81 protein-coding genes, 1 tRNA gene and 3 pseudogenes (1 of these 85 running past the window's edge) are annotated in these 98,578 nt (G+C 38.3%); 55 read left to right on the top strand and 30 right to left on the bottom strand.

Translation table 11 applies throughout. The features are described 5' to 3' along the window. From sucD to lpdA, 4 genes are all read left to right on the top strand, one after another. Window positions 1-177: the final stretch of a succinate--CoA ligase subunit alpha gene (gene sucD, locus ACFIKG_RS02295; RefSeq protein ID WP_375625535.1), read on the top strand. It extends 726 nt beyond the left edge of the window; 177 of the gene's 903 nt are visible here — the last part of the coding sequence; its start codon lies off the left edge, out of view; the stop codon is at window positions 175-177. A gap of 164 nt (window positions 178-341) precedes the next feature. Further along, on the top strand, window positions 342-3,341 hold the full coding sequence (locus ACFIKG_RS02300) for a 2-oxoglutarate dehydrogenase E1 component (protein ID WP_375651669.1): 3,000 nt from the start codon (window positions 342-344) through the stop codon (window positions 3,339-3,341). 32 nt (window positions 3,342-3,373) lie between these two features. Beyond that, window positions 3,374-4,585, top strand: a complete 1,212-nt coding sequence (odhB, locus tag ACFIKG_RS02305) for a 2-oxoglutarate dehydrogenase complex dihydrolipoyllysine-residue succinyltransferase (RefSeq protein WP_375625537.1) — start codon at window positions 3,374-3,376, stop codon at window positions 4,583-4,585. A gap of 31 nt (window positions 4,586-4,616) precedes the next feature. Beyond that, the gene (gene lpdA / locus ACFIKG_RS02310) at window positions 4,617-6,023 is read left to right on the top strand and encodes a dihydrolipoyl dehydrogenase (protein WP_375625538.1); all 1,407 of its coding nucleotides are present in this window, start codon (window positions 4,617-4,619) and stop codon (window positions 6,021-6,023) included. 1,088 nt (window positions 6,024-7,111) lie between these two features. On the opposite strand, the gene ACFIKG_RS02315 is transcribed toward lpdA, so the two are convergent. After that, a complete protein-coding gene (locus ACFIKG_RS02315) occupies window positions 7,112-8,350 on the bottom strand; it encodes a saccharopine dehydrogenase family protein (RefSeq protein ID WP_015857100.1) in 1,239 nt (412 codons plus the stop codon). A 53-nt stretch (window positions 8,351-8,403) separates the two neighbouring features. Next, on the bottom strand, window positions 8,404-9,501 hold the full coding sequence (locus ACFIKG_RS02320; protein ID WP_375651695.1) for a carboxynorspermidine decarboxylase: 1,098 nt from the start codon (window positions 9,499-9,501) through the stop codon (window positions 8,404-8,406). 167 nt (window positions 9,502-9,668) lie between these two features. On the opposite strand from ACFIKG_RS02320, the gene ACFIKG_RS02325 reads away from it, so the two are divergent. From ACFIKG_RS02325 to mnhG, 7 genes are all read left to right on the top strand, one after another. Continuing rightward, window positions 9,669-10,166, top strand: coding sequence for a BA14K family protein (locus ACFIKG_RS02325; RefSeq protein WP_375625539.1), 498 nt, complete (start codon window positions 9,669-9,671; stop codon window positions 10,164-10,166). A gap of 229 nt (window positions 10,167-10,395) precedes the next feature. Then, the gene (locus ACFIKG_RS02330; RefSeq protein ID WP_375651670.1) at window positions 10,396-13,317 is read left to right on the top strand and encodes a monovalent cation/H+ antiporter subunit A; all 2,922 of its coding nucleotides are present in this window, start codon (window positions 10,396-10,398) and stop codon (window positions 13,315-13,317) included. Beyond that, window positions 13,317-13,658 carry a Na+/H+ antiporter subunit C gene (locus ACFIKG_RS02335; protein WP_375651671.1) on the top strand — a complete coding sequence of 114 codons (342 nt, stop codon included), beginning with the start codon at window positions 13,317-13,319 and terminating at the stop codon, window positions 13,656-13,658. The genes ACFIKG_RS02330 and ACFIKG_RS02335 overlap by 1 nt, the downstream gene beginning before the upstream one ends. Then, the gene (locus ACFIKG_RS02340) at window positions 13,658-15,280 is read left to right on the top strand and encodes a monovalent cation/H+ antiporter subunit D (RefSeq protein WP_375626086.1); all 1,623 of its coding nucleotides are present in this window, start codon (window positions 13,658-13,660) and stop codon (window positions 15,278-15,280) included. Before ACFIKG_RS02335 ends, ACFIKG_RS02340 begins: the two co-directional genes overlap by 1 nt. Then, window positions 15,277-15,762 (top strand): Na+/H+ antiporter subunit E, encoded by a 486-nt coding sequence (locus ACFIKG_RS02345; RefSeq protein ID WP_375626084.1) that lies wholly within the window; start codon window positions 15,277-15,279, stop codon window positions 15,760-15,762. Before ACFIKG_RS02340 ends, ACFIKG_RS02345 begins: the two co-directional genes overlap by 4 nt. Next, window positions 15,759-16,040 carry a K+/H+ antiporter subunit F gene (locus ACFIKG_RS02350; RefSeq protein ID WP_375625542.1) on the top strand — a complete coding sequence of 94 codons (282 nt, stop codon included), beginning with the start codon at window positions 15,759-15,761 and terminating at the stop codon, window positions 16,038-16,040. Before ACFIKG_RS02345 ends, ACFIKG_RS02350 begins: the two co-directional genes overlap by 4 nt. Further along, complete coding sequence (gene mnhG / locus ACFIKG_RS02355; RefSeq protein ID WP_375626082.1) at window positions 16,037-16,447, top strand: monovalent cation/H(+) antiporter subunit G; 411 nt, start codon at window positions 16,037-16,039, stop codon at window positions 16,445-16,447. Before ACFIKG_RS02350 ends, mnhG begins: the two co-directional genes overlap by 4 nt. A gap of 16 nt (window positions 16,448-16,463) precedes the next feature. On the opposite strand, the gene ACFIKG_RS02360 is transcribed toward mnhG, so the two are convergent. The 4 genes from ACFIKG_RS02360 to ACFIKG_RS02375 all read right to left on the bottom strand — a co-directional run bounded on the left by ACFIKG_RS02360 (window position 16,464) and on the right by ACFIKG_RS02375 (window position 19,427). Then, a complete protein-coding gene (locus ACFIKG_RS02360; RefSeq protein WP_375626080.1) occupies window positions 16,464-16,856 on the bottom strand; it encodes an MliC family protein in 393 nt (130 codons plus the stop codon). A gap of 17 nt (window positions 16,857-16,873) precedes the next feature. Next, window positions 16,874-17,269, bottom strand: coding sequence for an MliC family protein (locus tag ACFIKG_RS02365; RefSeq protein ID WP_375625545.1), 396 nt, complete (start codon window positions 17,267-17,269; stop codon window positions 16,874-16,876). A gap of 417 nt (window positions 17,270-17,686) precedes the next feature. Next, the gene (gene aroB, locus ACFIKG_RS02370; RefSeq protein ID WP_375625546.1) at window positions 17,687-18,820 is read right to left on the bottom strand and encodes a 3-dehydroquinate synthase; all 1,134 of its coding nucleotides are present in this window, start codon (window positions 18,818-18,820) and stop codon (window positions 17,687-17,689) included. Further along, window positions 18,795-19,427, bottom strand: coding sequence for a shikimate kinase (locus ACFIKG_RS02375; RefSeq protein ID WP_375651696.1), 633 nt, complete (start codon window positions 19,425-19,427; stop codon window positions 18,795-18,797). The genes aroB and ACFIKG_RS02375 overlap by 26 nt, the downstream gene beginning before the upstream one ends. Window positions 19,428-19,687: 260 nt before the next feature. On the opposite strand from ACFIKG_RS02375, the gene ACFIKG_RS02380 reads away from it, so the two are divergent. The 3 genes from ACFIKG_RS02380 to ACFIKG_RS02390 all read left to right on the top strand — a co-directional run bounded on the left by ACFIKG_RS02380 (window position 19,688) and on the right by ACFIKG_RS02390 (window position 22,450). Continuing rightward, window positions 19,688-20,626: a site-specific tyrosine recombinase XerD gene (locus ACFIKG_RS02380; protein ID WP_375651672.1), complete on the top strand. Its 939-nt coding sequence runs from the start codon at window positions 19,688-19,690 to the stop codon at window positions 20,624-20,626. 78 nt (window positions 20,627-20,704) lie between these two features. Then, on the top strand, window positions 20,705-21,661 hold the full coding sequence (locus ACFIKG_RS02385) for an acetyl-CoA carboxylase carboxyltransferase subunit alpha (RefSeq protein WP_375651673.1): 957 nt from the start codon (window positions 20,705-20,707) through the stop codon (window positions 21,659-21,661). Window positions 21,662-21,700: 39 nt separating this feature from the next. Continuing rightward, on the top strand, window positions 21,701-22,450 hold the full coding sequence (locus ACFIKG_RS02390; RefSeq protein WP_375651674.1) for a L,D-transpeptidase family protein: 750 nt from the start codon (window positions 21,701-21,703) through the stop codon (window positions 22,448-22,450). 1,564 nt (window positions 22,451-24,014) lie between these two features. Here the strand turns inward: ACFIKG_RS02390 and ACFIKG_RS02395 are convergent. The 3 genes from ACFIKG_RS02395 to ACFIKG_RS02405 form a co-directional block, all read right to left on the bottom strand. Further along, window positions 24,015-25,076 (bottom strand): CobW family GTP-binding protein, encoded by a 1,062-nt coding sequence (locus ACFIKG_RS02395; RefSeq protein ID WP_375626071.1) that lies wholly within the window; start codon window positions 25,074-25,076, stop codon window positions 24,015-24,017. Between the two features lie 407 nt (window positions 25,077-25,483). Continuing rightward, on the bottom strand, window positions 25,484-26,581 hold the full coding sequence (locus tag ACFIKG_RS02400) for a D-alanyl-D-alanine carboxypeptidase family protein (protein ID WP_375651675.1): 1,098 nt from the start codon (window positions 26,579-26,581) through the stop codon (window positions 25,484-25,486). Between the two features lie 718 nt (window positions 26,582-27,299). Continuing rightward, on the bottom strand, window positions 27,300-28,097 hold the full coding sequence (locus ACFIKG_RS02405) for a lysophospholipid acyltransferase family protein (RefSeq protein ID WP_375626067.1): 798 nt from the start codon (window positions 28,095-28,097) through the stop codon (window positions 27,300-27,302). Between the two features lie 129 nt (window positions 28,098-28,226). On the opposite strand from ACFIKG_RS02405, the gene thiD reads away from it, so the two are divergent. Then, the gene (gene thiD / locus ACFIKG_RS02410; RefSeq protein WP_375626066.1) at window positions 28,227-29,081 is read left to right on the top strand and encodes a bifunctional hydroxymethylpyrimidine kinase/phosphomethylpyrimidine kinase; all 855 of its coding nucleotides are present in this window, start codon (window positions 28,227-28,229) and stop codon (window positions 29,079-29,081) included. A 1,949-nt stretch (window positions 29,082-31,030) separates the two neighbouring features. Here the strand turns inward: thiD and ACFIKG_RS02415 are convergent. After that, window positions 31,031-31,513 carry a GNAT family N-acetyltransferase gene (locus ACFIKG_RS02415; RefSeq protein WP_375626064.1) on the bottom strand — a complete coding sequence of 161 codons (483 nt, stop codon included), beginning with the start codon at window positions 31,511-31,513 and terminating at the stop codon, window positions 31,031-31,033. A 125-nt stretch (window positions 31,514-31,638) separates the two neighbouring features. On the opposite strand from ACFIKG_RS02415, the gene ACFIKG_RS02420 reads away from it, so the two are divergent. Continuing rightward, window positions 31,639-31,917, top strand: coding sequence for a hypothetical protein (locus tag ACFIKG_RS02420; protein ID WP_375651676.1), 279 nt, complete (start codon window positions 31,639-31,641; stop codon window positions 31,915-31,917). 374 nt (window positions 31,918-32,291) lie between these two features. Here the strand turns inward: ACFIKG_RS02420 and ACFIKG_RS02425 are convergent. Beyond that, window positions 32,292-32,366, bottom strand: a tRNA-Gly gene (locus ACFIKG_RS02425). Window positions 32,367-32,551: 185 nt separating this feature from the next. Between ACFIKG_RS02425 and ACFIKG_RS02430 the strand changes: the two genes are divergently transcribed. The 7 genes from ACFIKG_RS02430 to ACFIKG_RS02460 all read left to right on the top strand — a co-directional run bounded on the left by ACFIKG_RS02430 (window position 32,552) and on the right by ACFIKG_RS02460 (window position 40,792). Further along, window positions 32,552-33,529 (top strand): ABC transporter substrate-binding protein, encoded by a 978-nt coding sequence (locus ACFIKG_RS02430; RefSeq protein ID WP_375626061.1) that lies wholly within the window; start codon window positions 32,552-32,554, stop codon window positions 33,527-33,529. 62 nt (window positions 33,530-33,591) lie between these two features. Continuing rightward, window positions 33,592-34,488: an ABC transporter permease gene (locus tag ACFIKG_RS02435; protein WP_375626060.1), complete on the top strand. Its 897-nt coding sequence runs from the start codon at window positions 33,592-33,594 to the stop codon at window positions 34,486-34,488. Next, window positions 34,481-35,275 (top strand): ABC transporter ATP-binding protein, encoded by a 795-nt coding sequence (locus ACFIKG_RS02440; RefSeq protein ID WP_015857078.1) that lies wholly within the window; start codon window positions 34,481-34,483, stop codon window positions 35,273-35,275. The genes ACFIKG_RS02435 and ACFIKG_RS02440 overlap by 8 nt, the downstream gene beginning before the upstream one ends. Before the next feature lie 4 nt (window positions 35,276-35,279). Continuing rightward, window positions 35,280-36,320 carry a DNA polymerase III subunit delta gene (holA, locus tag ACFIKG_RS02445; RefSeq protein WP_375651677.1) on the top strand — a complete coding sequence of 347 codons (1,041 nt, stop codon included), beginning with the start codon at window positions 35,280-35,282 and terminating at the stop codon, window positions 36,318-36,320. 1,769 nt (window positions 36,321-38,089) lie between these two features. Beyond that, window positions 38,090-39,019 (top strand): prephenate/arogenate dehydrogenase family protein, encoded by a 930-nt coding sequence (locus tag ACFIKG_RS02450; protein ID WP_375626056.1) that lies wholly within the window; start codon window positions 38,090-38,092, stop codon window positions 39,017-39,019. A 410-nt stretch (window positions 39,020-39,429) separates the two neighbouring features. After that, window positions 39,430-40,284, top strand: coding sequence for a YihY/virulence factor BrkB family protein (locus ACFIKG_RS02455; protein ID WP_375626054.1), 855 nt, complete (start codon window positions 39,430-39,432; stop codon window positions 40,282-40,284). A gap of 31 nt (window positions 40,285-40,315) precedes the next feature. Beyond that, window positions 40,316-40,792: a YaiI/YqxD family protein gene (locus ACFIKG_RS02460; RefSeq protein ID WP_375649209.1), complete on the top strand. Its 477-nt coding sequence runs from the start codon at window positions 40,316-40,318 to the stop codon at window positions 40,790-40,792. 1 nt (window position 40,793) lies between these two features. Here the strand turns inward: ACFIKG_RS02460 and ACFIKG_RS02465 are convergent, their stop codons facing one another. Beyond that, a complete protein-coding gene (locus tag ACFIKG_RS02465) occupies window positions 40,794-41,489 on the bottom strand; it encodes a TlpA disulfide reductase family protein (protein ID WP_375626052.1) in 696 nt (231 codons plus the stop codon). 32 nt (window positions 41,490-41,521) lie between these two features. On the opposite strand from ACFIKG_RS02465, the gene argH reads away from it, so the two are divergent. The 5 genes from argH to ACFIKG_RS02490 all read left to right on the top strand — a co-directional run bounded on the left by argH (window position 41,522) and on the right by ACFIKG_RS02490 (window position 47,975). Next, on the top strand, window positions 41,522-42,922 hold the full coding sequence (gene argH, locus ACFIKG_RS02470; RefSeq protein WP_375626050.1) for an argininosuccinate lyase: 1,401 nt from the start codon (window positions 41,522-41,524) through the stop codon (window positions 42,920-42,922). Between the two features lie 51 nt (window positions 42,923-42,973). Further along, window positions 42,974-43,153: an LPS translocon maturation chaperone LptM gene (locus ACFIKG_RS02475; RefSeq protein WP_375626049.1), complete on the top strand. Its 180-nt coding sequence runs from the start codon at window positions 42,974-42,976 to the stop codon at window positions 43,151-43,153. Between the two features lie 9 nt (window positions 43,154-43,162). Continuing rightward, the gene (gene lysA / locus ACFIKG_RS02480; RefSeq protein WP_375626047.1) at window positions 43,163-44,437 is read left to right on the top strand and encodes a diaminopimelate decarboxylase; all 1,275 of its coding nucleotides are present in this window, start codon (window positions 43,163-43,165) and stop codon (window positions 44,435-44,437) included. 116 nt (window positions 44,438-44,553) lie between these two features. Then, window positions 44,554-46,983, top strand: a complete 2,430-nt coding sequence (locus ACFIKG_RS02485; RefSeq protein ID WP_375626045.1) for a TIGR02302 family protein — start codon at window positions 44,554-44,556, stop codon at window positions 46,981-46,983. Window positions 46,984-47,204: 221 nt separating this feature from the next. Then, entirely contained in the window at window positions 47,205-47,975 is a 771-nt protein-coding gene (locus ACFIKG_RS02490) for a class I SAM-dependent methyltransferase (RefSeq protein WP_375626043.1), read from the top strand. A 144-nt stretch (window positions 47,976-48,119) separates the two neighbouring features. On the opposite strand, the gene ACFIKG_RS02495 is transcribed toward ACFIKG_RS02490, so the two are convergent. The 3 genes from ACFIKG_RS02495 to tsaD all read right to left on the bottom strand — a co-directional run bounded on the left by ACFIKG_RS02495 (window position 48,120) and on the right by tsaD (window position 51,400). Next, the gene (locus tag ACFIKG_RS02495; RefSeq protein ID WP_375626042.1) at window positions 48,120-48,800 is read right to left on the bottom strand and encodes a response regulator transcription factor; all 681 of its coding nucleotides are present in this window, start codon (window positions 48,798-48,800) and stop codon (window positions 48,120-48,122) included. Between the two features lie 457 nt (window positions 48,801-49,257). After that, window positions 49,258-49,692: an EVE domain-containing protein gene (locus ACFIKG_RS02500; RefSeq protein ID WP_375626040.1), complete on the bottom strand. Its 435-nt coding sequence runs from the start codon at window positions 49,690-49,692 to the stop codon at window positions 49,258-49,260. Between the two features lie 613 nt (window positions 49,693-50,305). Next, window positions 50,306-51,400 (bottom strand): tRNA (adenosine(37)-N6)-threonylcarbamoyltransferase complex transferase subunit TsaD, encoded by a 1,095-nt coding sequence (gene tsaD, locus ACFIKG_RS02505; RefSeq protein WP_375626036.1) that lies wholly within the window; start codon window positions 51,398-51,400, stop codon window positions 50,306-50,308. Window positions 51,401-51,784: 384 nt separating this feature from the next. On the opposite strand from tsaD, the gene ACFIKG_RS02510 reads away from it, so the two are divergent. From ACFIKG_RS02510 to ACFIKG_RS02525, 4 genes are all read left to right on the top strand, one after another. Continuing rightward, complete coding sequence (locus tag ACFIKG_RS02510; protein WP_375651678.1) at window positions 51,785-52,969, top strand: hypothetical protein; 1,185 nt, start codon at window positions 51,785-51,787, stop codon at window positions 52,967-52,969. 11 nt (window positions 52,970-52,980) lie between these two features. Continuing rightward, window positions 52,981-54,540, top strand: coding sequence for a heme biosynthesis protein HemY (locus ACFIKG_RS02515; protein ID WP_375651679.1), 1,560 nt, complete (start codon window positions 52,981-52,983; stop codon window positions 54,538-54,540). A gap of 146 nt (window positions 54,541-54,686) precedes the next feature. Next, a complete protein-coding gene (locus tag ACFIKG_RS02520; RefSeq protein ID WP_375626031.1) occupies window positions 54,687-55,433 on the top strand; it encodes a glutamine amidotransferase in 747 nt (248 codons plus the stop codon). A 422-nt stretch (window positions 55,434-55,855) separates the two neighbouring features. After that, on the top strand, window positions 55,856-56,911 hold the full coding sequence (locus ACFIKG_RS02525) for a DUF2125 domain-containing protein (protein ID WP_375626293.1): 1,056 nt from the start codon (window positions 55,856-55,858) through the stop codon (window positions 56,909-56,911). Between the two features lie 1,039 nt (window positions 56,912-57,950). On the opposite strand, the gene ACFIKG_RS02530 is transcribed toward ACFIKG_RS02525, so the two are convergent. Continuing rightward, window positions 57,951-62,660, bottom strand: a complete 4,710-nt coding sequence (locus ACFIKG_RS02530) for an NAD-glutamate dehydrogenase (protein ID WP_375626029.1) — start codon at window positions 62,658-62,660, stop codon at window positions 57,951-57,953. A 274-nt stretch (window positions 62,661-62,934) separates the two neighbouring features. Here ACFIKG_RS02530 and ACFIKG_RS02535 point away from each other — a divergent pair, with 274 nt between their 5' ends. The 4 genes and pseudogenes from ACFIKG_RS02535 to rpsP all read left to right on the top strand — a co-directional run bounded on the left by ACFIKG_RS02535 (window position 62,935) and on the right by rpsP (window position 66,134). Continuing rightward, a complete protein-coding gene (locus ACFIKG_RS02535) occupies window positions 62,935-63,591 on the top strand; it encodes a carbonic anhydrase (RefSeq protein ID WP_375651680.1) in 657 nt (218 codons plus the stop codon). 230 nt (window positions 63,592-63,821) lie between these two features. Next, complete coding sequence (ffh, locus tag ACFIKG_RS02540; RefSeq protein WP_375626291.1) at window positions 63,822-65,390, top strand: signal recognition particle protein; 1,569 nt, start codon at window positions 63,822-63,824, stop codon at window positions 65,388-65,390. Between the two features lie 24 nt (window positions 65,391-65,414). Continuing rightward, a pseudogene (locus tag ACFIKG_RS02545) lies at window positions 65,415-65,743 on the top strand (chorismate mutase). Between the two features lie 16 nt (window positions 65,744-65,759). Further along, the gene (gene rpsP / locus ACFIKG_RS02550) at window positions 65,760-66,134 is read left to right on the top strand and encodes a 30S ribosomal protein S16 (RefSeq protein WP_273787601.1); all 375 of its coding nucleotides are present in this window, start codon (window positions 65,760-65,762) and stop codon (window positions 66,132-66,134) included. A 135-nt stretch (window positions 66,135-66,269) separates the two neighbouring features. On the opposite strand, the gene ACFIKG_RS02555 is transcribed toward rpsP, so the two are convergent. Further along, a complete protein-coding gene (locus tag ACFIKG_RS02555) occupies window positions 66,270-66,485 on the bottom strand; it encodes a DUF1674 domain-containing protein (RefSeq protein ID WP_375651681.1) in 216 nt (71 codons plus the stop codon). 83 nt (window positions 66,486-66,568) lie between these two features. On the opposite strand from ACFIKG_RS02555, the gene htpX reads away from it, so the two are divergent. The 3 genes from htpX (at window position 66,569) to ACFIKG_RS02570 (ending at window position 70,837) form a co-directional block, all read left to right on the top strand. Further along, window positions 66,569-67,615, top strand: a complete 1,047-nt coding sequence (gene htpX / locus ACFIKG_RS02560) for a zinc metalloprotease HtpX (RefSeq protein WP_375626328.1) — start codon at window positions 66,569-66,571, stop codon at window positions 67,613-67,615. A gap of 47 nt (window positions 67,616-67,662) precedes the next feature. Continuing rightward, window positions 67,663-69,027 carry an RsmB/NOP family class I SAM-dependent RNA methyltransferase gene (locus tag ACFIKG_RS02565; protein ID WP_375651682.1) on the top strand — a complete coding sequence of 455 codons (1,365 nt, stop codon included), beginning with the start codon at window positions 67,663-67,665 and terminating at the stop codon, window positions 69,025-69,027. Window positions 69,028-69,091: 64 nt separating this feature from the next. Further along, window positions 69,092-70,837, top strand: a complete 1,746-nt coding sequence (locus tag ACFIKG_RS02570) for a heparinase II/III family protein (protein WP_375626324.1) — start codon at window positions 69,092-69,094, stop codon at window positions 70,835-70,837. A 914-nt stretch (window positions 70,838-71,751) separates the two neighbouring features. Here the strand turns inward: ACFIKG_RS02570 and ACFIKG_RS02575 are convergent. From ACFIKG_RS02575 to ACFIKG_RS02585, 3 genes are all read right to left on the bottom strand, one after another. After that, a complete protein-coding gene (locus ACFIKG_RS02575; RefSeq protein ID WP_273787606.1) occupies window positions 71,752-71,904 on the bottom strand; it encodes a DUF1127 domain-containing protein in 153 nt (50 codons plus the stop codon). A 350-nt stretch (window positions 71,905-72,254) separates the two neighbouring features. After that, the gene (gene purH / locus ACFIKG_RS02580; RefSeq protein ID WP_375651683.1) at window positions 72,255-73,874 is read right to left on the bottom strand and encodes a bifunctional phosphoribosylaminoimidazolecarboxamide formyltransferase/IMP cyclohydrolase; all 1,620 of its coding nucleotides are present in this window, start codon (window positions 73,872-73,874) and stop codon (window positions 72,255-72,257) included. Between the two features lie 690 nt (window positions 73,875-74,564). Beyond that, the gene (locus ACFIKG_RS02585; protein WP_375626016.1) at window positions 74,565-75,347 is read right to left on the bottom strand and encodes an SURF1 family protein; all 783 of its coding nucleotides are present in this window, start codon (window positions 75,345-75,347) and stop codon (window positions 74,565-74,567) included. A gap of 298 nt (window positions 75,348-75,645) precedes the next feature. On the opposite strand from ACFIKG_RS02585, the gene rpmB reads away from it, so the two are divergent. The 7 genes and pseudogenes from rpmB to ACFIKG_RS02620 all read left to right on the top strand — a co-directional run. Further along, window positions 75,646-75,963 carry a 50S ribosomal protein L28 gene (gene rpmB, locus ACFIKG_RS02590; RefSeq protein ID WP_375626014.1) on the top strand — a complete coding sequence of 106 codons (318 nt, stop codon included), beginning with the start codon at window positions 75,646-75,648 and terminating at the stop codon, window positions 75,961-75,963. 119 nt (window positions 75,964-76,082) lie between these two features. Continuing rightward, window positions 76,083-76,766, top strand: coding sequence for a VUT family protein (locus ACFIKG_RS02595; protein ID WP_375651684.1), 684 nt, complete (start codon window positions 76,083-76,085; stop codon window positions 76,764-76,766). Between the two features lie 348 nt (window positions 76,767-77,114). Further along, window positions 77,115-77,282, top strand: a complete 168-nt coding sequence (locus tag ACFIKG_RS02600) for a transposase (protein WP_375651697.1) — start codon at window positions 77,115-77,117, stop codon at window positions 77,280-77,282. Between the two features lie 41 nt (window positions 77,283-77,323). Continuing rightward, window positions 77,324-77,503 carry a hypothetical protein gene (locus tag ACFIKG_RS02605; protein WP_375651685.1) on the top strand — a complete coding sequence of 60 codons (180 nt, stop codon included), beginning with the start codon at window positions 77,324-77,326 and terminating at the stop codon, window positions 77,501-77,503. A 12-nt stretch (window positions 77,504-77,515) separates the two neighbouring features. Beyond that, a pseudogene (locus tag ACFIKG_RS02610) lies at window positions 77,516-77,761 on the top strand (DNA adenine methylase); the annotation flags it as partial. Window positions 77,762-77,796: 35 nt separating this feature from the next. Continuing rightward, window positions 77,797-78,054, top strand: coding sequence for a DNA adenine methylase (locus tag ACFIKG_RS02615; RefSeq protein ID WP_375648231.1), 258 nt, complete (start codon window positions 77,797-77,799; stop codon window positions 78,052-78,054). Window positions 78,055-78,427: 373 nt separating this feature from the next. Further along, window positions 78,428-79,081, top strand: a pseudogene (locus tag ACFIKG_RS02620) (HaeIII family restriction endonuclease); the annotation flags it as partial. Between the two features lie 64 nt (window positions 79,082-79,145). Here the strand turns inward: ACFIKG_RS02620 and cobT are convergent. From cobT to ACFIKG_RS02635, 3 genes are all read right to left on the bottom strand, one after another. Beyond that, window positions 79,146-81,041: a cobaltochelatase subunit CobT gene (gene cobT / locus ACFIKG_RS02625; protein ID WP_375651686.1), complete on the bottom strand. Its 1,896-nt coding sequence runs from the start codon at window positions 81,039-81,041 to the stop codon at window positions 79,146-79,148. A gap of 14 nt (window positions 81,042-81,055) precedes the next feature. Further along, a complete protein-coding gene (gene cobS, locus ACFIKG_RS02630; RefSeq protein WP_375651687.1) occupies window positions 81,056-82,036 on the bottom strand; it encodes a cobaltochelatase subunit CobS in 981 nt (326 codons plus the stop codon). Window positions 82,037-82,236: 200 nt separating this feature from the next. Beyond that, window positions 82,237-82,857, bottom strand: coding sequence for a J domain-containing protein (locus ACFIKG_RS02635; RefSeq protein ID WP_375651688.1), 621 nt, complete (start codon window positions 82,855-82,857; stop codon window positions 82,237-82,239). A 125-nt stretch (window positions 82,858-82,982) separates the two neighbouring features. Here ACFIKG_RS02635 and ACFIKG_RS02640 point away from each other — a divergent pair, with 125 nt between their 5' ends. Then, the gene (locus ACFIKG_RS02640; protein WP_015857043.1) at window positions 82,983-83,255 is read left to right on the top strand and encodes a BolA family transcriptional regulator; all 273 of its coding nucleotides are present in this window, start codon (window positions 82,983-82,985) and stop codon (window positions 83,253-83,255) included. Between the two features lie 18 nt (window positions 83,256-83,273). Here the strand turns inward: ACFIKG_RS02640 and ACFIKG_RS02645 are convergent, their stop codons facing one another. After that, on the bottom strand, window positions 83,274-84,242 hold the full coding sequence (locus ACFIKG_RS02645; protein WP_375651689.1) for a tyrosine recombinase XerC: 969 nt from the start codon (window positions 84,240-84,242) through the stop codon (window positions 83,274-83,276). 3 nt (window positions 84,243-84,245) lie between these two features. Beyond that, the gene (locus ACFIKG_RS02650; protein WP_015857041.1) at window positions 84,246-85,067 is read right to left on the bottom strand and encodes a SapC family protein; all 822 of its coding nucleotides are present in this window, start codon (window positions 85,065-85,067) and stop codon (window positions 84,246-84,248) included. A gap of 132 nt (window positions 85,068-85,199) precedes the next feature. Between ACFIKG_RS02650 and rimM the strand changes: the two genes are divergently transcribed. From rimM to ACFIKG_RS02690, 8 genes are all read left to right on the top strand, one after another. Beyond that, window positions 85,200-85,757, top strand: coding sequence for a ribosome maturation factor RimM (rimM, locus tag ACFIKG_RS02655; RefSeq protein ID WP_375625997.1), 558 nt, complete (start codon window positions 85,200-85,202; stop codon window positions 85,755-85,757). Window positions 85,758-86,042: 285 nt separating this feature from the next. Next, on the top strand, window positions 86,043-86,741 hold the full coding sequence (gene trmD / locus ACFIKG_RS02660) for a tRNA (guanosine(37)-N1)-methyltransferase TrmD (RefSeq protein ID WP_375651698.1): 699 nt from the start codon (window positions 86,043-86,045) through the stop codon (window positions 86,739-86,741). Between the two features lie 209 nt (window positions 86,742-86,950). Then, window positions 86,951-87,391, top strand: coding sequence for a 50S ribosomal protein L19 (gene rplS / locus ACFIKG_RS02665; protein ID WP_375648235.1), 441 nt, complete (start codon window positions 86,951-86,953; stop codon window positions 87,389-87,391). Between the two features lie 476 nt (window positions 87,392-87,867). Further along, the gene (gene sdhC / locus ACFIKG_RS02670; protein WP_375651690.1) at window positions 87,868-88,269 is read left to right on the top strand and encodes a succinate dehydrogenase, cytochrome b556 subunit; all 402 of its coding nucleotides are present in this window, start codon (window positions 87,868-87,870) and stop codon (window positions 88,267-88,269) included. 18 nt (window positions 88,270-88,287) lie between these two features. Next, window positions 88,288-88,674 (top strand): succinate dehydrogenase, hydrophobic membrane anchor protein, encoded by a 387-nt coding sequence (sdhD, locus tag ACFIKG_RS02675; protein ID WP_375625992.1) that lies wholly within the window; start codon window positions 88,288-88,290, stop codon window positions 88,672-88,674. A gap of 6 nt (window positions 88,675-88,680) precedes the next feature. Beyond that, the gene (gene sdhA / locus ACFIKG_RS02680; protein WP_375625990.1) at window positions 88,681-90,525 is read left to right on the top strand and encodes a succinate dehydrogenase flavoprotein subunit; all 1,845 of its coding nucleotides are present in this window, start codon (window positions 88,681-88,683) and stop codon (window positions 90,523-90,525) included. A 15-nt stretch (window positions 90,526-90,540) separates the two neighbouring features. Continuing rightward, window positions 90,541-91,320 carry a succinate dehydrogenase iron-sulfur subunit gene (locus ACFIKG_RS02685; protein ID WP_273723297.1) on the top strand — a complete coding sequence of 260 codons (780 nt, stop codon included), beginning with the start codon at window positions 90,541-90,543 and terminating at the stop codon, window positions 91,318-91,320. A 1,662-nt stretch (window positions 91,321-92,982) separates the two neighbouring features. After that, window positions 92,983-93,126, top strand: coding sequence for a hypothetical protein (locus tag ACFIKG_RS02690; RefSeq protein ID WP_375651691.1), 144 nt, complete (start codon window positions 92,983-92,985; stop codon window positions 93,124-93,126). Window positions 93,127-94,471: 1,345 nt separating this feature from the next. On the opposite strand, the gene virB11 is transcribed toward ACFIKG_RS02690, so the two are convergent. Genes virB11 through ACFIKG_RS02715 form a run of 5 tightly spaced genes read right to left on the bottom strand, consistent with a single transcriptional unit; the run spans window position 94,472 to window position 98,326 of the window. Next, entirely contained in the window at window positions 94,472-95,533 is a 1,062-nt protein-coding gene (gene virB11 / locus ACFIKG_RS02695; protein ID WP_375625987.1) for a P-type DNA transfer ATPase VirB11, read from the bottom strand. Further along, a complete protein-coding gene (virB10, locus tag ACFIKG_RS02700) occupies window positions 95,508-96,665 on the bottom strand; it encodes a type IV secretion system protein VirB10 (protein ID WP_375625985.1) in 1,158 nt (385 codons plus the stop codon). Before virB10 ends, virB11 begins: the two co-directional genes overlap by 26 nt. Then, window positions 96,665-97,471, bottom strand: coding sequence for a P-type conjugative transfer protein VirB9 (gene virB9 / locus ACFIKG_RS02705; protein WP_375625983.1), 807 nt, complete (start codon window positions 97,469-97,471; stop codon window positions 96,665-96,667). Before virB9 ends, virB10 begins: the two co-directional genes overlap by 1 nt. Window positions 97,472-97,484: 13 nt before the next feature. After that, window positions 97,485-98,186, bottom strand: a complete 702-nt coding sequence (locus tag ACFIKG_RS02710) for a virB8 family protein (protein ID WP_375651692.1) — start codon at window positions 98,184-98,186, stop codon at window positions 97,485-97,487. After that, on the bottom strand, window positions 98,183-98,326 hold the full coding sequence (locus ACFIKG_RS02715; protein WP_273791747.1) for a TrwH protein: 144 nt from the start codon (window positions 98,324-98,326) through the stop codon (window positions 98,183-98,185). Before ACFIKG_RS02715 ends, ACFIKG_RS02710 begins: the two co-directional genes overlap by 4 nt. Between the last annotated feature and the right edge of the window lie 252 nt (window positions 98,327-98,578).

Consider the following 98,578-nt stretch of genomic DNA (forward strand, 5'->3'; position numbering starts at 1 on the left):
TTTATTGCTGGCCGTACAGCTCCTCCAGGACGTACAATGGGACATGCTGGTGCTGTTATTTCTGGTGGTAAAGGTGGAGCAGAAGATAAAATTGCGGCAATGGAATCAGCAGGGATTCGAGTGTCTCCTTCACCATCACAGATAGGTAAGACTTTGATGTCAGTTTTGAAGGGCTAAAAGAAAATTTCATCTGAATAAGAAAAAGTTCTTAGATTCAGGTGAAAAAACTTGAGTATAAAAAGGTAAAATTTTTTTGAATGTTTGAATCATTGCTTGTTTTGTAAGCATTAAAAGGTCGAAAAGAGATATAAGGAGACGGAATAGATGTTCCGGAGAGGTATATGGCAAGGCAGGACGAAATAAATAGCCTTTTTGCACAGACATCATTTCTTTATGGTGGCAATGCGGATTATATAGATCAGCTTTATGCTCAATATGAAAAAGATCCTACCAGTGTTGATTCACAGTGGCGTGCTTTTTTTGAAGGACTTCATGATAATAAAGAAGATGTTCTCAGAAATGCTGAAGGGGCGACATGGCAAAGTGATCATTGGCCAGTAAAGGCAAATGGAGAATTGGTTTCTGCTCTTGATGGTGATTGGTCTTCTCTTGAAAAATATCTTGGTGATAAATTAAAGGAAAAAGCAATAACAGGTGCTGCACAAAAGGGAAAAACTTCCAGTGAGCAAGATGTTATTTGTGCAACACGTGATTCCGTTCATGCAATTATGATGATTCGTGCTTTTCGAGCACGGGGGCATCTTCGGGCAAAGCTTGACCCTCTTCAATTGGCCGAAAAACAAGAAGATTATAAGGAACTTTCTCCAGAAGCTTATGGTTTTACTCCAGCTGATTATGAGCGTCCCATTTTTATTGATAATGTTTTAGGGTTGGAATATGCAACTATTCCACAAATGCTTGAAATTCTCAACCGTACTTATTGTTCAACAATCGGTGTGGAATATATGCATGTTTCTGATCCGGTTCAGAAAGCATGGCTTCAAGAACGCATTGAAGGGCGAGATGAAAAAATTTCTTTCACACAACAAGACAAGAAAGCTATCCTTAATAAGCTTATTCAGGCGGAAGGTTTCGAACAGTTTTTAGACACTAAATATAAAGGTACAAAGCGTTTTGGACTCGATGGTGGTGAAGCGCTGATTCCCGCTCTTGAACAGATTATCAAATGTGGTAGTGCTTTAGGGGTTAGGGAAGTTATTTTAGGAATGGCACATCGTGGTCGTTTAAATGTTCTTTCACAAGTTCTTGCCAAGCCGCATAGGGCTATTTTTCATGAGTTCAAAGGGGGATCTTATAAGCCTGATGATGTGGAGGGATCCGGTGATGTCAAATATCATTTGGGAACTTCAGCTGATCTTGAATTTGATGGTAAAAAAGTTCATTTATCGCTGTTGGCCAATCCATCTCATCTTGAGATTGTTGATCCGGTTGTTATAGGAAAAGCACGCGCTAAACAAGATCAACTTATGGGACCTGCGTATACTGATTTACTCTCATTAAGTGAGCGTTCAAAAGTGATGCCATTGCTTATTCATGGTGATGCTGCTTTTGCAGGACAAGGCGTTATCCAAGAAACTTTTGGTCTTTCAGGTCTTAAAGGTTATCGTGTTGCAGGCTCACTTCATGTGATTATCAATAATCAGATTGGTTTTACAACATCTCCGCGTTTTTCACGTTCTTCGCCTTATCCATCAGATGTTGCAAAAATGATTGATGCACCAATTTTCCATGTGAATGGTGATGATCCTGAGGCAGTTGTTTTTGTTGCAAAAATAGCAACAGAGTTTCGCCAAATTTTCCATAAACCAGTGGTTATTGATATGTTTTGTTATCGCCGTTATGGGCATAATGAAGGTGATGAGCCTTCCTTTACGCAGCCACTTATGTACAAGGCAATTCGTAATCATAAAACAACACTTCAACTTTATAGTGACCAATTGGTAGCAGAAGGGGTGATTTCTCTAGAAGAGATTGAGCAACAAAAAAAATTATGGCGCGATAAGCTTGAAGGTGAATTTGAAGCAAGTGCTTCTTATAAGCCTAATAAGGCTGATTGGCTTGATGGAAGCTGGACGGGACTCAAAGCTTTTAGTAGTTCTGATGAGCAACATTCTAGAACAACCGGTGTTGAATTAAAAATTTTAAAGGAAATTGGTCAAAAAATTGTCGAAATTCCGGCAGATTTTCACGTTCACAAAACCATTCAACGTTTTTTAAATAATCGTGCTAAAATTTTTGAAACCGGTGAGGGTGTTGACTGGGCAACCGCTGAAGCTCTAGCTTTTGGTTCGCTTTGTTTGGAAGGAGCACCGGTTCGTCTTTCCGGTGAGGATGTTGAACGGGGAACTTTTTCGCAACGTCATTCAGTTCTTTATGACCAAGAAAATGAGGCGCGTTATATTCCTTTGAATCATTTACAAAAGGGGCAAGCGCTTTATGAAGTTGTTAATTCTATGCTTTCTGAAGAAGCTGTTCTTGGTTTTGAATATGGATATTCTCTTGCTGAACCACGTGGTTTAACGCTTTGGGAAGCGCAATTTGGTGATTTCTCCAATGGTGCACAGGTCATTTTTGACCAATTTATTTCTTCTGCGGAGCGTAAGTGGCTTCGTATGTCTGGTCTTGTGTGTTTATTGCCTCATGGTTTTGAAGGGCAAGGGCCGGAGCATTCTTCTGCACGTTTAGAACGGTTTCTTCAACTTTGTGCGGAAGATAATATGCAGGTTGCTAATTGTACAACCCCTGCAAATTATTTTCATATTTTGCGTCGACAAATTAAGCGTGATTTCCGTAAGCCATTGATTTTGATGACACCGAAATCACTTTTACGTCATAAGCGAGCTGTTTCTCTTCTCAATGAAATGGGGCCAGAAACAAGTTTCTGTCGTGTTTTGCTTGATGATGCAGAATGTCTCAAAGATTCTGTCATTAAGTTGCAAAAAGATAATAAAATTCGCCGTGTCGTTCTTTGTACTGGTAAGGTTTATTACGACCTTTATGAAGAACGTGAAAAAAAGGGTATTGATGATGTTTACCTCCTTCGTGTTGAACAACTTTATCCTTTCCCTGCTAAAGTTTTGGTGAATGTGTTGTCGCGCTTTTTGCAGGCGGAAGTTTTTTGGTGCCAAGAGGAACCAAAAAACATGGGGGCTTGGTCATTTATTGAGCCTTATTTGGAATGGGTTTTGACGCATATTAATGCGCAATATTCACGTGCTCGTTATGCAGGACGTCCTGCGAGTGCGTCACCGGCCTCTGGGTTAATGGTGAAACACCTTGAACAACTGGCTGCGTTTCTTAAAGACGCGTTAGGTTCTTAATTTATTACTACTCTGATGTATGGAAAAATATTATGACTACTGAAATTCGTGTTCCTACTTTGGGCGAATCGGTTACCGAAGCAACGATTGGCAAATGGTTTAAAAAACTTGGCGAAGCTGTCGCTATGGATGAGCCTTTGGTTGAATTAGAAACTGATAAGGTAACCGTTGAAGTTCCTTCTCCTGTTGCGGGAAAATTATCTGAAATCATTGCAAAAGAAGGCGATACGGTTGAAGTAAATGCTCTTTTAGGAGTGGTGGAAGCTGGAGAAGCTGGTGTCTCCCAATCATCTTCACCTTCTGCTACACTTGTTCCAGCAGCTTCATCTGAATCGGAGAAGCCTGCTTCGAGCAGTACAATGCCTCCTTCTCCTTCAGCAGCAAAATTGATGGCTGAAAATAATGTTGCAAAAAGCGATATTTCAGGTTCTGGAAAACGTGGACAAATTCTTAAAGAAGATGTTCTTGGTGGATTAAAACAAAGTACAAATGCTCCTACACCCTCTTCTTCTGCGACGAGTTCTTCGGCAACTCCTGTTCAAGAAACACGTGAAGAGCGGGTTCGTATGACGAAATTGCGTCAAACAATTGCTCGCCGTCTTAAAGATGCACAAAATATAGCAGCAATGTTAACCACATTTAATGAGGTTGATATGTCAGCGGTGATGGATTTGCGCAAGCGTTATAAGGATCTTTTTGAAAAGAAACATGGTGTTAAACTTGGTTTTATGGGTTTTTTTACCAAGGCTGTTTGTCATGCATTAAAAGAACTTCCCGCTGTTAATGCCGAGATTGATGGGACAGATATTGTTTACAAAAACTATGTCAATGTCGGAATTGCTGTTGGAACGGATAAAGGGCTTGTTGTTCCAGTGGTGCGAGATGCAGATCAAATGTCATTGGCAGAGATTGAAAAAGAGATTGGGCGTTTGGGGCGTCTTGCGCGTGATGGAAAATTAGCCGTTTCTGATATGCAGGGCGGAACTTTTACCATTACCAATGGTGGTGTGTATGGATCGTTGATGTCAACACCGATTTTGAATGCACCACAATCTGGTATTTTGGGAATGCATGCGATTAAAGAGCGAGCAATGGTTGTTGAGGGCCAAGTTGTGATCCGCCCCATGATGTATTTAGCGCTTTCTTACGATCACCGTATTGTGGATGGGCAAGAAGCTGTAACTTTCCTTGTACGTGTTAAGGAAAGCTTAGAGGATCCGGAACGCCTTGTTCTTGATTTGTAAAATACAGTTTTCAGGATGAAAGGAGAAACGGATGTCTTATGATGTGGCTGTGATCGGAGCAGGTCCAGGAGGTTATGTAGCAGCAATAAAGGCTGCACAACTGGGGCTTAAAGTAGCGATTATTGAAAAGCGTACAACATTAGGAGGAACATGTCTCAATGTTGGTTGTATTCCTTCTAAAGCATTGTTGCATGCTTCAGAAGTGTTTTCTGAAACCCAGCATGGTTTTGAAACGCTTGGTATTTCTATTGGTAAATCTAAGCTTAATCTTGAACAAATGATGGTTCATAAGAAAGCTGTGGTGACAGCCAATACAAGTGGTGTTTCTTTTTTGATGAAAAAAAATAAAGTTGATACTTTTTTTGGGACAGCCAAAATTTTGAGTGCGGGTCATGTGGAGGTTGTTGCCAGAGATGGTAATAAACAAACAATTGAAACAAAAAATATTATTATTGCTACCGGTTCAGAGAGTTCAGGCATTCCAGGGGTGAATGTTGAAATTGATGAAAAGACTATTGTTTCTTCTACGGGAGCTCTTTCACTTGAAAAAGTACCAGAGCATATGATTGTAGTGGGTGCTGGTGTTATTGGTTCAGAACTTGGATCAGTTTGGAGCCGTTTAGGTGCTAAAGTTACCATTATTGAGTATCTTAATAAAATTTTGGGCTCAATGGATGGTGAAGTTTCACGGCAATTTCAGAAATTAATGGAAAAACAGGGGATAGAATATAAAACGGGAACAAAAGTAACAGCTGTTACACAATCCGGCTCAACTGCTCAGGTGACTTTTGAAGCCGTCAAAGGTGGCGCAGCTGAAACTTTAGAGGCTGATGTTGTGCTTATTGCTACTGGACGTTCTCCGTATACGGAGGGGCTTGGCTTACAAGAGGCTGGTGTTCAGTTAGATGAACGCGGATTTATTGCAATTGATGCTCATTGGCAGACGAATGTTCCAGGAATTTATGCGATTGGTGATGTCGTAAAAGGGCCAATGTTAGCGCATAAAGCAGAGGAAGAAGGCGTTGCTGTGGCAGAAATTTTGGCAGGTCAAAAAGGGCATGTTAATTTTGATGTCATTCCTAGTGTTGTTTATACGCAGCCGGAAATTGCGAGTGTAGGAAGGACAGAAGAAGAGCTAAAAACTGCTGGTATTGAATATAATGTTGGCAAATTTCCTTTTATGGCTAATGGTCGTGCACGTGCAATGCAAAAGAGTGATGGGTTCGTTAAAATCCTTTCTGATAAAAAAACAGATCGGGTATTAGGGGGGCATATTCTTGGATTTGGTGCTGGTGAAATGATCCATGAAATTGCAGTTTTAATGGAATTTGGTGGTTCATCAGAAGATCTGGGGCGTTGTTGCCACGCACATCCTACTTTATCAGAAGCCGTGCGTGAGGCAGCTTTGGCAACATTTGCTAAACCACTTCATATTTAAAAAGCTTTTAAAAAGTACATTTTAAAAGGCATAGGAGGCAGAAAATATTTGTGAAGCATACAACAACATTTTAAAACTTTAAAAAGGAATACAACCAATTATATTGAAATATTCCGTTTGTTGTATGCTTTTCGATAATTACTGTTTTAAAATTCAGTTGTGTAGTTTTTATTGATTATCCTGTTGTGCATTATCGTTTAGAGCGGTGGTGTTTGTTTGGTTTATGTAAAGTTTTACATATGGGGTGGTTTTTTATACTATTATAAAATATTTAAGATAGGATTCTGAGTCCATTTGCGTGCTTTGTTTTAAGAAAACATTTCTTAAAATGCACAAATCCACTTCGCGATGGTGCTCGTGAATGGTATAGCTGTAAAGTTCCTCTTGAAATATATAAAATTCATTCAAATTGTTATAAGACCTATTTGTGCATCATCATCTTTATGTTTAGTAAACGTATACGCTGACGTTATAATGCACTTTTTCAGTTCTCAATATTGCTAAAGCTCTTTATTATTTGAGAGTTTTCATAAGAGAAATTTTTATTCTTTTCTTTTATCATTTTTGCTTACACGCTTGCTTTGTTTGTAATGTGCAGGAAAAGGCTTTAATTGATTTAATGTGAGAGAGTTTGTGATAAGAGAATCTTATAATATTCAGCGTTATGAAACAAGTTGAAAATGATATTTGTTGTTATAAATCAATGTTTTATATATGAAAATGAATCATGTGAAGAGGGAAGCCAAGAGGAATTCGCTCAAAGAAATTTAATTGTTTAATGATTGGAGTGGGTTAAGGATCTTTGTCATTTAAGATAAAGAGGGGAGGGATTGAATATTCTACAAAATACCACTCTTTTTTAAAAGAGCGGTATTTTTATATCTTTTCTTGATCATTGCTTGTTATGTCTTAGAAAGATGATATGTCTCTTCTTTAAGGTTGTTAAGAAATCGTAATGTTGCCAAAATATAACGAATAGCTAAAATTTTTTTGAAAACCATAATTACATGAGAATATTAAGTTTGTTTTCATTGGGCAGTTTTCTGATAACTTAAAAAATCAAGCATATGCTTTCTATAGGTATAAATTTAAAATTCTAATTTTTTATCCTCTTGTTGTTCTCTTATAAAAGTGGGAAGCCCCATACGATCAAGATATTTAAGGAAAGGGCGGGGTGGTAATTCCTCTACATTGACCATAGTCTTAACATCCCATTCGCCTGTAGCAATGAGAAGGGCTGTAGCAGCGGCTGGTACGCCAGCGGTATAGGAAATGCCTTGTGCTCCAGTTTCATGAAAAGCTTGTTTGTGATCGGCTATATTATAGATAAAAATTTCTCGCAGGTGTCCATCTTTTTCGCCTTTAATAAGATCTCCGATACAGGTTTTTCCTGTGTAGTCTGGGGCGAGAGAGGAAGGGTCGGGTAAGACGGCTTTCACGACTTTCAAGGGCACGACTTCTTGACCTTCTGCCGTTTTAATCGGTTGTTCGGATAAGAGTCCGAGGTTTTTTAGAACCGTAAAAACAGTGATATAACGTTCACCAAATCCCATCCAGAAACGGACATTCTCCACATCGAGATTTTTTGATAATGAATGAATTTCATCATGTCCCGTCATATAGGCTTTTTGTTTTCCAACAACGGGAAGATCCCATTCATGGCTGACTTCAAACATTTTATTGGAAGTCCATTTTTTATTTTGCCATGACCATACTTGTCCTGTAAACTCACGGAAGTTAATTTCTGGATCAAAATTTGTAGCAAACCAACGCCCATGATTTCCGGCATTAATATCAATAATATCAATATCTGTGATTTTATCAAAATAATTATCACGCGCTAATGCTGCGTAAGCATTCACTACACCTGGGTCAAAACCTGCTCCTAAAATAGCGGTTATACCAGCTTTTTCACATTCTTGACGCCGAGGCCATTCATAATTGCCATACCAAGGAGGTGTTTCACAGATTTTCAACGGGTCTTCATGAATCGCTGTATCGATATAAGCGCATTTGGTTTCAATACAAGCTGAAAGAACAGACATATTAAGAAAGGCAGAACCAACATTAATGACAATTTCGCATTTGGTTTTTTGGATGAGCTTTATAGTTTCTTCTACATTCATGGCATTGAGCGAATGGCTTTTGAGAACACCCTGTTCTTTCATTGTGTTTTTTTCTTTAATGGAAGCAATGATGGCTTCACATTTTTTGAGTGTTCGTGAAGCAATGTGAATTTCACCAAGAATATCGTTGTTTTGAGCACATTTGTGTGCAACAACTTGTGCAACACCTCCAGCACCAATAATGAGAACATTTTTTTTCATTGTAGGTTCATCTCCTTTTTAATACTGTTGTATGACGTTTTTATGGTTGATCTTTATGAAAGGCTTTTCTGATAGTCGTTATAGCTGAATTGGCGTTGAAGTGTTAGTGTACCATCGCATTCTTTGAGAACAATAGCAGGCATTGTAACGCCATTAAACCAGTTTTTCTTGACCATTGTATAACCTGCTGCATCCTGAAAAGACAGCCTATCACCTATTTTAAGAGGTTTTTGAAATTGAAATGTTCCAAAAATATCGCCAGCAAGACAAGATTTTCCACAAATCATAATTTCGTGTGGTCCTTGATTGGGTTCTAATTTGGCATTTTCACGATAAATGAGAAGATCAAGCATATGTGCTTCAATTGAGCTATCAACGATGGCAAGATTCTTTTCATTATATAATGTGTCAAGAACACTTACTTCCAGTGTGGTGCTTTTGGTGATAGCAGCTTCTCCTGGTTCTAGAAAAAGAGTAACACCATAGGTTTTAGAAAATTGTTTTAAGCGTTTTGCGAAAGCTTCTAAAGGATAATTTTCAGCGGTAAAATGGATTCCGCCACCAAGGCTTATCCAGTCAACAGCAGAAAAAAGTTCTGCAAATTTTTCTTCCATGTGATTCAGCATTTGATTAAAAAGATTAAAATCAGCATTTTCGCAATTGTTGTGGATCATTAGGCCATTGATGAGGGGTAGAACTTCTTTTATAGCGCTTTGATTGGTTTCGCCTAAGCGGCTAAAAGGGCGGGAGGGATTGGCAAGATCAAAATTGGATGCGCTGATTCCTGGATTTAACCTCAAACCCCGTTGGATGGTTTTGCTAGCTTTAGAAAAACGTTGAAGTTGTTGGATTGAGTTAAAGATAATTTTGTCTGCATAGCCACAGGCTTCATCAATTTCATGATCGGCCCAAGCAACCGAATAAGCATGTGTTTCTTTGCCAAATTTTTCTCTTCCTAAACGCAGCTCATAAAGGGATGATGATGTGGTTCCATCCATGAACTCAGACATTAAATCAAAAACACTCCATGTGGCAAAACATTTCAAAGCAAGTAAAATTTTAGCTCCAGACATTTCCCGTAAACGAGAAATTGTTTGCATGTTTTTGATGAGTTTCGATTTGTCTATAAGATAGTAGGGGGTTTTTATCATCATTTATTCATTCTTTTTTGAAGGATCTTATTGCCAAGATCAACGTTTAGTACAAAGAGTAACAGAATGTCTCAAGAAAAAAGAGTCTTAAGAAAAGAATCTGTTTCTGTCTAGCAAGAGAAAGGCTTTCTGTAATTACTGTTGTTTATTATTTTGAGTTTTGCGTTATGAGTATGAAAAAAAAATTATATTATGCTTTAGCTTTTGTATTGGTTAGCAGTTTTTTCATTATAACAACTACTCTTGTTAATTGGGGGAAAAATAGGAGTTATGCTAAAGCCAAACTGGTTACTCAGACTTCTGTCCAAGATAGTTCGGTGCCTTTGATTTTTACGGGGCGTAGAGAACTTAATGGTTTTAAAGGTTATCGTCATTATCGGCGTGGTTATCGTAAATATAGTGATAATTGGTGGTATCCTGAAGTGGCATTTGTTACATCACGGCACTTAAGCACAAAAGGCGCATCATTAAAAGTTGTACCAGATGCTAAAAAAGTGTTTTTAACGTCTTCTTCGGAAAAATTAGAAAAAAAAGAGCCATGGATGCTTAAACAACATATTGAATCTTGCCGTGCGCGTTATCGCTCTTATAATAAAAATGATAATAGTTTTCAGCCTTTTCACGGGGGGCGTAAACAGTGTTTATCACGCTTTTTTAAAGGATAGAAATTATTAAATAAATTTTTAATTGCTTCTTGTCGTGGGCGTTATTGTTCTTACAATAAAGAGAGAACTTGCGTGGTGCGTAGCATTTTCATGCAAGCGTTTTTTTTGAAAAATTTAAATACTTTTAAGTTTTATTAAATCTTATTATCATTAAGTGTGGAATGGGGGGAGGATATAAGTTTTTGTTTTGTCGATGACAAAATATTAAGGACAGGATGGAGTTGAAAGAATGACAACACGGGAAGCAATGTTGATATTGCTCGTTTTGCTTCCCTTTGGTGGAAGTGCTGTCATTGGCTTTTTTCGCTCGACAGCAAAAAATAATGAAGCATGGTTTGCTGGGATTGTTGCACTTTTCTGTCTTATTTTTACAATAATGCTTTATCCAGAAGTTCGCGAAAACCACATAGTGCGTTTAGATATTTCTTGGCTTTCAGAATGTGGGAGCGATTTGATTCTCCGTATAGATGGTTTGTCGTGGCTTTTTTGCTTGCTCATTACAGGAATTGGGCTGCTTGTTGTCATTTATTCACGTTATTACATGGATCCAGCAGATTCTGTACCGCGATTTTTTTCCTTTTTTTTGGCCTTTATGGGATCAATGACGGGAATAGTCTTATCAGGCAATCTCGTCTTTTTGGTTATTTTTTGGGAACTCACCAGCATTTTTTCTTTTTTGTTGATCGGCTATTGGTACCATAATGCAAGTGCGCGTGAGGGTGCGCGTATGGCTCTAACGATCACAGGTTTTGGCGGTTTTGCTCTTTTTATTGGGGTTTTATTGATTGGGTATATTGTTGGCAGTTTTGATTTGGATAAGGTGCTTCAGTCTGGAGATATGATTCGGTCAAGTTCTCTTTATAGTCCTGTCCTTATTTGTATTTTATTGGGGGGATTAACAAAAAGTGCGCAGTTTCCCTTTCATTTTTGGCTGCCCAATGCGATGGCTGCTCCAACCCCCGTATCGGCTTATTTGCATTCAGCAACCATGGTAAAAGCGGGATTGTTTTTACTTGTTCGTTTATGGCCTGTGCTTTCTGGGACAGAATCTTGGTTTTGGCTAGTTGGCTTTTCAGGACTCTCGACATTGCTTCTTGGTGCTTATTTTTCCATGTTTCAGCAAGACTTGAAAGGACTGCTTGCTTACTCGACTATTAGTCATCTTGGATTGATTACCACGCTTTTAAGCCTTGGTAGTCCACTTGCTTGTGTTGCAGCGATCTTCCATATGGCCAATCATGCTACTTTTAAAGCTTCTTTATTTATGGCTGCTGGTATTATTGATCACGAGACGGGAACACGTGATATGCGTAAATTGTCAGGGCTTTATCGCTCTATGCCTATTACAGCAACTCTCGCTTTAGTTGCAAGTGCAGCGATGGCTGGAGTTCCCTTGTTGAATGGTTTTTTATCGAAAGAGATGTTTTTTGCTGAAGCTGTTGAAACGCATATGGAATCATGGCTCGATTGGATTGCACCTTATGTAGCAACGCTGGCTAGTTTGTTTAGTGTAACCTATTCTATACGCTTTATTCATGGCGTTTTTTTGGGTCCAAAACCTGTCAATTTACCCAAAACTCCCCATGAACCACCGCATTTCATGCGTTTACCAATGGAGCTTTTGGTGTTTATTTGTTTAGCCGTTGGTATTTTTCCTAATTTAACTATAGGACCTATTTTAGATAACGCGGTCGTGTCTGTTTTAGGATCAATGACAATCCCTTATAGTTTAGCCGTTTGGCATGGGTTGAATACTCCATTAGTGATGAGTTTTGTTGCGTTATTAGGAGGCGGATTGCTCTACGCTGTCGGGCACCGTTATTTTTTATCCTGTGATGATGGAGCACCTTTTTTTCGTCACTTAAATGGACCGCGTATTTTTGAACGTATTCTCGTGATTATTTCTTGGAAATGGGCACGTGCGGTGGAATCTATTTTATCAACACGCCGTTTGCAGATACAGTTGCACTGGATTTTTTGGGTGTGTTTTGCATTTGTTGGTCTTTTACTTTGGTGCGATGGTTTCATTTCAGCGGGGGCGTTACCGCTTTTTCCAGTTGATATTCCTTTTCTTGCTCTTTGGTTAGTCGGCGGATTATGTGCGCTTTTAGTTGCTTGGCAAGCAAAGTTTCATCGTCTTGCATCACTCATGTTGTCGGGGGGAGCTGGTTTGATGACTTGTGCAACCTTTTTATGGCTTTCTGCTCCTGATTTAGCAATAACACAATTAGTTGTTGAGGTTGTTACAGTCGTCTTATTATTGCTTGGTTTACGGTGGTTGCCTAAACGTTTGCATAATCCTACACCAACGCCTGTTCGTTTTTTCGTGCGCTTGCGTCGTATCCGTGATTTCATCATAGCCCTTGTGGGAGGTGCTGGTGTAGCATGGCTCTCTTTTGCAGTGATGACACGTCCTCAAGGCACGACGATTTCTGATTTTTTTCTCACCAAGGCTTACTCTGATGCTGGTGGTCGCAATGTTGTGAATGTGTTGTTGGTTGATTTCCGTGGTTTTGATACTATGGGAGAAATTGTCGTTTTGGGTGTTGTTTCTCTCACTGTTTTTGCCCTTTTACGGCGGTTTCGTCCTGCCCCTGAAAGTATTGATGCACCTTTTCAACAACGTGTTCAAAAAGCCTTTGATATGGCACAGCCTAATCGAAATGTGGGAGATACAGTTTTGAATTATTTAGCTGTTCCTGCTGTTATTATGGGTTGGCTCTTTCCGATTATTATCGCTTTTGCTGTTTATTTATTCATGCGAGGGCATGATCTGCCAGGAGGTGGATTTGTTGGTGGTATTACTTTGGCGATAGGATTTATTTTACAATATCTTGCACGCGATATTCGGTGGGTGGAAACGCATTTGAGAGTTTTACCTTTGCGTTGGATGGGCTTTGGCTTATTGTTGTCAGTCGTAACGGGGATGGGCTCTTGGTTTTTTGGATATCCTTTTTTAACATCCTTTTTTCGATATATTCATTTTCCGTTAATTGGAAAAGTTCCCATGGCATCTGCTTTTTTGTTTGATTTTGGTGTGCTTTCTCTTGTGTTAGGAGCAACTGTTCTCATTTTAATTGCACTTGCACACCAGTCAATTCGGAGTTACCGAATCGGGAAGAAACCTGTTTTGAAAGAGAAGGAAAATTAATGGAAATTGTTCTTTCTTTAGGTATTGGTATTCTTGTTGGATCAGGAATTTGGCTTATTTTACGTCCACGCACTTTTCAAGTCATTCTTGGTTTGTCTTTGATTTCCTATGGTGTCAATCTTTTTATGTTTTCAATGAGTAGACCGCGTAGTAATGCTGCGCCAATTGTTGATCCTACTGTTGTTATTAATCCAGCTAATTATGTCGATCCTCTCCCTCAAGCTTTAGTTTTAACTGCGATTGTGATTGGTTTTGCAACGACAGCTTTATTTTTAGTTATTCTCTTGGTTTCACGCGGTTTAACGGGTTCAGATCACGTTGATGGACGTGAGGTGCAGTGATGGAAGTAGGGGTGCATCATCTCCTTATTTTGCCTATTCTTTTGCCGTTAATCACTGGAGCTGCTCTACTTTTCTATGATGAACGGCGTTCGAAATTTAAATCATTGATTAGTCTTTTTTCGGCGGGATTGTCGGTCGTTATTGCTGTTTTATTAATTATACGTACTCTTGAAATAGCGCCGGCTTGTGATGTTTATCGGCTTGGCAATTGGCCCTCTTCCTTCGGAATTGTTTTGGTCCTTGATCGTTTAAGCGCCATGATGCTTTTACTTTCAAGCTTGTTGGTGACTAGCGTACTGGTTTTTGCGCGGGCTTATTGGTACAAAGCGGGTTCTCATTTTCAGTCACTGATGCAATTTTTTATGGTGGGGATAAATGGCGCTTTTTTGACCGGTGATTTATTTAATTTATTTGTATTTTTTGAAGTTATGTTAACGGCTTCCTATGGGCTTGCTTTGCATGGTTCTGGTCAGGCACGCGTACGCGCAGGGTTGCATTATGTCGTGGTTAATCTTGTTGCTTCATTACTTTTTTTAGTTGGTACAGCACTCATTTATGGAGTCGCTGGTACTCTTAATATGGCCGATTTGGCTGTTAAAATAAAATATATATCTTCTACAGATATTGTTTTGTTCGAAATAGGTGTTGCACTTCTAGGTATTGCTTTTTTGCTTAAGGCTGGTATGTGGCCGCTTAATTTTTGGTTGGTGCCAACTTATAGTGCAGCAGTAGCGCCTGTTGGAGCTTCTTTTGCGCTTTTGAGCAAGGTGGGTATTTATATTATTTTACGTTTAACGCTGCTGTGGTTTGGTCCTGAAAGTGAATATTTTAACCATTTTGGTCATACCGTTTTGTTTTATGGTGGGTTGGCCACTATGATTTTTGGTTTTATTGGGGTATTGGCGAGTCAAGTTTTAGTGCGTTTGGTAGCTTATAGTGTTCTTGTCTCTTCTGGTACATTGTTGGCAGCAATAGGGATCGGCAATGCAGCACTGACAGCAGGTGCTCTTTTTTATATTGTTTCTTCAACTTTAGCACTGGGAGCTTTTTTTCTTTTGGTAGAGTTGGTTGAACGCTGTCAAGATGTGGCTGCTAATGTTCTGGCTGTCACAATGGAGGTTTATGGTGATGATGAAGAGGAGGAAGAAGATGAAGTTGGCACATATTTCCCTGTAACCTTGGCAATTCTTGGGGCTTGTTTTGGTATTTGTGCCATTTTGATTATTGGATTGCCACCTTTTTCTGGTTTTGTTGCTAAACTTATGATGTTCATGGCAGTTTTAAACCATAGTAGAGAGGATTTTTTTGCCTCTCTTCCGGTTTATCACGATTGGCTTTTTGTGGTTTTTGTTACCCTCTCTGGTTTTGCAGCTTTGATTGCACTGACACGAACGGGGATTCGAACTTTTTGGGTTTCTCTTGAAGGTCGCGTTCCCCGTGTGCAGGTGATAGAATTTGCACCTATTGCTGTTCTTCTTGCTTTGTGTTTTCTTATAACAATTGTAGCCGGTCCTGTTAGTCATTATATGTCTGAAACTGCTAAGACTTTGTATGAACCTCAGAATTATATTGGGAGCGTTTTAACGGATTTTTCTCTCGAAAAGAGGGAGATGAATAAATGAATCGTTTTTGTCCTTCTCCTTTTTTCAGTGGTGTCATTGTCCTTATGTGGCTTATTTTAAATGGTTTTAGTTTAGGGCAATTGCTTTTAGCCATTATAACCGCTTTGTTTTGTGGTTGGATGATACGGCTCCTTGAACCGGAGAAGGTTGCTATTAAAAGTTGGAGTGCGGTTTTTCGTCTTATTTTTCGAGTCTTAATAGATTCTATATCCTCAAATATCTCGGTCGCTTGGTTTGTTTTAACAAAAAGGTCTCGAAAACAGCGATCTGGCTTTATTGTAGTGCCTCTTCTGCTTCATAATCGCACTGCTTTGGCTATTTTAGCGTGCATCCTTTCGGCAACTCCTGGAACGGCTTGGGTTGCCTATAATAGTAAAAAGGGTGAGCTTTTGCTCCATGTCTTAAATTTAAAAAAAGGATATAATTATCAACGATTGATAAAACAACGGTATGAGCAATTACTTTTGGAGATTTTCTTATGAGTATGGTGATCCTTTATTGGGGGCTTTTCTTTTCACAGTTTTTTTTAAGTTTGGCGGTGATCTTCGCATTGTTTCGGTTGATTCGTGGTCCACGGGCACAGGATAGAATTGTTGGTTTGGATGCTCTTTATATAACCACTGTTCTTTTGTTTCTTACATTCGATATCCGTTCAGGAACAACCATTTATTTTGTTGCTGCTCTCATTATTGGGTTGTTGGGGTGTGTATCAAGCATCGCTTTAGCGAAGTTTCTTATGCGGGGGGAGATTATTGAATGAAAGATGACGTATCGCTTGTGGTGGCTATTGCTATCACGGTTTTCTTAATATTAGGGTCTGGATTGACACTGATCGCAACGATAGGTTTGGTGCGTTTTTCCAGTTTTTATCAGCGTTTGCATATGCTTTCAGTATGTACGAGTTGGGGCGTTGGTAGCATTCTTATTTCTTCATTTCTTTATTCAATATTTGTGGACCATTATTTTGTTTTTCATGAAGTGTTGCTGATGTTTTTTTTGTTTTTAACAGCACCGGTAGCTTCTATGTTGCTCTCACATACAGCAGCTTATCGACATCATTCAGAAGAACAGTCAGAAAAACCGCTGGCTCTTTTATTAAACCAGACGGAGGAAAAGTTACCCACGTCAGAAGGAACATCAAGCGATGAGAGCCAGCGCGGTTCTTGAAATGTAAGAACCTTCCTTATTCTATGCTTTTTTCTTCTACACAGTGGATGGGCTTTTCTTCTTTTGGATCATCAATAAGATCGTAAAATATGGCTTCATTTTTAGTTATCCACCAAATGTATTGACCACCTACATATTTTCCTCCAGAAGCGGCAATTACATTAGAACCAATGATGCGCTTACCGTTCCATTTTAAATCAACAAGCGCAATATTGCCAGCATTATGATAAGTTGCCTCAACATGCTCTTTGCTTGTTCCCATATCGCATTGATAGGAGACGGTCTCTGTTGTTGGTTCTGGATCATCTGGTACTTCAATGACTAAAGAACTTGCTAATGCATTAATTGAACCTAGGAGGAACACACTTAAAGTAATGAAAAATTGTTTAGTAAAAGAAATTTTTTTCATAATATTTCCCGTGTTATTTAAAATAATAATGTTGACTCATCTTTACAGAGGATAGGTTTTTTTTCTTCTGGATCCTGAGAAAGGTCATAAAGCATGACTTCTTTGTTCTTCTCCCACCAGATATACTGAGCTCCTGCAAATTTTGCTCCTGTCGCCGCGATGACATTAGCAGCAATGACACGATCACCGTTCCATTTGAAATCAACCAACGAAATATTGTCAGCATTAAGATAGACTGCCTCAACGCGCTCTTTACCTGTTTCAGTATCACACTGGTAGGTAATGGTCTCTGTTTTTGGCTCTGGATTGTCTGGTACCTCAATGATAAAAGAACCAGCTAAGCTATTGTTTGAGCTGAAGATTGATAAACTTAAAGCGGTGAAAAATCCTAAAATATGTAAAGTTTTTTTCATGATGCTTCCCTATATTCCTATATTGCGCACAAAGAATAATTTGATTGATACGATGGTGTCTACGGCAGGATTCGAACCTGCGACCCCAGGATTCATACCACTTCGATTTTCACCGCCAGCTTTTCACGGCTGTTTGTGGTCTGGACTGTCTCTTCACCTTGAAGCTTTTGCTCTTTAGGTGCTGCCCGTTCAGTCTCTACACCTTTCTCTCATTTGAAGAGAGACTTGGCTCGGGATTGGCATATAGTCTCCCATGAAGCTTTCCCCGAATTTGAGCAGATTCACTTTGAGGATTTCTCCTCAAAATGCCCAATTTCTTTAGGAATCCTGTGCTCTATCCTACTGAGCTACGCAGACATCATCATACTTATTCCTTTAATAGAAGTATAAAAACGAATCAATTATATTCAATATGAATTAACGAATTTCTGCTAATTTTTGTTCCAGAAAAGTCAAAACTGCTTCCGGAGAGACATTTTTTGCAATAAATGATTGACCAAGTCCGCGTGTTAAGATGAAGGTCAAATTGTTTTGCGAAACTTTTTTATCTTGAGCAATGAGAGTTATTAAACTTTCAGCATCTGGTAACTTCCCTGGGATATCCTTTAATTGTGTAGGCAAACCTATAGATTTGAAGTGTGCTTCAATGCGTTGTGTAAGTGTGGGGTTTATCAAATTTAGTTGAGCAGAAAATTGATGCGCTAGAATCATTCCAATTGCTACAGCTTCACCGTGAATTAAACGCTTTGATTCATAAGCCGTTGCTGTTTCAAGCATGTGTCCAAATGTATGGCCGAGATTTAAGAGCGCGCGCTCTCCTGTTTCTTGTTCGTCACGTGCTACAATGGCGGTTTTAAATTGGCATGAGCGGACAATGGCTTCTGTTCGCATAGGGCCATTAGAAAAGACTTCTTGTCCATTTTTTTCAAGCCATTCAAAGAAATTAGGCTGGTTAATGAGTCCATATTTGACCATTTCTGCGTAACCAGCACGAAATTCGCGCGGTGGTAGGGTATCAAGAAGACATGTGTCAGCAATAACGCATTGCGGTTGATAAAAAGTACCAATAAGATTTTTACCATATTGGCTATTGATTCCAGTTTTTCCACCAACGGAGGAATCAATTTGTGCAAGAAGCGTTGTGGGCATTTGAATGAAGTTCATACCACGGCGGATTATACTTGCCGCAAATCCTGCTAGATCGCCAATGACACCACCGCCAAAAGCAATAACACAGTCGCCTCTTTCTAAACGCGCAGCAAGAATTTGATCGATGACAACTTGCAGGGTTGAAAATGATTTTGATTGTTCTCCTGCTTCTACAATAATAGGGACAGTATGAATTTTATTTTTTGTTAACTCTGCTTGTAATATCTCCAAATGAAGGGAAGCAACATTTGTATCTGTAACAAGTGCCAAGCGCGTTGGATGAGGATCTTTTTTGTTAAGAGCATGTTTAATCTGTGAAGCAGCTTGGGCAATCAGACTCGGACCAATGATGATATCATAACAGTGTTTGTCCAGTTTAACAGTGACGGTCTTTGTTTGCATGCTGATTTTCCCTATTGTTAATTTCTGTGTATAGGTAGTGCTGTACAGATCGTATAACATTTTGTGCTACGGTATGACGGCTTTCTTTATGACTGTTAATTGTTAAGTTTGCCTTTTCATAAATAGGATAACGCTGTTCCATGAGTTTTTGCATGGTTTCTTTAGGATTGGCTGTTTGAAGCAGGGGACGTGTTGGGTGCTTTGAGACACGTTGCATGAGGATATCAAGATCGACTTTTAGCCATATGGATATGCCATTTTGATGAATGGTTTTTCGGATATTTTCATTTATGTAGGCACCACCACCTGTTGCTAAAACAAGGGGACTTTTTTTTATGAGGTTTAGAATAACACGCTGTTCAAGAGCACGAAATTCTGATTCACCATAAATTTCAAAGAGTTCAGTGATTGTCATTTGCGCAGCTTTTTCAATTTCTTGGTCAGAATCATAAAAGGGTAAACGGAGCATGGTGGCGACGCGTTTTCCGATCACTGATTTGCCTGCTCCCATAAGACCAACAAGGACAAGTGCTTTTTTATCAAGGGACGATAAGAGCTGATTCTTTATTTGTGTTATAGGGACGCGTTTTGGTCGATTGCTTTTCATAACTTTATTTCGGCATTTATCCATCTTAAAGTCAATTCCTGTTAATCTTTGTGAGGCATAATACGAGATAGAATATTTTTGGGTAGGTTATTATCTTATGCCAACATTGACCAGATTTTTGATGATTCTTTTCATTTTGCTTTCTGTTCTTTTCATTATAATGGGTGCTCTTGTGGTTTGGGTTGAACCAGTAACTGTGGATATGTACATCGATGTTCCCTTGGATTCATGGAATCTTTCTACGGAAGCGAATCAATGAAATGAAAAGTGGTGCTGTGATAGATCATTTTCTTGAGATGATGAGCGCGGAGAGAGGAGCTTCACCTCATACGCTTGCGGCTTATCAGCATGATTTGCAGTGGGCACAAGACGAATTGTCTTCACACTCTGTTTCGCTTTTTTCAGCACAAAAAGAAGATTTAATTGCCCTTTTGTCGCTTATGCATACTTTTGGTTTTGCAGCATCGTCACAAGCACGCCGTTTATCGACTTTGCGTCAGTTTTATCAATTCCTTTATGCTGAAGGGTTGAGAGCAGATGATCCCTCTCATGATATTGATGCACCTCGTCAGGGGCGCCCTTTGCCCAAAATCATGAGTGAAGATGCAGTGATAAAATTGCTTGATTTAGCACAGTTAGAAGTCAATCAAGCAGATTATGGGTCTAAGGATTATCTGCGTGCATTGCGTCTTCAGCTATTGAGTGAAATGCTTTATGCAACAGGATTACGTATTAGTGAATTGGTGAGTTTGCCTGTGCAGGCTGTTCGGGGGAAAGCATACAGCATTTTGGTTCGTGGTAAGGGCAAAAAAGAACGAATGGTGCTGTTATCAAAAAAAGCATATCAAGTTCTTTTGCAGTGGTTAAATTTACGTGATCAGGGAAAGGATGTCGCAAGTCCTTATCTTTTTCCTGCGAATTCCGAGACAGGATATATTGCTCGTCAAGTTGTTGCGCGGGAGTTGAAAAATCTCGCTAGAAGAGCAGGAATAGAAAGTGATAGCTTTTCTCCCCATGTGTTGCGCCATGCTTTTGCTAGTCATCTTTTGCAAAATGGTGCCGATTTGCGTGCAGTTCAACATTTGTTAGGTCATTCTGATATTTCTACTACTCAGATTTATACCCATGTGTTGGAAGATGGACTTTATCGTTTAGTCAATGAGCATCATCCACTTGCCGATGAGCAAAAGGCTCGTTAAAGAAAAGGTGATGTTTTTGAAAAAGACTTTATAAAGCAAATTATAAGTGTATAAGTGACACTGAATGAGTTGGTACAAATGTATAATTATCTTGATTTTGAAAAACCAGTTGCTGATCTTGATGGGAAAATTCTTGAATTAAAAAAAATTTCTCAGGAAAAAGGCAGTCTTGATATGAGTGATGAGATTGCTCGTCTTGAAGCGCGATCTCAAACAGCATTGCGCGATATTTATAAAAAATTATCGCCATGGCAAAAAACACAAGTGGCTCGTCATCCTGATCGTCCCCATTTTATGGACTATTCTAAACGCCTATTGAGTGATGTTACGCCTTTGGCAGGAGATCGCAAGTTTGCTGAAGATGAGGCTATTCAAGCTGGGTTTGCACGTTTTAGGGGAGAAGCAGTTGCTTATATCGGTCAAGAGAAAGGTCACGATACACAAACACGTTTGCGCTATAATTTTGGTTCTGCACGCCCAGAAGGATATCGTAAAGCTGTACGTATTATGGAAATGGCTGACCGCTTTGGTTTGCCACTCCTCACTTTTATTGATACTGCAGGTGCTTATCCTGGGGTAAGCGCTGAAGAACGTGGGCAAGCGGAAGCAATCGCTCAATCAACAGCTGCAACTTTGCGTTTGAAAGTTCCTGTGGTTTCCGTTGTTATTGGAGAAGGCGGTTCTGGAGGGGCGATAGCAATCGCGGCTGCCAACAAAGTTTATATGTTGGAGCACGCAATTTACTCTGTTATTTCACCAGAAGGAGCAGCTTCTATCTTATGGCGTGATCCAGCTCGTGCAAAAGATGCTGCAATGAATATGCGTATTACTGCTCAAGATTTGTATCGCTTAAAGATTATTGATGGCATTATTTCGGAACCTTTAGGAGGAGCGCATCGTGGTAAAGAGATTGTCATTGATGCAACGGGTGATGTTATTTCAGAGGCTTTAAAAGCTATGGTTGGAAAAGATGGTGAAGCTCTTAAACAAGAGCGAAGGGAAAAATACCTTCAAATTGGTCGATCTCTAACATAGGTTATTTTTGTGAGGGGTGTTGGATTGGAGTTTTATTCGATGACGTTTAGCAGATTCCTCGCTGTGTGTGTGTTGTTTGTAATGGGAATATTGACGGCATGTGGGGGGAGATTGCCAGCTTCTATTCGTGCCAAAGTTGAGCAGCCGTTGCCACAAGAAATCCAGAATAGAATGGCTTTATACGATATTGATCCTTATGCACCAATTGTAATGCGATTTTTCAAGGAAGAAAATCTTGCTGAAGTTTGGAAGCAATCTCGTTCAGGGCCTTTTATCTTGGTTGCTCGCTATGGCATTTGCAAATGGTCTGGTAAGCTTGGACCTAAATATAAAGAAGGAGATTTTCAGACACCAGAGGGGTTTTACACTATTAGCGCAAACCAAATGAATCCTTATTCAAAATATTATCTTTCTTTTAATATAGGATTTCCTAACCTTTATGATCAGGAAAATGGTCGTACAGGAAGCAATCTTATGGTGCATGGTTCTTGCTTTTCCGCAGGTTGTTATTCTATGAGTGATAAGAACATGGCTCAGATTTATGCGTTTGCACGGGATGCTTTTAAAGGAGGACAAAGAGAGTTTCAGTTGCAGGCTTTTCCTTTCCGCATGACCGAGGATAATATGTTACGTCATAGCAATGATCCTCATTATCAATTCTGGGTTATGCTTAAGAAAGGTTATGATTTTTTTGAAAAAAATCGTCAGCCTCCAACTGTTGAAGTTTATGGAAAACGTTACGTTTTTAATCGCGATATTGATAAAACTTCAGTTTCTCTAATGCAGTGAGTATTATTGTATCCTGCTGCACCGTACTATTACTTATAAATGGCGATACAGGATATGAAAAAACTTTACGCATAAGGTGTCTAAGTGGGTAGTCAATCTTTTAAAGTGCAGAGTTTTTTCATAGAGCTTTGCGTAAGTAAATTAGATGAAGTGGAAAGCCAGGAGGAATTTTCTCAAAGAAGTTGGATTGTTTGCACATCGGTAGTGGTGTTAATCGTCGTTTTTAATAAAGAGTAAGTTAACATAAAATGCGCCTCTCTTTTTATTTCTTTCAAAGAGTTTTATTCTTTCATGCTGTAAAATATTGTCTTATCATGCTGTTATATAAGATACATTCACATATTTTAAAATCCGATATTGCCTCTGTCTGATTTTTGTTTTTTGCCTCAACAGGGATTTTGATTTCAATTAGCTGGAGTAAATATAGAGTTGAGCAGAATATTTTAGAACCAAGAATTTGTCCAATCGGTTTGTGAAATGAATCACATGAAGTGGTTTGCAGATGAAGCGCATTTAGAGAGAAAACAATCTGATTACAGATTGATGGATATTAAATTTTTCATCATAACAATTTGATTTATAATAATTTATCATTTTGCAATTTGAGTTGAGGGACTCAATATCATCAGATTCTTTTATCTTAAAATCTGTTTATGATGAATTAATCGAAACCATTTTTTGCACGTCATAAAATTGAATTGGCATGTGAATAAAACTCTTAAAGAAAGGAGTACAGATATTTCTCATGAGTACTCTAAAGTACCAAGGTTTTCCAAAGCATTTTCAACTGGCAAGAGCATGAGGCTACCAGCTTGCATATTTATGGAGTAAAGATGGAGAATGGGGCTTATACATTTTATGGAGAATTTTGTATTATATTATTTGTAGGTAGCGTTTTGAAATAGGGATGATGCGTATTGAGAGACGGTTTTTTTAACGAATGCGTGAGTTCGCGATACAATGATGTTCTATTTTGTGTGAGGGTGACTATTTTACAGATAAGGGTAATATGTTAGCGTTGGAGTGTTTTTATACGTGGTCATTTTGCATCATGCGGTTTTGTAAGAGAGCTAAAAAGTTTCAATTGTGGTAGTCTATGGGAATTTTGCCGTCCAGTGAAAAGGTACGGATAATTTTATAGGAGACATTATTGTGTAGAAAGCATTGTTAAAAATGTGTATTTTCTTATTTTTTATTCCATTATGTGAATAAACTTGAATAGGAGTGTTTATAAATTTATAACATATTGATTTATAAGGATACTTTAGTGTTATTCAACTTGAATTAGAATCTTGGATACCGTAGGATTCTCCCGTTTCAAAGTTTCTCCATGTTGAATCAATTAAAACCATTTGCTTGCGCATTACAAACGGGGATAGCCGTGTGGGTAAAGCTGTGTAAGAAAAGACTAAAATGCTTTTTACGAACCGTTTCAAGTGCCAAGAGCTTTTGTTTCAACATTGGGGATTAGCAAAGTGTGTGATGATGCCGGTTTGCTCCTTTAAAAGCATAAAGATGGTGGTGCCAATGAATTTAATGGTGTATCATTGAAGGGGGGAAAAAATTAAAATTTTATTCCTGGAATGACTAGAGGATTTTCTAAGAGAGCTGTTTTGTCTGCAGTATCTATTGCTGGTTTATTAAAGAAAGCATTGAGGAGCTTTTGTATTGCTTCTTTTTCAACACCATCGGCAATGATGACAAAACGTGTTTGTTTTATTCCTTTTGGCCATTCTGACAATCTTATGGGAGGATGAAAAAATGTTTGTACGCCATGTAATATAAGTGGGCGATAAGGGTCATCACGCAATGCGATAATTGCTTTAATACGTAATAATTTTGTACCATAACGCTCTTGTAGGATATCTAAAAAAGCTTCAATTGTGGCGTAATCAACAGGACCCTCACAGTTGAGTGAAAAGGTACGAATGGTTTTATGGGGGGTATGATCATGTGGGGTATTCGTAAGATTTTGTTTAAGTTTTGTATTTTCTACTTTTTCATCCCATAATGTGTTATTTATTAATAGCTTTGAACAGAAATCTTCAGAATGGGCGTCAATGATTTGTGCTGTAGGATTAATCGTTTTAAGTGTGTTAAGGAGCGTATCTGAAAGCGTTTGTTGAGCCATAAGGTCTGTTTTGGTGAGAATAATTTTATCAGCAAATATTAATTGTTTATATATTTCAGGATAGCGCTCACATATGGAAAGTGTGCTTAATGTATCGAATGTTGCAAGAACAGCATTTATAGACAATGTTTGAATAAACAACGGGTGGCTTAAAAGTATTTGTAAAATAGGGGCGGGATCAGCCATCCCTGTGGTTTCAATGATAATATGATGGAGTTGTTTGATCTGTCCTGTCTGAACGCGATTTATTAAATCAATTAATGTATCGATGAGATCACTGCGTAAATTGCAGCATAAGCAACCATTGGCAAGCTCAATAATTCCTTCTGTCGTTTTTTCAACCAGAAGGTGGTCAATACTGATTTCACCGAATTCATTGATGATAATAGCGCATTCTGTTAAAAGAGGGTCTTGTAACATACGGTTGAGCAAAGTTGTTTTGCCAGAGCCTAAAAAACCAGTAATAAGCGTGAGAGGGATGCGCTTTATTTTCATGTTAATCATCAATCATGGTTTCATTTAAAAAAACATATCTTAGTACGTCTAACAAATTTATAATGGTATCCGCGAGGGATATAATGGTCAATCTCCTATGAAATCCATTGTATCACTATCTTTACGCTTATAAAGTTAAGTGCACGTGGGTATATCATACACTTTTTAGCGTCAATGTTGTGATAATTCTTGGTTCTTGAAAGGACTTATAGGAAGAATTTTTATTCTTTGTTTTAATTATTTTATCTACATGTTCATCCACCTTGTGGCGCGCAAGAGACTGGTTTTTATTGATTCAACAAATACAGATTTGAAATGAGAGAATCTTACATACTTGTGATTCTGACATAAGGTACAAAATAATTAATTTATCATTATAAATCAAAGTATTATAACTAATTGTAAGGTTATGATTTATGGTTTTTTATAGAATGGTTTGCGTGCCTTTTATACGGAATATAGGGTTTTCTTAGTGGTTTTACTGTCATTTTAGGTGTTTGTGGCGTACGAATGAGGTGTACTGATAAAGGATGAGAAAAAGAAGGTGGAGCAGTGATAAAAGGAGAAGTGAGAATAATATTTCCTTGATCATCATATGAATTTGCATGCATTTTTATGGCTTCAGGTGTGCATGTTTGTTGTCTCATATTGTTGGCTTGTGTTATATTTCTCCCATAAGGTTTTAATGTTGCTAGTGTTAATTGGGGGCTTCCTTGATGCAAAAATCCTGTTTCAAGAAGTTGTGCAGCTTTTTCTTCTCTTTCACTTATGTTGTTAGCACCCAGAATGACAGCAATAATTGTACGTTTATTACGGGTGGCTGAGGCAACAAGATTAAAACCAGAGGCACAAATAAAGCCTGTTTTCATACCGTCTATTCCATAAAAACGGCCAATGAGGTTGTTTGAGTTATGCTGGATTTTTCGATTATTACCAAAATCAATGGCTGGAATAGAAAAATAATGAGCATATTGTGGAAATTCTCGACGTATCTGAACGGCTAAAAGAGCAATATCGCGTGCCGTGGAGTAGTTTTGAGAGTCTGGTAAACCACTTGCGTTCGCAAAATGCGTTCCAAACATGCCTAAACGTTTAGCTTCGCTATTCATTTTACGTACAAAATTTTTCTGTGAACCTGCAACAGCTTCACTCATGGCAATGGCTAAATCATTGGCAGATTTAACCATGGTGATACTTAAAGCTGTATCAAGTGTGAGTACGGAACCAGCTTTATAGCCTGAACGATATGAAGGAGCTTTTACGGCGTATTCGCTGATGGTGATATGTTTGTCTGGTGAAATTTCTCCTCGGCTCATGGCACGAAAAATAACATAAGCGGTCATTAATTTTGTCAAGGAAGCAGGATACCAACGCTCAAAAGCTTGATTATGTTTTAAGATATGCCCCGTTGTAACATCAACAGAAATAAAAGGCTGCGCTAGAGCAACAGCGCTCGATAAACTCAAAATCACAGAAAAAAATAAATTATAGAAGAGACGTTGCATTAATTTAAATCTAGTTCCTTCTTATTCGTTATTTAGAATTGTTTTAATGTAGCACACAAAGCTTTTAAGTCTAGGTTAGGGAGGAAAGATGGTTAATTGCTGTATTCGTTGTGTCTCGGAGATAAAAACCAATACTCATTTTTATTTTCCCCTTGAATTTGTTTTGATGGCTTAAGTATCTCAAGAAATACTTTTTAAATAATGAAGATTGCACAAGATTTCAGGTTCTTGGGGGATTGATGTTTCTCAGGAAGGAACGAAACGGCATAATCATACATTTTTCTTGTCCTCCTGGTAGGATAGCCCTCGGCACTTGAGATTAAGACGGTTCGTAAAAAGCATTTTAATCTTTTCTTGTATCGTTTTATTCACACAGATATCCTCGCTTGTAATGTGCAAGCAAACGATTCTAATTAATTCAAAATGGAATAGATTTGAAATGAGAGAATATTAAGGTATTCAGGGTTCTCATTCAAGTTGAATAAAGATAAAATATCCTTATAAATCAATATGATGTATGTTTTTAAACGATTTTAAAGAGAGAAAGAATTCTTTCTCAAAAAAATTCACACATCAATCATTTCTTGTAATGTACATGTGTTTTATAATTTTGAATTAGAAAGTTTGAAGTATCTTTCTTATATTTTTGTTCCATATACTCTGCTCAATATACCAATATACAAAGTGATGCATTATTCTGATCAATCAGCACATTGTTTCATGATGAATGATTTAGTTTTTGAAGTTTCTGAACAGCGTATGGTGGCATAGGAGGAGGGGTAGGATCTTGAGCTGCTAAGAGAAGCAGTTCATCACACGCTTTTTCAGTTTTTTGGACAAGTTGATCTAGAAAATCACGTTTGCTTAAACCAGCTTCTATCGGGGGAAGAATACGGACACGAATTGTTCCGGGATAGCGGCGAAAATTATTGCGTGGCCAATATAAACCCGCATTGTGTGCAATAGGCACAACTTGAAGCCCTAATTCATTATAGAGCGCGACAATTCCTGACTTATAATCTGGTTCTTGACCGGGTTGTCGGCGTGTTCCTTCGGGAAAAATCAAGATTTGGCGCCCTTGTTTTACTTTCTCTTTTGCTTTTTGTATAACCATTTTTAAGGCTTTGATGGGCGTTGTGCGGTTAATGGGGATAATTTGTGTTTTTGCCATATACCAGCCAAACAATGGAATCCACATCAATTCACGTTTTAAAATGAGAGTGGGGTCATCAAAATAGGGAACAAGACTGAAAGTTTCCCAAGCCGATTGATGCTTTGGAGCAATGATATAGGGTCCTTTGGGAAGATTTTCTAATCCTTCAATCTCATAACTTGTGCCTGCGATGTATTTTTGCAAAAAGAGTGTAACGCGCGCCCATGTTTTAGGGACAATCCATGCCTTTTTGCGGGGCATTAAAAAATAAACGGGAGCGTAAAGAATCATTTGTATGAGAGTTGTTGTATAAAAAGCGAACGTAAAAAGAATAGAACGAAGGATAAGCACTACATTTTCCATTTTATATCTATAAGAAGACTTCATATATAATATAACTCACATGAGAAAACATCTTCTTTATGTTTTTTCAAACATCTATTTTTTCGGTAACTTATTTTCCGATATTTAAAAACAGAAGGAAAGAGGTTGATGGAATTACAAAAAGATAAACTTTTTATTCCACGGATTTTATCTATTGCGGGAACAGATCCTTCTGGTGGCGCTGGAATGCAGGCGGATTTGAAGGTTTTTTCAGCTATGAAAACTTATGGTATGAGTGTGGTTACAGCTGTTGTTGCACAAAATACTCAAGGTGTGCGTTCTTTTCAGGCATTAGATGCTTCTTTTGTTGCAGATCAAATTGATTCTGTTTTTGAGGATATCCATGTTGATGCCGTTAAAATTGGTATGGTTGCAAATGCTCAGATTGCACAGGTTATTGCACAACGTCTTGCTTATCATAAAGCGCGTTTCATTGTTTTTGATCCGGTTATGGTTGCAAAAAGTGGTGATGTTCTTTTAAAGTCTGATGCAATTGAAATTATGCGTGACGTTCTTGTGCCGATGTCAACTTTGATCACGCCAAATTTGCCTGAAGCTGCACTGTTATTGGGAGGTGAAGTGCAATGGTCTTTAGAGACTATGTATCAATATGCTCCACGACTTTTGGCGCTAGGGTGTCATGCAGTTTTGTTAAAAGGGGGACATTTGAATACGCTTAGCAGAAATAGTACAGAAAATTACGATTGTTCTAGTCCAGATCTTTATTGTGATTGTGAAAACCTTTTTATGCTTGAAGCTTCTCGTCTTTCAACCACTCATGATCATGGGACAGGGTGTACCATTTCTGCCGCTATTGCAGCTCTGTTACCTACCCAACCCTTGGATTGCGCTGTTAAACAAGCAAAAGATTATTTGCATGGCGCTTTAACTGCCTCAAATGCTTTAAAAGTAGGGAAAGGGCGAGGGCCGCTTCATCATTTTTATGCATTATGGAAAGATTAATACAACAATTGATTGTGAAAAATCTTCACTCTATGAATTTGTTTCGTCATTATATGCTGTTTTGGATTTATGACTGGTAAGTGTTAGTGCATTGTAGTTTAACAGTTATTTCGTATTAAGAAGGATGAGAAAAAAATGTTATAATTTGTTTCTTTTATATATTTTTTAAGATTAATGTATCCTGTTTCAGAGGCAATTTTGAGTATAAAAAAGAGAGCAAGGAATTGTAAAATCAGGATTTGATAGAAAAAAGGGTAGGGGGAAAGGCCTTTTACAAGGCGATATTGAAACTGGCTGATCCCACTATATTTGCTGTTTATTATATTGGTTGCAAAACAGGATGAGCCAAAATCGTTATCAAAATTATTGAATATATCTAACATTTACAGAGTTTTTGTCGGCATGGGTAGGGTTTTCTAAATGGTAATTGATACGTCCTGATGGAATTATCAATGATTTTTCAGGCGATGTGGTGAATTTTTTCGGATATTACAACGTCATTATCCTCTTTTTATGGAACTGCTTTATGAAATTGCTGACGTTTCAGATGAGCAGCCATGAGAAGTTTCAACATTTAATACAGCAAGATCTAGAAACTTTTACGGATTTAGAGTGGGATTTAAGGTTTTTATATTTATAGTGATTTAGTTCTAGCGAGAAGGTAGTCGATTGCACAATCGGAGCTTCAATAGATCTGTAGCGTGTAGTTTAATCTTTTCAAACTTGAATTTTTATTCTGTCATTTAATGGATTTCATCATTAAGTATTTAAACTGATCTGATTTTATTGTGCACTATGACTGTTCAACGCCTTATTTTACGTTGATTGAAGTTATGTTCCTCATGTAAAATAGTATGCTTCAAGTAGAATGCACTTACATTGTTAATTCACATGTTTATTTTAAAGAGATTTCTCTCAAGGTGTGTCACATCCATCATTTATAATAACGTTCGTGAATGGTCTACAGCCTCTATGAAGTGTAAAGCTATTATGCTTCCCATTTTTACGTTTTTAAGGTGAAAGGGGTACCCCCTATACTATTTTTAGCTCCCAATGTTGCGATAAGCTTTGGTATTTTAGAGCGTTTATAAGAAGAACTTTTATTCCTTTCTTCAAGTGAATTTCATTGATACATCAATTCCGCTTGTGATGTGTAAGCAGATGATTGTGAGTGATTTAATATATAGAGATTTGAAATGAGATAATCCTATGATATTTGAGATGATTGCTCAATATGAATAATAATAAATTACCTTTATGAATCAAATTATTGATTTATTTTCGTGTTGAAGATTATTCTGGATAAGAATTTGTTCAAGCAAGAGGGTTATCGAAGGATGTCTACGCTGTTTGCACAAGTACAAGGGAAAATTTCTTTTGTCATTTCAAATGATGTGCCAGAAATCTCAAAAACTTAATTTATTCAAATAGTAGGTGAAAACAGTTTATTTCGTGTAAAAATAATACAATTAGCGTGAGATATTTCTCATTATCAACTGTGATATAAAAAAGAAACAATATACATAAAGGACCTTTAAAAGGGTTTTGAAGCTCCTTTGGTTATTGTATAAAGCGAAGATTTTTTCTATTAATTGACTAACAGATTAACCATCTAACAAACTATGATGTAACTGTAGTTTTAAATATTTGCTTTCGAGTTTTTTATAATTATCAGTAACAGATAGTAAATTATCAATCATATCAAATAAAATTTTCACTTGTTCAACTTAGATCTTTTATAGATATCTTTTTTAAGACAATGATCCTGAAAATCATAAAAGTAAGAAAAATTGAGTGAGTCATTTGAAACAATTATATCTGTAATAACTTTTTTAGCTTTTCATTATCAGTATTAAAGGAGATTGGCTAAACTTTCTTGGTTGTATAGATTGGTTTTCTGTATTTGAGTTTTGCTGAAAATAATAAATTCGCTTATCGATGAAAAGAATTCATCGCTCAATGATCATGTGTTTATTGGAATAAACTTTAAATTCACTAAAGTTTATAAAACCCAATTTTTTATAAATGCCAATTCCCTCGTGAGATGCTTGCATACCAATAACATGGCATTTCTTTCTTTTTAAATGCTTAATAGCAATTTTTGTCATGAATGTCCCAACACCTCTTTTCTGAAAATCTGGATTGGTGACAATATCATACACTCCACCAACTCCATCGGCTTTAATACAAAAACATATTGCTACAGGATTGTTATTTATATAACCAACGAACATCTCTACATCAGAGTCTTTTTTATAACAACGGCCTATTGTTTCATAAAATATAACCGCTTCTTCATCAAAAGGCTCGAATACTGATGCCATAACATTTCTGTAATCTCTAAAATCTTGAAGAGATTCAACTTCCTTGATTTTGAAGTTATCCGGCATAGAAGTAACATGTGAGTCTATATTTTGTGCTAAAGCTGCCATTCCTACCTCTGTTTCAACAAGCTCTAAACCAATAGATTAAGAGAACTTCATCAACTTTATAATGAGACGAATGAGGTCCAACCCACCAAGCTAAAGGCAGTTTTTGTGCATTAAAGGAATGGATTATGGATTTTGCTTGGTTTGTAGGTATAGTTTCTTGTAAATTTTTAGCAGAGACAATATTGAATGTGTCTGAAGCAAATGTTGAATTAACAGAAGATACTCCATTTGGAAAATCAACAACCTTCATTTTAGGGCATAATTTCGGTAAAAAACGTACCTTTGAAAAAAAGTTATTCTCTAACGATAAGTCAATTTTTGATTTGTTTAATATTTGCTCTCTTTGTAATTGCTCATCATTTTTTAATACTGGGGCTGTAAAAAATCCGTTAGCTCAAAAGTAATCCCAAATTCTTTTACATAAGCTTCTATAATCTGCAAAGCCGCAAAAGATCTGCTGCCAATAGTGAAAAAATTATTCTCGGGATGGCAAGAAATAAAGTTATTGTTGCTAAGCAGCGTCATGAACCAATGGGAATTGTTCATTTCGCTTTTCAAGCTTATTTTACACGGCTTTAACGACTTAACAGACAACAGCAACCTTCCAGAAAAAATCCGTCTAAGTTAAAAATTGTTATCTGATAATCTAAGACACCAAACCAATAGATGCTTCATAAGAAATTATGAATCTTAAAAAAACTTTGAAAAAATAAATTTGTAAAAAAAAACTAGTGGCAAGCTACAGCTCCACGCAAGAACGAATAAATACAAAATTCAATGGAGCGGGCGATGGGATTCGAACCCACGACCCCAACCTTGGCAAGGTTGTGCTCTACCCCTGAGCTACACCCGCTTACCGATTCGATATATATCTTGCCTGTATGGCGTAGGCTTCTACGAATTGCAACAAAAAAATATCATTTTAGTTTGATTTATTTTGTCCATGTTTTAATAAAATGAAATAAAGATTGATTTTATAAGATTCTTCAGTAATAGATTATTCCTTTTTTAATTTTGCATAGAGAGGGGTGGAATATAATGTTGAAGAGAATAAATATATTGGGGATTATCATTGCAGCTGTTTTTATGATGAACAGTGTTGCAAAAGCGGATGACCAAGTTAAACACATTAAAGTTGCACTCACACAAATTATGGTCCATCCTGCTGCGGATGCCGTTCGTAAAGGTGTGGAAGATGTTCTTGCAGAAAATGGTTATAAGCAAGGTGAAAATTTTCAGCTCACCTTTTTATCAGCGCAAGGCAATATTTCAACAGCAACGCAAATTGCACGTAAATTTGTTGGTGATAAACCTGATGTTATTGTAGCGATTACCACGCCTTCAGCACAAACAATGCTTGCGGCAACAAAAACAATTCCTATCGTCTTTGCGGCGATTTCTGATCCTATCGGAGCTAAAATCGTTTCTTCGCTTACCAAACCTGGCGGTAATGTGACGGGGAGTTCTGATCGTATAGATGTTGCAGAAAGTGTTAAACTTTTACAAGAAGTAAAACCAGATTTGAAAAAAATTGGTTATCTTTATAATGCTTCTGAAGCAAATTCTGTTTCAACACTTAAGGTGTTAAAGGATGCGGCAAAAAAAGTTGGAATTGAAATCGTTCCTTCATCGGCACCAAAACCTTCAGATGTTCAGGCAGCAACACGGGCTTTAATCGGTAAGGTAGATATCATTTTTATTCCTGCTGATAATACTGTTCTTTCTGTTTTAGAGGGTGCAGTAAAGGTCACACAGGAAGCAAATGTTCCTATATTTACTGTTGATGCTAATTCTATTGGACGCGGTCCTTTTATGACGCAAGGTGTGAATTTCTATGATGTAGGGGGTGATGCTGGGAAGTTGGTTGTGCGTATTCTAAAGGGTGAAAAGCCTGGTGATATTGACGTTGTGCAGGCGGCTAATAATGACATTCGAATTGATATGAAAGCAGCAAAAAAAGCGGGGATTGTTATTCCGCAGGCAGTTATTGATCGCGCGACAAAAGTGATTCAATGACTTTCATTGATAGGATGTTGATACAATAAAATACGTTAAGTTTTCATGGGGATTGTCTTTACATGAATATATTTGCGTTTTCTGGCGCTGTGGAATTAGGTCTTATTTATGCTTTTGTGGCTATAGGGGTTTATCTCTCTTTTCGCGTTTTGGACTTTCCTGATTTAACAGTTGATGGTTCATTTCTTCTTGGGTCTTGTGTCTGTGGTGTCTTGATTCTTTTAGGTTTTAATGCATGGGCAGCTATGGCATGTGCTTTTTGTGCAGGCATGGTAGCTGGTTTATTAACAGCTATGTTGAATTTGCGTTTTGGTATTTTGAATCTTTTGGCTTCCATTTTAACAATGTCAGCGCTCTATACGGTTAATCTTCGTATTATGGGAATTATGGGAGGATCTAATGTTAATTTAGCGCTTGCTGATACGGCGTTAACGCCCTTTTATAATCTGTTTGGTTTGTCTGATATTTTTGTGCGGCCTCTTTTCATTGGTATTGTATTGCTGGTTGTGGCGTTTTTGATTTGGCGTTTTTTGGAAAGCGAAATAGGTCTTGCTATGCGTGCAATGGGAGCTAATCCACGGATGGCTACAGCTCAAGGGGTTCATACGTCGGCGTTAATTTATTTTGGTATGGGGCTTTCAAATGCCTGTGTTGCACTTGGTGGTTCTCTTTATATTCAAACTGCGATTGCAACGGATATTACCGGTGGAATTGGAACAATTGTTTTTGGGTTGGCAGCTGTGATTATCGGTGAAACTTTATTTCGTACGCGTAATATTTTTTGGATTATAATCAGCTGTATTGTGGGGTCTGTGCTTTATCGTGTGGCGGTGCAATTTGCATTTGAGGCAAATGGAATTGGTATTGATACGTCGACAGATCTTCAGTTGATTACTTCACTGTTGGTTATTTTAACCCTTATTGTGCCACGCTATTGGAGGAGGCGTAAACGTGATTGAGTTTTCTCATGTTGGGGTTACATTTAAACCGCAAACACCTTTGGAAAAACAGGCTTTAATTGATATTAACCTTAAAATTGATCAGGGTAGTTTTGTTACGGTTATCGGTTCAAATGGCGCTGGTAAATCAACCTTGCTCAGTGTTTTAGCGGGTGCAACGCTTCCCTCAACAGGGAAAGTGGTTATCAATGGGCAAAATGTTTCTAGGCAGTCAGTCAGTGAACGCGCTGGAAAGGTTGCTTGTGTTTTTCAAGATTCTTTGATAGGCAGTTGTGGTTCTTTAACAATTGAAGAAAATTTGGCTCTTGCTGCTCTTCGAGGAAGTCGTCGTGGTTTGCGCTCGGCTTTAAATCATGAGAAACGGCAATTTTTTCGAGAAAAAATTGCTCAATTAGGCATTGGTCTTGAAGCATATATTCATAATCCTATGGACAGTTTATCAGGTGGGCAACGCCAAGCTGTTTGCCTTGTGATGGCAACATTAGCTCATGCAGATGTTTTATTGCTTGATGAACATACCTCAGCGCTTGATCCTGGAATGGCTGATTTTGTGATGCGGTTGACTGAAAAAATTGTTGAAGAGAAAAAATTAACGACTATCATGGTGACTCATTCTATGCGCCAGGCTCTTGATTATGGCGATCGCACCTTGATGTTGCATGGTGGAAAAGTGATTTTGGATGTCTGTCATGAAGAGCGTAAGGGCTTGGATGTCAATGATTTAATTGGCATGTTTCAGAAAGTTCGCGGGGAAGTTCTTGATGATGATGAACTGTTAATGGATTAATAATGTGGCTCAGAAAAAAGCACATGAAGTTGATCAGTTTTTAACGCGTTTTTCACGTGCTTTTCCTATTGTTCTCATTTATGGGCCAGATCGTGGTCTTGTTTGTGAGCGTGCACAATGTTTTGCAAAACTTACACAGGTAGCAATAGAAGATCCATTTTCGACAATTCGTTTGGATGCTGCTGAAATTGATAAAGATCCTGCGCGTTTGGAAAATGAAGCGCGTACGTTATCGCTTTTTGGGGGAGATCGTTTGATATGGATCTCTAATGCGGCTAATCAAAAAGGTTTTCTTGCTGCCTTGAAACTTTTAATTGAGAAGCCACCAGAAGCTTGTTTTATACTCATTGAATCAGGGGATTTAAAAAAAGGAACAGGGTTGCGCAATGCTGTTGAAACGGGGTCAAAAGCGATGGCTTTGCCCTGTTTTGCAGATGATATGCGTTCTCTTGACGGTTTGATTGATGAGGTTTTAGGGCAGTTTAAGAAGACTATTTCTTTGGATGCACGTAGATGGTTACATGAAAGTTTAGGGGCGGATCGCCTTGTATCACGAGGTGAATTAGAAAAGCTTTGTCTTTACGCTTCAAATGTTCATATTACTCTTGAAGATGTGAAAGCTGTTGTAAGCGATGTCAGTGCTCTTTCTCAAGATGAAGTCATTGATGCTCTTTTATTGGGCGATATATCAGGCTTTGAAGTGCATTTTAACCGACATGCAGCATTGCATGGGGCGCTTTTTTTTATTTTAAGTGCAGCACAAAGGCATTTTCAGCAATTACAGCTATTGCGTTATCAAGTAGAGGTTGAAGGAAAATCGCCTTTTACGGTGATTTCTCAAGCACGGCCTCCCATTTTTTTTCAACGGAAAAAGATCGTTGAACAAGCTTTAAAATATTGGAAGTTAGAACAGATTTCCTACGCAATGGAAAGAATTCAGGGTGCTGTTTTAGACAGTCGTAAAAATCCACTTTTGGGTGAAGCTATCATTCGTCAAGTTTTGTTAGGGCTTACAATTATTGCACGACGCCAGATGGCAGCTTAACAGTTTAGAAATATGATGATTTTTTATTTTTAGTACGCCACAGAGGTGTTTTCAGCAATTAAAACTGTTGTGTTATCAAGTAGAGGTTAGTTGTAGTTTTGAAGTTGCATTTGAAGAGCTTGAAATTTTTATAGAAACTTTTCTTCAGAAAAATTATTTATCTTTGAAAGGCAGTTTTTACACGGTTTTATTATCTTGTTGTGTCGTAAAACACTGTTGGTTCGTGATATAGGGCTCAGGCAAAATTTACGTATTCGGTGTTTTTTGTGTGAGTATGGGGTGAATATTAGGCTAGTTCATAGCGCCTTAATGGAGTAACATCCCTCATGCAAAACAGAGCATCTCAAACAACAGAAGACACTTGTATGGTAGATTCATACGCTTTCTTAGAAATATTTCTCAATGCGCGCATATCTATTTCGCGGCGGTGTTTATGAATGGTATAATGGTAAAGTGCTCCTTGAAGAATATAAAATCCATAGAGCATCACTATTTTTACGCTTAATAAAAGTGCAAGCCAGAGCATCATCATATATTTGTCTAGTCTCTAATTTGCTACAGTTTTTGGCATTAGAGAGCGTTTTGCATCATTTTTTTCTCACATGTCTTCTTGTGACGTGCAGACAAGAGATTTTAATTGGTAAGAGGATTTGTGATGGAAGAATTTTACCGTATTTGAAGTTATGATTCAAATTGAAAAACAATTATTATATTTATAAATCAATATATTATAGATTAATTGAATCACTTAAAATAGTGAATTAGTGGAATCTTTTAGACAAGAAAATGAATTGTTTGCAGATCGGTATGAACTAAGAATCTTCGTGGGATGAGGAGAAAGTCAAAATAGATTATGATGAAAACGACAGTACCTATGAGGAGATTTTTATTTTTGATACAGAGATGATTATCTTAGCAATGAATGTGTCTCATAAACAGAGCAAGCCATTGTTTATTATTATAACTTATCATTTTTTATATTGAGTCAATCAAAACGATGTCTTTTGCACGTCATAAGTGGAGGCGTGTGGATAAAAACTGTGCAAGAAAGCACTAAAAATGCCTCTTATGAATGCTCTCAAATTCCAAGGGTTTTTGCAACATTGGAGGTAGGCAAATATAATGATAGTGTTTTATTAAGTGTGAAGAGGGTCGTGCTTAATGGATTTATAGTTATAACATTTACAAACACTGTCGTGAGATAGGCTGGGGAGAGAGATGTCTTTTTAAAACAAACGCATGAATTTGCAATCCAAATCTATTCTATTTAGGGCGTTCTATTTTACGTGAGGGTTGTGACTCCATTAAAGGGATATTCGATGTTTTTGTTATCAAACTTTTTCTTTATTGAGAGGGCGTGTTTTTCTCGTATTTGTTTGATTTACGGTATCAGGAAGCGGGAGAGGAAAATGTTTTTAATGGTATTTTTTGTATGCGTTGTTTTACGGTGTTTTCCATATTCGCAAAACTTGTGTTGATGTTGTAGGTGGAGGCGTAATACATTCTTATATAGGTCTAATGTACAAATTAATGAACGTATCGGGATAATAGGGAAAGAGTTGGTGTCTGCTTACGATTTTGATGTGTTTTCTAGGTAAAATGATCTGTTGTCAGCTTGCGCAGGTGATGATTGGTAAACTGCGTTATTCTTTATTTCCTAGTTGTCGTTTTTTAATGTTTTACGCATAACTCTTGAACAAACAGACAGGAAAATTATGATTTTACAATTGTTTTTATTGCCATTTGCAAAGAATCTTTGAAGGTGAAAGATGCGCCATATTCAATTTGAAAAAATAGCACTCATTGGAATCGGTCTGATTGGATCTTCTTTAGCAAGAGTTATTAAAAAGAAAAATCTTGCGGCTCAAATTTCTATTGCAACACGTCGTTCAGAAACCTTGAAAAGAGCGCGCGAATTGGAGCTTGGGGACTTTTATACGACAGATAATGCAAAAGCTGTTGAAGGAGCAGATTTGGTTATTCTTTCTGTTCCTGTTGGGGCTAGTGCAGAAGTAGCAAAAAACATTCGTGATCATTTAAAACCTGGAGCGATTGTGAGTGATGTTGGTTCTACGAAAGCGTTGGTTATTGCGGAAATGGCACCTTTATTGCCAAAAACAGTTCATTTTATTCCAGGGCATCCAATTGCTGGAACGGAATATTCAGGACCAGATGCTGGTTTTGCTGATTTATTTATGAATCGTTGGTGTATTTTAACGCCTTTTGCTGAGAGTGATGCTGCTGCTGTCGCACAATTAACAGCGTTTTGGGAAGCTTGTGGTGCACGTGTCGAAAAGATGGATCCTAAACATCATGATCTTGTTTTGGCTATTGTTTCGCATTTGCCGCATTTGATTGCTTATAATACTGTTGGGACAGCGAGTGATTTAGAAAAAGTAACAAATTCAGAAGTCATTGCTTATTCCGCTTCCGGTTTTCGTGATTTTACACGTTTAGCATCTTCTGATCCCGTTATGTGGCGCGATATTTGTTTGCATAATAAGGATGCTATTTTAGAAATGTTGAGCCGTTTTAGTGAGGGGCTTGCTTTTTTAGAGCAGGCAATTCGTTTAGGAGATGGTGAGACATTGTTTAACTTTTTTACACGTACGCGTGCTGTACGTCGCAATATTATTGATGCTGGACAGGAAATTGATGCTCCTGATTTTGGACGTCAGAGTGTTTCTAAAAAAGGGTGAATAAAAGCAAGGTTTTTTTGTTGAATTTCATTGGTTTTTTCTAGAAATCGATAAGAAGTTTTTTCTTTATTCAGTCATAGATGGCAATAAAAAAGAGTGGCGATTGCTTCGATACAGATAACTATGACTTCAAAAGGTTTTATGTGTGCAAGATTATCGTGCTTAACTCTCTATAGGGCATATGATGTACAGAAGAGGTTACTGATCTATAGAAGAGACAAAAAAATGAAGTCGTTGTAGAATTTCATATAGTGGGTTGTTGTTTTTGTTTTAGTATAAAGTCAGGCTTGACCGTGTTGATTATTGCCCTTTATATTACAACATCGGAAGATGTTTGTTTGCAGAGTTTTGATGATTTTTATAAAGCTTGAAATAGACAGAGGAAGAGTTTTACCAGAAAGTATTGAGATTTGTTAAGAAATATCTTTAGGTATAGCTATCGTATCCTTGTTGACGCAGTAAGCCATTATTGGCGTGATAATGGGAGTGCTTTTGCAAGCCATGTCGCGCTCTCTGGGCTTTTAGCATTTTTTCCTTTTTTTATTTTTGGAACTTCTCTTGCCAGTTTTCTTGGTGCTTTTACATATACACCGCAAAAAATCAAAGCTTTGGTGCAGTTATTACCAGATGTCATTGCAGAGCCTTTATCTCAGGAAATTATCAATGTTTTAACCATACAGCGGGGGGGAGTGTTGACAGTTTCTGTCATTGGGGCGGCTTATTTTGCCTCTAATGGGGTAGAGGCGTTACGTACAGCTTTAAATAGAGCTTATCGTGTTGTTGATCGGCGTAGCTTGTTGTTTTGTCGTTTTCAAAGTTTGTTTTTTGTGATTCTTGGAGCTGTTGGTCTTATTGTGATCAGCGTTTTGTTGATTTTAACACCTCTGCTGATCAAGATTATGCAAAATCATTCTTTTTTCATTACAGAATATATCGGTGTTATTCGTCTATGGCGTTACATAATCGCAGCGGTTGTTCTCTTTGTAAGTCTTTTGATTGTGCATAAATGGCTACCAGCAGAGCGGCGGAAGTTTATAGATATTTTACCAGGAATTGTACTGACAATGTTTGTATGGTTTATGGCTTCAATTGCTTTTGCACAATATTTGACAATGTTTGATTATATTTCTACCTATGCAGGGTTAGCATCTATTATGGTTGCTATTATTTTTCTTTACATCTTGAGTGCAATTTTTATTTTGGGAGGAGAAATAAACGCGGCGATAATGTTTTATCGCAAGCATTTGCAACATTCAGATGGATGAAAGAACTTAACTATTGCGTGAAAGCCAAGGTATGAATATCCCAATAAAGCCTGCTATTACTTTGTTGATTGATGCGGATGCTTGTCCTGTAAAAGATGAAGTTTATCGTGTGATGAATCGTTATCAGCTTAAGACATTTGTTGTGGCAAATCGTTTTTTTTCCCTTCCAGATGAAGCACTCATTGAAAGAGTGGTCGTTGCTGGTGAATTCAATTGTGCTGATGATTGGATCGTAGAACATGTGCATGAGGCAAGTATCGTTATTACCAGTGATATTCCTTTAGCAGCACGGGTTGTGCAAGCTGGGGGTTTTTGTCTTTCGCCAACGGGGCGTATTTTTGATGTAAATTCAATTGGTCAGGCTTTGGCGATGCGCAATTTGATGGAAGATTTGCGTGGACAGGGCAGTATAATAGGTGGTCCCCGTCCTTTTTCTCGTAAAGACCGTTCTGCCTTTTTGTCAGCACTGGATCTTGTTATACAACGTTTAAAAAGAAGCGGTTATTAGGTTATAGGGCTTCTTTTATAACAGCTTTTATAAGTGCTTTGGCATCGTCATTGGCCCATGGAGCTGCACCATTGAAGGAAGCAATGAGATATCCCTCTTTATCGATGAGAAATGTAATGGGGAGTCCTAAAGCAAGCCCCTGTTTTCTAACATTGTTGAAAATATCCATTGTTTCATCGCGATAGTAAAGCAAATTATCCGCATGAATATTCTGTAAAAATTGCTGAATTTTTTCAGGAGAAGCAGTTTTATCGATATTAATAGCTATGACATCAAAGTTTTCTCCACCTAATTCATGTTTTAATTGCGCAAGTTCTGGCATTTCTGTGCGGCAAGGTGCACACCAAATAGCCCATAGATTGACCAGCATCGGTTTTCCAGTAAATTCGCTGAGTGTGCGCTCTTTTCCTCGAATGTCCTTGAAAGAGAGTTTCTTCATATCTGAGGGCGTATCAGCAAATCTTATGTGGCTAAAAAAGCCTTTTGCTGCTTTTCGGATCGCCATCATTTTTTCTGCTCGTGCTTTATCAATGTTTATTTTTTGTGCTTGTGCTGCTGAAATGAAATTGAAAAGAAAAGACTCTCTTTTGGTATCGTAGTTTATGGTTGCGTATAAACTCAATGCAATGATAAAGAAAGCAAGGGAGAATTGCCTTTTTTTATTGTTTTTTTCGCTGATGAAAATTTGAAAAATCATAATTTTGTCCTTTAAATAGGTGTTTTCAGAATATGACAGATGAGAAGTTAAAGAACCAAATGTGGGGTGGTCGGTTTGCGGCAGGTCCTGCTGCAATTATGGAAGAAATTAATGCCTCTATTGATTTTGATCAAAAACTTTATCGACAAGATATTGAAGGTTCCCTTTCTCATGCGGCTATGTTAGCGCAAACGAAAATCATTTCACAATCAGATTATGAAAAAATTGTTCATGGTTTGAAACTTATTCGCCAAGAAATTGAAGACGGTAAATTTGTTTTTTCACGAAAGCTTGAAGATATTCATATGAATATTGAAGCGCGGCTGAGCGAATTGATTGGTCCTGTAGCAGGGCGTTTGCATACGGCTCGCTCACGCAATGATCAAGTTGCTGTTGATTTTCGCTTGTGGGTGCGTGAAGCAACGCAAAAGATAGCACAAGCTTTAAAAGGATTGATAGAGCAATTGCTTATTCGAGCAGAACAACATGTTGATACCTTTATGCCAGGATTTACGCATTTACAATCAGCACAACCGGTAACATTTGGCCATTATATGATGGCTTATGTTGAAATGTTTGGTCGCGATTTATCGCGGATGCGTGATGCGATTGAGCGCATGAATGAATCGCCTTTAGGGGCGGCTGCTTTAGCAGGTACAGGCTTTCCAATTGACCGTTTTATGACAGCAAAAGCGTTAGGCTTTCGAGAACCTACACGCAATTCGATTGATAGTGTTTCGGATCGTGATTTTGCCTTAGAATTTTTAAGCGCTGGCGCTCTTTGTGCAACGCATCTTTCACGTTTAGCAGAAGAAATAATTCTTTGGTCAAGTGAACAGTTTTATTTTATTCGTTTATCAGATGCTTTTTCAACGGGTTCGTCTATTATGCCGCAAAAGCGAAATCCTGATGCTGCCGAACTTGTGCGGGCTAAAGTGGGACGGTTGAATGGCGCATTGATGGGGTTGTTAACGGTGATGAAAGGGTTACCCCTTGCTTATTCAAAGGATATGCAAGAAGATAAGGAATATGTGTTTGATGGGGCTTTGAGTTTGGAATTATCACTAGCAGCAATGACAGGGATGATTGCTGATTTGAAAGTTAATAAAGAAGTTATGAAACAAGCCGCTGATTCTGGCTATGCAACAGCTACAGATTTTGCTGATTGGCTTGTACGCAATTTAGGGATTCCTTTTCGCGAAGCACATCATATCACAGGGTGTGCTGTGGCATTGGCAGAAAAAAAACAGTGTCGCCTTCAGGATTTATCATTAGATGAACTTCAAGCAATTTGTCCTGATATCAATGCGACACTTTTTGATGTTTTGACCGTTGAAAAATCTGTTGAAAGTCGCAAAAGCTTTGGGGGAACAGCACCTTCAGAGGTTCTTCGGCAAATTGCGTATTGGAAAAAGTGTCTTGTGAACGCTTGAGTGATTGTATTTTAAAGGTAAAAAAGAGATCGAGATGAGGAAAGAGGACAGATGAAAATTATATTAAAGGGGTTGATGATTGTCCTTTTAGGAGGCGTTTGTGTTGCTGGGTGTGGGCGTAAAGGGTCATTGGAAATGCCTCTTACAAGTGTGGAAAAGTCTGTGCAAGGAACATCTGTTGCTCAAAGTGAAGATGATAAACCTTTTATTCTTGATCGTTTGATAAAGTAGGAGGAAAGTGTGGATTTTTTCTCTTACCATCAAGGTATGCTTCATGCTGAGGGTTGTTCACTTGCTGTTCTTGCGCAGGAGGTGGGGACTCCTTTTTATTGTTATTCCGCCAATGCATTGGTTACACGTTTTAAAGACTATAAAAAGGCTTTTCAAGGGATGCCTAGTCTGCTTGCTTATGCGGTTAAAGCCAATTCTAATCAAGCAGTTTTACGGCTTTTAGCGAACAATGGAGCGGGAGCTGATGTGGTCTCAGAAGGGGAATTACGGCGTGCCCTTGCTGTTGGTATTCCGGCACATCGTATTGTTTATTCTGGTGTTGGTAAAACCATGAGAGAGATAGATTTTGCTCTTGCACAGGATATTTATTGTTTTAACGTTGAATCAGAGCCGGAACTTGAACAGTTATCTCAACGTGCTGTTGCGCTTTCAAAGATAGCACGTGTTTCATTGCGCATTAATCCAGATGTTGATGCAAAGACCCATAAGAAAATTACAACAGGAAAATCTGAAAATAAATTTGGTATTCCATTGTTGTTGGCAAGAGAGGCTTATAAAAAAGCGGACTCTTTACCTGGATTGCAGGTTTGCGGTATTGATATGCATATTGGCAGTCAGATTTGTGATTTAAAGCCATTTGAAGAAGCATTCCTTCTTATTGCAGATTGTGTGCGTCAATTGTGGAGCGATGGCTATGCAATAACGCATATAGATATTGGTGGTGGGCTTGGTATTGCCTATGGTTGTGAACAACATACTGTACCTTCTCCTTTTGATTATGCTGCGCTGGTAAAGAAATATATTGCTCCTTTAGGGATTAATATTGTTGTGGAGCCGGGGCGGAGCATTGTGGGACAAGCTGGTGTACTGATGACATCTGTTCTCTATTTAAAAAGGGGACAAGGGCGGAATTTTGTTATTGTAGATGCGGCGATGAATGATCTGATGCGTCCAACGCTTTATGATGCTTGGCAGAATGTCGTCCTTGTGAAACAAGCAGCAAAAGATGCTCCCCTTATTCGTGCAGATATTGTTGGTTCTGTTTGTGAGACTGGCGATTATTTAGCACTAGATCGTTACTTGCCGATTTTGGCACCCGGTGATCTTTTAGCAATTACGCAAGCTGGAGCTTATGGTGCTGTGATGGCGAGTACTTATAATAGCCGACTTTTGATCCCAGAAGTTCTTGTTCAAGATACGTGTTATGCGGTTATTCGTCCACGTCTTGATTATGCTCAATTGATGGGATGTGATCATATTCCTGATTGGGTTGAGAATTCTTAAGTGTTTTTGGTCTTATTTTTACTAAACTTTGATGAAACAATTTATTTTCTAGAAATTGTCTTGTATGGGGTTTATGATCTTAATGCACCACGATAAAAGGGGATAAATGCTTGTTTATGAAAAATAAAAACATCAAAGGCTTTGCAATGAAGCTTTTGTGTGTGCGCATTTTGATGTGGGGAATCCTTTCATTTGAACGGATGTGGGTACGGTTGTTGCCATTTTTCCTCGTTGTTAGTCTCTTTTGTTCGTTTAGCTGGTTGGGACTTTTTGGCATTTTGGGCTATTGGTCACATTTGCTCTTACTTGGGGTTATACTTGTTTGTGCTGGGGCGAGTTTATTTTTTCTTGTTCGTTTTCGGTTTCCCACAATACGGGAAGTGAATTGCCGTCTTGAACGCGTCAATGATCTTAGACATCAGCCTTTGAATATTCAGACAGATCGTTTATGTTCTGAAAATGATGAAGATTTTAGTGCTGTTATTTGGCGTGAACATCAACGCCGAATGGCAAAACAATTATACCATTTAAAAACTGGATTTATCTCTCTTAATAGTGCGGATTATGATCCTTTGGCTTTGAGGGCTTTGTGTGTTCTTCTTTTTGTGTGCGCTTTTAGTTTTTCTTTTGGTTCACAAGGGGGGCGTTTGGCTGATGCCTTTGATTTTCGTCCTGTTGTTGATGAAAAATTCATGCGGATTGATGCTTGGGTAACACCACCTGCTTATACCGGTGTGGCACCGATTTATTTGACAAAAGATGAGAAAACACAACTAGAAATCCCTGAAGGGAGTAATGTTGTTGTGCGTGTTGTCAATGGGGCTGGCGTTACAGTAAAAGCAAAGTCTGTAGAAGATGGGAGGGAAGTTTCGTTTTCAGAGAAAACGGAACAAACAGCTTTGAATGATCCAATCGCTCATTTTGAAACACATTTAAAGCATTCAATGAATTTATTTGTATCATCACGTCGTAAAAAACAGCAGTGGCATTTGCAGATGATTAAGGACACGCTTCCGACAATTCATTGGCTGGAAAAACCAGGGAGGATTTTAACGGGATCATTAGAGTTACGATATGTGGTGGATGATGATTATGGTGTGACAAAGGCTTTTGTTGAAATAGAGCCTTTTCTTTCTCAGAATAAAAGTGCTTCCTCTCTTTATAATGCTCCGGAAATAGAGCTTCTTCTTCCGCGTGGTGGAAAGGGAAAAATGCGGATGGTGCAAGATATATCAGCGCATCCATGGGCAGGTTCGCAAGTCAAAATTACTTTGGTGGCAGAAGATGGTGCGGGGCAGAAAGGGCGTAGCAAAACTTTTGTTATGACATTACCGCAACACGTTTTTTCAAATCCTGTCGCGCGTGCGGTGAGTGAATTGCGTCGTTTATTAGCGCTTGATGCTTCTGCGAGAGAGCGTGTATTGGATATGCTTTCTGCTTTGCTTGTGCGTCCAGAAAAAGGTTTGCAAAATGTAAAGCATTTTCTTGTTCTACAAAGTGCGTGGACAAGACTTTCTTTAGCACAAACAGAAGATGATTTGCGTGGTGTGGTGGATTATTTATGGCAAATTGCTTTGGGTATTGAAGATAATCAGCTTGAATCCGTGCAAAAAAATTTAAAACAAGCTCAAGCTGCTTTACGTGATGCATTGCGTTACGGTGCTTCAGCGGCAGAAATTGAACGGCTTATGGCAGATTTACGTCAAGCTATGGATGAGTATATTCGTGCTTTGGCTGAAAAAGCACAAGATAGTCAAGTTTCTAAAAATTCTAAAAGCTCAAAAAGTCCTAATCTTTCTGAAGCTACATTACAAGAAAAGCTAAATTTAATTGAGGAAATGGCTAAAACGGGCTCTTCTTTAGCAGCTGAACAACTCTTAGCGGAAGTTGAACAGACGCTTGATCATTTGCATGTGCAAAAAGGCAATCAAAATGAGGGAGAAAAAAGCCAATCTGCACAAATGAAAGAAAAGATGGACCAGCTTGGAGATTTAATGCGTCGTCAGCAAGAAATTCTCAATGAAACACATCAGTTAGAGATGGAACAAAAACGCGGAGAAAATGTGCCGGAAACACAGAAAAAATCTTTAAAAAAACGTCAAGCTGAATTGCAGTCTGAATTATCAACATTAGAAAAAGAATTATCAGAACAAGGATTTGAAACAGGGGGCGCATTGAAAAGGGCAGAAGAAAAAATGAATTCTGCGGAGAATGCTCTTGATAATGGAAATCATCAGGTATCTATACAAAATCAGTCTGATGCTTTGGAATCTTTGAGGCAAGGTGCACAAAATGTTTTGAAAAAAATGCGCGAAACACTCAAAGAAACGGGAAATGATCAAAATGCTGATTCTGGTCCTAAAGATCCGTTAGGACGTCCACTTTCTTCAAAAACAGATGAAGAACAAGAAGGTGAGGCACTACCACAAAAAAGTGATCAAATGCGTACGCGGCAGATTTTGGATGAAATTCGCAAACGTCTTGGTAAAGAGCATATTCCAGAAGAAGAAAAAAACTATCTTGAAAGATTGCTTCATTTTAATTAACCAGTGTTGGCTTTTTTCTTAATTGATGTCAGAAATAGTGTATGAAGAATCTCTATGGGGTTCATCTCCAAGAAAATGATTAAAGCGCTTGTAACGCAAAATCATCCTGCTGTACTGATTTTTTGATCATTTAAGTTTAAAATATGAAATATTGAAATGTTCGCTATTGCGGAAAAAGAGCAGAAGTCCATATAAGTTTGGTATATGAAAATCTGTAATGTTTGAAATTTGTTTCTACATGGTATGTTGAGTTGGATATCGTTGCGCTGAAAGATTTTTATGCTTCTGCACTTGGGCTGCGTGTGCAAAAGACGCTGTGTGACCAATTGAATTTATGGTGGCCTGATCTTACGGATAAACGGATTATGGGGTTGGGTTATGCACTTCCTTATCTTTCTACATTGCGTGAACGTGCCCAACAATGTTTTGCTTTTATGCCATCTGCTCAGGGTGCTTTCCCTTGGCCTTGTGCTGAGCAAGTTGCTACAGCGCTTGTTTTTGAAGAAGATTTGCCGCTTCCTGATGCGTCAGTTGATTGTATTTTATTGGTACATGCATTAGAATATACAGAAAATTCATTTGAAACATTGAATGAAATATGGCGTGTTTTAGCACCCAATGGCCACTTGATCGTTATTGTACCTAATCGCTCTGGCTTTTGGGCGCGCAATATTACTACGCCCTTTGGTTATGGCGAGCCTTATAGTCGGCAACAAATTACTCGTTTGTTCGAAAAAACAAATTTTGTTTCTGGGCCAATACAAGAAATTGTACATTATATGCCCTCTACGGGTTATGTTTCGCGGTTGTTCTCATTTTTTTATGAGCCATTTGCACGCTATCTTTTGCCTTATTTTGGCGGACTCTTAATGTGTCAGGCACAAAAACGTGTTTATCAGGGGTTGCTGGTACAGCGTCGTCAATCGCGACGTGTTTTTATTCCTGCGTTATCACCACAAGTGCGAAATATTTTAATTTATAAAGATAATTAATCATTTTGCCATTGGCATAAGAACCGCAAATATAGAAGGATTTTCTTATTTTAATTTTTGCACATTATATGTGAAGGTTTTTTTCATCTCGTTTTTGTTTTCATTTAAGATATTAAAATTATTTTTGAAACAGTAAATCTCGAATTAAAGATTTAAACGATAACCATTTTGATCTGTTATGAGAATTTGTGCATTGGAGGGATCTTTTTCGATTTTTTGTCGCAAACGATAGATATGGGTTTCTAAAGTATGGGTGACAATATTTTCATTATAACCCCAAACTTGTTCTAACAATGTTTCACGGCTAACAATTTTATCATTGGCATAATAGAGACACTTAAGAATTGCTGCTTCTTTTTCTGTGAGACAGATTTTAGTGTTGCATTGATCAAGAAGAAGTTTTTGTCTCAGTTTAAAAGTATAGGGGCCAAGATGAAAGGTTGTGTCTTCATTTTGTTCATATTGGCGCAACTGTGCTCGAATTCTCGCTAATAACACCGCAAAGCGAAAGGGTTTTGTCACATAATCATTGGCGCCTGTTTCAAGATCTAAAATATTATCGCTGTCTGTATCATGATTTGTTATCATGATAATGGGGGCACGAAATCCTTGGATGCGTAATTTTTTCACGGCTTTGAAACCATCAAGATCAGGAAATTTAAGTCCCAAAATAGCGAGATCAATATTTTCTTCTTGGATTATTTTCATTCCCTCTTCTGCTGTTTTTGCTTGGAAAATTTCAAACTCTTGATGCATTTGCAATTGTTCTACTAAAACGGGGCGTAGATCATCGTCTTCAACAATTAAAAGAGTATAGTGGTTCATGTTTTTCCTTATAGGCATGTTGATGCACTGATTGGTAAAGAGTAGTTTCGTGAAAAATGAGATTTCATGCAAGAAAAATTAAAAGAGGAAAATTAAAAAAAGAGCGTTTGATTGATTCAATATAAACAGGTTGGGAATGAGATAATCCTGGGGTATGAGGGGTCTCATCCAACATGTAAAGCAATGAACACTCAATATGATGCGTGTTTTAAGCGTGAAGAGAACTGTGCAACACTTAACACATATACACTGTTTAGGAGAATTTCACGGTTATTTTTGTTTTTTCGTTGCATTTGTGTGCGAGGGGGTTTTGTGTGTGATGTTCGTGGTGTTGCTTATTATAATCGTTGAGTAAGCTTTGCCTTTAGCAATACCGAAAAGATGCATCATAAAGAGGTTTTTTGTGCAATGCTATGAAGCATCTTTTTATATGAGTTAATGAATAAAAATTATTGTTTCAAGATACAAGCATTTCCCTCTTAAGGTTGCCCATCAAACAGACTTCTTTCCATTCATCTTCTGTCACGGGTTGCACTGATAAGCGGCTGGCTTTAACCAGCACCATATTTGCTAGTTTGGGATTGGCTTTAATTTGTTTTAATGAAACAGATGTTGGCATGTCACAAAGTGCACGGATATCCACACATTCCCAGCGTGGATCAGAGCTTGTAGAATCAGGGTGTGCTTCAGCACATATTTCTACAATACCTACAATTTCTAAACCTTTATTTGAGTGATAAAAAAAACCTTTATCGCCATATTTCATGGCGCGCATATTATTACGGGCTTGATAATTTCGTACACCATCCCATTGTTCGCCATTAACTCCTTTTTTCTTTTGCATCTCCCATGACCATTTGTGGGGTTCAGATTTAAAAAGCCAATAAGCCATGAGTTCTCCTTTTTCATAGACTGTTATGCATTCATCATGTGTATTTTTATAAGCATCTTTGTAACACCATCAACGATGATTTTTAAAATGGGGTAAAGAACGGGCATAATCTGTTTTTTCTTGTTTCAAAATAACGTGTAGCAGAGAAACGCGATCCATTGATATTTCACGTTGTATAAAGGTATTTTGCTCTTTGCTTATCTTTTCAGCTATGGCTTGAAATGCGTTCACTATAAGAGTTTTTTGGAGAAAATTAAGAAAATTGATTCTAAAAAGTTTTAAGATTACAACGGCAATGAAACGAATAGATGATCAAAGATAATGAGGTCAAAGAATGGCTTTCATATCTATGCTTCGTGAGAGAGAGTAGATCTTATTATGCCGTAAAATACCGTCATTTGAAGTGTAATGATATAAGGCAGTTTTTTGAAACATAAAGTTTTTTAGAATGTGTGGTGAATATTTAGGTTTGCGTGTCGAGCTTTGGGTTAAGTGAATTGTGTGAGTGGGAAGCAGGTGGAATCCGCTCGATAGAAAGTTCGGACTATCTATAGACCGAATTGAGTAGAAATCTTCGTTTTTTAAGATGTGTGTGGGGGGGACGTCAATTTTATTATGCTTTTGTTCCACGGCGTCCCATTCCGATCAAGGGCGTGGCTTTTTCATCTAATGGCCAGCGTGAGCGGGGTGCAATGTCGAGAGAGCTTGTTTCTCCTCGTGCGAGTTTTTGTGCACCGGCAAAAGCAATCATTGCAGCATTATCGGTACACAAGGAAAGAGGAGGGGCTATAAATTCAAAACCATGTTGATGGGCAAGTTCTTGCAACGTAGAACGAATGGCTTGGTTTGCGGCAACACCGCCCGCGACAACCAAAGCAGGAGAACGCTTTCCTTGATTATGAGAGAGAGGATATTGGTGGGTAAAGTGTTGTAGGGCTAGGTGAATACGATCATGTATCGTATCGGTTACGGCGGCTTGAAAACTTGCGGCAATGTCAGCAATATCATTTTCTGTAAGAGGAGCTATGGCTGTTGCGGCTTGTCGAACAGCAGTTTTTAGTCCGGAAAAAGAAAAATCTAACCGTTTTTCACCTTTTAAAGGTCGTGGAAGGGGAAAGCGATTTTTATCACCAAATAAAGCTGCTTTTTCAAGTGCTGGTCCACCAGGATAAGGAAGACCTAAAAGTTTTGCAGTTTTATCAAAGGCTTCTCCTAATGCATCATCAATGGTGGTTCCTAAACGTTGGTAGTTGCCTACTCCATGAACAATGATTGTTTGTGTATGACCCCCTGAAACTAAAAGTAATAAATAAGGAAAGCTGACGCTGTGCGTTAAGACAGCTGTTAAAGCATGTCCCTCTAAGTGATTTACCGCAATAAATGGTTTGCCAGTGGCAAGAGAGAGTGCTTTTGCGCTCATAACGCCTACCAACAATCCTCCTATCAAACCAGGTCCACTGGTGGCTGCAATGCCATCAATATCTTTTAATTTTGTGTTTGCTTCTGTTAGTGCTTGCAGAATTAAATGATCAAGAACTTCAACATGGGCACGAGCAGCAATTTCAGGAACAACACCACCGTAAGGTGCATGGTGATCAATTTGGCTCCAAACAACATTGGAAAGAATTCGGCTGTTTGATTCATTGTTATATTCAATGACAGCCGCTGCCGTTTCATCACAACTTGTTTCTATTCCTAGAAGACGCATTTTAAACAAAACCTTATATTGAAGCTTCTTTCCTGTGTGCGTATCATGAACAGAAAAAGATGCAAAGTATTTCTCTTAGAATTGATTTTTCTATGAAAAATATGTGTTTTGGTATTTTCTTTGAATTTCATGATATTGTTGATTAAAAAATAAAGCTGTATTTTTGAGTATAAAATGCAAATGTGTTTTTAAAAACTTGTCTATTAAAGTCTATAATTGTAAATATTATTGAGAAAAATGAGATTTGGAAAATTTTTATAAAGTTATACTCTTTATAAAAAGAATGTAAAGCAAACGAAGATATTTGAGAAAAGCTTCATTTTTAAAACTTTTTTCATTTTATTATTTTATCATTAAAAAAAGTGTGCACAAAAAGTGACAGAGATGGTCGATTCTTCAAAACCAAAAGTTAAACCACATTATGCTGGTACGCGTCGTAAGAAACCAGTTATTGAACATGAAGCTGTTCTCCATGATTCAGAGGAAAAAATCCACAATTCTGTAGAATCTCATGCGCGAGAAAAACAGAATATACAAGGTCAGGATAAAAGTACCTCTAGTACAACTTGGCTTTTCTTGTCCCTTTCTGGGATTTTGGGAGGATTCATTGCTTTGGGAATTTTTATGGGGCTTCAATGGGCTGGTTTTTTTCCTTCTCCTTTTGTGGCAAATTCTGTTGGGGGGGGAAAAGCTTTGCAGATTGCTGAAGCCGCAAAAAGTCAAGGTGAAGACACAAAGGAACAATTGAGGCGGGTACTTCAAGAAATTGATATGTTAAAAACAGAGTTTTCTTCTTTCTCAGCACAACAGTTTAAAACAACGAAAAATGATGAACTATCGAAAGAAGAAAGCAAAAAAGCTTTTGCAATTTTAGAGGAAAAAGTAAAAGCTCTTGAAGAAACTGTACAAACTTTTGTTAGAGAGTCGAAAGAAATAGAGACGGCTTTGTCTGTTGGGCAGAGCAATGCAAATGATCTTGCTGCGTTAAAACAAAAGTTAGAAACACTACAGGAAGAAACTGCTGTTAAAAATAGTGAGAAAAAAGAAATAGATACCGCGCTCTTTACCGCAATTAGTTCATTAAAAAATGCTGTAGAGCGTGGTGGATCTTATAATAATGAATTAAAGCTGTTACAGCAATTATCGCCTTCGATTGATGGACTTGATGTGTTGCAAAAGACAGCTACTGTGGGTCTTCCAAGTTCAGCACAACTTTCAGTTGATTTTGCTCATGTTGCCGATGCAATTGTTGGTACGCAAAATCTTGTTGCGTCAGATGCTGGTTTTTTTGACCGAATTTTAGCATGGATAAAAGGGCTCATTGTTTCGCGACCGATTGGAAATGTTGAAGGGATGACGCTTGGGGCTATTGCGGCACGCATGGAAGTTGCCATTCAAGCTGGTGATTACGAAAAGGCCTTGAGCGAATGGCAATCATTGCCTCAAAGTGCAAAAGATGTTTCAATGGATTTTGTTAAGCAGCTTGAAAGACATATTGCTATTCAACAGTTGTTGCAGCAATTGTTATTGTCTGTGCAACAAGGATCTTTTAAAGCAACAAAGATGTAAATAGGCCCAAGATGATACGTGTTTTTATTTATATTTTTGTTGTTTGTATCCTCGGTTTAGCTTTCACGTGGGTTGCTAATCACAATGGTATTTTTGTTCTCACATTTTTGCATTTCAGATTTTCTGCTTCATTTCTTACAGTGTTAAGTGTGCTTATTTTGTTTTTTGTAACGCTGGTGCTTTTATGGTGGTTATTGTCTTTCTTTTTTTCCATACCGAGTGCTCTTTCCAATTATTTTTATAAACGCCATCAAAAGCGTGGTTATGAAGCTCTTTCAAAGGGGATTCTTGCAACTTTTGCTGGTGATAGTATGGTTGCGCAAAAAATGGAAGCACGGGTTGCTAAATATCTTGCAGGAAAACAAGAGCCATTGGTAAAATTCTTACAAGCGCAAACCTTGTCTTTACAAAATAACTCTGTTCGCGCCATCGGTCTTTATGAGGAGATGAGAAAGGAAGATTCGACAAAATTGGTTGGACTTTATGGTTTGTTTCGTGAAGCGATGAAGAGTAAAGCTTATGAGGCAGCGCAACAATATGCCGAAGAGGCACTGACTTTATCGCCAGCACTTTTATGGGCGCATCAGGCGGTGCTTGATCGGTTAAGTACTGAGGGTAAATGGGATAAGGCACTTACTATTTTTGAGAGAACGCAAAAAGCTCTCCCGCGTTCTGTTCGCGCGACTCCAGAGCGGCAGCATATACAGGTTTTACTATTAAGTGGGCAGGCACTTTCTTTGTTTGATACACATCCTGTACAAGCACGTGAAGCCATTTTGAAAGCCCATAAATTGGCGCCTGATTTTGTTCCAGTAATAGTTATTGCTGCTGATATTCTTTATAAGTTAAATGAAACGCGTAAAGCGGATAAAATGATTATAGCGGCTTGGCAAAAGAATCCTCATCCTGATTTGGGGACGCTTTATCTTGAAAGAGAAGAAGGAGCCATTGGGCGATTAAAAAGGGCTAAGACACTTGCTTCTTATAATAAAGATGCATTTGAATCGGCTTTCCTTATTGCTAAAGCAGCTTTAGATGCTGGTGAAACAGCATTAGCGAGAGAGCAGGCAAAAAAAGCATTACAGTATCATCCACGGGAAAGTGTTTATTTATTGTTGGCAGATATTGAAGAGGCACAGGGAAACAATCAAGGTGCTGTGCGTCAATGGCTTTCTTTAGCACTTCGTGCTGAACGTGATCCAGTATGGATGTGTGATGGGTCCATTTTTTCTTCTTGGTCAGCGGTTTCTCCAATCAGTGGACGTTTGGGCTGTTTTGAATGGAAGGCGCCTCCCTGTATGCCTTCTCTCACATTAGAGGCGGACAATATTGTGCCGAAAAAGCAAGACAAAGAGTATGTTATGGGAAAAAGTGATGGTGTTGAAGATAAGAAGCTTGAAAAATTAACACCTATAGACGATTCTCTTTTGCATAATGCGCAGGTGGAGAAACAAGATATAAAAGAACAAGATGTAAAAATGTTCAGTCAAACTCACTTAAATGTTGATGATCCAGGGGTGAAAACAGAAGAAGAAACATTTTTATCGAGGAAAAAATTTCGTTTATTTTAAATTGCACCAATGTGATAATACGAATGTTTTCTCAGAAGAAACAATTGACCTAGAAGAAAAAATATCGTTAGTCTTGTCCAATAAAATTATTCTCTTATGCTTTAAAAATGAAGTTTTGCTTGGTTGCAGAGGTGATTGGTTAAAAAATGTTTTTACATCAGAGATGTCTTGATAAAAAACAAAAAAATAACAAACCAAGGATTGCTGTTGTTATTCATCGGCGGTCTACCTATACTGGTCGTTTAGGAAAATTTTTACAACAAAATGGTTTTGTTCTTGATATTTATCGTCCTATTTTTGGACAAAAACTCCCTGATACATTAGAGCATTATGCCGGTGTTGTTATTTTAGGGGGGCCGATGAGTGTGAATGACAGCGAAGCCTATATTGGTGAGGAAATTGATTGGATTTCGTTATCACTAAAGGAAAATAAGCCTTTTTTGGGTATTTGTCTTGGAGCGCAAATGTTAGCGCGAAATCTAGGGGGGCGCGTTGGTACAAGAAGTGATGGGACTGTTGAAGTCGGCTGGTATCCACTAGAAGCAACCCCTCAAGGGAAGGAATTGATGAATTGGCCAGAAATGGTCTATCATTTTCATGATGAAGGTATTTATGATTTACCGAAAGAGGCAATGCTTTTGGCAACAGGGCATACATATCCTACACAAGCTTTTCGTTATGGAAACAATGCATGGGGTTTGCAATTTCATGCTGAGTTTACACGTGCTATGATGCGACGGTTAGTCGTGCGTTCGGCACATAAATTGACTGAAAAAGGTGCTCAACCTGCTTGTGCACATTTGAAAGGTCGTTTAATTTATGATCAAGCTTTAAGCCAATGGTTTGAAGGTGCATTACACCAGATTTTTTGTGTACCGACCGCATTTGTGTGAGTGTTAGAAACACTATTTATTATCGTTCTTGTTGTGCTGTAAAACAGTATCGTTTAAGGCAGAGATAGAAAACTCATGTAAAACTTTACACATGAGGTATTTTTTGTTAGAAAGTGTAATGGATTTTCTTAAAAAGATCTTGGTGGGTGGACTTATGAGATACTGTACTTTAGAACGATGTATAGGAACTCTTTGAAGTGATCAGTAGATAAAATCCGGTCGATTAAGAAGTTGGATTGTTTATAAACTGACTGTGGTTAAGAATCTTTGTCCTTTTTAGGGTGGGGAGGAAGTTAAGAGATAAAGAAAGTTTTAATGTTGTCTAAATCCTTTCAAATACCGTCATCACAAAAGAGATTTTCTTTGAGCTATTTAATTTGTGGGCTCCTTTGTCTTGCTCTGATATTTATTTATAGCGCACTCTGGTTTTTTTTTCACGTAAAATAGAAGAGCAAGTTTCTGATATATTTGCAAAAGCGTCTTCCTATAATATGGCGGCGGTATGTGAGAATGTGCGCAAGGATGGTTATCCTTTACGTATCGGTGTTGTTTGCGACAATTTTCAATTTTCTTGGCCTTTACATGGGGTTTCTGTATCGACGGGGCGTTTGACAGCTGGTGCACCAATTTATGCACCTCATTTGGTCGAGTTTAATGTTCATTCTCCTGCATCAATTGTTTTTTCCGGACAAACTTCCATAGTATCGCGTTGGCGCAATTTGGTTATTGAAACAGAACCTTATTGGAAAACGGGTAAAACATTGAAGTTTATAGCTGAAGGGCTTGAAATTTCACCTCTTTCCTCTTCCCTTGAAGATCAAAAGCCTCAAGAAGCATTAGGAGAACAAACAACAGATAAAAAAACGACACAGGAAAATGTAGAAGATCAAGCATCTTTGCAAAATACGCATGACATGATTACTCAGCCGTTAGAGACAAAAGATATGCCTCAAAAAATAACGGCAGAATTTTTGCGCTTTGATCTGAAACATGAAAAGAATGATTTGTTGGGAAATATAACTTTTGACGGTTTTGATGTTTCTCTAGTTTTTACATCTTCTTTTGTTGATGTCCCAAAAATTGATGGTAACTTGAAAGTGATTTTAAATGACATCTCTTTTTTGTCTGAAGATGAAGGGAAAAATTGGCAACAGCGACTGTATGGAAAAAGTGGGCTTTTAAAGCAAGGTGAATTGACTTTTCATACAGGTGGTGGGTTACGTATTAGTGGACCTTTTTCTTTTGATGAAGAAGGATATTTGACAGCAGAATTCGAACTTGTCCATATTCAGCCCATGAAGCTTCTTAACACTTTGCAGCGCTTATTTCCCGCGCAGGACAATAATCTTCAAGCGTTATTTTTTATTTTGGGTGCACTGCCTAAAAATGCCGATGGCGCTCCCGTTCTCCCCTTGCTCATTAATAATGGGTGGGTAAAATTAGGTTTTTTAAAACTTGGTCGTCTCGCTCCACTTTAGGTTTTGTACCCAAGCCTTTTTTCATTTTTACCACCAAATTTCGATTTTTTCTGATTTTTACACTTTTTTTGCAATTTTAGAGTGTCAAAATCTATTTTAACAAAATGCGTATTTAATGGTAAAAAAATAGCTGTAAAAATAAAAAATTACCACTTACTCCTAACTAATCCCACCTCTTTTCACTTAGTACAAAATCTTATGTCAAACTACATATAGCAACAGTGTTTGTGTGGAAAAAGTGGCATTTTAAAGTATGCTGAATTGCCTTTTTATACAGGTAGTGTGGTGCCGTGTTAGGAACCTTTTTTCTTTATGTATGGAATTTTGAGCATATTGCAGATGTCTGTTTAGAGTGACCTTTGAAATAGGTAAAACAGCTTAGTTGGATGAGAATATGAAGTTGTAAAGAGGAGAATGGACGTCCGTTTTTACTGTCGTTTTTTATTCGATTTCACGTATTTCAAAAGCAGTTACAGTCATATCTTTTAAATAATGGATTAAGCATATCCTTTTGTTTCTGATGTTTTTTAATGCAGCCATATGTCTTCCACGTAAAACAGAATATATTTGTATTGCATATTTACGCATTTGTTAAAAAAATATTTCTCAGTGCTTTCTATTTCACGATGTTGCCTATGAATGGTATAATGATAAAGCCATTAAGCACCACCATCTTTTCGTTTATGGAGTAAGAAGCTAGAAGGGGGCATTTAGTTCTTTCTTTAATGTTTTTTATCTATACGCTTTTCTCATTTGCAATATGCAAGGGGCAATGCGTTTAATTGATTGAATATAAACAGACTTGAAATAAGAAAAACTTAGAATATCAGCTTCTCCTTCAACATAAAAATAATAAAACTATGATTGTAAATCAATATATTATATTTTTATGTTGAAGGATATTTGACAGTAAAATTTGAATTTATTTTTTATTTTAAGTGCTTTGTCTCAAAATGCGGGATAGCGCTTCCGTTCTTCCCTTACTAATTAGTCATGTATGGATAGAACGGGAGATTGAATGGGTTGTTTTGTATCTGCTTTAGGTTTTAAAGCCAGTATTTTGAAGTTGAGAAATCAATCCTGCTGCAAAAGTAAAACGAGAAATATTGAGATCATTTTCAATAAGGGCACTAATGCGGTTTGTAATGTTGTGAATATGATTTTCTTCTGTTTTTTTCCAAGTGTCAAAAGGATCTTTTTTCTTTCCATAATTTTTGAGGATTTTCATAACGATTTGCCGTAAGCTTTCAGAAACATTTTCTTTGGCTTGGCTTAAAGCCATACTATCATAATAATCTACTACAGGAATTATACGACTTGCTTCGTTAATGCGGTTTATACGAATGATTTGTGCAAGTGAAAAATAGATCTCTGCGGTTTTAATAAGATCACTGTTGCTTTTTTTTGCAATTAAAGAAATATCACAGATTGTTGAAGCAGCTTCTAAGAGAGCTAATTGCTTCGCTAATGCTTTTGGTGCTCCCTCTTCGCTGTAGTGTAATGCTTTTTCCTCAATCTTTTGCTTAATATCGTTGTCGTGAGAATGCATAAGCTCTTTTTCAATAATGCTACGGGCTTGCTTTATTGTTTTTACGATTTCTTCTAATGGACGTGAGAGATCTATGTTGTGTAAACCCCAACTGGTTGTTTCAAAGAGCATTGGGGTCATTGCTGCGTAGAATTTGTTTTGGACAAGACCGGGTATTTTATTATCAAGCTTATCAATTTGCTCAGACAATTGAGGAATTTCAAAACCATCGCGAATGGCAATGAAAACGCGAATAATATTTTCAGCTTTTTGTTCTGTTGCATCGTGTAGTCTATTAACAAAAGTGGGGCCTCCACGATTTACAATATCGTTGGCAATCAGCGTTGCTATAATATTACGACGCAATTGATGGTTAATGACTTCCTTCTTAAAATTTTCTTGAATTTGTGTTGGAAAATAGTTCAGCAAGGTTGTATTGAAATAGTGATCATCAACAATGGGGCTATTAGCAATTTCTTCTTTTAAGGTTAATTTAGCATATGCAAAAATAACAGCGAGTTCTGGACGGAGAAGACCTTTGCCTTGGGTTGTTCTTTGTCGTAAAATTTGCTCATCAGGGAGTATTTCAACTCTACGATCTAGAAGCTTTTTTTGTTCCAAATCGTGCATAAAGCGTATTTGATAGGGCAAATCAGTAGTGCTTTGATTTTCCGCCAAAGAAAGAGCAAGGGGTTGTAGATAATTGTTGCGCAAAACGAGTTGCTCGACTTGAGGTGTCATTTTTTTCAAGAGCTTATTGCGATCTTCGCGGGTTAACGTTTTGGCACGTAGTGCTGATGCAAGAACAATTTTGAGATTGACCTCAATATCAGAACAATTCACACCAGCAGAATTGTCAATGGCATCCGTATTGCATCGACCACCATTTAAGACATATTCAATCCGTCCGCGTTGTGTAACACCAAGATTAGCCCCTTCGCCAATAATTTTTGCACGCACTTGCTCTCCGGTAATGCGTATCGCATCATTCGCACGATCACCTACTTGGGCATCATTTTCTGTTGCTGCGCGGATATAAGTACCAATGCCGCCGAACCATAAAAGATCAACAGGGGCTTTGAGAAGAGCAGATATAATTTCAAAGGGTGTTCCTGTTTGTTTTTCGAAACCAATGGCTTGTGCTGCTTCAGGTGAGAGAGTAATGGTTTTTTCTTTTCGTGAGAAGATACCACCGCCCTTTGATAATTTGCTTTGATCGTAATCTTGCCAGCTGGAGCGAGGAAGTTTAAAAAGGCGCATACGCTCTGCATAGCTTTCGTCTATGCTTGGATCTGGATCAATAAAGATATCGCGGTGATCAAAAGCGGCAATCAATTTTGTTTGTTTGGAAAGTAGCATCCCATTACCAAAGACATCGCCAGACATGTCTCCAACACCGACACAGGTGAAGGGCGTTGTTTGAATATCCTGATCAAATGTTTCTCTAAAATGTCTTTTGACAGCTTCCCATGCACCTTTGGCTGTAATACCAATGGCTTTGTGGTCGTAACCTGCTGAGCCTCCAGAGGCAAAAGCATCATCGAGCCAAAAGTGATTTGCTTGGCTGATGGCGTTGGCGGTATCAGAAAAAGTTGCTGTTCCTTTGTCTGCTGCGACAACAAAATAGGGGTCAGGGTCATCATGACAGATGACATTGGGGGGAGAACTTATTTTGCCGTTAATTAGATTGTCTGTGATTGAGAGCAAAGCTGTGATAAAGTCTGTATAAGCTTGTTGTGCTGCTTCTATAATGAGAGCACGGTCATTTGTTTGGGGAAGCCGATGGGGATAAAAACCCCCTTTTGCACCTGCAGGAACGATAACTGCATTTTTAACTTGTTGGGCTTTGACTAAGCTGAGGACTTCGGTACGATAATCTAATGCGCGGTCAGACCAACGAATGCCACCACGAGCGATAGGTCCAAAACGCAAATGTACCCCTTCAACTTCCGGTCCATAAACAAAAATTTCTCGGTAAGGGCGTGGTTCAGGCAAATCCTCAATTTGGCGCGGATTTAATTTGGTGGCTAAAATACGCCGTGGACTTCCATCGTCAAGAGGCGTAAAGGCATTCGTTCGTAAACTCGCATCGATAAGGTTGCAATAACGGCGTAAGATGAGATCATCATCTAAACCAGACACTTTCCGTAATTTTTCTCCAATACGCTTTTGAATAACCTGTTGGCTTTTTTCCCGTTCTTTTTCTGTATGGCTTTGGTGAAACTTTAAATGAAATAAAGCATAAAGATCTTGGGTAATGTCAGGATAAGCATTTAAAGTTTGGGCAACGCGATCTTGCGAATAAGGAATACCAGCTTGCTGGAGATAGCGCCCATAATGGCGCAAAATAACAATTTCATGCCAATCAAGTTCAGCTGTTTGGGTGAGTGCATTAAAAGCGTCATTATCAGCATTTTGTGCCCAAATTGCCTCAAAGGTTTCGGCGTGTTTTTGACCGTTTTTTTCAAAATCGATATAGAGCTGGAAAGTACTTTCCAGCTGCATATCATGAAGATACACAGAGTGCCCATAGCCATCTGGTAATTCAAGGGTTTGTTCGGCAATAACGCGAAACCCCATGTTTTCAAGGAGTGGTACGCGTTTGGAAAGGGCAAGAGCTTCATGGCGGTGAAAAAGCCGAAGAGAAATAGTACGTTTTTCTTTATTTTGTGTGTGATAAAAGTTCACGAAAAGGGGCTTCTCATCATGAAGATTTAAAATATGTCCTGCATCGTTAATAGCGTCTTCAGCTGAAAATAAATCACGATAGCTGTTGGGAAATTCGCTGGCTAGACGTGTTTGTTGCTCTGTTGTTTTCTGAGTAAGAGCGATGGCTTGAACGCTGTCTTCCCAACTTCGTGCAATCGAACGTACATGTTGTTCAAGTGTGGAGCGCTCGTGAAGGGGAACAGTCTCGTTTCCTTTGCGATGGATGATATAATAGACACGTATAAGGGTGCTTTCCAAAAATAGCGGATAAGATTCAAAAAAGTCGCCTTTATAGAGCTCAACAAAATGTTCGCCAACTTTTTCACGCAGGCTGCTGCTATATTGGTCACGCGGTACGTAGACAAGGATAGAAACAAAGCGCCCAAAAGAATCAGTGTGGGCAAGAACCCGTAAACGTGGGCGCTCATCTAATTGTAGAATAAGTTTAGTGTTTTCTGTCAATGTATCAACATCAGAGCGAAACATTTCATCTCTTGGATAGGTTTCTAAAGCACTGACGAGTGCTTTTCCTGAATAATCGGCGTGATTGTGTCCAAGACGTTGAATAATAGTTTGGGCTTTTTCTTTTAAGAAAGGAATTTGCAAAATAGAACGTGTATAAGCTGAGGAGGTAAAAAGCCCTACAATGCGTAATTCTCCACAGAGTTGTTTTTCTTTATCAAATATTTTAAGACCAATATAATCGAGCCAGACAGAACGGTGAATTTTGGAGCGACTGTTGGCTTTTGTCACGATAAACAGATTATCGCTTTCCATGAAGGATAAAACTTCTTGAGGAGGTTCTTTCATACTTTCATCGTCAACAATATGAATAGAAGCATCCGTGAGTATACCAAGTTCAATATTACTCGCTGTAAAGGATTTTAGGGGTTTTTGGTCTTTGATGAAGTTGTAAGTGCGCATACCAAGGAAAATGAAATTATCGTCCATTAGCCAGTGAAGAAATTCAATAGCCTTTTCACCTTCTTGTTTGTAGTGCGGGGGAAGGCTTATTTGGTAGGCATGAATATGCTTTTTAACTTCTTCAAGCATAGGTTTCCAGTCTTGTACAGCAGCATTAACCTGTTCAAGAACTAAGATGAGTTCATTTTCAAGTTTTTGTATTTGCTGTTTGTTTAATGACTCGATGTGAATTTGCATCAGACTGATGCGTTTTCCAGAAGTACAATCAAGAATAGGGTGCGCAATTAAATAGATATGGTTTTTGTGTTGATTGAAAACATTTAAAATAGAATCGAGAAGGAAGGGTTTGTTATCATTGACAAGCGTGATAGCGGTTATAGGCTTGTTATTACGGGTCAAATTTTGGTCAAAGTAGATAGTATTTTTTCCCGTCTGATGGAGATTAAAAGCTTTTACTGCGATGGCTGCGGCTTTTTGAAGTTCTTTATTTTCGTAATAAACAATATCTTCTTCATCTGTTTGAGCAAAAAGGATTTCTTCTATTTTATCTTGGGTGTTTTTTGTTTCTGTTTTTTTTTGTTGCAACACATTCACTCTCCCTTTTTGCTCTTAGGGGTCTTCTCTTCATCTTTTTAAAAGCAGACCATTATATTTTTGTATACTGTAACACCTTCTTCTTGAAGAAAATAGCTCTTTATTTGGAAAGAATGAGTTTGTTTTTGCTGTTTTTTAGTAATATTTTGTACTTTAAAGAAATATTTTGCTTCAAGGAAAGGGCACTTTTAGTATTTTTGTATGTTAATAGTTTGTTTTTTAAAATATACAAAATGAAAGTAAAAAAAGAAGCAAAAGTAAAGAGAGAATGGCGCGTTTACCAGAAAGACTTTTAAGTGGTTACCAAAACTTTATAAACAATCATTTTTTATATAAAATAGCAGATTATCAGCAATTGGCGATTGAGGGGCAGAAACCTGAAGTTTTGGTCATTGCTTGTTGTGATTCGCGTGCAGTACCAGAAATGATTTTTGATGCTAAGCCAGGGGAAATTTTCACTTTGCGCAACGTGGCGAATGTGGTTCCTCCTTTTTCTCCTGATGACCAATATCACGCAACATCAGCAGCTCTTGAATATGCTGTGCAATTGCTTAAGGTGAGACATATTGTCGTTTTTGGTCATGCCCATTGTGGAGGCATTCGTACTGCTCTTAATGAGACATATAAATCTTTATCATCAAATGATTTTATTGGTCAATGGATAAGTCTCTTAGCACCAGTAGCAGAAATCGTTTTGAATAATAAGTCGCTGTCGTGGCCAGAAAAACAGACGGCATTAGAGCAGCTTTCTATTCGCCATTCGTTGAGAAATTTAGAGACGTTTCCGTGGATAAAGCTTCGCAAAGATCAAGGTTTTTTGACATTGCATGGGGTTTGGTTTGATATCTCTAGCGGAAAATTATGGAGTATAGAACAGGAAACAGGTTGTTTTATGCGTGTTGAAGTTGAAAGTTTTGAAGTATAGTATTTGCTGTTTTTATTTCTTCGTATAAAAAGACATTTTATGATAAAACTTGACAAAGCTGGGGTTTTATTGTTTGAAGGAGCAAGCTTTCAGTGACAAAATTAACTTGGAGCCACCGACTGAGACCCCAGTTTAAGGGTATAAAGAGATCTCAGAGGTCAACATCCGACGGCGCGATGCGTTCTCGGATGTTATTTTGGTTTGTTTGTTATGCAACAATGAGGTAAATGATGTTTGAATCCTTGCAAGAGCGACTTGGTTCTATTCTGTCTCATTTGACGGGACGTGGCGCTTTATCGGATCAGGATGTTGTAGAGGCGCTGCGTGAAATTCGTCGCGCTTTATTGGAAGCTGATGTTGCTCTTGATGTTGTACGCTCTTTTACCGATAGGGTTCGGGAAAAAGCTGTTGGGGCCGAAATCGTTAAATCAATTAAACCAGGCCAAATGGTGGTTAAAATTGTTCATGATGAATTGGTTCATATTCTTGGAAATGAAAGCGTTCTGAGTGATTTAAATGCACCAGCTCCAGTTGTTATCATGATGACTGGTTTGCAAGGTTCCGGAAAAACAACTACAACAGCAAAGCTTGCAAAACGTTTTACTGATAAGCATAATAAAAAAGTTCTCATGGCGTCATTAGATACACGCCGTCCCGCTGCACAGGAGCAATTGCGCCAATTGGGAGAACAGGCAAAACTTGCAAGCTTGCCTATTATTGCGGGTCAGCTGCCTGTTGATATTGCATCACGTGCCGTGCAGGCTGCTAAATTAGGTGGTTATGACGTGCTTCTTCTTGACACAGCAGGACGTAATCATATTGATGAAGCTTTGATGCTTGAATTGGCTGAAATTAAAGCATGTGCCCTTCCTCATGAGATTATGTTGGTGGCTGATAGTTTGACGGGGCAAGATGCCGTTCATCTTGCTCGTTCTTTTGATGAGCGTGTAGGGATTACAGGGATTATTTTAACACGGATGGATAGTGATGGGCGTGGTGGTGCTGCTCTTTCTATGCGTGCTGTTACAGGTAAACCAATTAAAGCAATTGGGACTGGTGAAAAAATAGATGCCTTAGAAGAATTTCATCCCAGTCGTATTGCTGATCGTATTCTCGGAATGGGGGATATTGTTTCTTTGGTTGAAAAAGCTGCTGAAACAATGGATCATGAGAAAGCTGCTGCTTTTGCAAAAAAAATGCAAGCCGGAAAATTTGATCTGAATGATCTTGCAGAACAGTTGCAGAAAATGAAAAAACTGGGTGGAATGGGCGGTATTATGGGCATGTTGCCAGGAATGGGGAAGGTCAAAGAGCAGATTGCGGCTGCGGGGTTTGATGATCGTTTGTTTGATCGTCAATTGGCCATTATTTCATCTATGACACTGCAAGAGCGGGCGAATCCAGAGCTTTTAAAACATAGCCGCAAACAGAGAATTGCTAAGGGATCTGGTACAACGGCAGCTGATATTAATAAACTTTTAAAGATGTATCGCCAAATGGCTGATATGATGAAAGCCATGGGTGGTAAAGGAAAAAGTGGTTTGATGGGAAAAATGTTGGGAGGACTTGGTTCCAAAATGGGTTTTGGTGGTATGGGAAATTTGGGGGGGGATTCTCCAGCTATGCCTGATTTGTCAGGATTGGATCCAAAGCAATTCTCAACGCTTCAAAAGCAAATTGAAAATGGTAATGGAGAGAAGTTCTTGCCCGGACTTCCCAAGCGTGGACCTATATTTCCTGGTCTTTCCAATGGCATTGCCGATAGGGGAAAATTTCCTCAGCATCCTAAGAAAAAATAAGATGTGAAGAGGGAAAGGAATATGATGCAGGAAACAGTATTAAAAGAATTAGCACATTTACGAGCATCTATTGATAATTTTGATGCAACTTTGATTCATATCTTAGCAGAGCGTTTTCGTTGTACGAAAGCTGTTGGGCGCTTAAAAGCGCGTTATGATTTGCCTAAAGTAGATCCTCTGCGTGAGCAATATCAGGTAGAGCGTTTGCGGCAATTGGCTATGGATAGTGATCTTGATCCTGATTTTGCTGAAAGATTTTTAAAATTTATTATTAAAGAAGTTGTGAGTCATCATGAAGTTATTGCTGAAGAGCAAAAAACAAAAAAGTCAATTTAAACGAAAGCCAGAGCTGACAATAGGAGATAAAATATGGCATTGAAAATTCGTTTGTCCCGTGGAGGTTCAAAAAAACGTCCTTATTATCATATCGTCGTTGCAGATGTTCGTAGTCCGCGCGATGGGCGGTTTCTTGAGCGTGTTGGTGCATGGGATCCAATGTTGCCTAAAGATGGACCGAGGGTAAAACTTAATGAAGAACGTATCCAATATTGGCTTGGGCAAGGGGCTCAACCAACAGATCGCGTTTTACGGTTTTTAGATGCAGCTGGCTTGAAAAAGCGTCCAACTCGTAATAATCCACATAAAGGTGAACCGGGTAAAAAAGCACAAGAACGTATAGCAGCAGCAAAGCAAGCGGCAGAAGAAGCAGCGGCAGCGGCTGAAGCAGAATCTGCTTCAGCATAAGAAGCATGGTTGTTTATCAACGTGTCTTTAAAAGCTTTAGAAAAATAAATATTATCCGTTTTTGTTTATCAAAAACGGATTTTCTTTAAAAAGTGGCTTGTTTAAACAGCGCTGGTTTTTTAAAAATCAATGGTTTTAAAAGTCAATAGCGCGGCCTTTAATTTCCCAGTCTCCATAGCGGGAAGGGTCTTTTCCGCCGCGTCCGCCGTTTTCTAAAGGTTGTTCTTTTTTTGCTGCGCTTTTTCGCCTTTCTTCAGCTTCTTTAAGGGCGCGTTGTGCTGCGGGAGAAAGAGATTGCTGTTTAACGACATTTGCGTTTTTTTTGCTTGTATTCTCATCTTTTTTATTCATTTTACACCTATTCCATTGAAGAAGCAGAAAGAAAACACCATCATATAATATTGATTGACTTTTATCATGGAGTTTTTTGAGTAATGAATATAATGCGTACAGCCATGCTTTTGGCTTTTTTAACTGCTCTTTTTATGGGAGTTGGTTATCTTGTTGGAGGGGGTGGTGGCATGGTCATTGCTCTTTTGATGGCAAGTGGTTTAAACTTTTTTTCTTATTGGAATTCGGATAAAATCGTTTTACGCATGTACGGGGCGCGTGAAGTTGATCAGCATTCAGCACCAGTTTATTATAAGATTGTAAGCGATTTAGCACAAAGGGCTTCTCTTCCTCAACCAAAGGTTTATGTTATTGAGAATGCACAGCCAAATGCTTTCGCGACGGGACGTAATCCGCAAAATGCTGCTGTTGCTGCAAGTACTGGGTTGTTAGAGCGGTTGAGTTCAGAGGAAATTGCCGGCGTTATGGCGCATGAGCTTGCACACATTGAGCATCGTGATACCTTAACAATGACTCTAACCGCGACGATTGCAGGGGCAATTTCAATGCTTGGTAATTTTGCTTTCTTTATGGGAGGACCGCGGAACTCTTCAGAAGATTCTCATGGCGCTGGGGCAATTGGAGGATTTATTGCATTGCTCGTGGCACCTTTTGCAGCGATGCTGGTGCAAATGGCGATTAGCCGTACGCGGGAATATGCTGCGGATCGGAGAGGGGCTGAAATATGTGGTAATCCTTTATGGTTGGCTTCGGCATTGCGTAAGATTGCTGATGGGGGACGTGGGGTATATAATGAAGAAGCAGAGCATAATCCAGCAACCGCGCATCTGTTTATTATTAATCCTTTGAGCGGTGAGGGAGCGGATAGTCTTTTTTCGACACATCCAGCAACTGCAAATCGTATTGCTGCTCTTTATCAGCAAGCAGAAGAGATGAAAGGGGCTCTTGCCAAAAGTGTGGGATGGAATAAAGAAGACGCTATACATGAAAAAAGCAGCGGGATGAGCTATGCGGATTTTCATAGTGGTCAGGCTCATACATTAGGTGAGCAAGAAAACAGTCCTTTTCAGCGTGTTACAAAGCGTCCTTCTTGGCTTCGTTATGAAAATTCAAAAAGATCTCGTTCATAGAGTTATTGAGGGATTTTTTAAGGAAATAGTGATATAAAGGTGGTGTTTTGAAACACAAAAAAGCGGGGCATGTGTCTGAAAAAAATGTTCCAGGGTTAGCTGTTCGACAGGTGTGTGTGCGTCTTTTGGGGGCGGTAGTTGATAAGTACACGCCTCTGTCTGGTTTGACGGATAATGAACACGGACATCCACAATATTTAAAGCTTTCACAGCGAGATCGTTTGTTATGTCGGGCTATTTTAACAGCTTCATTGCGTCATCGAGGGCAGATTATGGCGGCTCTTTCACGCTTTTTGGCGCGTCCTTTGCCTTCACAAGCACTTTCACTTCAGCATCTTTTGCATATCAGTGTTGCACAAATTCTTTATCTTGATATTCCCGATCATGCGGCTATTGATTTAGCTGTGCGTGTGGCGAAACTTGATCCTCGAATGCGCCGTTTTTCAGGGGTGGTGAATGCTCTTTTGCGCAATGTTGCACGTGAGGCAGAGCCTTTACGTCAACAAGTTCCTACCATTGAAGGTGTGCCAGCGTGGTTTGGACAGCTTTTAATATCAGCTTATGGAACAGAAAAGGCGCATCAGATTATAGCAATTCAAAGTGTGGAACCCCCTTTCGATTTGACAGTGAAATCTGACAGTGTTGGATGGGCTAAAAGGCTTGGCGGTGTGGTGTTGCCCAATGGTTCTGTTCGATTAAATCGTCTAGAGAGTTCTGTTTCTGATTTACCAGGCTATAGTGAAGGAACTTGGTGGGTTCAAGATTTTGCTGCAGCGTTGCCTGCTTGTTTACTAGGAACACTTCGGGGTAAACGAGTTGCTGACCTTTGTGCGAGTCCTGGGGGAAAAACAGCACAATTGGCTTTACAAGGGGCAGAGGTGACAGCAATTGAGCTTTCTGCTAACCGCGTAAAGCGTTTAAAAGAAAATATGGAACGGCTTCGTTTTTCAGTTCACATTTGGCAGGGTGATGTGAGAAATTTCCATCCCACACAGCTTTTTGATGCGGTTCTTCTCGATGCTCCTTGTTCTTCTACTGGAACGATCCGTCGTCATCCAGATATTTTATGGACGAAATCGAGGGAAGATATCATCAAGTTAGCGGCGTTGCAAAATGATTTACTTGTCGCAGCAATTTCTTTGGTAAAGGTGGGGGGACGGATTATTTTTTCCAATTGTTCATTGGCAAGAGAAGAAGGTGAAGATCTTATTGAAAAAATTTTATCGACACGCAATGACATTGTTTTAGAACCTATTTATCCAGAGGAAATGGGAGCATTGGCACATTTGCTTTGTGGGGGGATGTTACGTACAACGCCTGCGGATTTTTGTCATAAAAATTTTGATGCTGAGAAAACCGTATTTTTAGGAATGGATGGTTTTTTTGCTGCGCGCTTACGAAAAATTGCTTAATTAACGCTTCATTTACAAAAATGGTCGAAATTGTATTTGATTCAGCATAAATGGAGATGAAATTTTGGCGGTTGCGGTAAAAGCTCCTCAGGTAAAAGTGGCAGCCTGTATCGATACGATACAGAATATTATGCGGCGTTTATGGGTTGGACCATTGTTTCGTTGGCGGTTTTCAGGGTTTCGTCCTCATAAAATTTTAGCGCATCCCATGGATTTGCATGTAGCAGACCCTATGATGGCGCATGAATTTTATCATGGTCGTTTTGCTTTTGCTGGTCACATTGTTCATTCTGGTGCTGTTTCGCCGTTTGCATTGGTTCCACCAACGCTAGAATGGGAAGCAGCTCTACATGATTTTCATTGGTTGCGCCATATGGAGGCAGCAGGAAGTGATTTAGCTTCTGCACATGCACGCTCTCTTTTAGAAGATTGGTTTGACCATGCTGGAAAGAAGGTAAAAGGGCTTGCTTGGAGTGGTCCTGTTGTGGCGCGGCGCTTGATTTCATGGATTTGTCATTCGAAAATGTTGTTAGAAGGGGCAAGTGAACGGTTTGAAAAACGCTTTTTACGTGCGCTTGGTTTGCAATTTCGTTATTTGCGCGTAACAATTTGCAGTATGGAGCATGATGACCGACGTTTACAAGCAGCAGCGGCTTTGACGTTCGCATCTCTTGCTTTGCCTGTTTCTGTGGCAGTGAAAAAAAAGGTACAAACCACACTTATAAAAGAGCTTTCCCGTCAAATCCTAGTTGATGGTGGGCATATTTCTCGTAGTCCTGTTATTTTGCTGAATTTGTTATCGGATTTATTGTCGTTACGGCATCTTTTTATGCGTAGCAATGAAACAGCACCACGTATTTTGATTGATTCTGTTGAGCGTATGTTGCCAGCTTTACGATTCTTTATCCATGAGGATCAAACGTTGGCTCATTTTAATGGGGTTGGTCCCCTTGTGTCGGAACGGTTATCGTCCCTTTTGAAGCTTGATGAAACAGGAGGGCATCCTTTTAGTTATGCCCGTTATTCAGGATTTCAGCGCTTAAAAGCCAATCAAACAACAGTGCTTGCAGATACAGGAAAGTTTCCACCCCGCTTTGTAGCACAGCAGGCTTGTTCGGGGTGTTTGTCTTTTGAAATGTCTTCACAAGGGCACCGTTTTATTATCAATACTGGTGTTAATCCTGATGGTCGGGAAGATTATCGACATTTAGGGCGTGTTACTGCAGCACATTCAACAGCTACGCTTAATGATTGTTCAGTGGGTGCTTTTTATCATAAAAAGAAAAATGGCGCGCCATTTTTGTTTGATGGACCCAGGGAAGTTCAAGTGCGCCGTATAGAGGATTCAGAGAAGACGGGTTTTATTGCGAGTCATAATGGTTATGTGCGACCTTTTAATCTTATTCATGAGCGTGGTGTTATTTTGGCGACAAATGGAGATATGATCGAAGGTTTTGATCGCTTTTTTATGCCAAATAAAGGGGGAAAGAGACACAAGAGTGTGCAAAATGAACAAAATCATGTTGCTGTTCGGTTTCATCTTCATCCACAAGTTGAAGTTAACTATGATGGCAAACGTGTCTGTTTAGCCGTAAAGAACGAGAACGTGAAGAGCGAACAAGTATGGTATTTTATATCGCCTGATGCAGATATTTTTCTTGAAGATTCGATTGATTTTGCAGAATTAACAGGTCCACAACGGACACAACAGATTGTTTTATATTTTCGTCCTGCATTTCAGGAAAAAGTTCGTTGGCGTTTTATCCGTAAAGCGTTTGATAAAAAATCAGAACATTGTTCCAACCCATAGTATATTGCGTTTTATCTTCGTGTCGCAAAACATCATCGTTTATTGTGGTAATATTCTCAAAATTTGAAGATCATATAAATTTTATACATGAAGCATTTTGTTAGAGTATAGGTTGGATGTTTTTAGGCAAGGTTTGCTCATAGAATCTCATGAGGTGATGCTAAGAGAGAGGGATTGGCTCCCGAAAAAAGAGTTTTTAACAGACCATTGTTGACAGATGAGTACTGGTTAAGGATCTTCATTCTTTAAAGATGCGGAGAGAAAATAAAGCTGTTGCTTATCTTCGATAAGTTCTTAAGTGTGCTGTTGGGATCAATATTTCTCTCTGAGAGAGTTGCATTAATAGGGTTACGTTCCTCACAAAAAACAGAGCGCTATTTATTGCATATTCACGGACTTATATTAAAGAAAAATCCCTTAATACTTCCAAGCCTATTTCGCGACGATGTCTGTGATGGGTATAACGGTAAATCCATGAAGCACCTCATCTTTACGCAAGGAGCAATTCGGCACTATCACACTATTTATAGTGCCCAATATTTGTAACAAGCTCTTAGCATTAGAGATGGTTCATAAGAGGCATTTTTAGAATTTTCTTAATAGTTTTTATCCACACAGGACCCCCCGCTTGTAACGTGCAAGCGAATGGTTTTGGTTGATTCAACACACATAGATTTTGAATGGGAGAATCTTCGGTATTCGGGGTTCTAATTCAATATGAATAACGCTAAATTATTAATCAAATATTATACATCACAGAAGCACTGAAAATTCAAGAAACAATACATAGCAGCGCCCGAAAAAGACAGCCCCTCCGCTCTTTGTTATTATACTAAAAATGAAGTCATAATAACAAACCACAAAATGCGTGTTTTTTCATAGCAAAGCACTCTCTCAAATGCTTCAAATAACTTTTATAAAGATTTACGCGAATAACGCCGTGCAATCGAATCAATATCACCTCGACAAATTCCAAGATCGCTGAGTTCATATGTTGAAAGACAACTTAATGCATTAACGGTTCGACGATAACGGCGCCAATTACTATAAAAACGTAGAATATTCATATCCTCTACTCAAACTTTTCATTTCACTCTTTAGGTTTAAGAATAGAGCATATTACTAAAAAGAGTTGTGTTATAATATCATAACAGGTATGCATCTACATACAAAATAATACCCTTTTAACATTTTGCTCATGTGAAAGGGAAACCATTAAAAATATTAACAACGACAATATCGTATCCCTAAATAATGATTAAATTATGTGCATTTTCTGTGGTGATAAACTTCTTCACGAGTAGATTCTTTGGATTGAATAACTGCTTCCATTTCAACAGTTATCAATAGTCATATGATGATTATGAACAGTTCCTTGAAACATTTGTCTCATATGAAGAGGAAATTAGTAAAATTATTAATGGCGGAAGTGTCGTGTTCCTGTAAAAACCATCGCTAAACCCTGCGCATCAGCAGCCGTGATAACTTCTTCATCACGCATGGAGCCTCCTGGTTGAATAACTGCTGTTGCTCCTGCTTCAGCTGCTGCTAATAAACCATCTGCAAAAGGAAAAAATGCATCTGATGCAACAACCGATCCTTTTGTGAGATTTTCTGTTAAGCCTGCTCTTTGGGCACTTTCTGCTGCTTTACTTGCAGCAATTTTTGCTGAATCGATGCGGCTCATTTGTCCGGCTCCAATTCCAACTGTTGCGCTATTTTTCGCGTATACAATAGCATTTGATTTAACGTGTTTTGCTACACGAAAAGCAAATTGAAGATCACGCATTTCATCTTGAGTTGGTGCCCGCTTTGTCACTACTTGCAATTTAAGATCATCAACCACTACGTTATCACGCGATTGCACTAAAATGCCTCCTGCAAGTGTTTTCGCAAGAAGTCCTGCACAGCGTGGATCAGGAACTCCACCTGTAATGAGCAAACGAAGATTTTTTTTCTTGGCAATAATTTCACGTGCCGCCATTGTGGCATCAGGAGCAATAATCACTTCTGTGAAAATTTTAACAATCTCTTCAGCACATTCCTCATCAAGGGTTTGATTTAAAGCAACAATTCCACCAAATGCCGATACATTATCACACATAAGAGCTTTCAAATAAGCTTCTTTCAAATTTTCTCCTTCCGCAACACCACAAGGATTGGCATGTTTAATAAGAGCGACAGCAGCGGTTTTTTGCGGATCAAATTCTGCCACAAGTTCAAAGGCTGCGTCTGTATCATTCAGATTGTTATAAGAAAGCGCTTTGCCTTGTAAAAGTTTTGCTGTTGCAATACCAAAACGTTTTTCATTATTGCGATAAAATGCTGCCTGTTGATGTGGATTTTCTCCATAGCGCATAACACTTTCAAGATGACCAGAAAAACTCTGCCACGATGGAGTTTCAATTTTTAAATCCCGTGCAAACCACGATGCTATTGCCGTATCATAAGCAGCCGTGTGTGCATAAGCGCGCATTGCTAGCTGATGACGCATAGATAAGCTTAAACATCCATTATGCTGCTTTAATTCAGCTAGAATCGAATCATAATCTTTTATCGCTGTTACAACACCGGTATAAGCATAATTTTTTGCCGCGGCGCGAATCATCGCCGGTCCACCGATATCAATATTTTCAAGAATCGTTTGTCCATCGGCTCCCGATAGGATCGTCTCTTCAAAAGGATAAAGATTCACCACCAAAAGATCAATTCCATGAATGCTGTTCTTTTCCATAGCTTCCCTATGGCTAGGATCTTCTCTTACCCCTAACAAAGCACCATGAATCAAAGGATGGAGTGTTTTTACACGCCCATCCATTATTTCAGGAAATCCAGTAACTTCAGCAACATCTTTTACGGGTAAACCAGCCGCTATGAGGGTTTTGGCTGTTCCTCCTGTTGAGATTAATTCAACATTGTAAGTCGCATGGAGGGCTTGTGCAAAAGCAACCACACCCGTTTTATCAGACACAGAAAAGAGAACACGACGAACCCGATGAAGATCAGGTATGGGAAAATTTTTGGCAACAACACCCATAACAGAAGCCTTAAAAATTAAAGAGTTAAAATTCTAGTAAAACACGCTTATACATTTATAGCATAAGCCTTTAGCAAAATACACTGAAAGGATAAACTGTCTTTTTAGAATATAGGATGACTCATCTTTTTTATTATCCTGTAAAAACACTCTCATTTGAGGTGTGGTGGTGGGTGTAAAGTCTCATTGAGACATTAAATGTTTTTTTGTTGCTTATAACTCAACATCTCATCTTCATAGCAGTTTTGAAACAAAAAATGCATCCGTATATTCTCTGCTATATTAGCTTTTATACTAGATGAAGGCGAAAGTATTGCGTATATCAGTTGGAGTAATCTCTGAGATGGGAAACAATCTAATGAAGCAAGAATATAAAATTATAAAAGCAAAAATGAGTGCCTATCTTTCCTATCATTTTTAAATTTGGCTTTATGTTTTTCAAAAGCGTTTATGACAATGTTTTTTTAGAATGAATTTTTTTAAGAGTGGAGATAATGCGTTGTTTCACATTTTTGGGCATTACATTTTTAATGAATCATCCCTCGTTTTATGATGGTTTTTTAAAGAGTGTCGCGTAAATCTTTTGTGGATGGTATAAAGATCCATTGTATGCCTATGATCTTTATTTAACAAAGGCGCAAGTTAGTAGATTCTATTCTCTTTATCACTTGAGATAGAAGAGATCTTTTTTTAGTTTTTTTGCCGTAGCAGAAAAAGAAAAGCTCCTAACACACCAGCAGCTAAAATAAACCACGTGATTGCATAAACGAGATGATTATTTCGAAAATGGATAATCGTAAGACCAACGACAGGAAGGTTTGCTTGTGGAGATGTTTTTCTGGCATCAATGAAATAAGGGGCAACAGTGGACAAACCAAGTTTTTGTGCCATAGCGGGGAGATCGCGCGTATACCATAAATTTTTGTCCGGATTATTTTTACGCGGGAAAAAACCATTTTTTTCACTCATGCGTAATAAACCTATAATCGTTGTTTGTTCTGTGTCTGTGGTAGAATTTTGCTGAGATGAGGCATTTTTATGCGATTGCTCTGGGTTTTGAAAATTGTTACGTTCATCCATGGGGATAAAGCCACGGTTGATAAAGATTAGTGCATTATCAGTAGTCTGTAAAGGAGTCAAAACCCAATAGCCTGTAGTATTTTGAGCGGCTGCAGTGACTAAAATATTTTTGTCTGTTAAAAATTTTCCTGTTATAACAACAGGTTGATATTCATTTTTTTCAAAAGTAATATCTGACCATTGATTTTTTAGGGGGGCTTTTATGGGGGGCAAATGAATGCGCTGATTGGCACTGGTGATAAGATTTGTTTTCCAGTTTAACCGTTGTACTTGCCATATACCTAATGCGCTAAAGAGAAGAAAAAAACAAATACATAAAGTCCCAAACAAAAAAGAAGAAAAACAGCAAGAATTTCCCTGAAGCTTTGTCATGGGGGGCTCTTTTTTGCTCATGATTTATGCTTCCTTTCGGGACAATAGGCTTTTATTCTAACATGGTATGTATTTAAAAAAAACATTTTGTACCCTTTTTGGCAGAATTTGCACGCCTTAATTGAGAAAAAAGATGAAGAATGAGCCCGTAAGAGATGAAAAAGGTTTTATAAAAGACTTGACCTTTTGTTGTCGACCCCCTATTAGAAAGAAACTTCCCAATGATGCCCGTTTAAGGTTGCATTGTGCGTGTTTTGCGTTCATTGTGTCTTTTGGGTATGGGAATTTGAAAGTTTCTTAGAGTTTAAGGGTGAAGTTTATGTCTCGTGCATGTGAATTGACAGGGAAGACGGTTCTGTATGGTAATAATGTTAGCCATGCAAATAATAAGACTCGGCGTCGTTTTTTACCAAATCTTTGCAATGTGACATTGATTTCAGAAGTGTTACAGAAAAGTTACCGCTTGCGCATTTCAGCAAGTGCGTTGCGTTCTGTTGAGCATCGTGGTGGACTTGATGGTTTTTTGGTCAAAGCAGACGATAAAGAGTTGTCGCAACGTGCGCGTTTGCTAAAACGCCAAATCATTAAGAAAAAAGCTGAGCAAGAAGGTGAGCAAAAGGCTGAACAAGCAGCGTAATTGCTATCGTCATTCTTTTTTGTTTATTGACGCTTTTATTCCGGTTTTCTGTTCTAGACGTTAAGTTTTTTGCAGGTTGATCGTTTTATTTTATTGGTTCCGTATCCTAGGTTTAAAAAATGCCCTCAAGCAGTCTTTTACGAGAACAGCAAAAGAAAAGGTATATTGTTTTTTCTATTTTAGCAATGTGCCTTGCTGTCACTGCTTCTAATATTTTTGTTCAATATCCTGTTTATTGGTTTGATTTAAATGAGCTGTTGACTTATGGGGCTTTTACCTATCCATTTGCTTTTCTGATCAATGATTTGACCAATCGTTTTTATGGTCCATCTGCTGCGCGGCGTGTAGTTTATGCTGGTTTTTTTGCGGGGGTCTTTGTTTCTTGGATATTGGCGACGCCACGGCTTGCCCTTGCTTCTAGTTTTGCATTTTTATTTGGACAACTCCTTGATATTGTTGTTTTTACTCCTTTACGACGTAAAACATGGTGGAAAGCCCCTTTAGCAGCAGCGTTGGTTGGTTCGGCTTTGGATACAATGCTGTTTTTTGCTCTTGCTTTTTCTAGCTCTTTTGCTGTTCTTGATAAGATAACAGGGTACGCTGATAGTTCACTGGTGGAGAGTACTGTTTTGGGAGGAGTAGGCATGCCAGTTTGGCTCTCGCTTGCTTTTGGTGATTTTTCGGTAAAAATTATTATGAGCCTGTTTATGTTGATTCCCTATGGAACAATTCTTAATATTGTAAAGCTTCCTCTTTATCAAAGTCATTCAAAGAATGATTCTTCTTTTGTTTGTAACAAATAATGATCTTTGTCTTTTTGTTTTGCTAAAGAAGAGAAGGTTGTGCGTTATGCTTCTGCGAACAGAATTTGAGTGGATTCAAAAAAGGGATTTTGATTCTTTTCTCAAGTTGTATTTATCCATACATCATTTATGCTTATGATGTGTAAGGAAGTGCTTTTGACTGATTCAGTATGAGATAAGAGCATCTTATCAGTATTAAAAACAGATAATCAAGCTCTTATAAAGGATCAAAAATGTCTTGTTAAGAATTGTGATTTCTTACTTATGATTATTTGAGTTATAAGAAACTTGGTTCTTATAAAGGAAAAAACATTTCGATATACATTTGGGTAGTATATAAATAGAAAAATAAATACCAATGGTATCAAGTCCTTTTTGACAGTTTTAAAATTGGGTTATACTGGTATTTATCATTATTTTAGTAACAAATGTTTGTGCAGATATGTTAATGAATTTGCAATTTGTTATAATGCGATCTCTGTAGAATTTGGCAAACGCTTCGAGTATTTATTTTAGACAATTGTAGGTTAGAAAATGCGATACTTGGAGCTGATAGTATGAATAAAATGATAAATCAAACAGATCATACAGAGGCTTTATTTGATAATTTTGTATTAACTTCCTTGAAAAAACAGAGAGAGACTAGGGAGTTGCCTATTGTAAAATCACCTCTTCGTTATCCGGGAGGGAAAAATCGTGCTGTTCCTATAATTATTAATAACTATATAAGGAAATAAAAAACTTTATGTTCTCCTTTTGTAGGAGGGGGGACAATTGAATTAACCTTAGCAAAAAGAGGAACAAAGGTTTATGCTTATGATGCTTTTAAGCCGCTTGTTATTTTTTGGCAGATGCTTTTGAAAGCTGCTTCAGCTCTTGCAGAAAAAGTAAGAGAATATGAAGATATGACTCCCGTAATGTTTTATAATCTCCAAAAAACTTTTGGGAATATTAAAAATCAATTAGAGATTACTGCTGTTTTTTCTTACTCTTAATTGCTCTTTTTTCCGGAAAAATACTTTCTGGCGGTATGTCTCCAGGACATCCTCGATACAATTATCGTTCTATTGAATGGCTTAAAGATTTTAAGATTGAAAATTTCACAATGGAACACAGAGATTTTACAGAAAGTATTCCTAAACACTCTAACGATTTTCTTTATTGTGATCCTCCGTACCTTATTAATCAAAAACTTTATGGTCAAAAAGGCGATAAACATCATCCTTTTGATCATCAATCTCTTGCTGAGCTTTTAAGAAAGCGTCACAGATGGGGTTTTATCTTATAATGATTGTCTGGAAATTAGAGAACTTTATAAAGGACATACAATACTTAAATCCTGAATGGACTTACGGTATGGGAAACAATAAAAAATCAAATGAACTCGTAATTTTGAGTAAGGATCTTTAGGAAATTGCATGAATCAGGTAAGAAAATGGAAAAGCCTTTGAATATGCTTTGTCATGGGTTTTAAAAAAGCAATAAAGGCTTCTATAGAGTTTAACTCGTCCTTTCAAATAGCGGAGTCTTTTTATAATTTATTTAATGATACTGAAAAAAGGCTTTTAAATCTCGCTTCTATTGAAGCAGCTGTTTTCTTACAGTTACATGATAAAAATATTAGAAACACGAAAACTTTTGTTCTTTAGGAAGATTTTGTTGGGATCAAAGGAGATGTTCGTGATATCATTTTAAAAGTTCCTGAAAATCACATTGGTATTTCTGCAAAACATAATCATAGCGCTATCAAACATCCTCGCCTTTCTGGTAAAATAGATTTTGGTAAAGAATAGACGGGTTATTCTTGTAGCAGCGTTTATTTCAATGAAGTTAGGCCTATTTTTGATTATTTAGCAGAGCTTAGAGATAAGAAGATGTTCTTTAGAGATATAGAGGATAAAGACAGCAGAGTTTATCTTCCAATCCTAGAAGCTTTTTCTAAAGAACTTCAAAGGCTTTGTTTAGATTATCAAGATAAATTTGTGAAGCTATTGTTTCAGTATGTTATAGGTTCTTATGATTTTTATAAGATTATGATAGATACAAGATCTAAACAAAAACGGGTTATTATTCAGTCTTTTAATTTGAATGGCACTCTGGGATATGGTCGTAAATGGAAAATTCCAAGCAAAATTTTATCAGTTGCACTAAAACCAGAAAGTAAAAACAAACTTATTATAATTTTTGAAGATGGTTGGAGCATTTCTTTTAGAATTCATAATGCATCCAGTAAAGTAGAAGCTTCTTTAAAGTTCGATATTCAGTTTGTGGGATTATCTTCTCAGGTTGTTAGTCATCAAATTCCGATGGTTTAATGCCGATGGTTTAATGATGGAGATAATTTTTTAAGATGTAATTGTTGGCTGTTTCAAGGTAAGTTTATTTCTTATGAATATGAGGCTTTTTATCACTAAAAAGTATTTCTAATTGTTTTGTTATGGCGTCGGCGAGTTCTTCAGCATTCATAATTGTTACAGCACGTTGATAATAACGTGTGACGTCGTGACCAATTCCAATGGCAATGAGTTCGATGGGGGAGTGTGTTTGGATTTCTTGAATCACTGCGCGTAAGTGTTTTTCTAGATAATTGCTGGAGTTGACCGATAGTGTCGAATCATCAACAGGAGCACCATCAGAAATGACCATGAGGATGCGACGTTGTTCACGCCGCGATAAAAGACGTTGATGAGCCCAAATTAAAGCTTCTCCGTCGATATTTTCTTTTAATAATCCTTCTTGCATCATCAAACCTAAATTGCGTCGTGCGCGACGCCATGGGGTATCAGCACTTTTATAGATGATATGGCATAAATCATTGAGGCGTCCAGGATTGTGGGATTTGTTTTGGGTAAGCCATTGTTCTCGCGATTTTCCTCCTTTCCACGTTTTAGTGGTAAAACCTAAAATTTCAACTTTGACAGCACAACGTTCAAGAGTTTGTGCCAAAATATCAGCACAGCTTGCGGCAACGCTAATGGGGCGTCCGCGCATTGAGCCAGAATTATCAATGAGAAGTGAAACAACCGTGTCCCGAAATTTGGTGTTGCTTTCCATTTTAAAAGAAAGGGGTTGCATGGGATCAATAATTAGACGTGGAAGCCGTGCTGTATCAAGATACCCTTCTTCAAGGTCAAAGCTCCAGTTGCGATTTTGTTGCGCCATCAAGCGGCGCTGGAGACGGTTTGCTAAACGGCCAACGATGTTTTGAAGATGATTGATTTGCTTATCAAGATAACGGCGTAAGTGATCTAACTCGTTTTCAGAACAAAAATCTGTTGCTTCCAAAATTTCATCAAATTGACGGGTGAAGATTTTATAATCACCAAGTCTTTCCATTTGTTCCGAATCGGAAAAAAGGCGTTTGGGTCTGCTTGGCTTTTCTTGCCAAGGTTCATTTTTTTGTTCGCCGTCAGCTTGATCATTGTTGTTTGATTGTGTCGCTTGTGTTTTTCCGTCGTCTTGCACATCACTTTCTTGTTCAGTGCTGGTTTGTTCTTCACTTTGAGCGTGTTTTTTGTTTTTACTCTCTTCTTCTTCTTGGTCTTGAGGTTCACATTCGTTTTTTAATTTTTTATTGTTTTCACTGTTAGAAGCTTCAGCTTGTTGCACTGTCATTTTGAGTGTAGCAAGCATTTGGCGAACAATCTGTGCAAAAGTTTGTTGGTTGTAAATATGATGAGTGAGTTCATCGAGTTCTGCTGCTGCTTTTTGTTCGAGTTCTTGACGCCACAATTCTAAGACAGGACCTGCTTCTCTTGGAGCTGTGCGCTTTGTTATTTTTTCACGCAATAAAAGTGCAATCGCTTCTTGGATGGGGGCTTCACTTTGGTTGCTAATCTTATGATAATGGGCTCTTTTGTATTTATCGGCGAGCATGACATCAAGATTTTTTGCAAGCCCCTCCATGGCTAAAGTACCAATTGCTTCAACACGTGTTTGTTCGAGGGCATCAAAGACAGCACGTGCTTCTGATTCTAGTGGAGAAAATTGCATGTGAATGCGGTTATCATGCCATGCTTTGCGCAGAGCCATGGAATCACCTAATCCGCGGGTAATGGTGATGTCTTTATTCGTTGCGTATTGAGGTAATTCTGGTAAACGCGCACAACTTTCGCTTAAAGATGGTCGGTTATGACTAAAGGAAACTTCAAGGTTTTTTGTGCCTGCAATTGCACGCATACAGGTGGAAAGTGCTTTTTTAAACGCTTCAGCATTAAGAGTGTTGTTGGAAGAGTCCTTTGCCAGATTTTTGTTGTCGCCAATATCGGTAGCCATGAGTGACAGATTCCTTAAGGCGAAACACCATGAATGAGTGATTCGGGAAGCTCTTGTCCAAAGGCGCGTTGATAAAATTCTGCAACAGTGGCACGTTCGAGTTCATCACATTTATTGAGAAAGGTTAATCGGAAGGCAAAGCCGACATCTTGAAAAATTGTTGTATTTTCTGCCCAAGTAATGACGGTACGTGGACTCATGACAGTTGAAAGATCTCCATTGATAAAAGATTGGCGTACCATATCAGCAACATGAACCATTTGTGAAATTGTCTTTTTTCCCTCAGCCGTTTGAAAAGATTTGACCTTTGAACAAATGATATTAACCTCTTTATCATGGGGTAAATAATTGAGTATTGTAACAATAGACCAACGGTCCATTTGAGCTTGATTGATCTGTTGGGTACCATGATAGAGACCGGTTGTATCACCAAGACCAATGGTGTTTGCTGTTGCAAAAAGACGAAAGGCTGGATGTGGAGAGATGACACGGCTTTGATCAAGTAAGCTTAATTTTCCAGAGGTTTCAAGAACGCGTTGGATGACAAACATAACATCGGGACGCCCCGCGTCATATTCGTCGAAAACAAGAGCAATATTATTTTGATAAGCCCATGGCAAAATGCCTTCTTTAAATTCAGTGATTTGTAAGCCATCTTTTAAAACGATAGCGTCTTTTCCTACAAGATCGATACGACTTACATGACTATCGAGATTAATGCGGATACAAGGCCAGTTGAGGCGTGCAGCAACTTGTTCAATATGTGTTGATTTCCCTGTACCGTGATAGCCAGAAACCATTACACGACGGTTAAAGGTAAAACCTGCGAGAATCGCTAAAGTTGTTTGCTGATCAAAAAGATAATCAGGATCAATATCAGGGACATGGGGGGTTTTTGTGCTAAAAGCAGGAACTTTCAGATCTGTTTCAATATGAAATAGATCGCGAGCAAAAAGTGTAATATCGGGCAAATTTTCAACGGTAAGATTTGTCATTGTGTTTCTGGAAGGGAGAGGACGCTATTTATTCATTAGAAACGATACAAGAGTTAGAGTATTTATGCAATGCTCTATAATGAGAGCCTTAGATATTGAAGGAAGATTTTTTGCGTATTCTATAATGTTTTGAAAAAAAATAATATCTTGCGCAAATAATGGTGGTCTAAATGAAAATAGGCTCATATAAGCGCGTATTTTTAGCACAAACCAGACTTTTTTAGCAAATTATAAGCATGTAAAACATCACGAAAGCGCTCTTCTGAGGCACGATTACCACCATTGGAATCAGGATGGTGCTTTTTTACCAACTCTTTATATTTCATTTTGATGTCTTCTGCTGAAGCATTTGCCTGTAGTCCCAGTGTATCAAAAGCTTTTGCTTCTAAGGGCTTTAATTTTCGTGAGAAATTATTGCTTGAATGCCGCTCCGTAAGAAGCGTGAAGGGATCGCGCATGCGATTTTGATAGGCAGCTGTTCCAGAGCGAATCTTTGCATAATTAGAAGCTGTTTTTTTCGTTGTACCATTGCTCAGATCTGTAGGCCATGTCGGACGATGTCCTGTAAGAGCATCCTTTTGAAATTTTGCGATATCTTTATTGCTAAGACCAGAGAAGTAATTAAAATTTTTATTATAGGCGCGTACGTGTTCAATACAAAAATATAAATATTGTCCTTCGTGATTTCGACCTGCTGGTGCTTTATGGGATCCTGTTTTTTCACAACCTTCCCACTGGCACTGTTGCGCTTCTGGCTCAGCTTTTTGTTTTTTATTTGAGCTTATGCGAATTGAATCGAATAATTTAGATGTTATTGTCATATTCTTGGTTTATGCAAAATTGATTAATTTTACAAGAATTGACTTTTGAAAAATTTGTTTTCACACTTAATTTTATTATGAAAAAGGTGTATTTTTGCACGTTCATTTTGTTTGAGGAATGAAAAATGTTTATAGAAACAATAATCAAGAGAAAGCTTCAGGATGCTTTTCATCCGCAAAAGCTTGAAGTGATTAACGAAAGTCATCTTCATGAGGGGCATCCTCATAATGAACATGCTTTTGATGGTAAAGGAGAAACACATTTTCGAGTGAAAATTTTATCTTCTTCTTTTTCCAATATGACACGCGTAGAAATACATCGAGCGATTTATAAAGTTTTACAAGAAGAGTTAGCTACTTGTGTCCATGCTTTGGCACTTGAGGTTGAAACACTCTAATTTTTTGATGAGACGTTTTTAGGAACGGGGATGGGCCTTTTGATAAATTTTTAACAAATGGTCTGTATCGACATGGGTATAGATTTGTGTGGTGGAAAGACTAGCGTGCCCAAGAAGTTCTTGAATCGTGCGCAAATCTCCTCCCCGTGATAAAAGATGGGTGGCAAAAGAATGGCGCAGTGTGTGAGGCGTTGCAGTTTCTGGTAAACCAAGACTTGCTCGTAAGTTGCGTACAGTTTTCTGAATAATGGCGGGTTGTAGGGGACCGCCTCGTGCTCCGCGAAATATGGGTTGGTTATCTCTTAAAGGATATGGGCAACATTTGAGATAATCTTGTACAGCTTCGTAAACAATTTTGATGAGAGGAACAAGGCGTGTTTTTCCGCCTTTTCCTGTTATAAATAAACTTGTTTTTTCAGGATCAGAAAATTGTTCTGGTGTGAGACTTAAGGCTTCTGATATTCGCATTCCACAGCCATAGAGAAGCATGAGGACAGCCGCATTACGAGCGCTAATCCAAGGTTCATTTTCTAGCTGGTTTTCTTGTTTGACTATGTGAAGTGCTGATTTGATCGCTAAAGGTTTTGGGAGCGATTTTGGGTGTTTGGGGCTTCGGATAAGTTGAGCCGCAGGGACATTGACGATTCCTTCACGTGATAGGTACTTGAAAAAAGAACGTATGCCTGCCACTCCGCGGCTTAAAGAGCGAGCACTTACATTTTTTGTACGCCGATAAGCAAGATAAGCACGCAAGTCACTGATGCGTAAATGAGTAAGATCCGTAAGGGTTGGTGTATGGCTTAAGTGTTGACAGAGAAAAGACAAAAATTGCCGCGTATCACGTTCATAGGCTTGCACTGTTTGTGCCGACATACGACGTGTTTGGACGAGACACTCTAACCAATTTTTCCTTGCGTTTAAAATTGCATGGTCTGCTGGAATGAGAGGAATATTTTTATCTTTTCTCTTGTCGTTTTTTATAGGCATTATCTAGTTGAGAGTTTCTTTCTTTTTAGATTTTTCATCGTTAGAATGACCATTCTTGTTTTGGGGTTGCTCTTCACGATTGATAAGTTGCTTTTCACCTTTGAGAGAGAGTATTTTTAAGAGATTGTGTGTTGACATCAAATGCGCAAAAATTAATCCTAAAAAGCCATTTTTATGAAGTTTGGCAAGTTGGCTTGCTGATAATTTATTCAATTTTTCTTCATCAACAACCCAAAAATGTTCTAACTGCGCTGAGAGACCTTTATCGTTTTTCACATTGATGGATTTTTGGCTTAGAAGATCCATTTCCACAAGAGCATCAATAAACTCAGAGGTTTTTTCCATGGCTATTTTAAAACTTTCAAGAAAACGAATACGTTCTTCCATAAAAGGAGAAATAGAGCCGTCGGAATTAAAAAGTTCTGTTCCTGCAACTTCATTAAACATACCTGACTGTTGATCAAAGCAAACAGAAAGTTCTTTTTCATTGCTAATTTGCGCCAGAACAAAAGGATAGCGACGGACAAAAGCAGGGACATAAGTATTGGTTTTCCAACTTTTATCAGAAGCGATATAGTCATTTTCGTCATTAGAAAGACCGACAAGAGCCGCGGATGTGTAGTGCCGTTTTTTTTGTTCATCTTCGGCGCACATAAATAAAATAGGATAGTCTAGTGCTGCTTGAAAATATTCAGTACTTGCTAAAGGAACCCAGTGAGTATCCTTGGCAAAAGACATATCACTTGGAGGAGCAAATTTTAGATTTTTATGGGAAACTTTGTTGATTGGTGTGATATCTTTGTAAAATAGCATAATATTTGCCATAAGACTTTCTCCTTTATTAATTTGTTTTTTGTTACCAAGAAAGGTCTTTTAGAAGATTGTCTCATATGGCAACAAGATTGAATAGAAAACTATAAGATTGAAGGGTTCATTTTTGAGAGATAATATTTTCGCATGAAGTATAATAAAGAAAAGCTTAAAAATAAAGTCTATCTTGCCATTATTGGTATGCCTCATGGTATAAAAGGAGATGTTTTTGTTAAAATTCTAAGTGCTGAGCCACAGCGTTTCAAGTTTTACAGCACTCTTTATGATGATATGGGGCGTTCTTATGAAATTGTAACTCTTCGCATACAAAAAAATAAGGCGATTGTACGTTTTAAAGGGGTAGAAAATCGTAATGTTGCTGAGTCTTTAAAAGGTATTCGCCTTTATGTGATGCGTGATCAATTAATTGATGATCTGGATGAGGATGAGTTTTATCAAGTTGATTTAATAGGCTTTCGTGTTCAAGACTGTGGGGGAAAAGTCTTGGGGGAAGTGTGTGGTTTCTTTAATTTCGGGGCTGGTGATTTGCTTGAAATACGTTTGAATACGGGTAAAAGAGTTCTTATTCCCTTTAGTAAGGTGGCGGTACCAGAAATTTGTATGGATTCTGGTTTTCTTGTTGTTGATCCCATGGCAGCTGGTTTAAGTGATGGGGGAGACAATGATAAAAAGGAAATAGCTTGAATCTAAAAATAAAGATGAAGGTAAAAAATAACCGATTAATTTCGTCAATAAAAAGTGGAAAGTGTGGAAATATTAAAAATGCACTTTTGAGCAGATATTGTAAGCACTTTATCTCGAGACAGTCCTGAATTTTTAGAGTCTTTTTTTAGTGGAAATGTTTAGAAGGATTGTATTGAATATGGCGCAGATCAAGGAGATTTAGATTAACGCCAGGGCGTTAAATATTTTGTTTGTGCTATTTTTGCTATTAAGAGTCTGTTTAAGAAAATAAGGATGAGAAATAAAATGAAGTTTCAGGCGCGCGTTTTAACCCTTTATCCTGAAATGTTTCCTGGTTTTTTAGGGTATTCTTTAGCAGGGCAAGCTTTAGAGCGCGGAATTTGGTCACTGGAGACAGTACAGATTAGGGATTTTGCTATGGATAAACACCATAGCGTTGATGATACACCTGCTGGTGGGGGGGCTGGTATGGTAATGCGGGCGGATGTATTGGCGGCTGCTCTTGATTTTTGTCCACAGGATTCGCCAAGATTGTTGATGAGTCCACGTGGGCGCCCTTTTGACCAAGCTTACGCGCATAGCTTGGCTCGTGATACGGGTGTAACATTAGTTTGTGGACGTTTTGAAGGGGTTGATGAGCGAGTCATAGAAGCACGAGAATTAGAAGAAGTCTCTATTGGTGATTATATTCTTTCAGGGGGTGAAACAGCCGCATTGGTTATCTTAGATGCTGTTATACGTCTTCTTCCTGGAGTGATGGGGAATGCAGCTTCTGCAAAGTGTGAAAGTTTTGAAAATGGCTTACTGGAACATCCGCAATATACACGTCCTTCTCTTTTCGAAGGGCGGGGTATCCCGCCTGTGTTGCTCTCAGGTCATCACAAAGCGATCGCAGATTGGCGTCAAAGGCAAGCCGAATTGTTAACACGTCAACGTCGCCCTGATCTTTATGCGCGTTATGATAAAAATCATCAGAAAACTTGATTCATATGATAAGGTGGTGTATTGCATGGCTCTCTTTTTAGAGAGTTTTTTATAAAAGGTTTTCTGTAGTTCCAAAATTAAAATGAAGGAATGGTGTATTCGCTCCTGTGTAAGGCATAGCCTAAAGAGCTTCTTATTCTTAATAAAGGCTTTTTTGGTAAGAGTTGAGCGCTCTGACTGTTCGATAAAGAACATGAAGGATAAAAGAAATGAATATTATCGCACAACTTGAAGCTGAACAATGTGCAAAAATTGAAGAAAAACGCCAATTTCCAGCCTTTCAGCCAGGGGATACAGTCCGTGTCATGGTGCGTGTGACGGAAGGTACGCGAACGCGTGTTCAGGCTTACGAAGGTGTTTGTATTGCGCGTTCAGGCGGTGGGTTGAATGAGACCTTTACAGTACGCAAGATTTCTTATGGTGAAGGGGTGGAACGGGTATTTCCTGTTTATTCTCCGTTGATCGAAGGTGTTGAGCTGGTGCGCCGTGGTAAAGTGCGCCGTGCAAAACTCTATTATCTTCGTGGTTTGAGAGGTAAAGCTGCGCGTATCGCTGAAAAGAGAGATTATCGGAAAAAAGCTGAAAAGGTTGTTGAGAAAGTAGAAGCAGCAGCTGTAAGCATAGATGTTGAAAAGCAAGTTGCTGAGTAGAGATTATATCGGCTAAACTTTATGCAAAAGCGGCTTTTATGCCGCTTATTTGTGTCTTTCGTGATTCGTTTTGTCTTTTAAAAGGCTTGGAGGAGACATAAAAATGTTTAATCTATCAATTTTTGCCTCTTTTTATTCTTAATCATGGGGTCAATTTAAGATATCATTGCATATATCGTGGATCCTCAAAAAGATAAGTTTAATCTGGAAAAATTCCTATTTTATATTTGAGAAAAGATGTTAGACCTTTGACGTGAAGATAAAATTGTATTAGATTAAAGCAAGTTTTGCGGATCATATCCGTGGAGTAATCGGTTTTTTTATGCGTGACCTTTAATCCGTTATTTGAGACAACCGACCTGTAGTATCGGTATCTTGAGATGCCAAACAAGTAAAAACGAGATAATATATTTAGTCGTTTTATGCGGTTTTTCTCGTTCATTGCGGTTGCAGTAAAAACCAGGTCAGGATATTTTATGACAGAGACAACTAGGATAAAAGAGCGCCCTCGTTCCCCTCATATAAGTATTTATCGTTGGACAATTACTATGGCTATGTCCATTGCACACCGCATTACGGGTATGGTACTTTATGTTGGAATGGTCTTTCTTGCTGTTTGGTTAATTGCTATTGCTTGTGGGGAGGAGACATTCAGAACGGTTCACGAGATTTATAGTTCTTGGTTTGGATTGTGTATCTTGTTTCTTTATACTTTGGCAGGGGTTCATCACATGGTTGGTGGTATTCGCCACATTGTTTGGGATATGATGCCTTGCCTTTTGGCAAAAGAAAAGGCAACAGTCACTGCTTGGGCGACAGTGTTTATCTCTCTTATTGTTACTTTTGCGATTTGGATTATTGGATATACCGTTGTTTAGCTGGGGGTGAAAAGAGATATGAAAAAAGATTTTCGAACGGAACTTGGGAAAGTACGGGGGCGTGGGAGTGCTCATGAAGGAACAGAGCATTTTTGGCTAGAACGTTTGACAGGGTTTATCAATCTACCACTTTTGATATTTTTTATTGTTCTTATTCTTTCGCTTGTGGGAAAGGACTATAGCATTGTGCGTGCAAGACTTGCACATCCTATTGTTGCTATTTTGATGGGATTGATGACTTTTTCGGTCCTTTATTATATGAAACTTGGTATGCAGGTGGTGATTGAAGATTATATTCCACGTGAAGGTTTCCGGATATTCTTTTTGACGTTAAATATTTCATTTTGTTTTCTCATAGGTGGTATCATTATTTTTTCTCTTTTGAAAATTGCATTAGGGGGTTAAACAAGTATGGCGGGTACAGGATCATCTCTGGGCGCTAAAGCAGGTAACGCCCCTTATCGCACTGTAGATCATAAATTTGATGTTGTTGTTGTTGGGGCAGGTGGTGCAGGATTACGTGCAACGCTTGGTATGGCGGAACAAGGATTAAAGACAGCTTGTATCACGAAGGTTTTTCCAACTCGCTCGCACACGGTTGCAGCACAAGGGGGGATTGCTGCATCGCTTTCAAATATGGGACCTGACAATTGGCAGTGGCATTTATATGATACCGTGAAAGGTTCTGATTGGTTGGGTGATACCGATGCAATGGAGTATTTGGTGCGTAATGCACCTGCTGCTGTCTATGAATTAGAACATTATGGCGTTCCTTTTTCGCGGACGCAAGAAGGCAAAATTTATCAACGTCCTTTTGGTGGACATACGACACAATTTGGTGAAGGTCCACCTGTTCAGCGTACTTGTGCAGCAGCTGATCGTACAGGCCATGCCATTTTGCATACGCTTTATGGACAAAGCTTAAAGCATAATGCGCAATTTTTTATTGAATATTTTGCACTCGATCTCATCATGACGGATGGGGTTTGTACGGGGGTTGTGGCATGGAATCTCGATGATGGTACAATACATCGTTTTTCTGCCAAAATGGTTGTTCTTGCAACCGGTGGTTATGGACGAGCTTATTTTTCCGCGACATCGGCGCATACCTGTACGGGTGATGGTGGTGGAATGATCGCACGCGCTGGATTGCCACTTCAGGATATGGAGTTTGTACAATTTCATCCTACAGGGATTTACGGTTCTGGCTGCTTAATTACAGAAGGAGCTCGTGGTGAAGGAGGCTATTTAATCAATTCTGAAGGTGAACGCTTTATGGAGCGCTATGCACCCTCCTTTAAGGATTTGGCTTCACGTGACTTGGTTTCACGTTGTATCACACTTGAAATTCGTGAAGGACGTGGCGTTGGACCTAAGAAGGACCATATTCATTTGGTTCTCAATCATATTGATCCTGCAATCTTGCACGAACGTTTACCGGGAATTTCGGAATCAGCACGGATTTTTGCAGGTGTGGATGTAACAAAAGAGCCTATCCCCATCTTGCCAACGGTTCATTATAATATGGGTGGGATTCCTACCAATTACTACGGGGAAGTTCTCAACCCAACGGCTGATTCGCCTGATCGTATTCAACCAGGGCTGATGGCGGTAGGAGAAGCAGGATGTGCTTCTGTTCATGGAGCTAATCGCTTGGGGTCAAATTCATTAATTGATCTGGTGGTGTTTGGTCGTGCTGCTGCCATTCGCGCGGGTGAAGTTATTGATCGGAATGCAGAAATTCCACCCATCAATGAAGAAGCTGTTGACGAAATTATAGGGCGTTTTGATCGTTTACGTTTTGCACAAGGGGCGATACCGACAGCTCTATTGCGTGAAAAAATGCAACGCACGATGCAAGAAGATGCGGCAGTATTTCGTACAGAAGATTCTTTGCAACAAGGATGTCAACGGATGAATAAAATCTGGGGGGAATTGTCTGACCTCAAAGTCACAGATCGTTCTCTGATATGGAATTCTGATTTGGTTGAAACATTAGAGCTTGAAAATCTCATGGCGAATGCAATCACGACTGTTCATTCTGCACAAGCCCGTTTAGAAAGCCGTGGCGCTCATGCTCGTGAAGATTATCCAGAGCGTGATGATAAAAACTGGCGTAAACATACGCTTTCACATTTGTCAAAAGAGGGTAAGGTGACGTTATCATATCGACCTGTCCATGTGGATCCGTTAACATCTGAAGCTGATGGTGGGATCGATTTAAAGCGCATTGCACCTAAAAAACGGGTTTATTAAGGGGAGACACGAATTATGGTACAAATTAAGCTTCCCAAAAACTCTCAAGTAAAACCGGGAAAGGTTTGGCCTAAACCTGAAGGTGCGACAAAACTGACAGAATTTCATGTTTACCGTTGGTCGCCTGATGATGAGAATAATCCTCGTCTGGATACTTATTATGTGGATCGTTCTGCTTGTGGTCCAATGATTCTTGATGGGCTTTTGTTTATTAAAAACCATATTGATCCAACTTTGACACTTCGTCGATCTTGCCGTGAAGGCATCTGTGGTTCATGTGCGATGAATATTGATGGAACCAATACATTGGCTTGTACCAAAGGAATGGATGATGTAAAACACCCCATTAAAGTCTATCCTTTGCCTTCCATGCCGGTTGTTAAAGACTTGGTTCCTGACTTGAAGCGCTTTTATGCGCAACATCGAGTCATTGAGCCTTGGTTGCAAACAGTTTCTCCTGAACCTGCAAAAGAATGGTTACAAAGTCACTCCGATCGCCAAAAAATCGATGGCCTTTATGAGTGTATTTTGTGTGCGTGTTGTCAGACTTCATGTCCAAGTTATTGGTGGAACGGTGATCGTTATTTGGGCCCCGCTGTTTTGCTTCAAGCTTATCGCTGGATTGCGGATTCACGTGATGAGATGTGTGGTGAACGTCTTGATAATTTAGAAGATCCTTTCCGCCTTTATCGGTGCCATACGATTATGAATTGTGCGCAAACTTGTCCAAAGGGATTAAATCCAGCGAAAGCGATTGCTGAAATTAAAAAACTCATGGTTGAACGCCGCCTTTGAAAATTTACTGATTGATGAAAATAAAGCGCAAGGTAGAAAATTGTATCTCCTTTTAGCAATTAAATCTCTAAAAGAAGATTGGCTGCTTATGGGGGCGCAGTAGCTATAATCATTCTAAAAGCGCAGTAATCTCTAAAAACTAACCAATCCTTGTAGGAGCAATCCTTGCAATGGCTGAGCAGAAAACTCATAGTTGAATATTACTTTGAAAATTGACCGATTAACGAACAGTAAAAAGAAAAATAGAAAATTGTGCGTGTTTTTCGTGCTTCTCGAAACTTAATCTCTAAAAATTTATTGGCTTCTATGAGGCGGTTAGCATAGTTATTATCACCTTTAATAAAGGCATTAGCCTTTCGGGTAGACGATACTTTAAATAGCGTTCTATATAAAAATAATAAAATCAATATGCCATGTGTTTTTATTTTTATTAAATTCGTATCAGAATTTGCACTTTAATGCAGATTCAATTAATCATTTTTTATAAAAAAGATAACTCTGTATAAATAGAGCACAAAAAATAAATGCTGATAAAAATATTATAACGCATGTAAATTATTCAAATGAAATACAAAGGAGTAGTCATTATGACAGTTCGTCATTTTACGATACGTTTATTATAATATCGAAAACATTGCTAATATTCAGGGATTAGGAATTTTTGATAACATCATTATATATTTAAAGGTCATATTTTTTCTTTTAAAGATTGGATTGTTAATCGCATTAAAAAACAAAATTTATAGTTCTCAAAATGGAGAACGAAAAATCCCTATCTATTGTAGAGATAGAGCATACAGTTAAAGGGGCAGTAATTTAAAACTATTGTAACATCATAGATTTAAATTCATTAAAGAGCAGATAAGACGTTTTAAAAAATATCAAATTTATAGTTTTTTCTAAAAATTTAGAAAACGGTAGTGAGAATTCTAAGAACACGTGTTGCGAATGTAGAATAAGGGATGTTTGTAGGTTCGTTTGAGTTGAATAAATTCAATCATCAAAGCAAATATGTTGTATTTTGACGAGTTTCGGAGGTTTTGATTTTATATGTTTTTATCTATAAAAACATAGAGATTTCTAGGTTTAGATCTTATTTATTATGTTTTGGTATTTATTCTGTTGTGCCATAAAACACTATCGTATTTAGGATGTGGTAATTAAAGTGGTTTGAAATCTGCTAGGCGAAGGGGCGGATTGTTTGCATATTAGTTTGTGTGTTAAGAGGCTTCGTCCTTTGAGGTGTGATAGGTGGAGTCTGTTAGCCAATTACGTAAACGAGAGAGAAATCTACGTGGACAGGTTTTTAGTCTAATCTCTCTTATATATTGTGATAGGAAATTCACCTTAATAAGGACCATGACCGGTTACAGAAAAAAGAAATCATTGCGAAAAAACAAGCGTGTTTGTTTTAAAATTTTTAATGCTTCTGATCATAAGGGCACGCGAAATCCCCTGTAGTATCACGCAGACCTTTCATATTCTCGAGCCAAGAATTGTCTATATATCCTCTTCAATCTGATCTTCACGAATTGATGTAAGAGATGGGTACGAGCACCTGTAAGAATAAGCAGACGCAAAGCCAGTTGTATCATTATTTTTGCTTTGCAGAGTGCTTGATAAAAATCTAGAACATTTCTCCAATTCATTGTCGGTTTATTAATGACTTTATGGCGTTGTTTCTCTAAAAGAGCTTTTGCTGTTGCAGCTTTTACCTATCAGATGGGAGTTAAGAGTATTACTTATCTCTCTGTTGGCATAATCTCTGAAACCGGTATACAGTCTCCTAATTTTGGGGGAATATGAAGCTGTAAAGGTGTAAACCAGTTTCCATTTTAGTTCAGTTTTATGACTTTCAAAAGCGTCTAGAGTAATGTCTTTTAAATAATAGAGATTACGCATTGCTTCACGCTTTTGTTTCTCTCGTTCTTTAAAAAGATCACAAATAAGATCACAACCCTTATGCAAAACAGAACGCCCCAAACCAAATACATTTGGCTTGTCAATTTATGCGCTTGTTTTAAAGAACCCTCTCTTTAAAGTTCCCAAGCTCATTTTGCGACAGGGCTTGTGGATGGTATAATGGTAAAGTCCCGATGAACAATATAAAATTTATAGAGCATCTCTATCTCCACACTTCATAAAAGAACAAGCTGGGCGCCGTTATACACTTTGCTAACTCCCAATGTTGCGACAGTTTTTGGCGTTTGCGACGGTTTATAAGAGGCATTTTTAGTTCTTTTTTATACAGTTTCATTCTATACGACTTTATTTACTTGTAATGTGCAAGAGACATAAAATGAGAGAATCTTACGGTACTAAGATCTTTTATCCAACATGCAAAACAATGAACACTCTTTATAAATTAATGTGATGCATCTTAAGAAGTGGGATTTTAGATCTGTGCTTTTAGGAGTTTTTGTTTTTTGAGGCGCAGAAAAGAGAACAGGAATATTCAGAGTAGAGCTTACCTTGTGTAATCTATGGATATCGTCTTTAGGATGGGGATATAAACCACGTGATATGGTTAGCAAAGCTTGTTTAAGAGAAACTTGATTGTTTACGAACAGCTGGAGGTTAAAAATCTTTCTTCGTCCGAAGAAGATGTTGATATGCAACTATACTTTTTATTACCAAATAGAATGTGGTTTATAGATGCTAAATCGAAATGATAGTTTATTTCGTATAAGCTTTTCCGTATCTGGAGATTTTTTGGTTAAAAAACATATTTATTAATCACTTGAAAATAGCACTTAGAATTTTTAAACGATAAGTTTTGGTCTTGATGACGATCATTATTTGTGATGATCGAAGTATCTATTTTACGAAGCTTTCATTGATAGGCGAATCAAAATTTATTCTTTTCTTTTGTTGAAATATTTATTTCGCAGCTATTTTTTTTGCATCAAACATACCTTTTCAAAAGATAAATGGAAAAAATGATCAAAGGTAAGAGAATAGAGAGAGCCTTATGTATATTTGGTTTTCTTGTAAAGTTGTTGTCTATTAACTTTTTTCTTCTTTTATTCATGAAGAGTGTAGAAAATCCATTGGAGAAGCAAAGAGAATAGGAAGAGTTAAATAAATAGCCGTAACAATTAGTTACGGCTATTTATTGTTTGCATCATATTATCGAGAGAGGAAGCTCCCCTTAAGCGATTTTTGATTTAGCAAAAATCGGGTCGTAAAAGACTTCAGAGAGTTTTCTATCTTTAAAAAACAACACGACGTCAACTGTTGTATAGAGAACGATTTTTATCATTTCTAACTCGAGTTGCCGGCCAACTTCTGATCTTTTAATCAAAGTGGCACATCGTTCAAATGTCTGCAAAGCGCTGTTGGCATGCGTCGTTGTAATCGATCCGGGATGACCCGTGTTTAGTGAATTGAGATATTCCCACGCTTCATTACCTCGCAATTCAGCGAGAAAAATTCGGTCGGGCGACTGACGCATACACGCATCTAGGCATTCTTCAGCTGAAACACGGCCTACATTGTTACCATAAATCATATGTACATGATTGGGATGATTGGGTAGAAAAAGCTCATGAACATCTTCAATTGTGATAATACGCTCCTCTACAGGGACCTTTTCAATTAAAGAGCGAGCAAATGTTGTTTTACCAGATCCTGTCTTGCCTGCAATAATAATGTTGCGTTTATGAAGGACGCATTCTTGTAAAAATTCAAGAATTTTTCCATCACGTTTATGTTGCAAGAGTTCAACTTCAAATGGTTCCAACCTTGTGAAGTCCTGCTTCGATAACAAGTCATTTGCTTCTTTTTTTGAAGGTTTGTTAAAACTTACATCAGAGAAATCATCAAATGCACCTTCTTCTTTGAGTTCTTCTAACGTCTTAACTATAAGAGAATGTTTGCGAATCACAAAGGAAAGAGCACCATCAACGACAGCTGGCGTTTGTATAATTGTACCACGTTGTCCACCAGGCAATAGCACATAATTAATACTTCTGGGAGCCATACCGTTATAAACGATAATAGCTGTAATGAGCGTTTGCAAAAAATTGGTTGTTAACTCTGGTACGCTATGTACTTGCCAACCCTTAAAGCTTTTCGTCCATACTTCGCAGGGGCGGCAAATCGATAATTCAGTGATCGATGGATCTTCTAAGAAACAATCAAGCGGTTGTAGAAGCTGAAAAACTGCTTGATCTTTCTGTATTGGGTTAACGTGTGACAAGACTGTAGACATCGCTGAAATCCAGATCACGAGCAACAAAAATATTTACTCGTTCGCCTTGGTTTTTGTAAAGTGTTGGTGTGATATTGATGGAATTTTGAAGGACATCGATTGCTATAGATTCAGCATTCTGATTACCTTTATTTTGTGAGTTCTCTTTATTTTCTTTGCTGATTTTACTAACTTTTCCTTTTACCCATTCTCCTAAATCACCGATAATGCTTACCATAATTGCACTACCAAATCTCTCCCAAAAGCGTCTGTCAACCCAGCCACCAATACCCGCTTCACCCAGAGGACCTGTGCCAGGTGAGTCAAGATTGACAACAACACCAGAAGGTGTTTCGATGCGTGACCATTGCACAAACACACGCGTTTGTCCTTGTTGTATGCCACTTTGGTAAAAACCAACGACTTTAGAACCACGGTCAAGCAAAACAACACGACCACTTGTGGAATAAATATCGCGTGTTAAATGACATGTCGTCATTCCGGGTTGTGATGTAATGATCTTTGTTTCTAACGTGCAATCTATTTGTGTTCCTTGCGTAATCAAAAAGTCACGGTTACGAAGTTGCGCCGCATGTGATTGACCTAAACGCACGGGCTGAAGGTTATCAAATAATCCGCCACTACCTCTATCATTATTCGATGCTTTACTATTGGTATCTGTAGATCCTTCGCTACCACCGCTGTTAAGGCTAGAACTGAGCATACGTTTGCGTGCTAATTCTTCAGAATCTTGGAGCATGTGTGGAGGAATGGCTGTTTGAAGAAGCTTACTCAAGGCCGGTGGAATATCTAGGTTTGAATCTTCAATTTGTGCTGGTTTTTCTGCTTCTTCTACAATCTTTGGCTCTTCTATAATCCGAGGGACGTAGTTTGGTATAATTTGCTGTACTATTTGTTGTGGGTTTTCTTCCTCAACTTCCACGGTATTACGCATTTTAAAAGCTTTCCAAGTCAAGGCAATCGGTATCGTTACTATGACAATAAGTCCTACCACTAACAATGCACGGGTACCTGGAATTGTCGGACGACGTTCAGAACCTAGTTCCGATCCTCCATAAGTACCTTCAATATGTTTTTGCTCGACGTTGTCCAGTTTTGTACCTTTTCCCTCTCCTTCCTTATTGTCAAACATCATTTTCCTCCTTTATTGATACGATAAACCACCGAAGATACTGTCCCTGTTGTGTTTGGTACGCCATTGGGGTCATAGGCTTCATTAAAAACAGCTAGAGCGCGTTTACCAAGCCGTATGAGCCATTTAGGATTGACCTTATGGACGGCGATAATATCATTAGAACTGCCGATAACGGTGCGTGGTATTAAGCTTTCATTGCCTTCAGCATCTACGACATAAATCGATGGCATATCCATGTTAGCGGGAAATTTGAAGTAAGTAATACGCCCATTGTCCCAAGCATTTATCGGAGCAATATCTTGGTGACCGCTCATGGTGTAACTGAGATTATAGCCATTGACGCTTTGGTGAAAACCACGTTCAATCGCAAGGCGCCGGTTGTTTTCTTCTGACTTTTCATCATTTGAATCGGGATAATGGAAAGCTAATTCATATGTTGATCCCGCACGGTCATTTCGAAATTGTAGTCGGAATTTGTAACTCCGTTTGTCAGTTACAACGATGAGATTGGTATTAGCAAGTTCTGCTTTTGGTTTAATAAAAATATGCCGCCCTTTATGAGCAAAGGCATAGGCTTCAGAATCGCCAAAGGCATGAGTGATATACTGTTCACCTTCTTCAAGAATAATATGTGTTGCCACACCAAGAACTGTTTCAATTTGAACCACATCAGCTTCGTTATATGTTATATAGCGAATGCGGTGGTCATATTGTGAATTTGATGGACTTTTGAGCGCCTGCACAGGTACTGTATAAAGAGAAGAAAACGAAGACAATAGAACAATGAACGCAAGTTTTTTCATAACAATCAATTCCTTAATCATTTAACAGTATTTCTGGGTCAGAACGGTAACTTGTTATTTGAAAACCAAGGGGGTTAAGCAATCGATCAGATGATTTCATGGGTGCACCGACATAGGTGTAACCAATTGTTGCAATCTGGTGCTGTTTTGGTCCAGTAGCAGCACCGTTGCTGTCAAGTTGCTGAGTCGTAAAACGTACAGTTGCTTGACCTAGTCCATTAAGCTGGATTGATCGTACTTTGACTGTGATACGTGCTTTATTGGAAAGCACTTTATCCCGTGCATTTTCTCCATCATAGATTTTATAATATTCTTGTTGAACAGATGCCGCACTTAAAAGTGCTGTTGTGTCATAGTTCAGTTGAATGGTATCGTAGTCGTAATTTTCACGGTTAAGCACATATTGGTTTAGCCAATATCTATCTACAACTTCACCATAGCTGGTCTCGTGTTCACGCATGATTGAGATAACATCAACCGCACCCGTCGTGTTATCAACGCGCAATACTAAGGGAGTTGGAGCTGGTTGAGAAAACCCAACGACTCCACATATCATACCGAACAAGCCAAAAAGACCAACAGTACTCGCTACACGCCATGCCGTTCTGCGCGACCTTATAAATTCATTTATAAGATCACGTTCTAAGCCACGGCTTTCTTCATAATAACTGCTAAGTTTTTCGGCTTTCACTGGTTTTACTTGTTTTGTTTTCATCTGTCTCCTCGCTTAATTTCGGCAGGGATTGTTTTATTAATAGGCACACGGTTCCTATCATTTGGCTGTTTTAGCTTTGGTGCTAATGCACAAGCCGATAAAAGGTTTGCAATCAAAATTACAAGAATGATCGACTTCATTTTAATATGACTCTTTTTATTGTTATATACATCCTGATATTTTTTGTCATTATTATTATTTTGAACATAAAGTAAAGTACGTTGTGTGTAATTATTTTACTTTTTTATTCTATTTTAATTTATGAAAACAGCTCAATTTCGGCGAATATTTTTTACTTTAGGATTGGATATCCTTGTTATTTTGTCATATGGATATTAAGGGCGTCTGTTACGGGAACCATTGCTTTTTATCTCATCTAGTTTCTATGTCTC

Source organism: Bartonella sp. LB28NMGDW (assembly GCF_042194435.1).
In the GTDB taxonomy this organism is placed as follows: domain Bacteria; phylum Pseudomonadota; class Alphaproteobacteria; order Rhizobiales; family Rhizobiaceae; genus Bartonella; species Bartonella grahamii.

What these genes read in the sequence shown, in the direction of transcription:
- sdhC (WP_375651690.1), top strand. Translation starts at nt 87,868, where the DNA reads ATGACAGAGACAACTAGGATAAAAGAGCGCCCTCGTTCCCCTCATATA.
- ACFIKG_RS02340 (WP_375626086.1), top strand. Translation starts at nt 13,658, where the DNA reads ATGGAAGTAGGGGTGCATCATCTCCTTATTTTGCCTATTCTTTTGCCG.
- thiD (WP_375626066.1), top strand. Translation starts at nt 28,227, where the DNA reads ATGGAATTACAAAAAGATAAACTTTTTATTCCACGGATTTTATCTATT.
- rpmB (WP_375626014.1), top strand. Translation starts at nt 75,646, where the DNA reads ATGTCTCGTGCATGTGAATTGACAGGGAAGACGGTTCTGTATGGTAAT.
- ACFIKG_RS02500 (WP_375626040.1), bottom strand. Translation starts at nt 49,692, where the DNA reads ATGGCTTATTGGCTTTTTAAATCTGAACCCCACAAATGGTCATGGGAG.
- ACFIKG_RS02350 (WP_375625542.1), top strand. Translation starts at nt 15,759, where the DNA reads ATGAGTATGGTGATCCTTTATTGGGGGCTTTTCTTTTCACAGTTTTTT.
- ACFIKG_RS02315 (WP_015857100.1), bottom strand. Translation starts at nt 8,350, where the DNA reads ATGAAAAAAAATGTTCTCATTATTGGTGCTGGAGGTGTTGCACAAGTT.
- cobT (WP_375651686.1), bottom strand. Translation starts at nt 81,041, where the DNA reads ATGGCTACCGATATTGGCGACAACAAAAATCTGGCAAAGGACTCTTCC.
- ACFIKG_RS02715 (WP_273791747.1), bottom strand. Translation starts at nt 98,326, where the DNA reads ATGAAGTCGATCATTCTTGTAATTTTGATTGCAAACCTTTTATCGGCT.
- sdhA (WP_375625990.1), top strand. Translation starts at nt 88,681, where the DNA reads ATGGCGGGTACAGGATCATCTCTGGGCGCTAAAGCAGGTAACGCCCCT.
- virB11 (WP_375625987.1), bottom strand. Translation starts at nt 95,533, where the DNA reads ATGTCTACAGTCTTGTCACACGTTAACCCAATACAGAAAGATCAAGCA.
- ffh (WP_375626291.1), top strand. Translation starts at nt 63,822, where the DNA reads ATGTTTGAATCCTTGCAAGAGCGACTTGGTTCTATTCTGTCTCATTTG.
- ACFIKG_RS02645 (WP_375651689.1), bottom strand. Translation starts at nt 84,242, where the DNA reads ATGCCTATAAAAAACGACAAGAGAAAAGATAAAAATATTCCTCTCATT.
- odhB (WP_375625537.1), top strand. Translation starts at nt 3,374, where the DNA reads ATGACTACTGAAATTCGTGTTCCTACTTTGGGCGAATCGGTTACCGAA.
- ACFIKG_RS02605 (WP_375651685.1), top strand. Translation starts at nt 77,324, where the DNA reads ATGAATAAAATGATAAATCAAACAGATCATACAGAGGCTTTATTTGAT.
- ACFIKG_RS02640 (WP_015857043.1), top strand. Translation starts at nt 82,983, where the DNA reads ATGTTTATAGAAACAATAATCAAGAGAAAGCTTCAGGATGCTTTTCAT.
- ACFIKG_RS02510 (WP_375651678.1), top strand. Translation starts at nt 51,785, where the DNA reads ATGGTCGATTCTTCAAAACCAAAAGTTAAACCACATTATGCTGGTACG.
- ACFIKG_RS02435 (WP_375626060.1), top strand. Translation starts at nt 33,592, where the DNA reads ATGAATATATTTGCGTTTTCTGGCGCTGTGGAATTAGGTCTTATTTAT.
- ACFIKG_RS02405 (WP_375626067.1), bottom strand. Translation starts at nt 28,097, where the DNA reads ATGGAAAATGTAGTGCTTATCCTTCGTTCTATTCTTTTTACGTTCGCT.
- ACFIKG_RS02535 (WP_375651680.1), top strand. Translation starts at nt 62,935, where the DNA reads ATGGCGCGTTTACCAGAAAGACTTTTAAGTGGTTACCAAAACTTTATA.
- ACFIKG_RS02475 (WP_375626049.1), top strand. Translation starts at nt 42,974, where the DNA reads ATGAAAATTATATTAAAGGGGTTGATGATTGTCCTTTTAGGAGGCGTT.
- mnhG (WP_375626082.1), top strand. Translation starts at nt 16,037, where the DNA reads ATGAAAGATGACGTATCGCTTGTGGTGGCTATTGCTATCACGGTTTTC.
- ACFIKG_RS02650 (WP_015857041.1), bottom strand. Translation starts at nt 85,067, where the DNA reads ATGGCAAATATTATGCTATTTTACAAAGATATCACACCAATCAACAAA.
- ACFIKG_RS02395 (WP_375626071.1), bottom strand. Translation starts at nt 25,076, where the DNA reads ATGAAAATAAAGCGCATCCCTCTCACGCTTATTACTGGTTTTTTAGGC.
- tsaD (WP_375626036.1), bottom strand. Translation starts at nt 51,400, where the DNA reads ATGCGTCTTCTAGGAATAGAAACAAGTTGTGATGAAACGGCAGCGGCT.
- rplS (WP_375648235.1), top strand. Translation starts at nt 86,951, where the DNA reads ATGAATATTATCGCACAACTTGAAGCTGAACAATGTGCAAAAATTGAA.
- cobS (WP_375651687.1), bottom strand. Translation starts at nt 82,036, where the DNA reads ATGACAAATCTTACCGTTGAAAATTTGCCCGATATTACACTTTTTGCT.
- trmD (WP_375651698.1), top strand. Translation starts at nt 86,043, where the DNA reads ATGAAGTTTCAGGCGCGCGTTTTAACCCTTTATCCTGAAATGTTTCCT.
- ACFIKG_RS02360 (WP_375626080.1), bottom strand. Translation starts at nt 16,856, where the DNA reads ATGAAAAAAATTTCTTTTACTAAACAATTTTTCATTACTTTAAGTGTG.
- ACFIKG_RS02615 (WP_375648231.1), top strand. Translation starts at nt 77,797, where the DNA reads ATGTCTCCAGGACATCCTCGATACAATTATCGTTCTATTGAATGGCTT.
- ACFIKG_RS02375 (WP_375651696.1), bottom strand. Translation starts at nt 19,427, where the DNA reads ATGAAAAGCAATCGACCAAAACGCGTCCCTATAACACAAATAAAGAAT.
- ACFIKG_RS02385 (WP_375651673.1), top strand. Translation starts at nt 20,705, where the DNA reads ATGTATAATTATCTTGATTTTGAAAAACCAGTTGCTGATCTTGATGGG.
- ACFIKG_RS02415 (WP_375626064.1), bottom strand. Translation starts at nt 31,513, where the DNA reads ATGGCAGCTTTAGCACAAAATATAGACTCACATGTTACTTCTATGCCG.
- ACFIKG_RS02320 (WP_375651695.1), bottom strand. Translation starts at nt 9,501, where the DNA reads ATGATAAAAACCCCCTACTATCTTATAGACAAATCGAAACTCATCAAA.
- ACFIKG_RS02365 (WP_375625545.1), bottom strand. Translation starts at nt 17,269, where the DNA reads ATGAAAAAAACTTTACATATTTTAGGATTTTTCACCGCTTTAAGTTTA.
- htpX (WP_375626328.1), top strand. Translation starts at nt 66,569, where the DNA reads ATGAATATAATGCGTACAGCCATGCTTTTGGCTTTTTTAACTGCTCTT.
- ACFIKG_RS02460 (WP_375649209.1), top strand. Translation starts at nt 40,316, where the DNA reads ATGAATATCCCAATAAAGCCTGCTATTACTTTGTTGATTGATGCGGAT.
- ACFIKG_RS02420 (WP_375651676.1), top strand. Translation starts at nt 31,639, where the DNA reads ATGGATTTTGCTTGGTTTGTAGGTATAGTTTCTTGTAAATTTTTAGCA.
- ACFIKG_RS02585 (WP_375626016.1), bottom strand. Translation starts at nt 75,347, where the DNA reads ATGAGCAAAAAAGAGCCCCCCATGACAAAGCTTCAGGGAAATTCTTGC.
- lpdA (WP_375625538.1), top strand. Translation starts at nt 4,617, where the DNA reads ATGTCTTATGATGTGGCTGTGATCGGAGCAGGTCCAGGAGGTTATGTA.
- ACFIKG_RS02390 (WP_375651674.1), top strand. Translation starts at nt 21,701, where the DNA reads ATGACGTTTAGCAGATTCCTCGCTGTGTGTGTGTTGTTTGTAATGGGA.
- ACFIKG_RS02430 (WP_375626061.1), top strand. Translation starts at nt 32,552, where the DNA reads ATGTTGAAGAGAATAAATATATTGGGGATTATCATTGCAGCTGTTTTT.
- sdhD (WP_375625992.1), top strand. Translation starts at nt 88,288, where the DNA reads ATGAAAAAAGATTTTCGAACGGAACTTGGGAAAGTACGGGGGCGTGGG.
- ACFIKG_RS02520 (WP_375626031.1), top strand. Translation starts at nt 54,687, where the DNA reads ATGTTTTTACATCAGAGATGTCTTGATAAAAAACAAAAAAATAACAAA.
- ACFIKG_RS02635 (WP_375651688.1), bottom strand. Translation starts at nt 82,857, where the DNA reads ATGACAATAACATCTAAATTATTCGATTCAATTCGCATAAGCTCAAAT.
- ACFIKG_RS02595 (WP_375651684.1), top strand. Translation starts at nt 76,083, where the DNA reads ATGCCCTCAAGCAGTCTTTTACGAGAACAGCAAAAGAAAAGGTATATT.
- ACFIKG_RS02345 (WP_375626084.1), top strand. Translation starts at nt 15,277, where the DNA reads ATGAATCGTTTTTGTCCTTCTCCTTTTTTCAGTGGTGTCATTGTCCTT.
- ACFIKG_RS02690 (WP_375651691.1), top strand. Translation starts at nt 92,983, where the DNA reads ATGACTTTATGGCGTTGTTTCTCTAAAAGAGCTTTTGCTGTTGCAGCT.
- ACFIKG_RS02485 (WP_375626045.1), top strand. Translation starts at nt 44,554, where the DNA reads ATGAAAAATAAAAACATCAAAGGCTTTGCAATGAAGCTTTTGTGTGTG.
- ACFIKG_RS02685 (WP_273723297.1), top strand. Translation starts at nt 90,541, where the DNA reads ATGGTACAAATTAAGCTTCCCAAAAACTCTCAAGTAAAACCGGGAAAG.
- aroB (WP_375625546.1), bottom strand. Translation starts at nt 18,820, where the DNA reads ATGCAAACAAAGACCGTCACTGTTAAACTGGACAAACACTGTTATGAT.
- virB10 (WP_375625985.1), bottom strand. Translation starts at nt 96,665, where the DNA reads ATGTTTGACAATAAGGAAGGAGAGGGAAAAGGTACAAAACTGGACAAC.
- ACFIKG_RS02400 (WP_375651675.1), bottom strand. Translation starts at nt 26,581, where the DNA reads ATGCAACGTCTCTTCTATAATTTATTTTTTTCTGTGATTTTGAGTTTA.
- ACFIKG_RS02575 (WP_273787606.1), bottom strand. Translation starts at nt 71,904, where the DNA reads ATGAATATTCTACGTTTTTATAGTAATTGGCGCCGTTATCGTCGAACC.
- ACFIKG_RS02335 (WP_375651671.1), top strand. Translation starts at nt 13,317, where the DNA reads ATGGAAATTGTTCTTTCTTTAGGTATTGGTATTCTTGTTGGATCAGGA.
- ACFIKG_RS02450 (WP_375626056.1), top strand. Translation starts at nt 38,090, where the DNA reads ATGCGCCATATTCAATTTGAAAAAATAGCACTCATTGGAATCGGTCTG.
- ACFIKG_RS02515 (WP_375651679.1), top strand. Translation starts at nt 52,981, where the DNA reads ATGATACGTGTTTTTATTTATATTTTTGTTGTTTGTATCCTCGGTTTA.
- ACFIKG_RS02495 (WP_375626042.1), bottom strand. Translation starts at nt 48,800, where the DNA reads ATGAACCACTATACTCTTTTAATTGTTGAAGACGATGATCTACGCCCC.
- ACFIKG_RS02380 (WP_375651672.1), top strand. Translation starts at nt 19,688, where the DNA reads ATGAAAAGTGGTGCTGTGATAGATCATTTTCTTGAGATGATGAGCGCG.
- ACFIKG_RS02465 (WP_375626052.1), bottom strand. Translation starts at nt 41,489, where the DNA reads ATGATTTTTCAAATTTTCATCAGCGAAAAAAACAATAAAAAAAGGCAA.
- purH (WP_375651683.1), bottom strand. Translation starts at nt 73,874, where the DNA reads ATGGGTGTTGTTGCCAAAAATTTTCCCATACCTGATCTTCATCGGGTT.
- argH (WP_375626050.1), top strand. Translation starts at nt 41,522, where the DNA reads ATGACAGATGAGAAGTTAAAGAACCAAATGTGGGGTGGTCGGTTTGCG.
- rpsP (WP_273787601.1), top strand. Translation starts at nt 65,760, where the DNA reads ATGGCATTGAAAATTCGTTTGTCCCGTGGAGGTTCAAAAAAACGTCCT.
- virB9 (WP_375625983.1), bottom strand. Translation starts at nt 97,471, where the DNA reads ATGAAAAAACTTGCGTTCATTGTTCTATTGTCTTCGTTTTCTTCTCTT.
- ACFIKG_RS02330 (WP_375651670.1), top strand. Translation starts at nt 10,396, where the DNA reads ATGACAACACGGGAAGCAATGTTGATATTGCTCGTTTTGCTTCCCTTT.
- rimM (WP_375625997.1), top strand. Translation starts at nt 85,200, where the DNA reads ATGAAGTATAATAAAGAAAAGCTTAAAAATAAAGTCTATCTTGCCATT.
- ACFIKG_RS02555 (WP_375651681.1), bottom strand. Translation starts at nt 66,485, where the DNA reads ATGAATAAAAAAGATGAGAATACAAGCAAAAAAAACGCAAATGTCGTT.
- ACFIKG_RS02710 (WP_375651692.1), bottom strand. Translation starts at nt 98,186, where the DNA reads ATGAAAACAAAACAAGTAAAACCAGTGAAAGCCGAAAAACTTAGCAGT.
- ACFIKG_RS02300 (WP_375651669.1), top strand. Translation starts at nt 342, where the DNA reads ATGGCAAGGCAGGACGAAATAAATAGCCTTTTTGCACAGACATCATTT.
- ACFIKG_RS02325 (WP_375625539.1), top strand. Translation starts at nt 9,669, where the DNA reads ATGAGTATGAAAAAAAAATTATATTATGCTTTAGCTTTTGTATTGGTT.